Source organism: Bradyrhizobium sp. KZN70725 (genome assembly GCF_055264925.1).
In genome coordinates, this window is the sequence record NZ_JBUYWT010000001.1 from 221,101 (window position 1) to 331,052 (window position 109,952).

Genomic DNA, 109,952 nt, shown 5'->3' on the forward strand with positions numbered 1-109,952 from the left:
CAGATGCTGGCACAGGAGACCCTGCGCGAGAGCGAAGAGCGCTTCCGCCTGATCGCCGACAGCGCGCCGGTGCCGATCTGGGTGACCAAGCTCGACCGCACCCGCTCCTTTGCCAACCAGGCCTATCTCGACTTCCTTGGACTGCCGTTCGAGGAAGCGATCGTGTTCGACTGGCGCAAGGCGCTGCATCCGGATGACCTGCCGCAAATCCTGCAGGAGCAGATCACCGGCGAGCTCTCGCTGAAGCCATTCGTGCTCGAGGCCCGCTATCGGAACGCCGCAGGCGATTGGCGCTGGCTGCGCTCGGAATCGCAGCCGCGCTGGGACCCGAACGGCAAGCACATCGGCTTCATCGGCGTCGCCCACGACATCACGGCGGCCAAGGAAGCCGAGATCGAGCTGCGCAAGCTCAACGAGTCGCTTGAGCGGCGCATCCTGGAGCGCACCGCGCAGCTCGAATCCCGTGAAGCGCAGACGCGCGCGATCCTGGAAACCAGCCATCAATACCAGATGCTGCTCAACCGCGATGGCGGCTTGCTCTACACCAACCAGACGGCGCTGGCCGGCATTTGTACCGATGCCGCCGACGTCGTCGGCAAGCCGTTCTGGGACACGCCGTGGTTCGCCGCGACCGAGGGCATGCCGCGCGTGATCCAGAATGCCTTCGCGACCGTGATGCGCGGCGAGGAAGTCAAGATCGAGATGCAGCTGCGCCTGCCGATCGGCGAGCGCTATTTCGATTTCGCGATGCGGCCGCTGCAGGACCAGCACGGCACCATCGTCGGCGCCGTTCCGGAGGCCGTCGATATCACCGAACGGCGCCGCGGCGAGGAAGCCCTGCGGCAATCGCAGAAGATGGAAGCCGTCGGCCAACTCACCGGCGGCGTCGCGCACGATTTCAACAACCTGCTCACCATCATCCGCTCCGCGACCGACTTCCTGCGCCGCCGCGATCTGCCGGATGACCGGCGCCGCCGCTATATCGATGCGATCTCCGAGACCGTGGAGCGGGCCTCCAAGCTCACCGCCCAGCTATTGGCATTTGCGCGCAGGCAACCGCTCAATCCGGAAGTGTTCAATGTCGGCACGCAGGTCGACAGCGTGACGCAGCTGATCCGCCCGCTGGTCGGCGCGCGGATCCACATCGAGGTCAGGATCGAGGATCCCGACTGCTTTGCGATCGCCGACATCGGCCAGTTCGAGACCGCGCTACTCAATCTCGCGGTCAACGCCCGCGATGCCATGAGCGGCGAAGGCCAGCTGACGATCGGCGTCCGGAAGGTCAAGAATATCCCTGCCCTGCGCGCCCAGGCCTCGCGCAGCGGCGATTTCGTCACGGTCTCGATCCAGGACACCGGCACCGGCATCTCGCCGGAAAACCTCGACGCGATCTTCGAGCCGTTCTTCACGACCAAGGAGGTCGGCAAGGGAACGGGTCTCGGATTGAGCCAGGCCTTCGGCTTCGTCAAGCAATCCGATGGAGACATCGAGGTCACCTCTACGCCCGGGCACGGTGCGACCTTCACCATCTATCTGCCGCACGCGATGCGCCCGGCGGACGCCAAGGTCGCCGCCAGCGCGGGCACCGAGCAGGCTTCGATCGGCCGCGGCTATCGCGTCCTCGTGGTGGAGGACAACGACGATGTCGGCCAGTTCTCCACCGAGCTGCTCGAGGATCTCGGCTATTCGGTCAAGCGCGCGGCCAATGCCAATGCCGCGCTCTCGATCCTCTCGGAGAACGAGTTCGCCGCCGACTTGGTGTTCTCCGACGTGATCATGCCGGGCATGAACGGCGTCGAGCTCGCCGGAATCATCCGCGATCGCTTTCCTGGACTGCCGGTGGTGCTGACCAGCGGCTACAGCAACGTGCTCGCCGAGAACGCGCACAGCGGCTTCGAGCTGATCCAGAAACCCTATTCGGTCGAGGCGCTGTCACGGACGCTCCGCAAGGCGATCGCCGAACAGCGGGCGACTGCTCCCAGGCCCTGATCCTGCCGCCGGCCGCGCTCTACTGGATCACGACATGCGCGACGCCGAGCTGAAGGATGCCGAGCGCGCGGGCCGCCGTGGTCGACACATCGATGATCCGTCCACGAACGAACGGGCCCCGGTCGTTGACGCGGCACCGGATCGATTTTCCCAGATACGAGACGGTGATCATGCTGCCGAATGGCCGCTTGCGATGCGCGCAGGTCATCTCGCCACTCCTGCCGATGCCACGATAATAGGACGCAAGGCCACTCTCTGCGTTTGCCATGCACGAGGCAAATAGCAGCATGGCCGCGGACGTTGCTGCGGTTTTCATTGATCGCCTGCCGGTCGAGCCCCGCAAGGGAACGCGGTTCCACGGGTTCGGTTCCGCGCCTCGGCGTAGGCAGGTCGATTTTTAGGAACTTTTCGGAGGAAAGCGTCAGGCGGTCGCGGCTGGATCGATCAGGGCAATGCCGAGCTCGGGCCGCTTCCGCCGGCGAAGCCTGGCAGGGGCTTCGGTGACCACAACCTCCAGTGTCGGCCGAACGATGCCGGCAAGCAGATGGCCGCCACGCGTCGATCCATCCGACAGTCCGAGCACGATGTGAATATGCAGGCTGGCCTTGCCGTCGTCGCCGGTCGCGATATCGCCGATCGCGCACAGCACCTCGCATTGCTCGTTGATCTCGATCTTCCGATAGCTCTTGGATGCGAAATCGAACCAGCCGACGGTTGCCCGCTCGAACGCGCCGATCGCGGTGAGCGATGCCGCCGTCACCTTCGCATCATTGGCGAACTTCGTCAGCGCGCCGAACGCTTCCTCGCCGCTATCGAGCACGACGACGTGAACCTGCGCGCTGGGCGCATCGGACACGAGCTTGCTTTTCATGGACCGCCTCGCCTCTCAAGAGCTTCCACTTTCAATCGGAGACGGCGACGATTGTTCCTGAGGGACCGGATCGGCAGGCGCTCAGGCGGCGACGCAATCGGCCGCGAGCAACGTCCGCAGGTCCCGCGCAGGAACCGGCCTGCTGAACAGGTAGCCCTGCATCTGCGTGCAGCCGAGCATCTGCACGGTGTCGCGCTGCTGATCGGTCTCGACGCCCTCGGCGGTGGTGATCATGTTGCGGTCGGCTGCGATCGAGACCACGGCGCGGATGATCGAGGCCGAGCCGCTGTTGCGGGTCACTTCCTTGACGAAGCTGCGGTCGATCTTGATCTTGTCGAACGGGAAGCGTTGCAGATATTGCAGCGACGAGTATCCGGTGCCGAAATCGTCGAGCGCGATGTGGACACCGAGCGCGCGGAGCTGGCCGAGCGTGACCAGCGCCGCATCGTCGTCGGCGATCAGCACCGCCTCGGTGATCTCGAGCTCGAGCCGGCGCGGGTCGAGCCCGCTGTCGGCAAGCGCATTCGCAACCTTCAGCGCCAGCGTCTCCGACTTGAACTGGATCGGCGAGACGTTGACCGCGACGCGCACATGCGCCGGCCAGGCTGCCGCCTCGGTGCAGGCGGTGCGCAGCACCCACTGCCCGATCTCCTCGATCAGCGCGGTCTCTTCGGCAACCGGTATGAACTCCGCCGGCGAGATCATGCCGCGCACGGGATGCCGCCAGCGCAGCAACGCCTCGCAGCCGGTCACCTCGTCGCTGCGCAGGTCGACCAGCGGCTGGTAGTGCAGCTCGAAGCCGCCCTCGGCCAGCGCGATACGCAAATCGGCCTCCAGCGCGCGGCGCAGATTGGCCTGCGCCTCCATCGCCGGATCGAAGAAGCGATGGGTCCTGCGGCCCGCCGCCTTGGCGGCGTACATCGCAAGGTCGGCACATTTGAGCAGGCGGAACAGATCGGAGCCGTGGCGCGGGGCGATCGCAATGCCGATGCTGGCGTCGCTCGACAAATGGTGGCCGAGGCAGTCGAACGGCGTGCGCAGCGACTGATAGATGCGTGCGACCAGGTCGCCGACGTCGTCGTCCGAGGTGATGTCGTGCTGGACGATCGCGAACTCGTCGCCGCCGAGCCGCGCGATGAAGTCGTTCGACCCGACCGACTGGCGCAACTTCTCGGCGACGCGCCGCAGAAACTCATCGCCGATCAGATGGCCTAGCGTGTCGTTGATCCGCTTGAACTCGTCGATATCGATGTAATGGATGGCGAACTCGCGCGTAGCGGCCTCGAGCAGCAGCCCCTCCGCGTGGCGCTGGAACAGCGTCCGGTTCGGCAGATTGGTCAGCGCGTCGTAATGCGCGAGATACTCGATCCGCGCTTGCGCACGCCGCCCATCGGTGACGTCTTCGAGCGTGGTGGCCCAGCCGCCGTCGGGCGCACGCTTGTAGATCAGGCGGATGCTACGACCGTCCGGCGTCATGATCACGGAGTCCCGAACCTCATCGCCCCTCGGGTTGGTGAAGCGGGCGCAGTACTCGTCGACGTCGCCGACAAACGAGCCGATCGCCTGGCGATGCAGGATCAGGTCGCGCAGATGGCAGCCCGGCCTCGCGACATCAGGCGAGAGGCCGAACATGTCGATATATTGCTGGTTGCAGATCACCAGCCGCGCCGAGGCGTCGAACAGCAGCAGCCCCTGCGTCATGGTGTTGATGGCGGTGTCGAGGTGCTGGCTCTTCTCGGACAGCCTGCGGCTTGCCGCATCGTGCTGCCGCTGCAGCTGGCGGACGATCAGGAAGACCGCGAAGCTGATGATCAGTACCGCCAACACGGCTGCGCAAAATTGCAGTTTGGTCTGAGTGCGCCAGTTCTCCAGCGCGCTCGATGTTTTCGTGGTAGCGAGGATCAGGATTGGAAAATGCGACAGCGATCTGACCGCACCGACGTTCTCCTCGCCTGAAGCGCCAACGAACCGTCCCGAGGTGTTGCCGCCAAAGCTGATGACCTTCTGAAACACCGGCAGATTGATGATGTTGCGACCGATCACGCCGGCATCCTGCGGATAGCGTGCGATGATGGTGCCGTCGCGGTGGATCATCGAAATCACGGTGTCGCCGCTCAGCGCCAGCGAGGCGACGAAATCCTCGAAATGGCTTGGCTCGACGCCGCGGCTCGCGAAGCCGATGATCTCGCCGTTGCGCCCGGTGATCTTGCGCGCAAAGATCGTGGTCCAGTTGCCGGTCACCTTGCTCATTGCGGGCTCGACGATGACAGGAGACGTTGGCCGTCCCGAAGTGAACTCCTGGAAATAGCGCCGGTCCGCAACGCTGATGTCGGGCACCGGCCACATCTCGGATGAGTTGATCAGCCATCCCTTGGCGTTGAACAGATTGAGCCCGCCGACATGCGGCAGCGCCGCCAGCCGCGTGCGCAGCATCTCGTGCGCGCTCAGGAGTGACATGTTCTTTTCGAACTGATCGGCGGTCTCGACCTGTTCGGCCCGCAGGTAATTCACGATGTCGTCGTGGACATGCTGGAGATCTGTAAGCTGCTGGTCGAAATGTCGCGACAGCAGCAGCGCGGTGTTGTTGAGCTCGCGCTCGGACATCTCCAGCGCGCGCTCGCGAAACTGCAGCGCGAGATAGCCGGTGCCAAGCGTGATGGCGAGCACCAGCAGCGCGGCGCTCAAGACGAGCCACTGGATCGCGCCCATCCTGCTGGCGCGCAACACACCCTTGATCGACAGCCGCCGGTATTCCGGCACGCTGCTCGTTGAGACAACCGACATTTTCCTGCCCCTGTGGATGCCCTTGTACGGGAACACAACCCAAGGGGTGGTTAGGAAAATCAGTTATCGGACGGTTAAGGCCAACGTGGACTCGCGCAGAGCCGGCCACTCGGCCGCTCCATACTCACGAGCTGCCGCAAGCCGAAGCCTCGGGCGGCGCGGCCTTGGGCTGTGGGGCGCAACACGCGCTCTGTTTGTCTTCCTGCTTCTCGTGCGCGACACGCGCGGTCCGCTCGCCGGTGCCGTCGCCATAGACGATGCTCTCACCGGTCGTGTGGAACGTCTCCCAGGCGATCCCCGCGGGATCGTCGATCCACGACTTCTCGGACTTGGCATAGCAGCACACCGTTTGGCCCTGCTCGATGACCTCGCCGCCGGCCTTGCGCAGCCGTCCGTACACCTCGCCGAGCTCTTCAGCGCTCTCGACCTGAATGCCGAGATGGTCGAGGCCCGGTTCGCGGCGTCGGCTCGAGATCGCGAAGTTGACGCGGGGATCGTCGAGCATCCATTTGGCATAGTCTGATTTCACGACCGTCGGCTCGGCCCCGAACAGCGCCGAGTAGAAGCCGACCGATTGCGGGATGTCCTTGACGGCGACGTGAACATGCATGCGCTTCATGGTGCAGTCCCTTTAGGTTAGGGCGGCGACGCTGGATGGATATTCCATCCCAAGCATGATCAGATATCAACAGCGTTACAACAGGAGTTCTGCTGCGGAATGGATGCGCTGACGCTGTTCGGATTATTCGCCGTGACCATGATGCTCGTCTGCTATGCGGCCGAAGATCGCAGCCCCTGGTTCATCCTGGCCTTCGCTGTCTCCTGCGCGCTCGGCTCGGCCTACGGTTTCCTGCAGGGCGCCTGGCCGTTCGGCCTCGTCGAAGCGATCTGGGCGGTCGTCGCGGCGCGCCGATGGCTGCTGCGCCGAACCGCAGACCGCGCGTAACGTTATAGTATCCGCGGCCAATCTGTCGCGGACCGGAACTTGAATGCGCGCGGGCACGGCGCTAAGTAGGCCCCATGGACGCTTCGCGCACCATGATTCAGTCTTCTCCTCACGCAACGGGATCGCGCCGCTGGCGCAGCCTGCTTGCGGGACTGATTTCGCTTGCGCTGGTGCTGTCGTTCTTCCACGGCTGGACCTCCGACGGCGATGCCGACGCGGCTCCCGGCTTCTCGATCGCGCAGTCGATCAACGACGCCGGCGGCAAGGCTCCGGCGCATCCCGCCTCGCCTCACAGCGACCATTGCCTGACGCACGTCGCCTCCGTGGCTCCGCAGGAGGCCGCGTTCCCGATCGCCTATGCGCCGCACAGCTACGGCGACACCAACATCGGGCTGCCGGCCTTGGCCGATCGCCGCTCGCCCTTCAAGCCACCCCGCGCCTGATCCGGTCGACGTGACCGGCCGTGCGCTGCTGCCATTCGGCAGCGCGCACCCTTCCGCACAGATCGATGTCGCGACAGCGCAGGGCCATCGGCCTGCGCTGCGGAGAGGCGCATATGAAACGGGTTGTTCTATTTTTCGCCGGCGTGGCCGCCGGCATTGCACTGGTCGTTGTGGCGGCCGGATGGATCGGCTGGCCGGTCAGGTTCCCGGCCGCGACGCAGGAGACTGCGACGACAGACGCAAAGACCGAGGCCCGGCACGAGGCCCCCGGGCATATCGAGCTGAGCGAAGACCAGGTTCGCGAAGCCGGCATCACGTTCGCGCAAGCCAGCGGCGGCATGCTGAAGCGGCATTTCCTCGCGCCGGGATCGCTGATCCCCGACGCGGATCATATCGGCCGGGTCTCGGTGCGCGTGCTTGCGACGGTCACAGAACTGCGCAAGCGTCTCGGCGACGTCGTCGAGAAGGGCGAGATCGTCGCCGCGATCGAAAGCCGCGAGGTGGCCGACGCCAAGAGCGAATACCTCGCCGCACGGCTCACCAACGATTTGCAGCAGACCCTCTACGCGCGGCAGAAGACGCTGGTCGAGACCCGCATCGTGTCGGAAAACGAGTTCCTGCGCACGCGACTGACCGCGAACGATGCCCAGATCAAGCTCGACGGCGCCCGGCAGAAGCTGTTCGCGCTTGGTCTCTCGGAGGCCGAGATCGCCGACCTGCCGAACCAGCCGCCGGAGAGCCTGCGGACGCAATTCTTGCGCGCGCCGATCAGCGGCCGCGTATCCGAGCGGCGTGTCGACCTCGGCGGATTGATCGGGCGCGAGGGCCAGGAGAGCGAGCTCTATGTCATCGTCAATCTCGACGACATCTGGGTCGACCTCGCGGTCTCCCCCGAAGACATCGGCGCGGTCCGCGAAGGTGTTTCAGTGAAAATCCGCGCTATCGGCACCGAGGATGAAGCCAATGCCGGTGTGATCTTCGTCAGCCCCCTGCTCGACCGCGAGACCCGCAACGCGCGCGTGATCGCGACCATGCCCAACAAGGACCACCGCTGGAAGCCGGGCACCTTTGTCACCGCCGAGGTCCCGCTGTCAGGCGCGCCGTCGACCGTGATCGTCTCGAAGAAGGCGCTTCAAACCATCAAGGGAACGCCGACCGTGTTCGTGCGCGATGCCGACGGCTTCGAGGCGAGATCGGTGCGGACCGGCCGCGAGGACGACGACGATATCGAGATCGTTGCCGGCCTCACAGCCGGCGAGACCGTCGCGGTGCAGAACACCTTCACGCTGAAGGCGGAGTTCGAGAAGGACGAGGCGGAGCACGACCATGATTGAGCGCATCATTGGTCTTGCGATCCGGCGGCGCTGGGTGGTCGTCACATTGACGGCGATCCTGATGGTCCTCGGCGGCCTTGCATTGACGAAGCTGCCGATCGACGCGGTGCCCGACATCACCAACAAGCAGGTCCAGATCAACACCGTGGCCCCGGCGCTGTCTCCGGCCGAAATCGAGAAGCAGATCACCTTCCCGATCGAGACGGCCCTGGCCGGCGCGCCGGGGCTCGAGAGCACGCGCTCGCTCTCCCGCAATGGCTTCTCCCAGATCACGGCGGTGTTCAGCGAGGCCACCGACATCTATTTCGCCCGCCAGCAGGTCGGCGAGCGCCTGACCGAAGTCCGCGCGCGGCTGCCGCAAGGCATCGAGCCGCGGATCGGCCCGACCTCGACCGGCCTTGGCGAAATCTACATGTGGACCGTCCATTACTCCGGCCAGAAGGTGCAGACCGACGGCGCGCCGGGCCTGCAAAGCGACGGCCGCTTCCTGACGGCGGACGGCCAGATGCTGCAAAGCGAGGTCGAGAAGGACGCCTATCTGCGTACCGTGCAGGACTGGATCATCAAGCCGCAGATCAAGATGGTGCCTGGTGTCGCCGGCGTCGATACGATCGGCGGATACCTCAAGCAGTATCAGGTCCATCCCGATGCGGCGAAGCTGATTGCGCTCGGTCTCACCTTCGCCGACGTTGCCAAGGCGATCGAGACCAACAATGTCAGCCGCGGTGCGCGCTATATCGAGCGCAACGGCGAAGGCTTCGTCGTGCGCTCCGGCGGCCGGCTCGAGAACATCGACGAGCTCGGCGCCGTCGTCGTCACCACCCGCGGCGGCGTCCCGGTTCGGATCCGCGACCTCGCCACGCTTTCGATCGGCGGTGAGACGCGCACCGGCAGCGCCAGCGAGAACGGCCGCGAAGTCGTGGTCGGCACCGCGCTGATGCTGATCGGCGCCAACAGCCGCACCGTGTCGGCCGCGGTCGACGCCAAACTGCGGACAATCATGCCATCCCTGCCGGCCGGCATCGAGGTCAAGACGGTGCTGGATCGGACCCAGCTGGTTGATGCAACGATCGGCACGGTGGCGCGCAACCTCAGCGAAGGCGCATTGCTCGTGATCGCCGTGCTGTTCGTGCTGCTCGGCAATTTCCGCGCGGCATTGATCACGGCGCTGGTGATCCCGGTCGCGATGCTGATGACCGCCATCGGCATGTGGCAAGGCCGGATCAGCGCCAATCTGATGAGCCTTGGCGCGCTGGATTTCGGCCTGATCGTCGACGGCGCCGTGATCATCACCGAAAACAGCCTGCGTCACCTCGCCGAGAAGCAGCATGCGCTCGGCCGCGTGCTGACGCGCGATGAACGGCTGGCGACGGTGCGGGCCTCCGCTGTGGAAATGGTGCAGCCGAGCCTCTACGGCCAGGCCATCATCCTCCTGGTCTATGTGCCGCTGCTGACCTTCACCGGCGTCGAAGGCAAGATGTTCGAGCCGATGGCGCTGACCGTGATCCTTGCGCTTGCGGCCGCCTTCGTGCTGTCGCTGACGCTGGTTCCGGCGCTGATCGCGATCGGCATCACCGGCCGCGTGCAGGAGCAGGAAAACCGGCTCGTTGCCGCCCTGAAGCGCTGCTACAGCCCGCTGCTCCGGCGCGCGGTTGCAACGCCTATCCCGGTCATCGCGGTGGCGGTCGTGCTGTTCGCAACCGCCCTGTTCGGGTTCTTCCGCCTCGGCCAGGAGTTCATCCCCTCGCTCGACGAGAAGAACATCGCCATGCACGCGCTCAGGATTCCGAGCACGGCGCTGTCACAGTCGCAGGCGATGCAGCTGTCGGTCGAGAAGGCCGTCAGCCGCTTTCCGCAGGTGTCGTTCGTCTTCTCCAAGACCGGCACCGCGGAGGTGGCGAGCGATCCGATGCCGCCGAACGCGTCCGACACCTTCATCATCCTGAAACCGCGCGAGCAGTGGCCGGACCCATCGCTGACCAAGGAACAACTGATCGAGGACATCTCGAAGGCGGTCGGCCGGCTGCCCGGCAACGTCTATGAGTTCACCCAGCCGATCCAGATGCGCTTCAACGAACTGCTCGCCGGCGTTCGCGGCGACATCGCGGTCAAGGTGTTCGGTGACGAGTTCGGGCCGATGCAGAAAGCCGCCAACCAGATCGCCTCGGCGCTACGCAGCGTGCGCGGCGCGACCGACGTCAAGGTCGAACAGGCCGGCGGCCTGCCCGTGCTCGAGATCAAGGTCGACAAGGCGGCGATCGCCCGGCGCGGCCTCAGCGTCTCGGCCGTGCAGGACGTGATCGGTGCCGCGGTCGGCGGTCAGGATGCCGGTGTTGTGTACGAAGGCGATCGCAGCTTCGACATCGTGGTGCGATTGCCGGAGAGCGTGCGCTCCGATCTCGAGGCGCTGAGCAATTTGCCGGTCGCATTGCCGAAGGCAACGCCGAGCTCGCCGGTGCAGAGCCTGCCGCTCAACCGCGTCGCCCAGTTCTCCTTCACCGAGGGGCCGAACCAGATCAGCCGCGAGAACGGCAAGCGCCGCATCGTGGTGACAGCCAATGTTCGCGGCCGCGATCTCGGCTCGGTGGTCGAGGAAGCCCAGGCAAGAGTCACGCAATCGGTGCAGCTGCCGCCGGGCTATTGGATGACCTGGGGCGGCCAATCCGAGAACCTCGCCGCGGCGCGCCAGCGCCTGGCCGTCGTGGTGCCGGCGTGTTTTGCGATGATCTTCCTGTTGCTGCTGGCGGCGATGGGCTCGGCCCGCGATGCCCTGCTGGTGTTCAGCGCGGTGCCGCTGGCGCTCACCGGCGGCATCGCCGCACTTTGGCTGCGCGGCATGCCGTTCTCGATCTCAGCGGCGGTCGGCTTCATCGCGCTGTCGGGCGTTGCGGTGCTGAACGGGCTCGTGATGCTGAGCTTCATCCGGCAGTTGCGCGAGCGCGGCGTGCCGATGCGGGAAGCCATCGAGCAAGGCGCCCTCACCCGCTTCCGCCCCGTGGTGATGACCGCCTTGGTGGCCTCGCTCGGCTTCGTGCCGATGGCGTTCGCCACCGGCACCGGCGCCGAGGTGCAGAAGCCGCTCGCCACCGTCGTGATCGGCGGCCTGATCAGCGCGACCCTGCTGACGCTCGCCGTGCTGCCGGCGCTCTATGCCCGGTACGGGCATGCCGGCAGCGCTGCGCGCAATGAGAGAACCGCGATTCAGCCTGCGGAATGACGGTGTGTTGACCGGCGTCCTGCGGGAAAAATCCGGCCGTTACAGCGCCGAGCAAGCGCTGTAACATTTCTGTCATATGGCAAAACTAAACGAAGGCTGCGGCGGGCTGCCGCGGGGCTTCATCAGGGGGAACAGCAATATGCGTCGTGCCATTACCTTACTGTCCGCGAGCATGATCGCGCTTTCGGCGGGCGCCGCCTCGGCGCAGAACGCCAAGCCCCGCAACCTCATCCTGTTCGTCCCGGACGGCCTGCGTGGCGGCATCGTGACGCCGCAGACGGCGCCTGCGATGGCGGAAATCCGCGACAAGGGCGTCAACTTCAAGAATTCGCACTCGCTGTTCCCGACCTTCACGATGGCGAACAGCTCGGCGCTGTCGACCGGCCATTATCTCGGCGACACCGGCACCTTCTCCAACACGATCTATACCGGCTACACCTCGGCGCCGGCGGGCGACACCGTGGTCCCCTTCATCGAGAACGACGCGGTGCTCGCCGATGTCGACGATCACTTCAACGGCGACTACCTCAACGAGGAGACGCTGCTAAAGATGGCCCGCGGCCAGGGTTTCAGCACCGCCGCCATCGGCAAGGTCGGCCCGACCCTGCTGTTCGACCACACCGATCGCGGCAAGAACACGATCGTGGTCGACGATTCCACCGGCGGCAAGACCGGCGTGCCGCTCTCCGACGAGATGAAGGACGCGCTGACCAAGGCCGGTCTTCCGCTCGCCACCCCGAGCCGCGGCGACAACGCCAAGGCGGGCGATGCCAAGACGCCCGGCACCACGGTCGCCAACGTGGCGCAGCAGGCCTACATGGCCGACGTCGCGACCAAGGTGGTGCTGCCGATGTTCAAGGCGCGCAACAAGCCGTTCGTGCTGGTGTTCTGGTCGCGCGATCCGGACGGCAGCCAGCACAACACCGGCGACAGCCTCAACACCATCACCCCCGGCATCAACGGCCCGACCTCGATGGCGGGCATCAAGAACGCCGACAACAACCTCGCGCAGCTGCGCAAGGCGCTCGACGAGCTCGGCCTTTCCGCCGACACCAACATCATGATCTCCTCCGACCACGGGTTCTCGACGATCTCGAAGGAGAGCAAGACCAGCCCCTCGGCCAAGATCGCCTACAGCGACACGCCGAAGGATTTCCTGCCGATGGGCTTTGTGGCGATCGACCTCGCCAGGGCGCTGGACCTGCCGCTGTTCGACCCCAACGACAAGAACGCCAAGGTCGCCGACAACGCACACCCGAAGGCCGGCAACGGCGTGCTCGGCCAGGATCCGGCCAAGCCCGATGCCGTGATCGCCACCAATGGCGGCTCGGACCTGATCTATCTGCCGAACCGCGACAAGAAGCTCGCCGACCGCGTCATCAAGGCGCTGCTCGAGCAGGACTATGTCAGCGGCCTGTTTGTCGACGACAAGCTCGGCACCTTCCCCGGCACGCTGCCGATGTCGAACCTCAATCTGAAGGGCAAGGCGGTGACACCGAACCCGTCGATCGTGGTCAATTTCCGCTCCTGGTCGAGCGGTTGCGAGATCCCGACCAACTGCTCGGTGCAGGTCGCCGACACCGTGCTGCGCCAGGGCCAGGGCATGCATGGAAGCTTCAGCCGCGGCGACACCTTCAACTTCACTGCGGCGATCGGCCCCGACTTCAAGGCGGGCTATGTCGATCCGCTACCGGTCAGCAACGCCGATGTCGGCATGACCGCCGCCCAGCTGCTCGGCCTGCGCGCGCCGAACAATGGCGGGCTGATCGGCCGAGTGATGTCGGAGGCGCTGCCGAACGGCATCGTGCCGAAGATGGTCGAGGGCACCATCATGTCGAAGAAGCCGTCGGCCAACGGCCTGCGCACCGTGTTGAAATTCCAGCGAGTGCTCTCGACCCGCTATTTCGACGTCGCCGGGTTTCCGGGGCGGACGCTCGGACTCGAGGAAACCGGCGGCAAACAGAAAACGGCGGGGAAGTAATCCCCGCCGTTTTCGTCGAATTCCAGTTACGCGGGATGATGGCTTACATCATCCCGATGTCGAACACGTTGGGGAGCTGCGCCGCGAGCGGCAGCGCGGTCGCGCCGACCAGCGTCGCTACCATCGCCGCCAGCGCGCGGCCGGTGCGGCGCTGACCGCGCATCTGGCCCGCGATCCACTCCAGGACCTTGGTGTCCATCTTGGCGCCCTGCCTCGGCGCCCAGCGATCGATCTCGGTGTCGGGCGACAGCGCCACCGTGCGCGGCGGCACCGGCAGGCCGGACTCGGAGGCGGCATGGTGGGCGATCGCCTTGGCGAGCAGATCGTCGAACCGGCCGCCATCGCTGCGCTCGGCGGCGGCCTCGTTGATCGCGAACAGCGCCTCGATCTCGGCCCGGCTGATCGGCTGATGCTCGACCGCGGCCGCCGTCAGGATGCGCGCGCACCAGGCAGCGTCATCGGCATCGAGAGACCGGGAGAAATGGATGCGGCCCTTGGTGGTCGGGCCTTCGCCGGTGATCACGCCGTCGCGCACAATGGTGAGCGCATGGGCGGCAGTCTTGCGGCAGGACGGATGCAACGCACCGCTGAGAGGCTCAGCGGTCTTGGTACTTGGGGTAGACATTGTGGGAGCTTTCAATTCCTATCTCAGGCCAGCTTTTCCATGCGGGCGTAAACGAGTGGTTAATGATTCGGAACTTGCGTTCCGAGATTTTTAGATGGTTGCTATTTGGTCGCTTTAAACGTCGTCACGGTTCAGTCCTATAGCAGCCAGGGCCGGCGTGATGACTGCGATAAGCGGCATTATCTGGGCATTTCCAAGCCTTTGTGCCGCAGCTGATGTTTCGCCGCAGGGATCCGGATCAAAACAAGTTGCTTGGAATTCCGTCCTCAAGGAGAAATGTTTCACCTTTTTTCAGAACCCGTTCACTTAAGCCTTATCCCGTCCTATACTGGAACAGACAGCCTCAAATACAAATTCAATCGCAACTTCAAAGAGATGAGGTAAAATCATGGCACTTCAGATTGGCGCCGTCGCCCCCGACTTCGAAGCCGAGACGACCGAAGGAAAGATCAAGTTCCATGACTGGATCGGCAACAGCTGGGCGCTTTTGTTCTCCCATCCCAAGGACTTCACCCCGGTCTGCACCACCGAGCTCGGTGCGCTCGCCCGCCTGAAGCCTGAGTTCGACAAGCGCGGCGTCAAGCTGATGGGCTTGTCGGTCGACCCGGTGGACCGCCACGCCAAATGGTCCGACGACATCAAGGAAACCCAGGGCGCGGCGCCGAACTATCCGATGATCGGCGACACCGATTTCAACGTGTCAAAGCTCTACGACATGCTGCCGGCCTCGACCTCGGGCGATCCCCTCACCCGCACCGCCGCCGACAACCAGACCGTCCGCAACGTGTTCGTGATCGGACCGGACAAGAAGATCAAGCTGGTGATGGTCTATCCGATGACCACCGGCCGGAATTTCCAGGAGATCCTGCGCTCGATCGACTCGCTGCAGATGACCGCCAAGCACCGCGTCGCCACCCCTGCCGACTGGAAGCAGGGCGAGGACGTGATCATCGCGGGCTCGGTCAGCGACGACGAAGCCAAGACGATCTACCCGCAGGGCTGGAAGGCGCCGAAGCCTTACATCCGCATCGTGCCGCAGCCGAAGTAGCGGCAGGCTCACTGCGTCCGGGTGACCCGCGCACAGACGATCATCGTCTGGTTTCGTGACGATCTGCGGCTGTCGGATCACCCGGCGTTGCATGAGGCGGCGGCAAGCGGCGCGCCGGTCGTCGGCCTCTATGTGCGCGACGAAGAGAGCCGTGCATTGATGCCGCCGGCCTTACGTCGGCTCGGGGGTGCGACGCGCTGGTGGCTGGCGCAGTCGTTGCGCGCACTTGGCAAGAGCCTCACCATGGCAGGCGGATCGCTGGTGCTGCGCACCGGACCGGCCGCGTCGGTGATCGCCACGTTGGCGCGCGAAATCGGCGCACGCGCCGTATTCTGGAACGACATCGCGCAGGCTCCGCATCAGGCCGTTGCCAGAGAAGTCGAAGCCGCGCTCGCAAGTGACAGCATCGACTCGCAAATTTTCCGCGGCGATCTGCTCGTCGAACCGAAGGCGCTCCGCAACAAGGACAACCGGGCCTTGCGCGTGTTCACGCCGTTCTGGCGGCGCGTCCAAGGCCTCGGCGATCCGCCAAGGCCATTGCCGGCGCCGAAGAGACTCACATCCATCGGCGGCATCGCGAGCGACGCCCTCGATGACTGGGGTCTCGAACCGACACGGCCGGATTGGGCCGGCGGCCTGCGCGAGACCTGGACACCGGGTGAAGCCGCGGCGCAGGCGCGGCTGAAGCGATTCCTCGATGAGGGGATCAGCGGTTACACCGACGACCGCGATCGGCCCGACCGCGACGGCACCTCGCACCTGTCGCCGCATCTGCGCTTCGGCGAGATCAGCCCGCGGCAGGTCTTTCACGCGGCCCGCTTCGCCGCCGCGGAAGACTCGCGCCTTGCCGGCGACATCGACAAGTTCCTTAGCGAGCTCGGCTGGCGCGAATTCTGCCGCCATCTGCTGTTCGACGTCCCCGATATGGCGGATCGGAACTTGCAGGAGCTGTTCGATGCCTTTCGGTGGAGGCGCAACGCTCTCGCCCTGGAGGCGTGGCAACGCGGACTCACCGGCTATCCGATCGTCGATGCCGGCATGCGCGAGCTCTGGCACAGCGGCGTGATGCACAACCGGGTGCGAATGGTGGCGGCCTCGTTCCTGGTCAAGCACCTCTTGATCGACTGGCGCACAGGCGAACAATGGTTCTGGGATACGCTGGTCGATGCAGATGCCGGCTCCAATCCCGCCAACTGGCAATGGGTCGCGGGCTGCGGCGCTGACGCCGCGCCCTATTTCCGCGTCTTCAATCCGGTCCTGCAGGGCGAGAAATTCGATCCCGACGGCGGCTATGTCAGGCGCTGGGTGCCGGAGCTCGCGCAGCTCTCCAACGAGCTGATCCATCAGCCCTGGACAGCGACACCGATCGAGCTGGCGAGCGCCGGCATCGAACTCGGCAAGACGTACCCGCCGCCGATCGTTGATCACAAGCAGGGGCGCGAACGCGCGCTTGCAGCTTACGCGAAGATCCGTCGCAAAGACTAAGCGCGGCGATTGACCAGCAGCACCGCCGCGGCGCAGGCGGCCATGCCGGCAATGGCGACATGATCCAGCCGCTCGTCGAACAGGACGTAGGCCATCAGCGCGGTCACCGCCGGCACCAGATAGAACAGGCTCGCGACCGAGGTCGCGGCATGGTGACGGATCAGCCAGTACAACAGCCCGATCGAACCGATCGACAGCGCGAACACGAGCCAGGCCAGCGCCAGCACGAACTCGCCGGTCCAATGCACCACATTGGTCTCGAACACGAAGGCGCCGATACCGAAGAAGATCGTCACCGCTATGTACTGCACCAGATTGCCGGCGCGCCAGTCGATCCGGTTGCAATAGCGCCGTTGATAGAGCGTGCCCAAGGTGATGCTGATCAGCGAGACGCCGGAGGCGAGCCAGCCCCACCCCGCCTCGCTCGTCATCGGCCGGTTGTGCAGGATCAAGACGACGCCGGCGAGGCCGAGCACCAGTCCGCCCCATTGCAGCGGCGTGACGCGCTCGCCCAGCCAGCGGTTGGCAATGGTCGAGGTCAGGATCGGCTGCAGGCCCGGGATGAAGGCCGAGAGCCCCGCCGGAACCGAATGCGCGATCGCAATCGCGGTGCCGCCGAGATAGAAGCCGTGCACCAGGATGCCGGCGACCGCGCTGTGGAAAATACCAGTCCGGTCCGGCCAGTTCGGCCGCGCGATCGCGGCGATGACCGCCATCACCACCACCACGAACGCCATCCGGATCGCCAGATAGGTCAGCGGCTCCGCATTGTTGATGACGTATTTGGTGCCGATGAATCCGGTGCTCCACAGCACGACAAAGATCGCCGGCGCCAGACGAGCGGCAGTTTCCTCGAAGCTCTTGTTCATTGCAGACCGTCATTGCCTGAAGATGAAGCAACCAGCAATCGCGAATTTTGTGGGGTGCCGCGCCTGTTTCCGCAAGCACACTTTCTTCCCGGCGCAAGCAGGCACGACAGTGGGGATGAGTCGCAATTCAAGATGACCAACACGCGGTGTCATCACCCGCGCATGACGCCGGAAAGAAGGAGAATGAGAGCTCACGGCTCTTTCCTGGCGTCGTCCCTGCGAAAGCAGGGACCCATACTCCGCGGCGGTTGTTGTGAACGGGACTCGTCGTATCAGCATCGCGCAACAATCAGCATTTGTGGTTATGGGTCCCTGCTCCCGTGCGCAATTGCGCACTAGGCAGGGACGACACTGGCTGTGTTGCGCGGTCAGTGGTTTGACAGGTTTTCACTGAGTTGCCCGTCGGGTCGACTTGCCGCGGTGACAGAGGCTCGCGAGCTCGCGGACCTCGCCAGTCCTCTCACGCGAAGCGCCGGCCGCACGCGCTGCCAATCACGACGATTTGTCCTCAGGGATGCCATGCGCGTTTATCGGATGCGACACGTCGCCCTCACCGATACGCTTCGGCAGAATCTCGCAGCCGTCGGTCGCGGCACGTTCCGGATTGCACTGGAATATACCGTCGCCGAATACCGGCGGCCAAAAACACTGCACAAGAAGAGCCGGCCACGAGCCGGACAAGAAGAAAAACAATGGATCAAGTGGCGTTGGTCGTCGTTCGGGCGGTCGAGAGCGGCGCGACGACGACGAAAGATATTATCGGTGTGACCAGATTGTCGCGTCTCAAGGTCGAGCGTGCACTGAGCACGCTGGAGAAGCAGAAGCTGCTCCTCCGCGAACGGCAGGGCTCGTGGGCCCTCGGCTTTCCCGTGGCTCCGACGGTCAGAAAATGTGGATCATGCACCCTCTGCTGCAAGGTGCTTGAGGTGACCGATCTCAGCAAGCCGGTGAATACGGTCTGCAGCCACATCCTGGCGGGTGGCGGATGCGAGATCTACCACGAGCGTCCCCGGCAGTGCCGCTCATTCAGCTGTGCCTGGCTGCAAGGCCACCTCGATGATGATTGGTTTCCCGAGACCACGGGCATGGTGCCGCATTTCGGGCTCGACGCGCTGAATGTGCAGGTCGACCTCGATGATCCCGACCGCTGGCGCGAGGAACCCTATTTCAGCAAGCTGTGCGAACTTTCGTTGAAGGGCCTCAGGGTAAGTGAAGGGCGGCCGTATGCCACCCTCGTCATCGTCGGTCAGGACCGCTACCTGCTGCTCGGGCGGACCATCGTGCCCGATCCAACGCTGTTCGGCACCGCCTTCGTGCCGATTACGCTCGACACCTTCCGCTACTGGAAGGCAACATCGCTTGAGCATCTGCAGCGGTTGAACGATCGGGTCATGGAGATCCAGCGCATCCAGCAGGAGTTCGGCCATTGCGCCATCCCTGACGACGACGATCCCTCCCCGCCTTACCGGCCGGCTCTTCTCCAACGGTCGAAGGAACTGGGCGTGATACGCACGACGTGACGACAGCCGGACACAGCGCAGGTCAGTTCGTCATCTCAGGTGATACTTCCTGCCGTTGGTATTCGGGTCGGTGTTGTCGCTTGTCGAGAACATCAAGGCCGGGCCAAAGTAATTCCAGGTGTCCCGGTAAAATGCGAAGCGGCCGGCACCCTTGTCGATGATCTCTTGCTGGGCGGTGTTCGCGGGGCCGAGCAGCCGGTCGTCTTCGTACAATCGGGCAGTCTCGAGCGTGCCGTCCACGTATTTGACGGGGATGAGATACGCATATCCCTTGTAAACACGGAAGGCGCCACGCAGCAGGTTCCTGTCGATCGGACTCGGAGGAACCAGAAAAAGGAATGCGCTCGACGCCAAGGCAAAGAGCGTCGATCCGATCACGATGCGCGTGCTGGCAGATGTCCTCAACGATACTTTTCCCTTGGCTCTTGCTTGCGAAGCTTCCCGCCTTCTGTAGCGCGCGCCTGCGGCGCAGACAACCGACCGCCCGCCGCCGCGCCTTGTGGCGAGTGGGATCTGGCTCGCGATATTTCCGCATCGAACGACAATCAGATTGTCGCCGCACGGCCGGCTGATCGGCCCAGGACTGCCATCAACACCGTCGCGACGACGCAGCATGCGAGCGCAACCTCCCAGCTTCCGGTCGCATCATGGGCAAGTCCGGCGAGCGGCGGGCCCGCGGCGGCGAGCGAATAGCCCAGGCACTGCGCCATGCCCGACAGCGCTGCCGCCTGATGGCTGTGCGAGGTACGCAAGCTGACGAATGTCAAGCCGAGGATGAAGGCTGCACCCGCCCCGAAGCCGAACAGCGCGACCCACAGCATTGCGAGCGACGGACACTGCCACAATCCCAGCAGCGAGAGGCAGGTCGCAAGCGACACGGCGATCGCAATCCCGCGCTGGTCCTTCATGCGCCGGACCATCGGCCCGAGGATCAGGCCGGGAAGCGCGGTCGCCAATTGCAGCACACCGTGCAGCGTACCCGCCGTCGCCGCCGCGTAACCTGCCTGCACGAGGATGGCGGGCAGCCATCCGACGATGATGTAGAACACCAAAGAGGTCGGGCCGAGGAAGCCGGTCACCTGCCAGGCGAGCAGCGAGTGCCAGATGCGCCCGCGATGCGGCGGCGAGGCCGGCTCGACCGTCGGGGCCGCGTGCGTGCCCAGCTGGGGTGCCCAGGCTATCAGCGCCACCAACGGAAAGATCAGCGTGCTCGCAAGCGAGAGATGCCAGTTCGATCCCGGCAATTGCGCGAGCGGGATGGCCACGACAGATGCGAGCGCCTGGGCCAATGCGGACGTGATCGCGTAAGCGCCGGTCAGGCTGGCGATGCGAGTCGGAAAGTCCCGCTTGAGCAGGCTCGGCAGCAGCACATTTCCAACGGCGATTCCGGCACCAATGGTGGCGGTGCCCGCGAACAGCGCCCAGACCGGACCGGACGAGCGCAGCGCGATCCCGGCCGCGATGACAAGCAGCGCACCGAACAGCGACCGCTCGATGCCCCATTCGCGCCCGAGCACAGCTGCAACCGGTGAGATCGCGGCGAACGCCAGCAAGGGCAGCGTCGTCAGGATTCCGGCCTCGCCGCGCTGATCCCGATGGTCTCACCGATCATGCCGAGCATCGGCGCGACGCCGGTAATGGGCGCGCGGAGCGTGGAGGCGATCAGCAGGATCCCCATCAACAACAGCCCCTGCCCGCCCAGCGTGCGCATCGGCGCTATCATCGTCATCGCATGCTCCTGCCCATCTGCGCCAAGCTATCGACTTGGCTGTCGGAAGAATTTACATATCTATTCTATCGATCGCTAAATTCGGTCACTCGACGGGTTTCCAGCTCCGTTATGGGCTTTCAACTTCGCTATCCCTGGCCGGACCTTGATCCGGATGACGTCGCGGCAACGGCCATCGCCGTGCGCCTCGACGTCACCGAAAACAAGGTCGAGGCAGCCGAGCATGCACACCGGAAGGGACAGCTCGTCTTCGCACTCGGCGGCGGCGTGATGTGCCGCGTTCCGAACGGGTTGTGGATGGTGCCGCCGCATTGCGGCGTCTGGCTTCCCGGCGGCACGCGCCACACCAATATCGCAACCGCCAATGCACGAATCTTCTTCGTCTTCATCGAGCCCGGTGCGGCCGACCTGCCCGACCGCTGCTGCACATTGTCGATCTCACCCTTGCTGCGAGAGCTGATCATCGCGCTTTCCGACCGTATGCAGCAGGACCACGGCACTGAAACCCTCGTTGCGCAATTGCTGCTGAGCGAATTGCCGCGCATGCCGCTGCAGCAGCTGCATCTGCCGATCTCGCCCGAGCCACGCTTGCGACGGATCGCGGCAGCGCTCGCCGACGATCCGGCCGATCGCCGCACGATCGCTGAATGGGCCGAACGCGTGGCGCTGAGCGAGACCAGTCTCGCGCGTCTCATCCTGAGGGAAACCGGCCTGACATTCGGACGCTGGCGTCAGCAACTGCATTTGATCGTCGCGTTGCGCGAACTCTCCGCCGGCGCGAGCGTTCAGCAGGTCTCGTCCGAGCTCGGTTATGAATCCGTCACAGCCTTCATCACCATGTTCAAGAAGGCGCTCGGCAAGCCACCGGCGAAATATCTCAGCGATATCATGCAAGGGAGCGGCTCGGCGTTCGCGGCTGGCGGGCGAATTTAGGAACACCGGTCGGCAACGGACGTTTTCGACATATCGGGCGAACGACAAGCGAGCCGCCTACGCCAAGCCAATGCAGCGAGGATGCCAGATGCCCTACGCGCTGTTCGATCGCGACAGACAGATCGACAAGGCTTTTCCGACGGAGAAGCAAGCGTGGGAACATGCACTGATCTGCGGACTGATCTTCGACGTTCCGGTGGCGGATGAAGCGCCGGGCCAGGTGCTGCCGGCCGGCTATCACATGAAGCGAATTCCCGGCGACAGCGAAGTGTTCGAACCGGCGCCCGAATGGAAGTTACCGAACGAAATTTCGTGATCGGCCCGCGGCAGGGTTGCCGGTTGCGATCGTGACGTTGCGCGATAAGTAACGCCGAACCAACCAACAATTCAGGATGAGCGCATGGCCGAAACCGGCAAGATTTTTCACGTTCGCTGCGTCGACAACACGTTGCAGCGGGAGACGCTCTCGCTCGGACGCGTCTACGAGGTGACAAAGGATATCGAACGTGACGGCTATTACGAGCTCAGCGGATTGGGCCGCTTCAGCCGGTCCAGATTCGAGGTCGTCGAGCCGAACGACGACACGGCCGAAGTCCGGCGGACGTCTCGATCAAAATAGACAGGAGAGCGCGATGCCCAGAGGCGACAAGTCGAGCTATACCGACAAGCAGAAACGGCAGGCCGAGCACATCGAGGAAGGCTACGAGACGCGTGGCGTTCCGGATCGCGAAGCCGAGCGGCGCGCATGGGCGACCGTCAACAAGGAGACCCACGGCGGCAAGAAGAGCGGCTCCGGCCGCGGCACGCGCGAGGATCATTCCCCGTCGCGCAAGGGCGGCAAGCTCGGCGGCAAGGCGGCCGCGAGCCGCCCCGCGGCGGAGCGGTCGCGCTCGGCGAAAAAGGCGGCACGTACCCGCAAGCGCCGGGCCGCCTGACCGGCCGCGGGCGCCCCCACAGACAGCAAGACAATACCGCACGCCCGAGCATGATCCGGGAAAGTGCGCAGCGATTTTTCGAAAAAATCATGCTCAAACAACGAGCTAGAACGCGATGACGACGGCACCCGATCTCATCGCACGTTAGGCGGCGGGCTCGCAAATGCGTGATCGGGTGCCACCACCGGTTGCCTTCATTTCGGCACCTATCGGGAACAGGCTGTCGGCCCAGGAAGCAAAAGCGAAGCGCAAAAGCGAAGCAAAGGCGGCCACCGCAGGGGGTGCCTGCAATTGACGTATCGGTCCCATAGCAGCTGGCAGGACGTGGATTTGCGCAATCTCGTCCGGGTCATATCGGCCTGCACCCTCGGGCTGTGGGCATTTGCGGCCGGCCTCCTGATCGGGACCTTCCTGCTTTGATGGATCAGCGCGGCACGCGCCGCCTTCCTACCCGCCGCTCAAGTGATGCGCGGCGACGAACAGGACGAGCGCACTAAGCACCAATGCCGATGTAGCGCCGGCAACGCTACGCGCGAGTTCAGCCTTCGAAAGATTGGATCTGGTTGCCATTGCGGCCTCCCGTTCGCGCGAGCTGAGCCACAGCCGCTCCGGCGGTCAGGCTCGCTCATGGAGACATTCGCATCACCAGGATGAACGCATCCTGAGCAAAACGAACCGCCGGTGCCTCTGTTCCAAAATCTGACCCAGGGGATCGCTTTCGGAACCCGGGCGTTGACCGCATGCGGCAAGCCGGCCGAGCCGCGCCGGAATTGGAAATCGGAGATGCCATGGTGATCCGCTGGGGGACACCCTCGGCTGGATCATCATCGCTGTCATCTTCAGCCTTGCCTCGCGCGGCAGCCTCGACATCCTCTCGGTCGCGCAGGCGCAGTTCTCCACCCTCGCCTTCCTCGCGGTCAGCTTCACGATCGGCCGGCGGGTGGTGTTCCGGCTGATCCGCTGGGCCAACGACAATCTGGTCTCTTCGGCGGCGGTGATCACCGCGATCCTGCTGTTGATGAGCGGGATAGCGATGATCACGCATCTGATCGGCGTGCACACCGTGCTCGGCGCCTTCATCGCCGGCGTGCTGGTCGGGGAATCCCCGATCCTGACCCGGCAGACCGACGAGCGGCTGCGCGGGCTGATCTCGAGCCTGTTCTTGCCGGTATTCTTCGGGCTTGCCGGCCTCAGCGCCGACCTCACGGTGCTGAAGGATCCGTCGGTGCTGGGGCTGACCGCGGCGCTGGTGCTGATTGCGAGCATCGGCAAGTTCGGCGGCGCCTTTGTCGGCGGTGCGCTCGGCGGGCTGACCCGGCAGGAGTCCTTGCGCTGGCGAGCGGCATGAATGCGCGCGGCTCGACCGAGGTGATCATCGCCACCATCGGCCTGTCGATGGGGGTGCTGAGCCAGACCATGTTCTCGATGATCGTGACCATGGCGATCCTGACCACGTGGCGATGCCGCCGATGCTGCGCGGCGCGCTGGCGCGGCTGCCGCTCGGCCGGGACGAGAAGGAGCGGCTGGAGCGCGAGGAATATGAGCAGCGCGGCTTCGTCGAATGCGCGGAAGATCCTGGTGCCGGTCTCGGGCAGCAACGTCTCGCGGCGCGGCGCCGAGGTCGCGATCGCGCTGGCGCGCCTTTCGAGCGAGCCGCTGCAGGTGGTCTACGTCTCGACCACACGCGACAAGGGCGCCCGCCGCACCAGCCCCAGCATGTCGCTGGCGCATGAGGAAGCCATCCTGAAGGACATCGCGGCGACCGCGGCGCGCTACGACATCAACGTAACGACGCGGCTACGTGCCAACACCGCACCTGAGGTCGCGATCCTGCAGGAAATCGCGTCAAGCCGGGCCGACCTCGTCGTGATCGGCGTCGACCGCATCCAGGGCGACAGCCTGAATTTCGGCAGCATCGCAGCGGCCGTGCTCGGCAAGTCGAAGGCGTCCGTGCTGCTGGTGTCGGATGGCGACGTCAGGCCCAAGACCTGAAACCCGAAGACTTGAAGCCCGAAGACCTAGAACAAGGACCTGAGGAAGGAGGTTCGAAGCGCGAGCGCGTCCGCGCCTACCACTCTTCCGGACAGGGATCGACGATCTTCCAGAGATCGATCCCGTTCTTGATCTTCTTCATCTCGGTGGTGAGCCCGCCATTGCGGCGGATCCAGTCCTTCACCGTATCGGGGTAGTAGGACATCAGGTCGGAGGTGCCCTCGAGGCTGGTGACCTTGATGCCGAAGGTGAAGGCCTTGTCGTAATAGGCCTGGTGGAAGCCGATGCTGGCCCGCGGCGTAACGCAGATCTTGTTCAGCGGCACGATGCCGAACACCAGCGTGCAGGCCGAGTTGCAGATGCCGTCGATCACGACGCGCTCGCGGCGCTCGCGGATCTGCTTGTACTTAGCCTTGTACTCCTCGACATAGCCGCCATGGTCGCGCGTGATGTGCAGCACCGCCCGCGCGGGCGTCGCGGCCAGAACCGAGAGCAGCAAGGCGACAAGGGGCGTGATGCGCATGGATCGTTCGAAACCGCGGGAAAGGCCGGGCCCGGGGGGACCTGACCGCAAGACTCTGGCCGGACTGTGTTGGCAATCCGTTAAGCATCCGCAAAAAGGCAAAATTTGGCGCGCTGTGGCTGATTTCCCGCAGCTTTTGGCCCCGCTTCCGGGTTAAATGGACCCCGGGGCGGCCCACAATGCCGATTCCCGTAAATGACCGGAGGCCGCCCATGACCAAGACCAAGCTTTTCGCCGCCCTCGCTCTGGCCGTGATGGCCCTGACCCCGGCGGCTGCGGCCGACCTCACGGCCCATCCGCGCCACCACCGGCATCACCACCACGCCCATTGGGGCCTGCCCTACCACATCAGCTATCTGCACAATTACGGCCCCGGCCCGACTGCCGGCAGCTTCGCCTATTACGACGGCTCCCCGCGCAACAAGTGCTACCAGAGCGCGGCCGCCTATATCGGCCAGGACCACCGCCGGCATCCCTGCTTCTGACGGCTATAAGGGAGACGGCGGGACGTGCCGGCACCGCTGGGTGCCGCGCTCCGTGCCTGCCTGCTGGCCCTCCCCGCCCAAGTCTGATAATCGACCCGCTACGCGCTCGTAGCTCAGCTGGATAGAGCATCGGATTTCGATTCCGAGGGTCGGGAGTTCGAATCTCTCCGAGCGCGCCAGCGATTTTACCGATAGATCAATAATTTAAGCCGCGCTCATTTCGTTCTGAGTGAGCGTTTTCGCGTTGCGTCTCTTCTGAAGCGATGCTGCAAGATGAGAACGACCCCGACGCCGCGCGCCGAGGCCGCCCCTGTGGCTCCCAGCCGGGTTGGGGGTATGAGAGCCGGGAGCCGGAAGACACTACTTCCAAAACCACCGCTCGTTCCTGCCGCCAATAGCACGAATAGGGATTACCTCCCGGCCAGGCTCGCCGAAAAACGATATCAGAATTGGAGTGATGGTATCGGCCGCCCTGCCGACGAGAGGGGACGGTTAGCAAATCGGCAACTAGATCGGCGCAGGCTTCTCAGAGGGACGGGACCGTTGGGGACGCAGCACGGTCACGTTTCGGAGGAGCTGACGTGTAGGCCCTGGCGTCGGCTCCTCTCTTAGAAGCTTGTGTGAGTTCGGCAACAGCCGTCTCTCCGCGGATCTGCTAAGGAAATGACACTGGGAATTTCAGGGCCCTAGCGCTGGGAATGACAGGGCGCCGCCGGGACAAACCATTTCGGGCCCGGCGGCGTAGCTTTTAGGTCGGCGTCACAGTATCGATGCCGAGCGATCCGAGCACCGCGCGAGCTCGATCCGGCAGCCGATTGTTGCAGCGATCCTGCCACGAAACCATTTTCATCAGCGGACGAAACCGGGCGGAAACATTTGACCGGTACCACTTCTCCCAATTAATAATGGGGAAGTGTCATGATGGAAGCGACCATTGTCGCGCTGCTGCTCCTCAGCGCCGCTGTGTTTTTTGCGCACGCCTACGACGCCCTGCATACGCATTGACGGGATCGGCATCGCTTAAGTCTGCGTATCGTCCACCAGGGTCTGTGGGCTTGCGCGAGCCATTGACCGCGCCCTAATCCCGCCCGCCCTTCTCTCCGAACCACCGCCGGCACGCCCGGCTGAAGCTCGTCGCGTCGGTATAGCCGAGCGCGGCCGCCATTTGGTCGCGCGATTGGGTGCCTGCCGCGAGCATGATCCTCGCGCGCTCGCGTAGCACGCCGTCGAGCAGCGGGCGGAAGGCGCAGCCGGTCTCGGCGAGCCGCCGCACCAGCGTTCGCCGCGAAGTGCCGACGAGGCGCGCGGCCTCCTCCTCACCGAGGCGCTGCGGCAGGCGCGCCGCGATCAGGCGCTCGACGATCCCCGCCAGCGCCGCGGTGTCGGGCTGCGGATTTTCGATCGCCTCGAGCGCTTCAATGGCCTTGGCGTGCAATTGCGGATCGGCAAACGGCGACGGCCGTGCGCCGAGCGCTTTCGGCACCTCGAAGATGAAGGCGGCGGCGTTGAACTTCACCGCGCAGGAATAATGCTCGAGCAGCCGCTCCGCGCCCGCAGGCGGCGACCAGGGAAATTGCAGTGTCGCCTCACCGATCGCATCCTCGAGCAGCTGCACGTACACGGCGTGCACGTTGAGGCTGACCGCCAGCGCCACGGCGTGCCACAGCGCTTCGTCCATCGCGACGGCGGGAGAGATTTCGATCTGGATCGCGCGCGCTGTCTTGCGCAGCCGGTTGCGGACGAAGGGCGCGCGGGTCGACCCGAAGCGCGCGCCGGTCGCCAACGCATCCGCGATGGTCGGCGCCGTCCTGGTCGCGACATCGAGCGCGCCTTGCAGCGATGTCGACCACACCGCCGCGGCCGACAACGGCCACAGCTCGCCATGCCGGCGGGTGATGTTGGCCGCCAGCACCACCAGCGAGGATACCGGCATGTGAGCGCCGGGCTGGTCGAGCGCCTCGAGCCGAATTCCGGTGCCCTTCAGCAGCTCGTCGCGATCGCCTCGCGTCTGGCCAAATGCCCGCACCAGGGCCCGCGCATAGACCGCGGAGACCGGCGTGCGAAGGGCATCGGATTCCGATCCGTGCATGGCGTCGGCGACCTCCCCCTCGCGAACGTCCGGCCGAACAAGCTTGGCGCAAAATGCCACAAAATTGGCCTGTTGTGAACTGGCGGCGCAGGCCCGCCTGGCGGCATGCTTGGCCCAACAATGGCGAACGCCGCCTCGCAAGAGATGCTGGAGGGAATGCGATGATCTTCACGGGCACCAATGCTGCTGGCGAAACGATCACCTACCGGGACGGCAAACGCTATCTCTGGATGCTCTCGTTCATTCCGCCGCTGATCCCGCTGTTGTCCTACTGGCTGTTCCTGCGGACACACAATCCGCTGGTGACGCTGATCCCCTTCGTCTTCATCTTCATCCTGATCCCGTTGCTCGACGTCGTGTTCGGCGAAGACACCCACAATCCGCCGGCGGAAGTGGTCGCCGCGATGGAGGCCGATCCCTATTACCTGCGGCTCGCGCGCATCACCGTGGTATTTCCCTGGATCAACTACGTCGCGCTGATCGCCTTCTTCGGCACCCAGGATCTGCCGTGGTGGTCCTATGTCGCCTTGCTGCTCGGCGTCGGCACCATCAATGGCGGCGCGCTCCTGATCGGGCACGAGCTCGGCCACAAGCCGGACAGGCTCAACATCCTGTTCGGCATGCTCGCCAACTGCGCGGTGGGCTACGCGCATTTCCGCGTCGAGCACAATCGCGGCCATCACACCTGGGTCGCAACCCCCGAGGACCCCGCCAGCGCGCGCTTCGGTGAATCGATCTATGCGTTCGCGACGCGCGAGTTGCCGGGTGCATTCAAGCGTGGCTGGCGCAACGAGGCCGAACGGCTGACCCGGCGCGGCGAGCCGGTCTGGTCGGTCAACAACGAGATCCTGCAAGGCTTTGCGCTGACGCTCGTCGTCGCCGCCGTGCTGATTGCGCTGTTCGGCTGGAAGGTCGCGCCGTTCATCGTCGCGCACCATTTCCTCGGCTGGTACGCGCTGACCCAGGCCAACTATGTCGAGCATTACGGGCTGCTGCGCGAGAAGCTGCCGAACGGCCGCTACCAGGCGGTCGAGCCGCGCCACTCATGGAATACCAACCACATCGTCTCGAACCTGATGACGTTCCACCTGCAACGTCACTCCGACCACCACGCCAACCCGATGCGCCCCTACCAGTCGCTGCGCGATTTCGACGACATCCCGCGGCTACCGAACGGCTACACCGGCATGTTCGGGCTGGCGGCAATCCCGCCGCTCTGGTTCCGCGTGATGGACCCGAAGACCCTGGCCTGGGCCGGCGGCGACAAGAGCAAGCTGAACCTCCGCGATCGGCCCGCGAGCTCGTGATCGCGGCGATTGCCCGGCTCCCGGTCCTACATCTGGGCCGAGCGCCGCTTCATGGCACCGATGCCGAGGAATGAGCCATTGATCGACAGATACTGGCTGGTGAATTCGAACGTATCGAAGCTCGGCGCCTCGAACTGCTTCAGCGCCTTCCAGAGCAGCGTGGTATCCGGACAGGCTTGGGAATGGATGTCATGATGCACGATGATGCGGGCGTGGGAACGCACCAGCAGATGATCCTGTAGCGCACCGCGCAGGCTGTGATCGCCGTCGATAAAGACGAAGTCCGGCTTCAGCCGGTCGACATGCGCACCGACCAGCGGCGAGGTCGAAAAATCCTGGATGTAGATCGGCTCGATAGCGGCCTGCTGCTGCAGCAGATCGAAATAGGTCGAGATAAAGGGCGTCGGCGCGATCGGATCGAGTGCAATCACGGTCTTGAGGTCGGCGCCGCTGTTCCTGAGCCACTCCGTAACCAGGACGAACATGCCGCCCCAGCGGCAGCCGATTTCCATGTACGAGGAAACGCCGGACGAATTGCGCGCAAGCCAGGCGAGGTATGGCGCAAGCTGGTTCGGGTATTGCCAAAGGTGGAGGCCCTTGCCGAAGTTCGGCGCCAGCTCCGGCGGCTGCTCATGAAGCAGTTCGTCATTGAGCCCCAGCGCCGGGATGAATTCGCGTTCGAGGAAGTCCACGTCTGTACGCTGAGCCGGATTCAACCCGGCGATCGCATTGATCGCGTCACCGACGGTGACAGCGAGATCGGCGAAACGCTGGTATCGGTCGGCTTGATATCGGTCGGCTTGGGCTAGCTGGGCGTTGAGCATCGGCGCAATCAGCGGTGGGCTGACGAGGACACAAAGAGGCCGCAGGTCGTCGCGCCCCCGATGATTGAACGGATGGGACGTCCGTCTCGGGCGCGAAATCTTGCATTCGGTCGCGAATGGTCCGCCTTCCCCACCGCATGCGTAAGCCGCTTCGGCATGGCGCGCCCGGCGTGCAGCCGGCATTCTCTTCACCCGCTCGGAATCTTCCGCCGCACCGCCTCCACGCCGGCATCGGTCACGTTGTATCTGCGCCCCATCTCCGGGACGATCCAGCCCTTCTCGATCATTCCGGCAATGGTGCTCGGGCCGACGCCCGCGGGAAACGGACGGCGGTTGCGGATCGCGTCGATCGCGACCCGCTCGAGATGGGTGGCGACATGCGAGGGGCGCGCGCGAAACGCCTTTGCCATGATCAGGACCGACAGGACCTCGGCGCGCCTGCGCACGGCCGAAGCGCTGCGGGTCAGTTCGTTACTGATCTCGAGAGCGTTCTTGCCGGCCCTGGCGAGTTCTCTGAGCTTCTCGTCCTCGTCAGGGCTCCAGCGCCGCACGATCCCCATCTGCCCCTCACCGCCTGGATACCCATCTCAAACCGATGCATACGCAGGCGGCGCTGATTTGCCATGTGACTTTCGGCACCTCTTGATGCGACGTCGGGGCTGTCGCCATCAGGACGGCCGATCGCGGTGTCGCACGATGCAGCACAAAGAGCATGATCCGATTGAATCGGATCATGCTCTCAATCCCCTTGCTTGATGGCGTTTTGGTTGCGCGAACCGGTATTCACTTCGCGCTGGAACGCTTCAGTGCTTGCTGGGTTCAAGCGCGATGAGCACGCCGGTCGGTTCGGGCTCGTGCGGCCGAAGCGAGGTCAGCTCCGGATCGCTCCACTCGGCGAGACTGACGACTTCGCCGGTCTGCCCCGGCATGTCGGAGGTCTGGGCCGGTTCAAGCACCTTGAGCCCGCTGGTGTCGACGAAGAATGTGTGCTCACCGAACACGCTGTTCAGTTGCGCCACGGCCGGGTGATCGTCCGGAAGCACCTGGGCATTCAGTTGCGTCATGGTCTGCTTGACTTGCGTGGAATTGAGTTTCATCCGCTGCTCCTTCTCGTTGGTTCCGGCCGCGATGGTTTCCTTGACAAGTTTCCTTGGCTGGTTCCTCCCCGCCCGCACCCCACATCGGGGGCTTCAAGGTCTCGAACCAATCAGGCAACGAAACGTTCCGCACGCGCGACGCATTGACCGCCTGCGCAGCGGTTCCCCGCGCATCAGATGTGAAGTGCGACCCTGAAGTCACGCCCATCGCTACGAGACGGGAGGCTTCTTCCTTGCGAGTCCTTCCAGATGCACGCGGTGTGCGGCGGATTTGCGCGCGCGCTCCCTGGTGCGGCAGGCCCGGCAGCGCACCGCCGCGGTAAATACATCGCCCTTGGCGGTCTCGTACCACCATTTCTGCTGCAACGGCGTCCAGACCTCGGCAACGCCGCAGTCCTTGCAGATGAAGGGCTCCGGTCGATAGGTTCCGCGCGGCACGAAATCGGGAGTCGAATAGCTGTTCGATGGCGCGAGCCGCGTCGTATCCACGGCAACCTCGTCGCGCGCCAGCGCAATCTTGTAGTCGCGAAGCCGTTGCCGTTCAGCGGCGCGTCGGGTCTGCAATGCGGAGCCATTCCTCGGCCTTGCGCCGCCTGGCTTCGATCTCTCCGTTCGTCTGCTTGCTGCGTTTCACGGCGGCACATCCGTCTGGGTCGAATGCGTTCGGCGCATCGACGAAGCAAATACCGGGCAGCACGACCTCGTCGATGATGACGTCATTGATGCGCTGCCGTTCTGCCGCCGGCTTGTCATAATTGCCGCAACATTGCGCGACGACAAGGTCGCGTGTGGGGAACACGTAGAGGCGCTGACGGCCGTCCGAGGCGGATGACTTCGGGATGTCCCTCAGGCCGCGCCTATGCCGGCCCCTGCTCCGCCGGCCGCATGCGGATCAGCGCGTCGAGCACGAGGACAAGAACCGGGCGCTGCTCGTCGTTGACCAGCTCCGTCTTGAAGATCACGACAGCGTCGCGCCGCTCCGGCCTGATGGTGATCTTCTGGATCTGGGATTGGCCGGTGAGCGTGGCGCCGGGCCGAACCGGGCTCGGCAGGCGGATCTCGAAGCTCCGCCCGACGACCCCCGCCACCTTGGTCCAGATCGCCTCCACGACGAGCCGCTGATAGATCGCAATGGTGTTGAAACCGCTTGCGATCAGTCCGCCGAACGGGCCTGCCGCAGCCGCGACGGGATCGGCGTGGATTGGCACCGGATCATATTTGCCGGCGAACTCCAGGATCTCGGCCTCGCCGATCGTGTAGCTGCCAAGCTTGAACGTCTGGCCCTCGGTGAGATCTTCCGCATACAGCATCGCGCGCCTCCATCTGTCGCGCGACGATAGACGAATGGTGCGGGCTTTCCATTACCCCGGACGTCATGAACTTCGCGCGCGATACGCGAGCGACACCCGCCGCTCGCATATCGGCACGGGCATCCCGCGCTATTGCAGCCGGGCCGCCCTCGCCTTTGCGGCCTTCAGCGTGTTCTCCATCAGGCAGGCGATCGTCATCGGGCCGACGCCGCGCGGCACCGGCGTGATCGCGCCGGCGACCTGCACCGCCTCGTCGAACGAGACGTCGCCGCACACCGCATAGCCGCCGTCCGGCCTCTCGACGCGCGTGGTGCCGACGTCGATGACGATGGCCTGGGGCTTGATCCAGTCGCCGCGCACGAGGCCGGCCTTGCCCACCGCACTCACCAGGATGTCGGCCTCGCGGCAGATCCTGCTGATGCCGCGGGTGTGGATATGGGTCTGCGTCACGGTCGCGTGCTCCTGCAGCAGCAACGCGGCCATCGGCTTGCCGACGATGTTGGAGCTGCCGATCACCACGGCATGGGCGCCGGTGAGGTCTGATCGGACCGACTTGATCAGCCGGAGACAGCCGAGCGGCGTGCACGGCACCAGCGCGTCATCGCCGTGAAACAGCCGGCCGGCGTTCAGGGCGTGCAGGCCGTCGACATCCTTGGCGGGATCGACCGCCGCCATCACGCGCAAGGCGTCGATATGCGCCGGCAACGGCAGCTGCACCAGGATGCCGTCGATATCGTCGCGCGCATTGAGCGCCTCTACTCCGGCAAGCAGATCGGACTCGCTGGCATCATCCGGCAGGCGTGCGACCTCGCCGCGCAGGCCGAGCCGCTCGGCCATCCTGACCTTGCTCTGCACATAGATCTGGCTCGCCGGGTCGCAGCCGACCAGCACGACCGCAAGCCCCGGCGCGCGGGGCAGCCGGTCGAGTTCGCCAGCAATCTTGTCGATGACAATTTGGGCATGTGCATGCCCATCGAGAATGTTCGCCGTCATGGCACCTCCGTTTCGAAGCGGTGCCCAGGCGCGCGGCGTTCAGTCTCTGCGCTCCCCGATGGTCAGATGGCGTGGTCATAGCCGCCCCGCCGGGCAAAGGCAATTCACGCTCTCCCGCGGGTCGAACGGCGACGAATTGCCCTCACTTTTGCCGGTGGATCGGTGCCGGGCGGGTCACCTCTGGGGGTAGGATTCGGGCAAGACTTGCGTTAAGTCTCGGCGCTTGCCGGGCTTTTCCGATCCCCGGCGCCATCCTTCCGGTCATCACGCCATTTCGGACATTTTCGACATGAGACATATCATCCTCGCGCTGGCGCTCTTCTGCCCGGCTGCCGCGCTTGCCCAAGGCACCACGCCGGCCCCCGCCGACGCAGACAAGCCGGCGGCGGCGACCTCGCAGCCGATGGTCGGCGACAAGCCGCTGGTCCAGGTCGGCAAGAAGTCGGCCGCCAAGAAGGGCGAGAAGCCTGCCGCGCCCGGCAAGCCTCAATCGGTCGCTCAGAAGCTTCAGGCCTGTCAGGACATCGACGACGCCACCAAGGAGCGGCTGATCTGCTACGACGAGATTTTCAAGCCGCAGCCGAAGCCGAAGGCTGCCCCGGCCAAGGGCGTCAACGATTGCCGCTTCGTGAAGGAAGAGGACGAGCGGCTGACCTGCTACAACGGCTTCGCGGACAAGATTCCGCGCCTGCCGCGCTAAAGGTAGCGAGCGCCGCTCGGACGCCGTCCCGGATCAGGCCACCCGCCTGATCGCGGACATGAAAAGCCGCCGCAAGTGTTTGCGGCGGCGGATTGATTGCCGGCTGCGGCAGCCCTTTCTTACCAGGTGCCGAAGCCGCCGAAGAAGCCCATGCGCTGCTGCTGCGCGACGCGGTAGGGCTGATACATGCCGGGCTGTGCCAGCCGCATCGGCTGCTGGGGATGGGCATGGTAGCGCGCGACCTTGCGCTTCTTCGGCGCCTGAGGCTGGGCCTGCGCCGATTGTTCAGCCGATTTTGCCTCAGCCGCGACCTTCTGCGCATCAGCCTTCTCCGGCGGAATGAACTGGGCGAACGTATTGCGGACGCGGGCTTGCGCCGACGCATCGCCCGTAGCCGACGGGATAGCCGCGGCGACCGCGTTGACCTGCGCCGGAACAATGGTCGGCAAATTGGTGTCGTACACCACCCGCTCGGGCAATTTCTGGGTCGACTTGATGCGCACCATGGTCTTGTCGACGCCCGGCGACGACAGTCCCTGGTTCTGGCCGGCGACCACGGCCTCCTGCGGCACGATGGCATTGACGACGAAGAGCAGCGCGAGCAGCACTCCACCAACGAACAGGAAATAACGCGCCACAGGCATTTTGGTAGCTCCCCCCGCGCAGCAGGGCGCGGTTCATCTCGGCGCGACGACATCAGTCATCGCGCGGGCGATTTCATCGTCTGCGCATGATCACCCGGACGCTGTCCGCGCTCCCGGGTCGTTCGCTAACGGCTGGTTTATTAGTTAGTTCCTGTCCGGCCGTTACGGTTCACCCGACAAGTCAATTCGCGGTCACTTTTTCGAGATGCCGGGAATTAGAGGCGGCTCGCCGTCACGACCGAACATTTCGCCTTGTTTGCGTTCACGTTGACGAACCCGACCAACATTTGCGAGTAAGTCTTGCGGCTCTTCATGGCGATGGTGTCGGAGATCAGCCGCTTGCGCTCGGTCAGCGGCCGACCGTCCCGGCGGATGAAGGCGCAGGCGATCTCGATATCCTTGACGGCGAAATCATTGGCATTGCGGAGCGTCAGGGTGACCAGCGCCTTCGAACCTAGCCCGCCGCGCCGCCACGATTGCGAGGCGATCCGCAGCTTATCCAGCGGCGACCTTTCAGCGCCGGGCCCGGACGGCTTGGCCTCCTCTGCCCCCTGTGGAGCGATGGCCACACCGACGGTGGTCGGCTCGTCCGCCGGTGCGGCAAGCGCATCCCTCGCGGTCTGATTTGTGATTTGGGCTGGTTGCTCGCCGGTCGGGGCATTCTGCGCGGTACGGATCATGGACGACACCGGCCAGACGTCCTGGTCCCCGGCGTCGCTCGGCTCGGGGAGCATGAACCATGCGGCGATCCCGGCAAGCGCAATCAGCGGCAGCAGCAGGCTGGCGTAGAAGCCCCCTTCACCGAGACGTCCGGCGGCCAACCTCCGAAACGACGCCAAGCCGATCCGCATCGTCGTGCCCTCACCCTGGCAGCCTGATCGGGCCGCCCCCACACAGAGAGGAAGCCGCACCGCGCGGCTTCCGGGACGGCCGCAGGTCGAGCGGCCACGCAAAAACAATCGCTGACGGCCGCAATGGTTTCATTCCAGGACGACAATCTTGGGCAGGCATAACGAGGGATGGTATCCCAGCGAACAGCTCGCTAGATTTGCGCCGCCCGAGAGCGAGTGCCGCGCACCGAACAGCGGCACGACAACAACAAGGAGATCGCAATGCCTGTCGTCACCTGGGACCACGTCCACCTGCGCAGTCCCGATCCCGAGGCCACCGCGACCTGGCTGCGCGACATTCTCGGCGGCGAGATCATCCGCGGCCCCGGCCGCATCGACGTCCAGCTCGGCGGCGCCAAGGTGTTCATTGCGGAGGTGACCCAGGGCGACGGCGTCAACGCCGCGCCGGTGACGCCCTATCAGGGGCTCGATCATTTCGGGCTCACGGTGAAGGACATCGACGCGGTCGCGGCCGAGATCAAGGCCAAGGGCGTCGAATTCACCAAGGAGCCGACCACGATCCGTCCCGGCGTGCGGATCTGCTTCATCCGTGGCCCGCAGGGCATCTCGATCGAACTGCTCGAGCGCGACCAGAAATACGTCTGAGCTACGCGTGCGGCGCTAAGTCATGCTGCCGGGCATGAAGCAGCGGATCGTCACGCCCATGTAGCTCGGAATCGGCCAGACCATGGCGCGACCGACCCGGTTGGGCTCGGTGACCACGGCCTCGTCGGGGACATCGATCCACGCCCCGTCGAGGCGCACACGATAGTGCCCGTCCTTGGATTCCCAGTCGACATCGCTGACCGCTGTGCCGTCGGCATCCGAACAGCACGGCCCTTTGCCGCTGCGCAGGCCGTCGAACCATTCCTTCAGCGGCGAATTGGCGTAGCGGCCGTCGGGATCGCGCGCCTGCGCGATTCGCACGGCCGCAACCAACACCAGCGTTATCAGCACGAGGGATGCGATCACGTGGCCCGCATAACGGGCCGAAGTTCCATTGAGCCTGCGAGGGCGTGCCCAATGGCCGCCGGATTCAATCCAGTCAGACATGTGTTTGCTCCAGCACTCACCGGCCAGTGCAACCAGAGCTATGCATTTCGCGGGCCACTTTGATTCGCGCGTACGGTCCGCTGTCATTGCGCCGTCACACTGCCTGGCAGGAACCGAGGGTCACCCGAACGCGGGACACCCGGGAATCAACCTGCCGCATTGCACGAGGTTGCTCGCTTTGGCATAAAAAACCAACTGGCTTGCCATGGGCGCGGCGGCCAGCAATCGGGACGTCATGAAGAACGGACTTTACTCAATTCACGTCACCCTGCTGGACGGTCGCGTCGGCAAGGGCAGCGGCGTCATTCTCTTCCGCGATGGCCAGATACTGGGCGGCGACGCCTATCTTTACTACACCGGCAGCTACACGGTGAAGGGCAATGCCTTCAAGGGCGAAATCCTTGTGCAACGCCACACGACGCCGCGCGACACCGACAACCCGCTGTTCGGCGGGCCCGCGCCCGTCGGCATCGGCGTCTCCGGCACCTTCACCGACACCCGCGGCACCATGAGCGGGACCGCGCTGGTCGGCAAGGCGAGCCTGATCTTCGGCGCCACGCTGCACAAGCTCGCGGATATCAATTAGCGGTTTGAAACCATTAGACCCGTCATCCCCGCGCAAAGGCTTCGCCTTTGTCGCTGGAGGCGCGAGCACAGCGAGCCTCGAAGGATCGACGGCCACGAGCCGGGCCGTGCATCCTTCGAGACGCGGCTTCGCCGCTCCTCAGGATGACGGATCGAGAGCAAACGCGTGGTTGGCCACTACGCTTCGCGCTATTCCGCGGCCTGCTCCAGCGGCGCGACGCGCGGGAGGATCATCTGGATGCGTGTGCCGTTGCCCGGTGCGGAATCCAGCGAGAGCCGGCCGCCGAGCCGCGTGGTGACGATGCTGTAGACGATGTGCAGGCCGAGCCCGGTGCCGCCCTGATCGCGCCGCGTCGTGAAGAACGGATCGAAGGCACGGCGGCGCACGTCGAGGCTCATGCCGCAGCCATTGTCGGCGAAGATCACCTCGACATTGTCGCCGCCGGCGGCATGGACCTGGATCTCGACCTCGCCGGCCTTGCCGTCCGGGAACGCATGCGCGACCGCGTTGAGAAACAGATTGGTCAGCACCTGGCCATACGGTCCCGGATAGGAATTCATGATCAGGTTCGGCTCGCAATCGACATTGAGCGTCAGATTGTGCTTGCGCAGGCCGGGCCTCAGACTCATCACCACCTGCTCGGTGAGATCGCCGAGGTCGAAGGTGCGCTGGTCCGAATAGTTGCGGTCGGCGGCGACCTGCTTGAACGACTGGATCAGCTCCGCGGCGCGGTTGAGATTGGCGACGAGTTGCGAGGAGGCATCGCGCGCCGTGTTCAGGAAATCGTTGAGGCTGGAGCGGCGCAGGTCGCCGCGCTCGACCTGGGTGGCGAAATTCGCGGTCTTGCGCTCCAGCGCGGACGCCACCGTCAGGCTGATGCCGACGGGATTGTTGACCTCATGGGCGACGCCGGCCACCAGGCGGCCGAGCGCGGCGAGCTTTTCGGCCTCGATCAGCGAATTCTGGGTTTCCCGCAGATTGCGCAACGCGGCCTCCGCGGAATCCCTCGCCTTGCGCATCTCCTGCTCGGAGCGCTTGCGCTCGCCGATGTCGAGCGCGACCGTGACGATGTTCTCGATCTCGCCTTGCGCGTCGAGGATCGGCAGCTTGTTGACCAGCCATTGCCGCATGTTGCCGGCGACGTCCTTGTACTCCTCTTCATAGAAGCCGAGCTCGCGGCGCGCCGACAGAACGCGCTTGTCGTTCTCATCGGTCTTCGCCGCGCCATAGCGCGACATCAGCTCGCCGGTGGTCTGGCCGATCGCGTCCTGCGGCTCGATGCCGAAGATTCCCGCCATGTAGCGGTTCATCAGCACGTAGCGCAGGTCGCGGTCCTTGACGTTGATGACGGCGGGCACGGTATCGATGACCATCTGCAACAGCCGACGGCCTTCGGCGATCGCGTCTTCGGCGCGCTTCTGGTCGGTGATGTCGCGCACCGTGCCCTCGTAGCGGATCACTTCGCCCTCGTCGTTGCGGACGACGGTCGCCGAATCGGACAGCCACAGCACGGTGCCGTCGCTCGCGCGCACCTGGTACTCGTAGTCGCGCACCGTGCCGTCGCGCTGCATTAGCTGCTGGTACTGCTCGCGCGCCGCCGGATCCACGTAGACGGTGGTGGCGATGTCGTCGATGCCCTTGATCAGGTCCTGCGGCGCGGCATAGCCCATCATCCGCGCCAGCGCCGGATTGGCGTTGAGCAGCGCGCCGCCCGGCGTCGTGACGTAGATGCCCTCGACCGACGCCTCGAACAGCTTGTGGTAGCTCTCCTCGGCGAGCCGCTGCTCGGCGAGCGCGCGCAGCGCCGCCTCGCGCGCGCTGTCGGCGTCGACCAGGGTCTGGCGGAACACTTCGGCGGCGCGTGCGATGTCGCCGATCTCGTTGTCGAGGTCGGCGCCGGGAATGAACGCGCTCTTCTCGCCGCCGGCGACCTTGCGGATCGAGCCCGCGATCCTGGCGAGCGGGCGGACGGTGCGGCGAACCACCAACACCGACGCGAACAGGCCGATCAGCACACCCGCCGTGCCGAGCACGATGCTCTGCCATTTTGCTTCGGCCAGCGTCCGGGCAAAATCGCGCGACAGCACGTGGCCGCGGCGAGAGCTGAGCTCGCGGAGCAGCTCGGTGACCTTCTGGATCAACCGGCCTTCGGCGCCGAGCACCTCCTTGTCGATGTCGGCGATCTGGCCCTCGCGCACCGAGACCGCGATGATCGCCTCGGCATAATTATCGACGGCGCCGCGCAGCGCGGGATCGGAGATGGTCATCGCCCGCATGCTCTGCGCGGCCTGCTCGGCAGCGGACGTGTTGTGCGCCAGCAATGCGGTGGCAATCCGGCCCTGGGATTGCGACAGCGCATTGGCCAGCGCCGCATCGTTGCTCGCGGCGACCGCCTTGTCGAAGGCGTCGCGCAGCGGCGGCAGCCCGGCGACCAGCTCGGCGCGGCGGCTGAGTAGCGCCGAGATGCGCTCGATGCCGTTGCGATAGGTCGCCAGCCGTTGGGTGACGCCGTCGATCATGTCCTGCTGCTCGGGCGCCAGCTTGATGCGGGTCTTTTTCAGGATCTCGCTCAGCGACTGGGCCGCCTCCGCGACCTGGACCGACTGGCTGCCCGGCTCGGTGACGAAATCGCGCGCCGCGAGCCGCAGCTCGTTCATGCGGCGGTCGATATCCTCGGCGATGTCGCCGACACTCTGCAGCCGCTGCAGCTCGGCGAAGGTGGTATCGATGTGGCGGATCGCGATCACGCTGGCGGTGGATGTGATGATGATCACAGCCAGGACCAGCAGGAAGCTGCCGAACGTGAGCTGGCCAATGGAGAGGGAGAACGCACGCGGCGCTTGCGAATTCGGCGGCAATTCAGCGGTCATGTCATCAAGGCCGGGGTCCAATGCGCCCTAATATACGGGAAATTACGGGCTTTGGGGAAACATGCTGCACGGCCCAACCCGCGGGCGGTGTGACCGGCGTCACCCCGGGCGGGTGCCGGTGGCCGATTCCGGCACAGGGCGGCGGGGCTCAGTCCGGCGGGATGCCGGCCTCCTTGACCACCCTGGCCCAGAGCGCAACGTCCGCCTTGATGATATCGGCGAACTGCCTCAGCGGCGCGCTACGGGCGTCGCAACCGGCGACATCCAGCTTCTTGCGCACCTCGGTGGAAGCCAGCGCGGTTTCGAGCGCGGCGCTGATGCGTTCGACCACCGGCTGCGGCGTGCCGGCCGGCACCACGAAGCCGAACCACGGCGTCACCTGCGCCTCGGCAAAGCCCTGCTCGGCCATGGTCGGCACGTCGGGGAAATACTTCGAGCGGCCGTCGCTGATCGCCCCGATGATCCGGATGCTGCCGGACTGCACCTGGGCCAGCGCCTGGTTGGCCGACAGGAAGCTCGAGGTGATCAGGCCGCTCGCGATATCGGGCACCATCTGCGGATAGCCGCGATAGCCGATCGCGGTGACGTCGATGCCGGCGAGCCGCTTGAACAGCTCGAAGCCGAGATGGCCGGTCGAGCCCTTGCCGGGATGGCTGTAGTTCAGCGTCCCCGGCTTGGCCTTGGCCAGCGCGACATAGTCGGCGACGGTCTTCACCGGCAGCGAGGTCGGCACGATGAAGAAGTTCGGGGCGAGACAGATCTGCCCGACCGGCACGAAATCCTTCACGGGATCCCAGCGCAGCTGCGTGTTCAGCGCCGGGCTTGCGGTAAAGAAGGTCGTCACCAACAGCCATGTGTAACCGTCGGGAGCGGCGCGGGCGACCTCCTCGGCCGCGATCGAGCCATTGGCGCCGGATTTAGCCTCGACGACGATCGTCCCCTTCCATTGCTCCTGCATGTCCTGCGCCATGATGCGCGCGAACACGTCGGCGACGCTGCCCGGCGCGTAGGGAATGACGATGCGGATCGGCCGGCTCGGGAAGTCCTGTGCGCGCACCGTGCCGGCCATCGCCAGCAACGCCATGCATGCACCGGCAATGAGGCTGACCCGCCGCAACATCGTCCGTTTCCCGCCCTGTGGTCTCGTTGCGGGCAGCATGCAGGGATTGCCTGACGTCAGCAAGGCGCCGGTTTCAGCGGGCGAAACTTCAGGCTGTAGCGATCTTACGCGCAGGAATCGTCATCGCGGCGATGACGTCAGGCTGTGGCGATCCTTCGTGCAGGAATCGTCATCGCGGCGACGCCGATCACAACGCAGGCGAGGCCGATCCACGCCGTCGGGCTCAGCCGTTCGCCCAGCACCGTGACGCTGAGCGCCACCCCGATCGGCACCCGCAAGTAAGCTTGCGCGGTGGTGCCGACCGAGCCGAGGGTCTGGATCAGGCGGAAGTAGATCACGAACGCGATCGCGGTCGAGAACACGGCAAGCGCCAGCAATGCGGTGAGCGATGTCGTCGACGGCGAAAGCGTCCAGGGCCGCTCGACGACAAGGCTGAGCGGAACGAGGATCGCGGCGCCCGCGAGCAGCGAACCCGCCGCCGGCGCCATCGGATCGAGCTCCTTGAAGCCGCGGCTGAAGATCGCGGCACAGGCGTAGCAGATGGTGGCGGCGACGATCGCGACCTCGGCCACGATCCCCTGCCCGAGATCGCGGAACGCATCGACGCCGACGATCAGGCAGATGCCGGCCATGCCTGATATCACCCCGAATAGCTTGCGCGGGCTCGCCCCCTCATGGCGGGTGATCGCGGCGGTGAACAGGAAGGTGAAGATCGGCGAGGCCGAATTGAGGATGGTGGCGAGCCCGGCATCGACGAAGCGCTCGCCCCAGGCGATCAGCGTCCACGGGATCACGCTGTTGAGGCAGGCCTGAAAGATGAAGCGGCGCCAGGTCGCGCGATCGGCCGGCATCGATACGCCGCGCATCCGCATGATGACGAGCAGCAGCAGCCCCGCGATCGTGGTGCGCGCCGCGATCAGCGTGATCGGCGGGATGGTCGCGACACCAAGCTTGATGAAGGTATAGGAGCCGCCCCACAGGGTGGCGAGCGCGAGCAGCAAGGCGAGCTCGAAGGCCATGCTCGGCTGTCGTGGGGCGGTGGTCATTGGCGGGATTCCGTCTCGATGGTTGAGACGGAAGCTACATCGCTGCGAGGTGATGATATTTCGATATAAGCCGAAATGTGGAGAAGCGACTCTCCTTCCCCGTCGTCCCGGCGAAGGCCGGGACCCATTACCACAGGGTTGTGTTGTTGGAAAAAGCTGCAGCCTCGGCGTCGCGCAGCAATGCAGTTCGGTGGTTATGGGTCCCGGCCTCCGCCGGGACGACATAGCGCTGCCTGTGAGTCACGCACTCGACGTCTCTCAGGACGACGGACCTACCCCAGCGCCCCGACGTCGAACACCTCGCCATCGTAGCCCGCTTCCTTGGGGATGCGGAGCTGGCGGCCGGTGGCGGTCTTGGTCATCACGGGCATTACGGCGACAATCGACTTGCCCTTGCTGTCGGCGAGCGCGGCGCCGACGTTCGGCTGCTTGCCGAGCCTGATCAAATTGCGCGTGGTCGGGAACGGCAGCTTGAAGCGGCCGGTCTCGCCGCCCTCCAGCGCCTCGCGCGTCGACACCCAGATCGAGTCGGTCGATTCCTTGCCGTCATGGGCGCCGAGCTGCTCGGGCGGCGCGGCGGCCAGGAAGAACCAGGTGTCGAAGCGCTTCGGCATGCCCTCCGGCGTGATCCAGTGCGCATACGGCACGAGTGCATCGAGCGCGAGCACCATGCCGTTGTCGGTCAGCACCTTGAGGAAGCTGATCTTGCCTTCGTTCAGCGCCGTGCGATGCGCGGTCGCGATCTCGTTCGCGCGCTTCGCATCGACCAGGTCTTTCGAGCCTACCGGCCGCGCCAGCAGGATGCCGCTCTCCTCGAAGGTCTCGCGGATCGCCGCGATGCGGAAGCCGAGCGCGTCGCCGTCGAGCCCTTCGCCGCCGGAATAGAGCGCGGGATCGGCGGCGATCTCCTTGTCGTTCTTGTCGACGCTGCCGCCCGGAAACACCAGCGCACCCGAGTTGAACTCGATCTGGTGATGGCGGACCATCATGAAGACTTCGATTTCGCCCGATGAGCTGCCGTCACGCAGCAGCAGCACGGTCGACGCAAGGCGCGGGGCAACGATCTCGGTCATGATTAGCCTGCTGCACTGGATTGCGGTTGCAGATTGGCGCGACGGTCGACGCGCGCCACACGGGACAAGAGATAGTCGACCTCCGCCCTTGCCTGCGGCGTGATGACGGCTCCGGGCTTGCGCTGGGCGCTGGAGGAGATGATGCCGCGCTTCTGCAGCACGTATTTGCGCACGGTGAGACCGACGCCGGGCTGCTGCTCGTAGCGGATCAGCGGCAGATGCGCGTCGAACAGATCATGCGCGGCATCACGCTTGCCGGCCTTGGACAGGTTGACTACATCGATCAGCAGCTCGGGGAAGGCATAGCCGGTCATTGCACCATCGGCGCCGCGCTCCATCTCGAAATCGAGGAAAAGGCCGCCATTGCCGACCAGGATCGACAGCGGCCGCAGCGAGCCGTCCTTCTGGAAGTTGCGCAAGGTCGAAATCTTCTCCAGGCCCGGCCAGTCCTCGTGCTTGAGCATCACGCAGGACGGCGAATCCATCACGATCTTGCGGATCACGGCCGGCGTGAACACGACGGTCAGCGTCAGCGGATAGTCCTGCAGCACCCAGGGAATATCGTCGCCGATCGCTTCCTGCGCCTGCTTGAAATAGCCGATGATCTGGTCGTCGGTACGCAGATGCGGCGGCGGCGCGATCATGACGCCGGCGGCGCCCGCATCCATCGACTTCTTCGCCAGCGAGCGCATCGTGGCAAAGCCCGGCGCCGAGACACCGACGATGACCTGGAGCTTCTTGGCGCGCTTGACGAAGCGCAGCGCGACCTGCTCGGCCTCCGCGGCGTCGAGCTTCGGCGCCTCGCCCAGGATGCCGAGCACGGTGACGCCGTCGCAGCCGACCTCGGTGTAGAAATCGGTCAGCCGGTCGATCGATGCCTCGTCGATGCGGCCGTCGTCGTGGAACGGGGTCGGCGCGATCGCAAAGGTTCCTGCGGCCTGGGCGGTGAGTTTGGTCATGGGTGCCTCGTTTGTTTCGCCCTCTATACAGCGTCATTTCCCGATGCGCCATTGCGCATCGGGAAGCCGTCCCGCGGTCGCGGGTGCCAATCCTTACTTGAACCGCCGCGCCGACTTCTTGATCTCCTCCTCGGAGAAGAAGATCTCCTTGGCGTGGGTGACGATGTCCTCCGCCTTCCATCCCGTGAACGGCGGCGTCCAGCCCTCCATTTCCATCATCCGCATCTCGCGGACGCCGCGCGGGCCGGAGACGCCAAGCACCTTGCCCGTCTGGTCGCCGGACAGGTCGCTGACCATATAGAGCACGGCCGGCGCGATGCCGTCCGGGCCGAGCGCCGCACCCGGGTTCTCTTTGTAACGCGGCAGGTCCGCGGTCATGCGGGTCAGCGCGCCCGGCGCCAGGGTCCAGATCCGGATGTTGTACTTGCGGCCCTCAATCGCCAGCACGTTGGACAGGCCCCAGATGCCGCCCTTGGCGGCGCCGTAGTTGGTCTGGCCGAAATTGCCGATCAGGCCCGAGGTCGAGGACGTGTTGACGATGACGCCGCCGCCATTGTCACGCATCCATTTGAACACCGGCTGGGTGCAGCAGAAGGTGCCCTTCAGATGCACCTTCATCACCTTGTCCCAGTTCGCTTCCTTGGCCTTGTGGAAGGTCTCGTCGAGCAAGATGCCGGCATTGTTGACCAGGATGTCGGCGCGGCCGAAATGCTTGATGGCGTCGTCGAACACCGACTGGCCGCCGGCCAAGGTCGAGATGTCGGCACCGTTGGCGACGGCGCGGCCGCCCTCGGCCTTGATCGCGTCGACCACCTTGTCGACCATCGACTTGTCGGAGCCCGAGCCGTCGCGCGGGCCGCCGAGATCGTTGACCACCACGGCCGCGCCCTCGCGCGCAAACAGCTTCGCATAGGCTTCACCAAGCCCGCCGCCGGCGCCCGTGATCAGCGCCACCTTGCCGTCGAGTAATCCCATGGTTGTTTTCTCCGTTTTGTTCTTGATTGCCGTCATTCCGGGGTGCGCGCAGCGCGAACCCGGAATCTCGAGATTCCCCGGTGCGCAATTGCGCACCTGCGGTCTGGTCCTTCGGACCATCCCGGAATGACGGAAAGCTACGCCAGCACCGTCTTGCCGCTCTTGATCACGGTGACGCCGCGCGACTTCACCTTGGCCTCGAACGACACCACATTGCCGTCCTTCCACAGCTCCATGGTCACGGTCTCACCGGGGAACACCGGCGAGGAGAACCGCGCCACGTGCTGCTTGAAGGCGGACGGATCGTAGTCGGCATAGGTCTGCAGCACGCCGCGGCAGGTGATGCCGTAGGTGCACATGCCGTGCAGGATCGGCCGCGGGAAGCCGGCCTTCCTGGCGAACTCCGGATCGGAATGCAGCGGGTTGCGGTCACCGCACAACCGATAGACCAGCGCCTGGTCCGGCCGCGTCGTGATGTCGACGACCTTGTCCGGCGCGCGCTCCGGCACCTTGTGCGGCTCGGGCTGGCCGTCGGACGGGCCGCCGAAGCCGCCATCGCCGCGGGCGAAGCGCGAGGCGACCAGCGTGGCGAGCTTGTCGCCCTTCTCGTCCTTCAGCACGGTCTGGTGGCGGATCACCGCGCCCTTGTCTTTGCCCTTGTCGAACACGTCGAGCACGGTCGAGTCGGCCGTGATGTGCGCGGCGGTCGCGAACGGCTTGTGGAAGGTGATGTCGCGCTCGCCGTCGACCACCATGACGCGGTTAAGATTCATCTCGCCGGGACCGGCGCCCCAGGCCGCGACCGAGGCAAACGTCGGCACCACCTTGAGCGGGCGCGGCGTCAGCACGCCCTCATTGACGAAAGCGAGCTCGTTCTCGTCCATCGGATCGGCACCCAGGCCGATGCCATAGGCATAGAGCATCACGTCGCGGTCGGCGTAGCTGTATTTCTGGCCGAGATTCTTCAGGGCCATCAGCTGTTCGTACACGATCGGCATTGTTGTTTTCTCCCCGAATGTATTCTTAACGGCACGGTGCCCATTACTGCGCCCTCTCCCCTTGTGGGAGAGGGCAGCACCGGCAGTCGTCTCAAACTCGTTTCGGTGAGGGGTTCGCGCCACAGAGAGATTCTCTACGCGGAGAGAGACCCCTCACCCGCCTTCGCTTTCAGCGAAGGCACCCTCTCCCACAAGGGGAGAGGGTAAAATCAGGCCGGCGTGAAGAACGGCAGCGGGGCGCCGTCGGTCGGCTTCCACACCACCTTCACCTTCTGGCCGATCTTCACCTGCTCCAGATCGCAATCGACGATGTTGGTCTGCAGCGACGGACCTTCCTTCAGCGTCACATAGGCGATCGCATAGGGACCGGTCGGCGACTTCCGCATCAGGCTGTAGGTGTAGACCGTGGCCTCGCCGCTCGACTCTTCCCACACCGTCTTGTCCGAGAAGCAGAACGGGCAGATCGCGCGCGGGAAGTAGTGCGCTTCGCCGCAGGTGTTACAGCGCTTGATCATGAACTTGCCCGCCTTCGCCGCCTCCCAGAACGGCGCGGTCTCCGGGTTGGTCACCGGGGCATTGTACTTCTTCGCTTCAGACATCACGCACGCTCCAGAATGCAGGTTGAGGCGGCGTGGCGAACGCCGAGCAGACCGCCGGTGCCGTGGGCGATCGCGAGGTCGCAGTTCTTCACCTGCACCTTCGGATGCGCCTCGCCGCGCAACTGGCGCACAGCCTCGAGGATTTTCGTCATACCGCCGCGATTGACGGGATGGTTACTGCACAGACCGCCGCCGTCGGTGTTGAACGGCAGCTTGCCGACGCCCGAGATCAGATTGCCGTCGGCGACGAACTTGCCGCCCTCGCCCTTCTTGCAGAAGCCGAGGTCCTCGAGCTGCATCAGCACCGTGATGGTGAAGCTGTCATAGATCGAGGCGTATTTGATGTCCTTCGGCGTCACGCCCGCTTCCTCGAAGGCACGCGGACCGGACCACACGCCGGCGGAGTAGGTCAGATCGAGATCCTTGCCGCCGCGCGGGCCCTTCATCGCCTCGCCATGGCCGATCAGGCGCACCAGCGGCTTCTTCAGGCTCTTGGCGATCTCGGGCGTCGTGACGATCATCGCGCCGCCGCCGTCGGTGACGACGCAGCAATCCATCCGATGCAGCGGATCGGAGATCATCGGCGAGTTCAGCACGTCCTCGACGGTGACGACCTCTTTCAGCATCGCATGCGGATTGTATTGCGCATGATGCGAGGCCGCGACCTTGATCCAGGCGAGCTGCTCGGAGGTGGTGCCGTAGTCGTGCATATGACGCATGGCACACATGCCATAGGCATTGTGCGTGGTAGCCCCGTAGGCGGATTCGAAATCGGCCTCGGCGCCCGAGGCGCGCGGCGGCATCGGGCCGGTGCGCGGTTTGCCCGCCAGCGTGACCAGCCCGACCGAGCATTTGCCCGCGGCGATCGCCTCGGCGGCGTGGCCGAGATGGATCAGATAGGAACAGCCACCGGTCTCGGTGGAGTCGACATGACGCAGCTTCTTGGTGTTGAGGCCGAGATAATCGACCATCGGCCACAGCCCGCCCGGCGCGTCGCCGGCGCAGAAATAGCCGTCGATGTCGTCCTTCGTGAGCCCGGCGTCCTCGATCGCGCCCTTGGCGACCTCGGCGTGCAGCTGTGCTGTTGATTTATCGGGTGCGTGCCGGGTGGGATGTTCGTAGATCCCGGCAATGTAGGCCTTGCCCTTGATGGTCAAATCGCTCTCCGCTGGCGTTTCTTCGCTCGAGCGTTTTTCTGAACCGACGACGCGACCTTGGCAAGCGCGGAAATATTCCGTCAGGCGAGACTGTGCGTAGGCACGGTACGCGCTGCCAAAACACCAGGTGTCGTCCCGGCGAAAGCCGGGACCCATAACCACAGGATTGTGTGGTGAGAGTGAGCCGTGGCCCCAGCGTCGCGCTACGACAAAGTGCGGTGGTTATGGGTCCCGGCTTTCGCCGGGACGACACCGCGTGTGTGGCTACACTACTCCGCCGCCATCTGCCGCGGCGCGGACGGCGGGTTGGCGAGGTCGGCGGCGAGTTGCGCGTAGCGAACCTTCGCCTCCTTGATCGCCTTGTCCTTCACCGGACCGTAGCCGCGGATGCGATCGGGCAGCGCCAGCAATTCGACCGCGATGTCGTGATTGAGCGGCGACAGCAGGCCGAGCACGGTCGCGACATCCTTCTCGTAGCCCGCGATCAGATCGCGCTCCAGCTTGCGGTCGGCGTTGTAGCCGAAGATGTCGAGCGGCGTGCCGCGCAGAAAGCGGAATCTCGCCAGCACCCTGAAGGCCGACATCATCCACGAACCGAAGGCGCGCTTTTTCGGCCGGCCCTGCGCGTCGAGCCCGCCGCCGAGGATCGGCGGCGCCAGATTGAAGTTGAACTTGAACTCGCCCTCAAACTGATCGCGCAGCTGCTTCTCGAAACGGCCGTCGGTGAACAGCCGCGCCACCTCATACTCGTCCTTGTAGGCGAGCAGCTTTGCGTAGTTGATCGCGACCGCGCGCGGCAGCGCCTCGCCATAGCCGCCCTTGGTGGCGGCGTCGCGCACCTGGTCGACCAGCTTGCGATAGCGCTTTGCCAGACGTGCATTCTGGTAGTCGGTCAGGAACGCCATGCGATGGGTGATGATCTCGTCCAGCGACATCGCATCCAGCGATTTCGGTGGCGCGATTTCGTCGTCGCCCTTCATCATGCCGCTCAGCCGTGCCGGATCGGCGGCGGCCAGGCGCCCGAGCTGGAACGCCTGGGTGTTCATCTTGATCGAGACGCCGTTGACTTCGATCGCCTGCAGAATCGCCTCCGCCGACAGCGGCAGCAACCCGCGCTGATAGGCAAAGCCCATCATCATGATGTTGGTGGCGATGGAGTCACCGAGCAGCGCTTCGGCCGGCTTGGTGAAGTCGAAGAACGCGGAGTCCTTGCGCAGCTCGGTCTCCAGCACGCTGTTGACCTTGCGGCTCTGGAAGTTGAAGTCGCGGTTCAGGATAAAGTCCGCGGTCGGGATCACGTGGCTGTTGATGATGCCGACGGTGCGGCTCGCATCGCACAGCGTGATGGTGTCCTTCGACGCCGCCACGACCTCGTCGGCCGCAAGCACCAGATCGGCCGTTCCGGTCACGATGCGCGAACAGGTCACGTCGGCGGTGTGCTCGGAGAGCCGGACGTGGCTCAGCACCGCGCCGCCCTTCTGCGCGAGACCCGACATGTCGAGGATCATCGAGGCCTTGCCCTCGATATGGGCGGCCATGCCGAGCAGCGCGCCGATCGTCAGCACGCCGGTGCCGCCGACGCCGCCGACCGCGATGTTGTAGGGCCGGTCGAGCGCGGGCTTGGAGGCCGGCTCCGGCAGATTATCGATGCTGCCGAGCTCGGGCGGCGCGCGCCGCCTGAGCTTGCCGCCGTCGACCGTGACGAAGGACGGGCAAAAGCCCTTCACGCAGGAATAATCCTTGTTGCAGGTCGACTGGTTGATGGTGCGCTTGCGCCCGAGCTCCGTCTCCAGCGGCTCGACCGAGATGCAGTTCGACTGCACCGAGCAGTCGCCGCAGCCTTCGCAGACCGCGGGATTGATCAGCACGCGGCGCTGCGGATCCTCCATCAGGCCGCGCTTGCGGCGACGACGTTTTTCGGCGGCGCAGGTCTGCACGAACACGATCGCCGACGTGCCCTTGGTGTCGCGGCACATCTTCTGGACGTTCTCGAGCTCGTCGCGGTGATACAGCTTGACGCCGGGCGCGATCGTATCGGCCGGATAGGCGTCCGGATTCTCCGAGACCAGATAGATCTCGCGGATGCCTTCGGCATGGAGCTGGAAGGTGATCTGCTGCGGCGAGAGATCGCCGTCGTGGCGCTGGCCGCCGGTCATGGCGACCGCGTCGTTGTAGAGGATCTTGTAGGTGATGTTGGCCTTGGAAGCGATCGACTGGCGGATTGCGAGAATGCCGGAGTGGAAATAGGTGCCGTCGCCGAGATTGGCGAAGACGTGGTTCTCGTTGGTGAACGGCGCGATGCCGACCCACGGCACGCCCTCGCCACCCATATGGGTGAAGGTTTCGGTCGAGCGGTTCATCCAGAGCGCCATGAAGTGGCAGCCGATGCCGGCCAGCGCGCGGCTGCCTTCCGGCACCTTGGTCGAGGTGTTGTGCGGGCAGCCCGAGCAGAAATACGGCGTGCGGCTGACAGGCGCGGTTGCCTGCATCTGCGTCGACTGACGGCCGTTGAACCAGTCGGCCTTGGCGCGCAGCATCTCGGCGATTTCAGGATTGAGATTAAGTCGAAGCAGCCGTTCGGTGAGCGAGCTCGCAAGCGAGGCCACGCTGAGCTCGGCGGCGAAGGTCAGGAAGCGCTTGTCGTGATCGTCCATCTTGCCGACGATGCGCGGACGCACGTCGTCGCGCCAGTTGAACAGCTCCTGCTTGACCTGGTTCTCGACGATCTCGCGGCGCTCCTCGACAATGAAGATCTCCTCGAGGCCGACGGCGAAGTTGCGCACGCCTTCCGGCTCCAGCGGCCAGGGCATGCCGATCTTGTAGAGGCGGATGCCGATCTTGGCGGCGATCTCGGGCGTGATGCCGAGCTCGCGCAACGCCTGGCGGATGTCCTCGTAGCTCTTGCCCGAGGCCATGATGCCGTAGCGCGCGTTCGGCGAATCCATCGTGATGCGGTTGACCTTGTTGGCGCGGGCGAAGGCGATCGCGGCAAAGCCCTTGTAGTCCTGCAACCGGCGGTCCTGCTCGAAGCGGTCGTCGGGCCAGCGGATGTTGAGGCCGCCCGGCGGCAATTCGAAATCGGTCGGGATCACGAACGGCGTCATCTCGTCGGTGAGGTCGATCTCGGCGGTCGTCTCGACCGTCTCGGTGATCACCTTCATGCCGACCCAGCAGCCAGAGTAGCGCGACATCGCGATACCCAGGAGGCCCATCTCGATCATTTCGTGGATGCTGGAGGGGTAGAGGTAGGGCATCAGCGCGGAGATGAAGGCGTGGTCGGACTGATGCGGGACGGTGGAGGATTTCGCGCCATGGTCGTCGCCGGCAAGGCAGAGTACGCCGCCATGCTTGGCGGAGCCGGCCGCATTGCCGTGGCGGAACACGTCGCCGCAGCGGTCGACGCCGGGGCCCTTGCCGTACCAGATGCCGACCGCGCCATCATATTTGGCGCCCGGCGACAGGGCGAGCTGCTGCGAGCCCCAGATCGCGGTGGCCGCGAGGTCCTCGTTCACGCCGGGCTGGAATTTAATGTTGTACTGCTCGAGATGCTTGCGGGCGGCGAACAGCTGCTGGTCGTAGCCGCCGAGGGGGGAACCGCGATAGCCGGAGATGAAGCCTGCCGTGTTGAGGCCCACGGCGCGGTCGCGCCTGATCTGCGCCATCGGCAGGCGGACCAGCGCCTGGATGCCGGTCATGAAAACGTGGCCGGTGTCCTGGGTGTATTTCTGGTCGAGGCTGATAGGCCCTTGGTTGATTCCCATTTAGCCCTCTTTTCGCTGGTCGCGACGACTGCTTTTAGCTAGTCATCCGAGCTTGTTAGAACCAGTCTATGTCGGATTTTCCGGCCCGCGCAGCACAATTCTGGGCGACCAGGCCCGTCGCTCAAAAATCGCAATTTCGTGCCGGGAATATTGCAGGGCCGTTTCGGTTTCTGTCGCAGGACAGGCCCGTGGCGAAATGGCGTGACGCGTCTTGTGGACCGGAAGGTGATCGGATGCGGCGACGATTTCGAACGACGGGTGCGATTCTGGTTGCAGCGCTGTTGTGCGGCGCGCTCGCGACCCGCGAATGTGCCGCCGCGCCGACCGACGACGTCATCGCCCGCGGCAAGGCGCTCACGATCGCCGGCGACTGCGCCAGCTGCCACACGGCCGATCCGGCAAAGCCTTTTGCCGGGGGGAAGCGGATCGACACGCCGTTCGGTGCGGTGTTCTCGCCGAACCTCACCCCCGACCGCGATACCGGCATCGGCGGCTGGAGCGACGACGATTTCCTGCGCGCGCTGCGGAGGGGCGTCGCGCCGAGCGGCGCGCATTATTATCCCGCCTTCCCCTACCCGTACTTCACGAAGCTGATCCGCGGCGACATCCTGGCGATCCGTGCCTATCTCGCGACGCTGGCGCCGGTCAACGACAAGGCGCCACCGCCGGAGCTGCGCTGGCCGTTGAACTACCGCGTGCTGATGCGGGCCTGGAACGCGCTGTTCTTCACGCCGGGCATCATCCAGCCGGACCAGGGCAAGGGTACGGAATGGAATCGCGGACGCTATCTCGTCGAGGCCCTCGCCCATTGCGGCGCCTGCCACACGCCCAAGAACGCCTTCGGCGCCGACAGGCGTGACCAGGCGCTCAGTGGCAGCACGGTGCAAGGCATGTTCGCGCCAAGGCTCGATGGCGCCGCGCGCAGCGGGCTGAAATCATGGAGCGTCGCTGACATCGCCGAATATCTGCAGAGCGGCCGCAACGTGCACAGCCATGCCGGCCCCCTGATGTCCGAGGTGGTGCTCAATTCGACCTCGAAGATGCGCGACGCCGACGTGCGCGCCATTGCGGTCTATCTGAAGGGCCTGCCCGCCGGCGCGCCGGAGCCGGAGGTCACCCCGCCCTCGCCGGCGCAGATGAGCAATGGCGAACGCATCTACCGCGGGGCCTGCATCGCCTGCCATGAGCTCGACGGCTCCGGCGCGCCGCGGATCTATCCGCCGCTGCCCGGCAACGCCAATCTGCAATCGGCCAATCCAGCAAGCACGCTGCGCATCATCCTCGACGGCGCACAGACCGTGACCACGCTGCGCGCCCCGAACGGCGGCTCGATGCCGGCCTATCCCAAGCTCACCGACCAGGAGGTCGCGGACGTTGCGACCTACATCCGCAATGCCTGGGGCAACGCGGCGCCGGCCGTCACCGCGGACGAGGTCGCCAAGGCGCGGACGGCGAAATAGCCGTTCAGCGCTCCTCGTCGCTGAACACGAATTTCGGCATCTCCCATCGGTAGCGGATCGCAAGCATGCGGAACGTCAGCCCGAGTGCGAAGGTCAGCGCGGTCCAGAGCTGGGTGTTCACCTGCAGCCCGGAGCCGGTCACATAGAACAGTCCCGTCACCACGGAGACGCTGGCGTAGAGCTCGCTGCGAAACAACAACGGCACCTCGTTGCAGAGGATGTCGCGCAGCACGCCGCCGGCGCAGCCGGTGATCATGCCGGCGACGATCACGATCGGCAGCGGGACGTCGACTTGTGAGGCCACGTCGCAACCGGCCATGGTGAACACCACAAGTCCGATCGCATCGAGCACCAGGAATGCGAGGTTGAGCCGGTGCACGAGCCGCGCCAGGAGGATGGTGGCGAAGGCGCCCGCCGCCGCGACCGCAAGGTAGATCGGGTGCGCGACCCAGAGCAGCGGATAATGTCCGAGCAGAACGTCGCGGATGGTGCCGCCGCCGAGCGCGGTGATCGCGCCGAGCATGCAGACGCCGGCCCAATCCATGCTGCGCCTGCCTGCCGCCAGCGCCGCCGTCATCGACTGCGCCGCAACCGCAATGAACGAGAGCAAGTGCAGCACCGAATCGGTGGGCGGCATGGTCCACATTGAAAAGGCCTCATGAAACAGGTTGGAACCCGAGGAATCGGCGGTTCCTGCATGAACAGGTTGCAACATTGGCGCGGAACATCCTCGCGCGCCAGCCATTGTCCTCTGCGTTTAGCTTTCAGGTGCTAACGGAGGAACTTTGCAATGGCCCATCAACCTGACGATCCGTATCGCGCCAACCTGACCGAGGACGAAATGCGCCGTCAGGCGCGCTTCAACAGCCTGGACAACGAGCTGCAGCCGGACCCGGAACTCCAGGAGGGACCGGCCAGCACCACCAAGATCGCGATGTTCGCCGTCGCGGTGGCCGTGGTGCTCGGTGCGTTGTTCTACGGCTTGAACAATACCTCGGTGCATGAGGCGGGTACCACGCCGTCAGCGCAGACCGCGCAGCAGCAGCCGGCCAATCCGGCCGCGCCGCCTCCGGGCATGCGCGACGTGACGCCGAAGCCGAACAGCCAGCCCGGCACGACCACGGGCGCGGCACCTGCGCAGCCGGCCTCTCCATCGGCCAACAAGCCGACTGGACAGGAAATCGACCGCTCGGCGGCGCCGGCCGACTCGACCGGCGACAAGAACAAGTAATCCGCTCGCTATCGTGAGCGATGAAGCAGCGGGCCCCGGCGGCCCGCTGCTTTTTTGCGTGTGAGTCTACTTGAACATCTTGTTGAGCTCGCCGCCGGGATAGCCGTTGGCGAATTCCGTGAAGGTGCCCTTCTCGGCCATCTCCTTGGCCGCCTTCATCACGCCGGTCCAGGCCATCCGCGCAAGCGCTCCGCCGACGCTGATCCGGCGCACGCCGAGATCGGCGACCGATTGCAGCGTCAGCTCCGACGCGCCGCCGATCAACAGATTGACCGGCTTTGGCGCCACCGCCTTCACAACCGCGGAAATCTCCTCCTTGGTCGCGATGCCCGGCGAATAAAGGACGTCCGCTCCTGCTTCCGAATAGGCCTGCAGCCGTTCGATCACCAGATTGAGGTCCTTCTTGCCCCACAGGAATGCCTCACAGCGGCCGGTGAGCAACACACCGCTGTTGTCGGCATCGATGGCCTTGCGCGCCGCCTTGATGCGCTCCACCGCAAGCTTGTGCTCGAACAGCGGCTTGGCGGCGTCTCCGGTGGAATCCTCAATGGAAAGCCCGGCGACGCCGGTCTTGACGCCGCGCGCGACATTGGCGGCGACCTTGTCGGGCTCGACCGCGAAGCCGCCCTCGAAATCCGCATTGACGGGAATATCGACCGCCGCGCACAGTGCGGTCAGGTGGTCGCAGACGTCATCGACGGTGACGCGGTTGTCGGCCTTGGCGATGGTCCATGCAAAGCCCGCGCTGGTCGACGCCAGCGCCTTGAAGCCGAGATGCTGCAAGGCGCGGGCGCTGCCGACATCGAACGGATTCGGAATGATGAAGCACCCGCTCTCATGCAGCTTCCTGAAGGCGGCGCGTTTGTCAGCAGTTGGCAGTGGCATTGGTCGCTCCCTGGAGTCATTGGCCGCGCACAGATAGGCACCCACGCATCCGCCCGCTAGTGCGGCTCATGCGCCGCGCGGCTGTCCTTCGGCGCCTGATCGCGTTCGTTCAGGCCGTAATCACGGATCACGCTTGCCACCCGCAGCCGGTAGTTCTCGAAGATCCGCGCGCGGCCCTTGGCCTGGGTACGGCGATGTTCGATCGTGTTGCGCCAGGCTTCCACCGCAGCCTCGTCGCGAAAGAATGACAGCGACACGAACTTGCCCTTCTCGGTGATGCTCTCGAACCGCTCGACCGAGATGAAGCCGTCGATCTCCTGCAGGATCGGCTTCAGCTCGGCGGCGAGGTCGAAATAGAGATCCCGTTGCTCAGGCTTGGGCCAGACTTCGAAGATCACTGCGATCATGGGCGCCTCCCGCACATTGCTGTTGTGGCCCTACTATACCTCGACCTTGCGGAGAAATGTCCGTTCCTCGGCGAGGATGAAGCGGTTTTCTTCCGCGAAGTTGAAGTTCGCCACTCCCTCCTTGTCCTGGCGCAGCCGCGCGCGATAGGCCTCATAGGCGGCAAGGCTGTCGGACGAGATCAGCGCAAAGGCGATGTTGTTGGTTCCCTCATGCGGCATCCAGTAGCCGATGAGGTCGCCGCCGCAGCGCGGGATGATCGAGAGCCAGTTCCGCGAATACTCCTCGAACATCGCGCGCTTGAACGGATCGAGCTGGTAGCGGATGAAGACGGTGACGGTCATTGATGGCCTCCAGTCATGTTTCCGTTATTGCGAGCGTCAGCGAAGCAATCCTCGCAATGACGGCCCGTTGAACAATAGCGGCTTGTCCGACCTCGATGCTTCGGCTATCATCGAACTATGAAAGCAGGACCCGACATCTCCCGGATCGCCGCTCTGGTCGGCGATCCCGCGCGCTGCAACATGCTGACCGCGCTGATGACCGGCCGGGCGCTGACCGCGAGTGAGCTGGCGCAGGAGGCCGGCATCACGCCGCAGACGGCGAGCTCGCATCTCTCCAAGCTCGAGGCCGGCGGGCTGATCGAGCCCGAGAAGCAGGGCCGCCACCGCTACTACCGCCTCTCCGACCCCGACGTCGCCGACGTGCTGGAAGGCCTGCAGGGCATTGCCGCCCGCGCCGGCCATATGCGGGTGCGCACCGGGCCAAAGGATCCGGCGCTGCGCCGCGCCCGCATCTGCTACGACCATCTCGCCGGCGATCTCGGCGTTCAGATGCTCGACAGCATGAAGCGGCAGAAGCTGGTCCGCCAGAGCAAGCAGGCGATCGAGCTCACCGGCGAAGGCAAGCGCTTCATGGCCGAGGAGCTGCAGATCGACGCCGATGCGCTGACGCATCCGCGCCGGCCGGTGTGCAAGGCCTGCCTCGACTGGAGCGAGCGGCGGCATCATCTCGCCGGCACGCTGGGCGCTGCCATGATGGACCGCTTCACAGAACTGAAATGGGCCGCGCGCGACGCTGCACCGGGCAGCCGCGTGGTCAATTTTTCGCGCAACGGCGAGAAGCGATTTGCCGCGCTGTTCGGCCCAGACCAGTAGCGGTGCGCCTTCGGGCAAGCGTCGATGAACCGCCGGTCTCGTTTGCCTCGCCTTCCGATGTATTCTCGTACGCTCGCCAACAGCGCGCGGCTGCCCGGCGTCCGCGAAATATTTCGAAGTGATGCTGAGCCGGCTTGCGGCGTGCTGACGCAGCTGTGAGCTGCAACATTCATGTCGCATTCAGGCCGCAACATTATGGTCGGCGACATCGGGCACGCCTTCTGCAATGATCCGGCCGGGCGAATCGGTAGACGAAAGCTTGTTGCGGTGCCGCAGCGCGGCCCAAAATAAAAAAGGAGAAGACATGAAGTATCTTTTTGCTGCAGCAGTTCTGCTGACGACCGCATTCGCCGGCATCAGCGCCGCTGATGCGGCCGGTGGCTGCGGCCCCGGCTGGCACCGTGGCCCCTATGGCGGCTGCGTCAGGAATCGCGGCGTCGTCGTCGCGCCGGGCGCCGTTGTCGTGCGCCCGCCGGTCGTGGTCGAGCGCCCCGTCGTGGTGGCGCCGCGTGTCCGCGCCTGCCCGTACGGCTTCGTCTGGCGCTACGGCCGTTGCCGCCCGATCTGATCGCGGCAGATTCCGAACTAACAAAACCCCGCCTGGCGCGGGGTTTTTCTTTTCGTCATGGAGTCGATATCACCAGCGGCGCCAGTGATGACGGCGCCAATGGTGGCGACGCCAGCCCCAATGCCTGCGGTGCCAGTGCCGGTGACGCCAACCCCAATGGCGATAATGCCAGCGTACTTGCTCGGGCTTCATGCGGCCGACCTCCTCGGCCGTTGTGACGGCGGGATGCGCTTCGCCAGCCGCTGGTGCGCGTGCATCCTGGTTGAGGGGAAGCGGCGCGAGCGGCGCCGCCTGCGCCGTCGCTGCGAAGGTGACGGCTCCGGCGGCGACACCGAAGGCCATCTTCAGAAAATCCCGACGTTCCATGAGCGTTTCCCTTTGTTGCTGAGTTGGACCAACTGCAGCAGTAAGTTTTTGCCTCGCGAGCTGAACGCTCGCTGAACCGCGCGTTCACGTTTCATGGAACTCGAGCGTTGTCGACGTCGTGACGTCACGCAACCATCATGCCGCCGTCGCCTCCTCCGCCAGCACCAGGAGATCGCGCGTGCGTGTCACCTCCGGCCAGTCACGGTTGAAGTCGGCGACCAACCGCTTCATGTGATCGCTGCTCACCGCGCGCTCGAGCGCCTTCTCGTCGGCGAACTGATAAGTCGCCTGGTGCAGCGAGGGATCGCTCAGGCTCCAGCATCGCCAGGCGCGCTCGGCGCCGAACGATTTCATCGCGTCCGGCAGATGCTCGCGCGAATACCAGGCGTCGAAGGCGGCACGCCGGGCGATGTCCGTGACGGTGGCGCGGACGACGAAATAGGCTGCGGGCATTGGTTTTCCTCCATGGTTTCATTTCGCACAGGCGGCCGGCATATGCTCCGTGATATGTCGGCCTGCTGACAATGCCTGATCAGGGGGATCACCCATGCTTGCCCGTCACCGCACCGCCCTGCTCTCGTTCCTGCTCGCCCTCGGCGCCGCGCTGCCCGTCGCCGCCGGGGAGATCGCGCTGCCGCGCGAGGCGCAGCTCGGGCCGCGCCCGTTCTATCTGGTCGACAAGATGAAGGACGGGCCCCTGAAGCAGCAGCTCAGCCAATGCACCGGGCCGTTCCACAAGACCGATTTTTCGATTGGCCATCGCGGCGCCGCGCTGCAATTTCCCGAGCATAGCCGCGAATCCTATCTCGCCGCCGCACGGATGGGCGCCGGCGTGATCGAATGCGACGTCACCTTCACCAGGGACCGCCAGCTGGTGTGCCGGCACTCGCAATGCGACCTGCACACCACGACCAACATCCTGACGGTGCCGGATCTCGCTTCAAAATGCACGCAACCCTTCAGCCCGGCCGATCCCGCCGCCGGCAGGAAGGCCTCGGCGAAGTGCTGCACCAGCGACATCACGCTCGCCGAATTCAAGCGGCTCACCGCGAAAATGGACGGCTTCAATCCGGATGCGAGGACGCCCGAGGAGTACCAGAACGGCACGCCGCGCTGGCGCACCGACCTCTACGCCAATTCCGGCACGCTGATGAGCCATGACGAGAGCATCGCCTTGATCAAAAGTCTCGGCGCAAAATTCACGCCCGAGCTGAAGGCGCCGGAGGTGGCGATGCCGTTCGACGGCGACTACACCCAGGAGACATATGCGACCCAGATGCTCGCCGCCTACAAGGCCGCCGGCATTCCGCCGAGCGACGTGTTCCCACAGAGCTTCAGCCTTAAGGACATCCTCTATTGGGTGAAGACCGAACCCGACTTTGCCAGCCAGGCGCTCTATCTCGAGGACCGCTACGAGAAAGCGGGCCTCGATCCGAACCGGCCGGAGACCTGGAAGCCGTCGATGCAGGAATTGAAGGCCTCCGGCGTCGCGATCCTGGGACCGCCGATCTTCGCGATGCTGGCGCTGAACGACAAGGGCGAGATCGTCCCGTCGGCTTACGCCAGGGCAGCGAAGGCCGCCGGCCTCGATCTGATCGGCTGGTCGCTGGAGCGCGACGGGCCGCTCAACCGAGGCGGTGCGTTCTACCACAAGTCGGTGAAGGCGGCGATCGACCGCGACGGCGACACGTTGACCGTGCTCGACGTGCTGGCAAGACAGGTCGGCGTCCGCGCGATGTTTTCCGACTGGCCGGCGACGACCACATTCTATGCGAACTGCATGGGGATGAAGTGAGATCTTGCGGGGCAGGTTACAGCCGCGCCTGCCCCGCCCTACGCACCGTGCGCGCCCGCCATGACCATTCCGGCCGTTCCGCGCGCGGCAGAACGGGACTAGCATCATCGCCTTCCCGCCCGACGGGACAACACCACAGGAAGGCCGCCATGAAGCCAGGACAACCGGTCAAGGACGCCAGCCATCTCTACGAAGTCGAGCGCCGCGCCCAGCACGCCGCCCGCCCCGGCTTCCGCATCATGGAGCTGCAGCTCTCGCCGACCCAGAAGGTGCCGTGGCACACCCACAGCAACATCTCCGACATCTTCTATGTGCTGGAGGGCCAGATGCGGCTGTTCCTGCAGGAGCCCAAGGAGGAAGTGAACCTGAAGGTCGGCGAAGTCTACGCCGTCCGCCCGACCCGCCCTCACCTCGTCACCAACGCCGGCACGACGTCGCTGACGTTCCTGATCCTGCAAGGCGTCGGCGAATACGACTACGTACCGCTGGCGTCGAAGTAACTCCCTCCGCTGTCGTCCCGGCGAAAGCCGGGACCCATTACCACCGCATTTCGGTGATGAACGGGATCGCCCCAGCGTCGCGCAACAATTGAGACTTGGGATAATGAGTCCTGGCTTTCGTCAGGACGACACTGAGTTTGCGGCGCCGCTTTGCGCGCCCGCCGCGCCTCACATCAGTTTCAGCGGCGCGTCGTGAACCAGGCGCAGGTCGATATTGCCGATCAAACGCGCGCGGCGCGCCTCGGCGGTGCTGATCGCAGCCTCGGTCTGCCGCAGTGTGCTGACATTCGAGCCGAGCGACACGATACCACCGAGCACCAGTGCGATCGATCCGAGTGCCGCGGTCTGACCGGCGCCCAACAGCTCGAGCAGCGCGACGGCCAGCAACGCGAACCCGCCTGCGATCGCGACCTTCGAGCCGAGAATGATCCGCCGGGAGCGCTCGGCGCTCTCGGCAAGCTCCTCGATCTGCGCCTCGATCTCGGAGATCTCGTCGGTCGGCTCGTCTTCGGTCATCGGGTTCGGACCTGTAGGGCGGGTCAGGCGGAAGCCGTAACCCGCCGTGTTCATTTTCGCAAGAAATCGCTACGCTTCAGGCGCGCGCTAGCTCTTGGTCATCCGATTCGGACTCAAATCAAATGTTAGCCTGTTCAACGCTCGACGACGGATGGGTCGCTGCGGCTCCCGCCGAGGTCGGCTTCGATGCCGAAAGCCTCTCCAGACTCGACGCGTTTCTCAAACAATGGCCCAAGCGCAACGTTCACGCCGTTGTCATCGTACGGCGCGGCAAGCTTGTGTTCGAGCGCTATTTCGCCGGCCGGGAGCGGCGGTGGATGGAGTGGTCGGCACCGGTTCAATTTTCGCCGGAAACGAAGCACGACATCCGCTCCATCTCGAAGAGCGAAACCTCACTTCTGATCGGCTTGGCCATCGGCAAGGGACAATTTCCGCCGCTCGATTCCGCTGTTATCGACTATTTCCCCGAATATGCCGATCTTCGTACGACGAGGAACGCTCGCATCACGTTCCGGCACCTGCTCACCATGTCGCACGGTCTACGGTGGGATGAAGCGCGCGGCTGGAACAGTCAGGCGAACAACGAACGGCATCTGCTCGAAGCGAAAGATCCCTACCGCTATGTTCTGCAACAGCGGATGGCGCTCCCGCCCGGCGTATCGTTCAACTATAGCGGCGGCGCCACCAGCCTCCTGGCTGCGGCCCTTGCCAAGAGCGTCGGCCAACGGATCGATGCTTTTGCCAGAGACAAGCTGTTCGAACCGCTCGGCATCACTGATGTCGAGTGGCTCAGCTTTACCGGCAGTGCCGAACTCGCGGCCTTTGCCGGATTGCGGCTACGGCCGCGCGACGTCGCCAAGCTTGGCGAACTCGTCGCGAATGATGGACGCTGGAACGGCAGACAGGTCCTGCCCGCCGCGTGGATCGCCGAGTCGACCAAGCCGCGGGTTAACGCCGGAGGGCACGTGGTCGTCTACTATGGTTATCACTGGTGGCTTGGCCGTTCCTTGCTGAACGGTCACGACCTGATCTGGATCGCCGCGTACGGCAGCGGTGGCCAACGCCTTTTCATCGTGCCCGGGCTCGATCTGGTGGTCGTCGTGAACGCCTTCGACCACGATGCCATCTCAAACGCCATCCTCAACCAGTTTCTCCTGCCTGCCGTGACGGACTGTCCGCCCCTTTCAGCGTAAAGGGTTGGAATGGGGCTGAGCTCAGCTCTCTGTTCGCAGGGCCGGTTACGCGACCGGGTCCGCGCGCGTAGCGCAGTGAGCGAAGGTGGAAGCCGCAACCCGCCACGGATCGTACGCCCCTGGAACCTCGAGATTCCGGGTTCGCGCTCACGCGCGCCCCGGAATGACGACAACAAGAGCAACAAAGGGAGACGCGCATGCGAAGGTCGTGGGTTACGCTTGCGCTAACCCACCCTACGCTCTCCTCACAACGGCAGATTGTCGTGCTTCTTCGCGGGGATCTCCACCTTCTTGTCCTTCAGCATCGCCAGCGCCCGCGCGATGCGGCGGCGGGTCGAATGCGGCATGATGACGTCGTCGATGTAGCCGCGTTCGGCGGCGATGAAGGGCGACAGGAAGCGGTCCTCGTACTCCTTGGTGCGGGCGGCGATCTTGTCGGGGTCGCCGATGTCAGAGCGGAAGATGATCTCGACCGCGCCCTTGGCACCCATCACAGCGATCTGGGCGGTCGGCCAGGCGTAGTTCATGTCGGCGCCGATTTCCTTCGACGCCATGACGTCGAAGGCGCCGCCATAGGCCTTGCGGGTGATGATGGTGACGAGCGGCACCGTGCACTGCGAATAGGCGAACAGCAGCTTTGCGCCGTGCTTGATCAGGCCGCCATATTCCTGCGCGGTGCCCGGCAGGAAGCCCGGCACGTCGACGAAGGTGACGATCGGGATGTTGAAAGCATCGCAGAACCGAACGAAGCGCGCAGCCTTGCGTGAGGCGTCGCTGTCAAGCACGCCCGCCAGCACCATCGGCTGGTTGGCGACGAAGCCGACGGTGCGGCCGGCGATGCGGCCGAAGCCGGTGACGATGTTTTTCGCAAAGGTCTCCGAGATCTCGAAGAAGTCACCCTCGTCGACGACCTTCAGGATCAATTCCTTCATGTCGTAGGGCTTGTTCGGATTGTCGGGGATCAGCGTGTCGAGCGACATGTCGACCCGCCCGATATCGTCGAAGCTCGGCCATTCCGGCACGCCGTCGCTGTTGTTCGAGGGCAGGAAGTCGATCAGGCGGCGCATCTGCAGCAGCGCGTCGACGTCGTTCTCGAACGCGCCGTCGGCGATCGAGGAGCGCGTGGCATGCACCGAGGCGCCGCCGAGTTCCTCGGCGGTCACCACCTCGTTGGTGACGGTCTTCACCACGTCGGGGCCGGTGACGAACATGTAGCTGGTGTTCTTCACCATGAAGATGAAGTCGGTCATCGCGGGCGAATAGACGTCGCCGCCGGCGCAGGGGCCCATGATGACGGAGATCTGCGGGATCACGCCCGAGGCCTGCACGTTGCGGCGGAACACGTAGGAATAGCCCGCCAGCGCCGCGACGCCCTCCTGGATACGCGCGCCGCCGGCGTCATAGAGACCGATGATCGGCGCCCTCGCCTTCATCGCCATGTCCTGCAGTTTCGTGATTTTCAGCGCGTGGGTTTCGGAAAGCGAGCCGCCGAACACCGTAAAATCCTTGGCAAAGACGAACGTCTTGCGGCCGTTGACCGTGCCCCAACCGGTGACGACACCGTCGCCGGGGATCCTGGTCTTCTCCATGCCGAATTCGATCGAGCGGTGCTCGACGAACATGTCGAATTCCTCGAACGAGCCCTTGTCCAGCAGGAGCTCGATCCGCTCGCGGGCGGTCAGCTTGCCGCGGGCGTGCTGCGCCTCGATGCGCTTTTCGCCGCCGCCCAGCTTGGCGCCGGCGCGCCGCTCTTCGAGGGTATCGAGGATATCTTTCATTTGTTTCCGCCCGTGTTAGCTACAGTCCGCGTCCCGGCGCGAGCCGAGGTCCGCTTCGTTCGGAAATGGCTTAGCACGGCCATTTCGGAACCGGAAAGGCGGTTGTGGACGGGTTCGGGCGCAAAAACGGTAGGATTTTCCGATATCTGGGGAGATGGCGATGACCGACACGAGCACGGCCACGGTCGAGACCGGCGCACCGACCGGCGGGGTGCGCACCCTGCTCCGGCTGGAGGGCCTCGTGCTGTTCCTCGGCATGACCGTGCTCTATGCCCAATGGGAGGGCTCGTGGCTGGTCTATGTCCTGCTGTTCCTGGTGCCGGATTTGAGTTTCGCGGCCTATCTCGCCGGCCCGCGGGTCGGCGCCATCGTCTACAACGCCGCCCACAGCTATCTGGCGCCGGTCGCGCTGATGACGCTGGGCTTTGCCGCCGCGGCGCCGCTGGTGCTATCGATCGCGATGATCTGGCTCGCCCATATCGGGATCGACCGCGCGCTCGGCTACGGGCTGAAATATTCCAAGGGCTTTGGCTTCACCCATCTCGGGCGGATCGGGAAAGCGCAGGAGCCCGCCTAGCGCCCGCTTCCTGACGTCACGCACGGCCGGTCAAATTGACAGCGTGCGCGTCGATTGCTGCGTCTCGAAGGATGCAGGCCCGCCTGTGGCCTCATGGTTCGAGACGCGCGTTCCGCGCTCCTCACCGTGAGGAGAGACAGACGTCAAGCAAAGCGGCGCGCGAACACCACACAGACGACGACGAGCATGGTCGCCACGATCATCGACCACGGCACCTGCTCGTGCAGCAACAGGCCGGCCAGCGCGAGGCCGAAGAACGGTTGCAGCAGCTGCAATTGGCCGACGCTGGCGATGCCGCCGATCGCAAGGCCGCGATACCAGAACACGAAACCGACCAGCATGCTGAAGATCGAGACATAAGCGAGCCCGAGCCAGGCCGGCGCGCCGATGCCCTGCCAGCTCGGCGGCAGCGTCATGATCGTCATCACGAGCACCACGGGCACTGAGAGCACCAGCGCCCAGGAGATCACCTGCCAGCCGCCGAGCCGCCGCGACAGCGCCGCGCCCTCGGCATAGCCGAGGCCGCAGACGATGATGGCGGCGACCATCAGGAGGTCGCCGGTCAGCGACGCCGATCCGTCGCTCGACAAGGCGAACGCGCCGACCGTCGCGCTGCCGATGCAGGAGAACAGCCAGAACAGCGGCTGCGGCCGCTCGCCGCCGCGCAGCACGCCGAACACGGCGGTCGACAGCGGCAGCAGCCCGATGAACACGATCGAATGCGCCGAGGTGATGTGCTGGAGCGCGAGCGCGGTGAGCAGCGGAAAGCCGATCACGACGCCGAGTGCGACGATGGTCAGCGACACCAGATCCTTGCGCTGCGGCCAGGGCTGCCGCAGCGCCGCAAGCAGCGCGGCGCCGAGCAGCGCCGCGATCGCCGCCCGCGCCGAAGTCAAGAACAGCGGCGAGAACTCTGCCACGGCCACGCGGGTCGCCGGCAGCGAGCCGCTGAAGATAATCACGCCGAGCAGGCCGCTGCCCCAGCCGTCGATCGAAGCCTTGTCCATCGTACTTTGCTTCCCAAAACGTAACTGCGCCCCCTCGCCCCGCTCTTGCGGGGCCGAGACGAGCGAAGCTCGCTCTTAGAGGGTTGGGGTGAGGGGCCGCCCCGCATACTCGGTAACGGCCGAACCCGTGGAGACTCCCCCTCACCCGGAACGCATCTGGCGATGCGTTCCGACCTCTCCCCGCAGGCGGGGCGAGGTGAAGCCGAGTCCGACCTCGCACCGACCATAGCCGGCGGAGGCTCGCCAAGGCAGCTACAGATCAGTACAATATCGCAAAACTGTATGGGCAAAGGTAGGCATACACTTGCAACAGCAATCCGATGCGCCAAAGGCGACGCGGACCACCGACGTGATGAACGCGATCCGCGCCAAGGTGGCGAGCCGCGCGCTGGTCGCCGACGACCGCCTGCCCTCGATCCGCGGCCTGGCCGCGACCATGGGCGTCTCGCCCTCCACCGTCGTCGAAGCCTATGACCGGCTGGTGGCCGAGGGCCTGATCCGCGCCCGGCCCGGCTCCGGCTTCTATGTCTCGTCCACGGCCCTGCCGCCGCTCGCGCTCGCCAAGGACCAGCCGCAACGCGACCGCGCAGTCGATCCGTTCTGGGTGTCGCGGCAATCGCTTGATGCCGAGACCGGCGCGCTCAAACCCGGCTGCGGCTGGCTGCCCGCCGAGTGGATGCCGACCGAGGCGCTGCGGCGCGCGCTGCGCGGCCTCGCGCGGGCCGACGACGCCGTGCTCTCCGACTATGGCGCGACACGCGGCTCGCTCACGCTGCGTCGGATCCTGATGGCGCGGTTTGCCGACGAGGGCCTCGAGGTGCCACCCGAGCAGCTCTTGCTGACCGCGTCCGGCACGCAGGCGATCGACCTCGTCTGCCGCTTCCTGCTGCGGCCGGGCGACACTGTGCTGGTCGACGATCCCTGCTATTTCAATTTCCGGGCGCTGCTGCGCGCGCATCAGGTTCGCATCGTCAGCGTGCCCTACACGGCATCGGGCCCCGATGTCGCAAGCTTCGAGGCGACACTGGCCGCCGAGCGGCCGCGGCTCTATGTCACCAACTCGGCGCTGCATAATCCGACCGGTGCGACGCTGTCGCCGCAGACCGCGCACCGCGTGCTGAATGCCGCCACCGCCCATGATCTCACCATCGTCGAGGACGACATCTTTGCGGACTTCGAGCCGGAGCCTTCGGCGCGGCTCGCCGCGCTCGATGGCCTGAGCCGCGTGATCCGGATCGGCAGCTTCTCCAAGACGCTGTCGGCATCGGTGCGCTGCGGCTTCATCGCCGCGCGGGCGGACTGGATCGAGGATCTCGTCGATCTCCAGGTCGCGACCGGTTTCGGCGGCCCGAGCGCGGTCGCCACCGAGATCATCGCCGGCGTGCTGTCGAGCGGTTTCTATCGCAAGCATGTTGAGGAGCTGCGCCGGCGCCTTGCCCGCGCCCGCCGCGACGTCGGCGACAAACTGCAGCGCATCGGCGTCACACCCTGGCTGATGCCGCGCGGCGGCTTCTATCTGTGGTGCCATCTGCCCGACGGGTGCGACTCCGCCGACGTGGCGCGGCTGGCGCTAACGGACAATGTCGTGCTGGCGCCCGGCAACGTGTTCAGCGCCTCGCAGACGGCCGCCGCCTTCATGCGCTTCAACGTCGCGCAATGCCGCGACCCGAAGCTGATGCCGACCTTGCAGCGAGCGATCGGGCGCCAATAGCGACGGCGCCCTACTCCCTCTCCCGTTCTTACGGGGAGAGGGTTGGGGTGAGGGGCTGCTTCCTCTTGCACGGTGATAGCTGTGCCTGAGGAGAGTCCCCTCACCCGGAACGCATCTGCGATGCGTTCCGACCTCTCCCCGCACGCGGGGCGAGGTGAACGGAGTCCGCGCCGCCCCTACTTCTCACCAACCTTGAACGGCTCCTCCTTGCCAGGCGGCACGGTCTCCTCCGCCATCGCCAGGATCATCGCCACCATCACGTAATTGCCGGCGACCGCGGTGAGGTCGACGATCTGCTGATCGTTGAAAATCTTCTTGGCCCGCGCATAGGTCTCGTCGGAGACCTTCTTGGTCGTGGTCAGCTCGGTGACGAAGTCGTACACGACCGCCTCGTCGTCGGCCATCTTCGACGGCCGGTTGCCGGCCTTGAGCTCCGCGATGACGTCGGGTGGCAGGCCGGCCTTGGCGGCGAGCGGCGCGTGCGCGAACCACTCGACCTGCGAGCGCCACTGCCGGCCGATGATCAGGATCGCGAACTCGTTCAGCCGTGTCGGCACCGAGGTCTGCCAGCGCAGATAATAGAACAGATCGTAGAGCCGCTGGCCGAGCACCGGGCTCCGGATCATCGGATTGTAGGGACCGCCGATGCCGACGCTCGACACCTTCATGATCTGCTCGCCGAGCGGTTTTTGCAGGTCGCTGAGCTGCTCCATCGTGAGCTGCGGGAAGCGCGGCTCCTTGCTGGTGGCCGGCACCGAGAACACCGTCGCCGCGAGCCAGCCGCCGGCCGCGGCCAGCGTGAGCGACGAGAGCCAGACTGTTGCTGAATGCATGATTCCTCCGCTTGATTTTATCGGAGGATGCTAGTCGAGCTACGTAGCGCCAGCCAGCGATGAACACGCAGATCAGGTCATCACAGCGCGACGATATCGGTGAGGCATTGCTGCGTGACGCTCATCCGCGCATCGGTCTGCGCCTGCGTCTTGCAGTCCATGTTCATCGCGAACACCGTGATGTCGGTGCCCTTCTCGGCCCAGCCGACCAGCCAGCCGAGCGAGCCGTGCTCCTTGTCGGTGAGGCCGGTCTTGGCGCGAATGACGGCGTCGCCGACTTTCGTCACCGGGAGAATGTCGCACACCAGCTGCTGGCTGCGCTTGTCGACCGGCAGCACGCCGCGGCGCAGCCGGTCGAGGAAATCGATCTGCTGCACCGGATCGATCCGCAAATTGCCGGTCACCCAGAACTGGTCGATGCCGCCGCCGATGTCGCGGTTGCCGTAGTCGATGATCTCGAGATATTTCTTCATCCGCTCCTCGCCGATGCGGCGGGCGATCTCCTGGAACACCGGAAAGGCCGACACCGCGAGCGCGGAGCGCAGCGTGTGATCCTTGTTCCAGGCCTCGATGCTGCGGGTTGTGCCGTCCCACTTGAAGACGTCCTTGTCGGGGTCCTGCACCACCCCCGTCTCGAGCGCGATCAGCGCGTTCGGGATCTTGAAGGTCGAGGCCGGCAGCCTGCCCTCGCCCGAGCGGACCTTGTCGCTGGCGATGATCAGATAGTCCTCGACCTTGTAGCCGACGAAGGTGCCCTCGGTGCCGAGCTCGAAGAACCGCTTTTGCAGCTCCTCGCGAAACTCGCTGCGCTGGTAGGACACGTTGGCGAAGCTGCGCGATGGCAGGATCGTAGCGGCAGCAAGCAGACCGAGCGCATGGCGGCGATGGATCACGACAAGTCCTGGGCAGGTTCGCATTGACGACGATGGTGGATGCCATCGTGGTGAAAGGATGGCAAGAAGACTCACTTGTCTGTCGCGTTTTCTTCACGCGAACCGGTGCCCGCTTCGCTCGAAAACGCGCCCGCTAGCGCGCCCGGCCCGACATCCGCAGCACGAACACCAGCACCTCGGCGACGGCCTTGTAGAGCTCGGCCGGAATCTCGTCGCCGAGCTCGACATTGGAGAGCGCGCCGGCCAACACCTCGTTCTCCTCGATCGGGATGTCGTTGGCCTTGGCGACCTCGATGATCTTGGCGCCGATTGCGCCCTTGCCTTTTGCCACCACGCGCGGCGCACCGGCGTGGTCGTAATGCAGCGCGACCGCGAGCTGGTTGTTGGCCTCGCTCATGATGCGCGGTCCAGGAAATGGCCGGCGCGGGCGGGTGCGGGTTGCGGCGGGCTGCCGTCGCGGATCTCGATGTCGCCGGGCGTGAGCTCGGCCCTGGTCAGCGCCCGGCTCAGCTCGGAAGCGCCGGCGCGCAGTTGCGCGGCGGTCGAGGGACGCTCGGCCCACATCCGCACCGAGGTGCGCTCGCCGTTCAGCGACACCAGCGCGTGCACCGGGCCGGCCGGCTCGACATCGAGCGTGAAGCGCGCGCGCCACACCCGCTTGGCGGCTTCGACCTCATTACCGCCGCCGTCGCGGGAAATCTCGAACTGCGCCATCGCCGTGCCCTGCGGGGTCAGGAACGGGATCTCGAAATTCCAGCGCGGCAGCATGGCGTCGAGCTGCGGCCGCGTAGCGTCGCCGCGGTCTGGCAGCGAGGCGACCTGCAGCAGCGTCTGCCGCGCCAGCGCGGCGTCGGTGTTTTCCAGCAGGCGATGCGCGGCGGTCGCGAGTGGCGCGTTTGGGGCGATCGACGGCTCGGCGACGGCCTGCGCCGACGGCAGCGCACCGTGAAACGGCGGTGGCGGTGTGTTGCCGCGTACCGGCACCTCGCCCGGCAGCATCTCCCTCGGCGCGGCGCCTTGCCGTGCGGGGTTGCCGAGTTCGTGCAGCGCTTGCTGAATGAGATTGAGCGCGCCGCCGGAGGACGGGCCGGCATCGAGCGCATCCGCGAGTGCTCCTGCGAGCCCTGCGGTGCCGCGGCTGACATCCTCGGCGACCGGCAGGCGGGCCTGCGGCAGCAGGATCTCCTGAACGTCGAGGTCTGGCGTGCCGGATGGCATGAGGCTCGGCGCCGTCGCGGCGCTGGCCTGCGCCGGTTGCTGGAGCGGTGTGGCGGACGCGGGCCTGCCGGCATCAGCGGTACCAAGCGAGGTCAGCGCCTGGCGCAGCACGATCAGCGCGGCCTTTAGATCGGGCGCGCTGCCGCTCGCGGGCGCAATGCCCGCCGCCACCGTCGCCTCGAACAGCAGGCCGGATTTCTGCAAGCCGGTCTTGACCGCATCGCCGCTCAAATTCTCGTCGAGACCGGTCTGCTGCGCCAGCACCTGCGCGATCGCGGCCTGCAGCTTCGGCGGCAGATTGGCCGAGGCGACCGCGGCGAGATTGGCGAACAGCGGCGCCTGGCTTCCCTGCACCGCCGCCGCGGTCTGCGCCGTCGCGGTGATGGTGACGCGCTCCAGCGGCGTCAATACAGCCTTCGGTGCCGTGGCGACCGGCTGGGCGGCATCGGTGGCGTTGGCCGCTGCCGGCGACAGCCGTACGGCATCGCCGGTGTCCGGCCCCGGCCCGACCAGCTGCAGGCGGATGCCGCCATTGGTCTGCGACACTGCGAGCTGCAGGTTCTGGCCCTGCTGCAGCGGCACCTCGGTCTGGACGTCGATCGACAGGCTCGCGATCGCGATCCGCACCAGATCGGCGGACAGCACTTTCAGCACCTGCGCATTGACGACGCTGCCGGCCTCAAGCGTGAGGTCCGGCGCAACGCCGTCCGCCTCCGTCGAGGCGAGCACCGGCAGCACGGGATTGATGGCGAGTGCCATGTCGGAGGTCTCGGCCCTGCGCGAGGAACGTGCCGCAGGCTAGCCCGGCGCCGTAAACCCCTCGTTAACCGGCGGCCGGCTTGAGCTCCCTGAGCACGCCGGCGGCGGCCTTGAAATCGAGCTGGCGGGCGGCGCGGCGGACGGCGACCTCCTCGTCGACGCCCCATTTCTCGATGTTCCAGTCCTCGTCGACATGGGCGGCGGCCCAGACCTGGTCCTCGTCGCGGACGCCATGGGCGAGCGCCAGCGCCAGCAGCGCCGAGCCGGTCAGCGTCGTCACCACATGGAGCGCCGCGACCGACCATGGGTCGGTCGGGAACGCCGCCCGCGCCGCCTTGATCGCAGGCTCGGGCTGGCCGACATGCATCACCCCCTCGGCCATCACGAAATGGGCGCCGAGCGCGTCGGCGGCCCAGAACAGGATCGGATCCCAGTGCTGGGCCTCGCGCGCCACCAGCGTCTCTGGATGGCCGGCCCGGTAGAACAAGAGGTCGCTGCCGAGGAACTTGGCCGCATCGTCGGCGACCTCGTCGATGCGATCGATCACCCCCTCGATCACGCTGTTGGCAAGCCGCGTCAGCGGCATGGTCATGGGATCGATGGTCTCGCGCTGCGCATTCCATTCCGCCGCCACCGTGTCCGCAATGGCCCGCGTCGGCACCGCGATCGGCTTGCCGGACGGCGTGCGGATCGGCTTGCCGTCGAGCGTGATCGAAAATCCGCCATCGGCCTCGGCGACGCCGGCGCTGGTGTAGAACCGCTTGCGCTGGGGCGTGCGGATGTGGCGCCGCACCGCCTCCTGCGGATCGAACGGAGATTGTTCTGGGACATCGTCGAAAAGTTCGCGCATCGCGCCGGGTAGCTTTCGTTCATAGGGATTTCCCTGCAAGATATGTCAGGGGCAACGGCAAATAAAGCTGATGGGACGCGGCAAATTCCTTGCGGGTTTTTCGCTGGTTGCGGTGGTTTTCGCCTCCGCCACAGCCTGTGCCGGGTTCCGTTCGCCGGAATCCCTGATCCGCAATGTCTACGCCCATTATGGGCGAGGCAGCGCCGAATATTCCAACGGCCTGCCGCGCGACGAGGAAACGGCTCGCCGATTCTTCGATCCCACCCTGCGCGGTGCCTGGACCGCGCTGCACGATGCGCCCTACGATTTTCTGGTGCAGAGCCCGACCTGGCGGCTCGGCCCGATCTCGATCGCAATCCCGCGCCGGCAGTTCGACAAGGCCGACGTGACGGTGACATTCGACAATGAAGGCCGCGCCGTCACGCTCAACTTCATCGTCGTCAATGGTCCCGACGGCTGGGTGATTTCGGATGTCGAGAGCCCGCACGATTCCTTGCGGACGTTTCTGACGCAGTTTCGGCGGTAGTAGCTGCCCTTGCCCTTCCGGCGATCGCTGCTCCACCGGCCACGTCGGCAGCCATATCGGCTACAAGCCGATGCTTTGACGCTGCCGCTTGGCCCGCCTTGTGACTATGTCCGCCTACCTGTTCCGGTCACCACCAAGAAGATTCTTGTAGACCTTCCCATCTTTCATGATGACCAGGAAATTCTTCGCCGGATCCTCTATCAGCTTGATGTTGTCGATTGGATTGCCATCGACCAGCAGAAGGTCGGCCAACGCGCCTTCCTCCACCACGCCCAGCATGCCTGGATATGGATTTCGAAGCCCGGACAGACTGAGCAATTCGGCATTCGTCGATGTCGCCATGATGAGCGCTTCAGCCGGCGTGTACCATCGCGTGAGGGTCGTCAGCATGGCGCCTTGCCGGTCAGCGAGCGCTTTCGAGAACAACACGTCGGTACCGAATGCCGTCTTCAACTTGTACTTCTTCGCAAAGCCGTAGACCCTGTCGGTGCCGGCAACGACCTGCCGCATCTTGTCCTGCTCCGCAGGTCCAAGGGCGCTGGCTCCCGACATATCGAGGAAGGGCTGGGTGCTCAGCCAAATTCCCTTCTCGGCCATCAGGCGGGCCGACGCGTCGTCCATCAAATGACCATGCTCGATACACTTGACCCCCGCTGCGATCGATCGCTGGATCGCGACCGGCGTGTAGGCGTGTACGACGGCATAAGTACCCCAGTTCTCCGCAGCCTCGACCGCGGCGCGCAACTCCGGTTCAGTGAACGTGGACACATCGAGCGGGCTGAACGGCGACGCCACCCCACCGCCCGCCGTGAGCTTGACCTGCGTAGCCCCTTGCATGAGTTGCTCGCGCGCGCGCACGCGAACTTCATCCGGGCTGTCCGCGACCATGGCGCCGCCTATCCTCTCCATGCGGCTGAGCATGCCGCCGATTGTTCTGGGCAGATCGGACAGCGGCCGGAAGTCGCCATGGCCGCCGGTGATGGTGATCATGGCACCGGATGGGTAGATGCGGGGACCGGCGACGAGACCTTCGTCGATCGCGCGCTTGAGGGAAAAGGCCGGCCCGCCCATGTCGCGAATGGTGGTGAAGCCGCGCATGAGGGTGGCCGTTGCCTCGGCGGCCGCAAGAAGATTGATGTAACCGATGTCGCTGGCCATCACGGCCGCCGGCGTCGGGCGTACCAGCAGTGCATGCCAGTGCGCGTCGATCAGCCCGGGCATCAGCACCCGTCCGTCGCCGGCAATCACCTGAGCGTCGGCCGCGATCGGCCCAGTCGAAATTTTCTCGATCTTGTTGTTCCGGATCAGCACATTGGACGGCCCGGACAGCGCGCCATTCCTGCCATCGAAAATTCGCACGTTCTGAAACAGCACGTCGCCATTCTGCTGAGCTTGCGCGGGCAGCAAGGCGACGAGGCTCATCACGATCGACGCAACCAGCGCCGAAACTCTCACGCCCTTCCTCAAACCTGACATGTCCACTCTCCGCCGATGGCGCATCGCGCGAGACCGTCATTGATGTCGCGAGGAGCCGATTTGATTTCAGACGATTAATGAGAGTTCTGCTGCTCCCTAGAGGATCGACGGCCTATTGAGCCGCTCTGGCGGCAGGCTGTAAAGCGTAAGTCAGCCATCCGATGCCATGAGACAGCAGATCGATCCCCAGCAGCAGCCCGAGCACCCACAGCCCGGTCGCCGGAAATCCCGTCAGAATGATGAGGCCGGCCAGAACGCCAAACAGCCCGGATGCCAGCATGATCCAGCCGGACTGCTGCCAATGGCCGATGCCGACCAGCATGCGCACAATCCCTGAGACCAAAAGCATGAGACCGAGGGCATAGGTCAGGAGCAGCGCGCTCGCCACCGGTTGGCTGAGCAGAACGATTCCGCAGGCAAGGTAGAGCACCCCCAGCAGAAGCTGCCACACGAATCCACCCCAGCCCTTGGTCCAGAAGGCGTGCAGGATTTCGAACCCGCCGGCAACAATGGCCGTCCAGCCGATAAAGATGGCGCTGATCACGGTGAAAAGCACGACATCTCCCAGCACCAGAAGGCCCGCGGCGATCATGACGAGGCCCAGCAGAACGCAGACCCATAAAGGCGGGCCAGGCAGGCCGCGGAGCATCGTGGGACTGTTCTCATAGGTAGCCATGTCGTCCTCCTTGATCCCTGGCAGCCATGGCACGGTCGCGCATTCCAGGCCGCGCAACCGCGCCACTCGCGCCGCCGGAGCTTGTGCCTGCCCTCACCAGCGCCATCCACAGCGGCGGCGACCTCTGTGCCACCAACAGGTCCAGCGGCGGCGGCGCGGTGGCGGAGGACGCGGGCGCGGTGGTGGCCGGGCGACGACCATATGAAGCGGCCGCTCCGGATCATCCGTCTTCGCGACGAGGGCATCTTCGGGGGCGACTGGCAGCGCCTTGGCCGCCTGCATCAGCAAGCCGGTTCCGAGACCAGCGACTGCGACGCCGCCAAGCATTCTCCGGAGCACGATGCGACGGTCGAGTTCATCCATATCTGGCACCTGGTTATTGCAGAGACCTTCTTGCCCCGCGGCGCCCGACGTCCGATCAGGCCGATCGCTCGCCCTCGCCGGTCGCTCCGTCGTCCGGTATTTCGCCTGGCCGATAATTCGGCAGCCGTCCCGCGGGAATGACCGTAAGCAGTGCGAGGCCGGCCATGATCAGCAACCCGATCTTCAAAGCGCGCAGGCGCGCTTCGGTGTTGACCCGGACGGCTTCCTCGACCTGCTGTGGCGTACCGCTCGTGCCTTCGAGTACGCTGCGCAGCCGATCATTGCTGACGAAAGTGATGTTGCCGAGATCAACCTGGCTCTGAAGCTCCTTGGTCAGCACCGGACTGGCCGCGATCCTGCCGAGCGCGATCGTGCTCAAAAGACCGACCAGAAGAGCTCCGGCCACCGCGGTGCCAACGGCAGCCGCCAGATTCTGCGTGGTTCCGCGCAAAGACCCGACATCCCCCGCCAACGCCTTGGGCGAAGCAGTGACCAGAACGTTGAACAGCAGTGTCACCAGCGAGCCCTGGCCGATACCGAACAGCACGAGGCCAAGGAGAACGGGAATCTCGCTCCAGTCGTTGCGCACGACGAACGCGAGCCACAGCAACGCAACGGTGCAGAGCCCAAAGCCGAAGCGTCCGATCTGGCGGGGCGTCAGCTTGTCGTAGAGATTGACGATCAGCATCGCCGAGAGAAAGACGGTCAGATTGAACGGCATCATCGCGATCGCCGTCGCGATTGGCGAACGTCCCTGCACGATCTGGATGTAGAGCGGCACCGTGAAGTTCAGCGCGGCCTCGAGCGCCACGACCGCGAACAGCGCGTAGACCGCACACCTCTCCTCCGGCGAATCGATCACCTCCAACGCCAGCAAAGGCGTCCTCCCCGCGGCCTGCTGGCGATGCGTCCACATCAGGAATGCCTGCCCGAGCACTATGCCAAGCACGATCAGGACCGGTGCCGGCGAGACGCCCAGCAAGTCGAATGGCGCGTTAGGGGTCGCCAGGATCACGCCCCAACTGTTCAGATTATTGAAGCCGAAGCTGATGAAGATGATCGCGCTCGCGGCAAGAGCGACCCCGATCATGTCGATCTGGACATCCGGGCGACCGTGGTCCGGCCGCAGGCGGAAACTCAGAGCGAAAGCGATCGCCGAGGCAACGATGAGAATTCCAAACGCGGGGCGCCAGCCGATATAGGTGCCGAGCAACCCGCCGACGACAAATGCCAGCACGCCGGCGGCAGCCCGCGCCGAGCCCAACGCGCCAAGGGCCGTCGCCTGCTGGCGTCCGGCATAATTCTCGGCAATCAGCGCGACGAGCGAGGGCACGATCACCGCGCCCGCAGCGCCGCAAAGCGCCTGAGCGGAAATCATGACGGAGGCCGTAGGGCTGAACGTCATCGCAATCTGCGCTATCAGGAAAAGCACGACGGCACCGCGAAATACCTGCACCGCCCCGAACCTTTGGGCGAGCTTGGCGCCAAGCATCACGAACCCGGCGACAAGCATCGAGTACGCCACGATTCCAGTCGCGACCGTGGTCGGCGGCACGCCGAAGCTGGCCACCATTCCCCCCATCGCAACCGGCAACGACGCGACGTTGAACGACATGATCATCTGGCCGAACGCAATCGCGACCATGGGCACCCATGATGCGCGCTCTTCCTGATGAATGTCGCCGATCGAGATTGCTTGCGTTGCCATCGCGTCCTCCAACCTGCCCGACGTTGCGATCGATCGGGCCACGGCTCGACCGATCTTCAGTGCCTCTTGTTCACTCGTCCGGTTGGGACACGAACAGATCCATGCCCAGTCTTTGCGACAGGAACTTCGCGGCGAGCTGCCCTCGCACGCTGTTGCCGGCCGCATCCAGTGGCGGCCCGAAAGTGCCGAAACCACCCTTTCCTGGAGACACCGCGACGATGCCTCCACCAATGCCGCTTTTGCCGGGCAGACCGATGTCGTACAGCCAGTCGCCCGACGTCTCGTACAGTCCAGCAGTGACCATGACCGCCAACGCATAGTGGCACACGGCCGCATCGACCACCCGCTGCCGGGTCACGGGGTTCACCCCGCCGTCGGCCAGCGTCGCACCCATCACGGCGAGATCCCTGGCGCTCACATTCAGCGAACACTGCCGGGTGTAGAGATCGGTCGCCTGCCTGGCGTCGCAATAGATCCGGTCGTAGCTCTCCAGCAACCGCGCGATGCTTCGATTGCGAAAATTGGTCTTGGATGCCGATGCGTAGACTTCCTCGTTGAGCGAAAGCTTGCGGCCCGCGAAGCGCGAGAGACCGTCATGGATGAACCGCCATTGCTCGTCAGCGCTCGAGCCCGGCACAAGGCTTGTGGTCGCGATCGCGCCTGCGTTCACCATGGGGTTGGTGCGCCCGGCTCCATGCTCGATCGCCGCCAGTGAATTGAACGGCAGCCCGGTCGCGTTCGCGCCCAGTTTTGCACGAGCCTCTTCAGGGCCGATGGCCTCGCACACCAATGCGAATACGAATGGCTTCGATACACTCATGATCGAGAATTCGTATTCGGTATCGCCCGCGCCGTAGACACGTCCGCTGGTGCCGGCCACGCAGACGCCGAACAGTTCACTCCGCACCCTGGCCAGGGCCGGATAAACCTGCGAATTGGTCCCTTCGCTGTTCGACTTGAAGCGCTGATGCGCTTGAGACACGAGCTCCTGCACCATCTCGGGTTCGGGCAAGTGCCCGGTCGAGATGTAGGGCCGCTCCGCTTGTTCCGCGATCGAAGGCGGCCGCATTGGCTGTCCTTCCGGATTTCGACCTTATTGCTTCAGGTCTTCTAGTCGGCAACCAGAAGTAGGCGCCCAAAAAACCACGGAGTCAACGATCCACTCCCACAGCCTTTGCAATGCTTGCGTTGGTCCAGAACACTTTACGACAAATGCGCTGAACGCATTGCGTATCGCGGAATCGCAGCGCCGTTGCGCGATGCACATTCGATATAGTCATGCGACGTTTCGGCGCGGCTAGGTAAGCAAGATTGTCCAATCGCCCGCGGCGCAATTGAATCAAAAGAGAAGTCATCATGGCAGCAACGAGCGATTTCCATCATTGGCACGCGAGAGTACGATCATCGTGTGCGGATGTGAGCCCGCCGCTTGTCCAAGCAACACCGGCCCGCGGCGACGGTGGAATGACCGCATCACTTACAGAGTGAGGTTGATCATGGTGGCGCGCGCAAGCGACGGACAGCTTCTGTTGGTAAAGAAGCTTGGTGGGCTTATTGCTATCGTTGTAGGCTGCTTGCTGACAGCAGTCGGTGTGACATTCGAATCGACAAGCACAACTGTCGTCGGTGTCTTGCTTCTCGTGCTCGGGGCGGCCCTGCTCACGCTCAAGATCATGAGACGAAATCAAAGCGGTCCGTTTGGATAGCCAGACAGATTCGCACGGTCGACAGCCTTGAACCGGATCGCCGCGGCTCCGCCGGCCGATGCCGCTTGCCTGTTCGTACTCGCGCCGGCGCGACGACAATTCCTTCCATGCGTCAGCAAGGCTTGTCTAGCAGACCACGCCCTGCCCTAATCCCGGTGGTTGGCGCAGGATCGCGAATAGGCGGCACGCTCGGCCTGGTTCAGGCCGGCGGCGGCGGCCTCGTCGAGGCACCGGCTGACGCGGTCGCCGAACGAGCTGCGCGGCCGCGAACGCAGGCTCGGCTGCGTCGGCGCGTCCATCCTGGGGATCGCCGGCACCTCGATCCGCGGCGGCGGTGGGGGTTGAGGGACCGGCGGATCCCACGTCGAGCGGCCGGGCGCAAGGATTTGCGCGCTTGCCGCGCCCATGGCCCAGAGCAGAACGCCGGCAACAATCAGGGATCGCTTCATAGCCTATATGTCGTGACGCGGCAGCAACGGTTCAAGTGAACGCACCATGCGTCAACGCCCCCCGAGATGCGAGTTCCCCGCCCTCGTCACGGTTTCTGGTAGATCACGTGACCGGCACGGATCGTGCTGCTCACTTTCGCAAGATTGCCGACGTCACCGAGCGGATCGCCGTCGAGCACCACGAGATCGGCGTCGAAGCCCTGCTCGACCCGTCCCTTCTTCGCGGCCTTGAAGAACCGCGCCGGATTGGTCGTCAGCGAGGCCAGCACCTGCCGCTCCGACAACACGCAGTGCATCAGCTGAAATTCCTGCGTGGTGTCGTACACCGTGGTGAAACCGACATCGGTGCCGAACAGCACCGTGCCGCCATTCTCCGAAAACTGCTTGAGCTGGTTGACGGTCGAGGCCACCAGACGGTTGGTGACGTTCGGATCGAGCACCACGGTGGTGAACAGCGACAGTGTGGGAACGAGCGCAGTCCCCTGTGCCTTGAACCGCGCCAGCTGATCCGCGGTGTAGCTGGGTTCGCCGGGCGTGGTGTGCGCGAGCACGTCGACGCCGGACTCGATCACCGTTTCGACGCCGACCTTGTCCTGCGGATGTGCGAACACCGGCCTGCCCTGCGCATGCGCGACGTCGACAGCCGCCTTGGCGATTGCAGGGTCCATGTTGACGACGGGCTTGTCCCCCATGAAGGCGCCGGTGAACAGCTTGATGCCGTCCTCACCCATGGCGAGCCAGTCGCGCGCCCATTTCGTGGCCTCCTCCGGCGTTGCGACCTCAGGAAGCTGCACTTCGCGAGGGATGTAGACGGGGTGCCCACCCTTCGGGAAGATATTGCCGGCGAGCAGGATGTTGGGGCCGGCGACTTCGCCCGCGGCGATGCGCTTGCACAGCGGCAAGGTGTCGCTCGGATCGGAGCCGAGATCCCATACCGTCGTGAAACCCCAGCGCGTCAGCATCTCCTGCATGTGCTGCGTCAGCGCTGCGGCCGGCGCTGCGCCAGCGTTGCGCCAGACTTTTTGCGTGAAATGGACATGGCTGTTCCAGAAGCCGGCGACGATGGTCTTGCCGCTGCAATCGATCACGCGGGCATCCGGCGGCGCCTGGATGTCGCCGGACTTGCCGACCGCGCTGATGAGGCCGTCGGTCATCACGATCACCGCATCCGGCAGCGCTTGCGCATCGGCCGATGCGTAGAGCGTGCCGCCGCGGAGCACGATGGTCTCGGCCTGTGCCGTCACCGCGGCGACAGCTGAGCTGATCAGGAAAAGCATGACCCGCAGCCAGGTGCCGATCATGGAGAGTCTCCGTTGCAGGCCGGCAAAGGCCGGCGCGCGAGGATAGCCGCAAAGCGCGGAGCCGTTTGATCGTTGTTGCTGTCCGCGCCGGATATCGGCGCCCGACCGTCACTCCTCGGGCGCGTTCTCGATCGGGTCGAAGCGGTCGGCCTCGAGCCCGAGCAGATTCCAGGATTGCAGCATGTGCGGCGGCAGCGGCGCGGTGGCATCGATCACGCCGCCCCTCGGGTGCGGAATCACGATGCGGCGGGCGAGTAGATGCAGCCGGTTCTGCAGGCCGCCGGGCAGCTGCCAGTTCTCCTTGTTGAAATATTTGGGATCACCGACGATCGCGTGATCGATATGCGCCATGTGGGCGCGCAATTGATGGGTGCGGCCGGTCACCGGCTTGAGCGAGACCCAGGCGAGCTTGGTCGCCGAGGTCTCGACCACGGCATAATAGGTCACGGCGTGGCTCGCGCCCTCGTCACCATGCTCCGCGATCCGCATGATGCTGTCCTCCTCGCTCTCCTCCTTGGCGAGATAGGTCGAGATGCGGCCCTGCTTCGGCTTCGGCACGCCGGCGACCAACGCCCAGTAGATCTTGCGCGCGGAGCGATGGCGGAATGCGCCGGTGAGGTGCGTGGCAGCGAAACGCGTCTTGGCGACCAGAAGGCAGCCGGAGGTCTCCCGGTCGAGCCGATGCACCAGCCGCGGCTTCTGCCCCTTGGCGTCGCGCATCACCTCGAGCATCTGGTCGACATGGCGCGTCATGCCGGAGCCGCCCTGCACGGCGAGACCGGCCGGCTTGTTCAGCACCAGCACGTCGTCGTCCTCGTACAGCGTCATGTCCTTCAGCGCCTGCAGCGTCTTCGCCTCGGCCTCGGAGAGCGTGCCTGATGTCTTCGGCGTGTCGAGCCGCAGCGGCGGGATGCGCACGCTCTGGCCCTCCTCCAGCCGGTCCTTGGAATCGGCGCGCTTGCCGTTGACCCTGAGTTCGCCCTTCCGGACGATGCGCTGGATGTGGGAGAACGACAGGCCGGGAAAGCGTGCCTCGAGGAAACGGTCGACGCGCATGCCGTTCTCGTCGGCGGTGACGACGACGGTCTGCACCTTGGTCGGCAGCGGCTGCTCGGCCGCGGGCTTCGTAGCGGCGGGCTCAGCCCGCTCCTGCCGGTCGCGACGCGACTCGGCAAAGCGCGGCGGCTTTGCGGACGCCCGGTGCGCGAACGGACGCTCTCCAGACTTGCGCTCACCGAACTTGCGATCGTCCGGCTTGCGGGTGCGCTCCGCCGATCCGCTCTTCCCACGATCCTTACCACGATCCTTGCCGCGATCGCCGGCGCGGTCCCGGTCGCGGCCCTTGTCGCGCCCTTTGGCGCGGTCGCCCGGCGATGTAGTTCTCTTGATGCGGCGGCTCATGGTGATTTTTCGGCTCCAGACCTGCATTGTGCCTAGCGCAAATGCCGCGAATCGTCACGGCGAAATCGGTGTGAATCCGGTGCAACATCGGCCATGTTCGGCCGCATACGACAATCGACGGGGGCCCTGGAATGAGACTGGCGATATCGGCTTTGGCGGCGGCCCTGATGCTCACGGACCCTGCGCTCGCCCAGCAAAGTCCGATGCCCGAAGCCGCGATGCCGGAAGATCTGGCCTGGAAGCTCCTGGAACTCGGCCGCGTCATCGACCCGCCCAAGACCGCTGCACTCTACGCGCCGCTGCAACAGAAGGAGCCCTATCAGGGCGTCAAGGTCGAGCGCGACCTCAAATACGGCCCCGCCGACCGACATCTGCTCGACGTGTTCACGCCGGAGACGGCGGCGCCCGCACGACCCGTGCTGATCTACATCCATGGCGGGGGCTTCGTCGCGGGCAACAAGCGCGCGCCCGGCAGCCCGTTCTACGACAACATCATGCTGTGGGCGGTCAAGAACGGCTTCGTCGGCGTCAATGCCACCTATCGCCTCGCGCCGGCCTTTCCGTGGCCGGCAGGCCCGGAGGACATGGGTGCGATCGTGCAGTGGGTTGCGGAAAACATCGCCTCCCGCGGCGGCGAGCCGAGGCGCATCTTCCTGATGGGCCAATCGGCCGGCGCGATCCATGTCGCGAGCTATGTCTCCCATGGCGAATTCCACAAGGTGAAGGGCGGCGGACTTGCCGGCGCGATCATGGTGTCGGGCATCTATGATCTGACCGCCTCGCCGGCCGGCGACGCCGAGCTCGCCTATTACGGCTCCGACCCCTCGCGCTATGCCGAACGCTCCTCGCTGCAAGGGCTGGTCGCGAGCCCGATCCCGTTCCTGATCACCGCGGCCGAGCTCGATCCGCCGCGCTTCGTCGAGCAGTTCGAGCTCATGAAGCAGGCCAGTTGCAAGCGGCCGAGCGGCTGCGCCCGCAGCTTCATGCTGCCGCAGCACAGCCACATGTCGGAGGTCTATGCGATCAACACGCCGGACACGCGGCTGACGGACGAGATTTTGGAGTTCGTGAAGAGCGTCAAGTGACGCGCGAGCGCAATATGAGGTTATGGGCCGTCGCAGCGGGCGCTGGCAAAATATCGAAAACAACCCCATGCAAAGGAGCCGGCGGCGATCGGCGTGGCACCAAGCAACTTGACACGTCGGGCAAATCAGGAATATATTTCTAATATTCCGAAGTTACGCAAGCGTTCCCTGCCCGCGCCGCAGGTGGGAACGTGCGCTATTCGCGACCACGGCCCAATCTCGTCTTGCCCTAGCTCCCGCCCCGGTCCTTGCGCAGCCGCTGCCAGTAATCCAGCCGCTTGCGGATCTCGCGTTCGAAGCCGCGGTCGGGCGGATCGTAGAAGGTCTGGCGGCCCAGCGCTTCCGGGAAATAGTCCTGGCCGGAGAATGCGTCCGGCATGTCGTGATCATATTGATAGCCGGAGCCGTAGCCCTCCGACTTCATCAGCTTGGTCGGCGAATTCAAAATGTGCTTCGGCGGTAGCAGCGAGCCGCCCTGCTTTGCGGTCTGCATCGCAGCACCAAACGCGGTGTAGACCGCGTTCGATTTCGGCGCGGTGGCGAGATAGACCACGGCCTGCGCGATCGCGAGCTCACCCTCCGGCGAGCCGAGGAAATCGTAAGCATCCTTGGCGGCGTTGCACACCGCCAGCGCCTGCGGATCGGCAAGGCCGATATCTTCGACCGCCATGCGCACCACGCGCCGCGCCAGGAACAGCGGATCCTCGCCGGCATCGAACATGCGCGCGAGATAATACAGCGCCGCATCCGGATCGGAGCCGCGCACTGACTTGTGCAGCGCCGAGATCAGATTGTAATGGCCGTCGGCCGATTTGTCGTAGATCGGCGCCCGGCGTTGCAGGATGGCCTGCAACTGCTCGGCGTTGAACACCTCGCCCTTGCGGGCGGCGCGCCAGACCTCTTCGGCCAATGTCAGCGAGGCGCGGCCATCGCCATCGGCCATCCGCACCAGCACGGCGCGGGCTTCGGCATCGAGCGGCAGCGGCTTGCCCTCGATCTTCTCGGCATTGGCGAACAGTTTCTCGATCGCCGCCGTATCGAGCGAGTGAAACACCAGCACGCGGGCGCGCGACAGAAGCGCCGCGTTGAGCTCGAAGGACGGGTTCTCCGTGGTGGCGCCGACCAGCACCACCGTGCCGTCCTCCATCACGGGCAGGAAGGAATCCTGCTGCGCGCGGTTGAAGCGATGCACCTCGTCGACGAACAGGAGCGTGCCCTTGCCGGTCTCGCGGCGGGCACGCGCGGCATCGAACGCCTTCTTGAGATCGGCGACGCCGGAGAACACCGCGGAGATCTGCTCGAAATGCAGCTCGGTGGCGTCGGCCAGAAGCCGCGCCACCGTGGTCTTGCCGGTGCCGGGCGGTCCCCAGAACACCAGCGAGCCCAGCGTGCGCGTCTCCAGCATCCGCGTCAGCGCGCCGTCAGGGCCGAGGATGTGATCCTGGCCGACGACATCGGCCAGCGTGCGCGGACGCAGCCGGTCCGGCAGCGGGTGCGGCGCGTCCTGCTCCATCCCCGCCGCAGCAAAGAGGTTGCCGGCCTCTCGCGGTTGCTTGGGGCTCATCCGCCGAGCGTCACGTTGATCTGCTGGCCGCCGCGCACCAGCGTGATGCGCCAGACCCGCGTCCCCGTCTTCGATGCCTTCTCGAGGTCGCTGGTCCGCACGATCTTCTCGTTGTTGACCGCGAGGATGATGTCGCCCTTCTGGAAGCCGACATTGGCCGCGGTGCCGTCACCGGCGAGATCAGTCACCACCACGCCCTCGGCACCGGCGTCGAGATGTAGTTCGTCGGCCAGCGCCGGCGAGATGTTGGCGACCCTCGCGCCCTGGAACGGCGAGCGCGCGGTCAGCACGATCTCGTCGCGGTTGGTGTCGGGCGCGGTCTCCAGCGGTATGGTGAGCTTCACCGGCTTGCCGGCGCGCTGCACCTCGATCTCCGCGTTGCCGCCGAGCGGACGGGTCGCGAAGCGGTAGTCGAACGCGTTGGGATCGTCGATCGGCGTGCCGTCGATCCCGACGATCAGGTCGGAGAGCTTCAGTCCGGCCTTCGCCGCCGGGCTGTTCGGCGCGACGTTGGCGACCAGCGCGCCAGACGGCAGCTTCAGCCCGAGCGTCTCGGCAATCTCCGGCGTCACCGCCTGCAGCCGCGCGCCGAGCCATGGCCGCTTCACATTCTTGCCGCCGCTCTTGGCGGAGGCCACCACGACGCGCACCATGTTGGCGGGGATCGCAAAGCCGATGCCCTGCGAGCCGCCGGAGCGCGAGAAGATCGCAGTGTTGATGCCGGCGAGCCGGCCGGTCATGTCGACCAGCGCGCCGCCGGAATTGCCGGGATTGATCGCGGCGTCGGTCTGAATGAAGAATTGATAATCCGTGATCCCGACTTGAGTGCGCGCCAGGGCCGAGATGATGCCGTGCGTCACGGTCTGGCCGACGCCGAACGGATTGCCGATCGCGAGCACGACGTCACCGACCTGCAGCTGGTCGGAATTGGCGAAGTCGAGGGTCGCGAACTTCTCCTTGTTGGTGTCCTTCAGGCGCAGCACCGCGAGGTCGGTACGGCTGTCCTTCAGCACGATCTCGGCCTCGTATTCGCGCTTGTCGGCGAGCGAGACCTTCACCTGATCGGCGCCCTCGATCACGTGATTGTTTGTGACTACGAGGCCGGAGCCATCGACCATCACGCCGGAGCCGAGCGAGCGCTGCATCTGCTCGGGCTGCTGTCCCGGCACGCCGAAGAACCGGCGAAAAATCGGGTCATCCAGAAATGGATTGCGGTTCTGCACGGTCTTGGCGGCGTAGACATTGACCACCGCCGGCTGCACCCGCTGCACGATCGGCGCATAGGACAATTGCAGCTCGGCCTGCGAGGACGGCACGCGGCGGTCCTGGGCCGCGGCTGCGGAAAGATTCCCCATGAAGGCCAACGTGCACAGAGCGGATACGGCAGCAAAGCGGACAGGTCGGAGCATTCTCACCTCTCGTGGAAACGCCGGAATATAGGCGTGTTTGCCGGGCAATTGAAGGGCGCCCGGCCGGATAACTGGCCCCCCCGCCGTACCGGTGCACAACCCGCAGCGGCCGCGTTGAAGCGCGCCGCCAAGCTTCTATGATGGCTGTCATCTCGCTGCGCCGCTCCGCTTGTTGCCTGCGGACCACAAGCGGAACTGCGATGCCCGGAAGCACTGTCGTGCGTCAGTCACGATACGCTCCTAGGACCGTTCAGTGAGTGAGTGGGGAATTCAAACACAACGGGGGTGCACAATGGGTGCAACAAAAGTCAGTGCAATCGCCATAGGCCTGGCAGGGGCGCTTGCCGCCTCGCCGGCCTATTCGCAATCGGCCGGAGGCGGCAGCGATGCGGAGATCGCGCTGCTGAAGCAGCAGCTGAAGATGCTCGAGCAGAAGCTCGACAAACTGCAGAAGCAGACCAACGCCAATACCGCAAGCGCAGCCAGCGCAAACGCCAATGCGAAGGCGGCGGATGCCAAGGCCGCGCGGGTGGCGACCGCCAACGCCGCGATCCCGGTGAAGGGCCCGGTCGCGCCGTCCGGCGTCGTGGTGACGATGCCGAACAACCGGCCGACGATCTGCACCGCGGACGAACAGAACTGCGTTGCGATCACGAGCCGCGTGCACTGGGATGTCGGCGGCTACGACTATCGCCCGAACACCGCAGGCACCTCACCGCAGAAGCTCGACAGCGGCGAGAACGTCCGCCGCGCGCGCATCGGCATCGTCGGCAAGTTCTTCGGTGACTGGAATTACTCGCTGATCTACGATTTCGGCGGCTCGTCCGACGGCTTCGGCGGCGCGGCGCCGGGATCGCTGCCCGGCGGCGGCACCTCGGGCATCGAGAACGCGTATCTGAGCTACACCGGCTTCAAGCCGTTCGGCGGCAAGATGGCGATCGAAGGCGGCATCATGGACGTGCCGTGGACACTCGACGAAGCGACCAGCTCCAACGACATCCTGTTCATGGAGCGCGCCTCGGTCGGCATCATCGCACAGAACATCGCCGCCGGTGACTTCCGTTCGGCCGCCGGCACCCGCTGGTGGAACGACCAGTTCTGGATCGGCGGCTATGTCACCGGACCGACGTCGGGCGCCATCCACTCCGCGTCCTCCGCCTCGCCGGCCGGCACGTCCGAGCAGTATGGCGGGGTCATCCGCGTCGCCGGCAATCCGATCAGCGGCAAGAATTATTCGGTGCACATTGGCGCCGATGCGGAATGGCTGGTGCAGCCGCCGCGCAACCAGCTCACGCAGGCGCAGACGCTCACGCTCAGCGACCGGCCCGAGCTGCGCATCGATCCGACCACGCTGATCTCGACCGGTGCGATCGCCAATGTCTCCGGCGCGCAGGTCTACGGCGTCGAGGCGGCGGCGACCTATGGCCCGTTCATCGCGCAGGGCGAATATTACTGGTTCAATGTCGACCGCTCCGCGAACACCGGACTGCCGCCGTTCGGCGCGCCGAGCCTGAAGTTCGACGGCGGTTACGCGCAGGTCGGCTATGTGCTGACCGGCGAGAACCACGCCTACAACCCGGCGACGGCCTCCTATAGCGGGATCAAGCCGCATGATCCGTTCTCGCTCGCGGGCGGCGGCTGGGGCGCCTGGGAAATCGCCGGCCGCGTCAGCACGATGGACCTCAACGATCAGATCGCGCAGGCGGTCGGCATCGCGGGTGGACGGCAGACCGTCTACACCGCCGCGCTGAACTGGTACGTCAACAACAACGTCCGCTTCATGCTGAACTATCTGCACGGCGATATCGCCAAGCAGGCCTCGGCGACCTCGGCTGCGGACGTCGGTTCGAAGTTCGACGCGGTCGCGCTGCGCACGCAGGTTGCGTTCTGATCTGATCGGAGCTGAGACCAACTCATAGACGGCCGGGGCATCGCTCCGGCCGTTTTCATCGAGCGTTTGGTTCACGCGTTTCTAGCTGAATGAGATCGGTCGAATATTGACCAGGACGGCGCCGCGCTCCCTCTCCCCGTTCTTACGGGGAGAGGGTTGGGGTGAGGGGCCCTCTCCGCGTATTCGGCAGCAGCTGCGCTTGCTGAGGCTCCCCCTCACCCGGAACGCATCTGACGATGCGTCATAGCCGAAGCACCGCTTAGGCGTTCTTGAGAACGGCCGCCGTAGGCGGCCTATGCCTCTCCCCGCACGCAGGGCGAGGTGAAGCGGAGCGCGTCGCGCGAACATGCTTTCAGGCCGCGCGCTTCGACTTCTTCACAATGACCTCCGGCGCCGGCGCGCAGGACAGCCGCTCCTGATGGCCCTCGCCCCAGGCTTTCAGAATATCGATCACCGGGCGCAGGCTCTCGCCGAGTTCGGAAAGCGTGTACTCGACCCGTGGCGGCACCTCGGCATAGACCTTGCGGATCACGAGGCCGTCGTCCTCGAGCGCGCGCAGCTGCTTGGTCAGCATGCGCTGGGTGATGCCGGGCATCCGCCGCCGCAACTCGCCGAAGCGCTGGGTGCCGGCCTGCAAATGATACAGGATCACGCCCTTCCATTTGCCATCGATCAGGTCGAGCGCCGCCTCGACCGCGCAGCCCGGCCGGCGCGCGAAATTCTTCCGTTTCATGCAGTATTTTTCCAATAGTATACAAACAGGGACTAGTTCCCTGTTTTTACAGTACTTGCCAAATGGACGCCAGCGCGACAGTTAATCGGCAGGCAATCGCCCACCACGGAGACCAGGCATGAAGGCCGTCGGATACCAAAAATCGCTGCCGATCGAGGCGGCGGATTCGCTCGTCGATTTCGAGATCGCCAAGCCTGAGCCGAAGGGGCGCGACATCCGCGTCGCGGTGAAGGCCATCTCGGCCAATCCGGTCGACTACAAGGTGCGCAAGCGCGCGGCGCCGACCGACGGCGGATACAAGATCCTCGGCTTCGACGCGGCCGGCGTGGTCGACGCGGTCGGGCCCGACGTCTCGCTCTTCAAGCCCGGCGACGAGGTGTTTTACGCGGGCTCGATCCTGCGCCAGGGCACCAATTCGGAATTTCATCTGGTCGATGAACGCATCGTCGGCAACAAGCCGGCGTCGCTGTCATTCGCGCAGGCCGCCGCCCTGCCCCTGACCTCGATCACCGCGTGGGAGCTGCTGTTCGACCGGCTCGGCGCGGTGCCGGGCAAGAGCCTCGATCCGCGCACGCTTCTGATCACCGGCGGCGCCGGCGGTGTCGGCTCGATCCTGATCCAGCTTGCGCGCCGCCTCACCGGACTGACCGTGGTTGCGACAGCAACGCGGCCGGAGTCGCAAAAGTGGTGCCGCGATCTCGGCGCCCATGCGGTGATCGACCACTCGCAGCCGATGAAGGAGCAGATCGAGAGCTTGAGGCTGCCGCCGGTCGGCCTCGTCGCCAGCCTCACCTTCACCGACCAGCACTACAAGTCGATCGCCGACTTCATCGCGCCGCAGGGCAAGTTCGGCCTGATCGACGATCCGCCGGAATTCAACGTCGCCGCGGCAAGGCGGTCTCGGTGCACTGGGAATCGATGTTCACGCGCTCCTCGTTCCAGACACCCGACATGATCGCGCAGCATCATCTGCTCAACGATGTCGCCGACCTGATCGACAAGGGCGTGCTGCGCACCACGCTCGACCAGACCTTCGGTACCATCAACGCCGCCAACCTCAAGCGCGCCCACGCTCTGCTGGAAAGCGGCAAGTCACGCGGCAAGATCGTGCTTGAGGGCTGGTAAGGCTCCTCACGTCCGCTTCCTCATGCCCGGGCAACATCCCGGGCATGATATCCCCACAGGCCGGCGGGTGGCTTTTGCCAAAGCCGCCGGCGCCTGTATGATTTGCGCAACGATCACCCCGTCCTCAATCCAACTGCGCAAGACGCGGCCGGAGCGGTGGTGACGCCCACGGGGATGGGAGGAAACCGATGAATTTGCTCACGGCCGATCCGTCGCGGATCGATCCGGAGTGGATGACGCGGGCGCTGCGCGAAGCCGGTGTGATCGACGAGGTCAGGGTCGTCGACCTCGCCTGCAAGCCGGTCGGCAATGGCCTCGTCGGCGACAGCTATCGATTTCGACTGACCTATGACGGTGACGAGCCGAACGCTCCCGTGAGCGTCGTCGGCAAATTCCCTGCCGCAGATCCCGACAGCCGCCGCTCCGGTTCTGCGCACACGCTTTACGTCCGCGAGGTCGCGTTCTATCGCGAGCTGGCCGCCACCGTCGCCATTCACACCCCCCGGCCGATTCTTGCCGAAATCGATCCGGCGACCGACGACTTCACCCTGATCCTGGAGGACCTCGCGCCCGCACGTCCGGGCGATCAGCTCGCCGGATGCTCGATCGCCGACAGCCGGATCGCCATGACCGAGGCCGCGGCGTTGCATGCGCCGCGATGGAATGACCCGAGCCTCGATGCGGTGCAATGCTTCGTGATGGCCGCAAGCCGGCGCAGAGACCTTCGCGCGGCGCTGCCCGGCATCATCGGTCACTACAAGGAGCGATATCGCGGCGTGATCGAGCCGGAATTCCTTGATCTGATCGACCGGCTTCCGGACGCGCTATTGCGCTACCAGTCCGATCGATCGGCGCCGCGAACGCTCCAGCATGCGGATTTCCGGCTCGACAACATGCTGTTCGACGTCCGCGGCAATACCCATCCGATGGCGACGCTGGACTGGCAGACGCTGACAGTGGGCCCAGGAATCGTCGACGTCGCCTATTTCCTCTCGGCCGGCATCGACCCGATCGAACGGCGTCTTCATGAGGCCGACCTGGTTCGGTTCTATCATTCGGAACTGATCCGGCGCGGCGTGCGGGACTATGAGTGGGATCGTTGCTGGCGGGATTATCGGCGCTACACGCTGCACGGCATCATGATGGGCGTCGTCTCCGCGCTCAGCGTCCAGCGCTCCGAGCGAGGCGACGCGCTGTTCCTGAAAATGACCCGCGGCGCCTGCGCGCAAGCCCTGGACCACGACAGTTTTTCATACTGGCAGGACTGACGCGCTATCGAGCGAAGTGGATACAACGCGTCAGGACATCGAAAGGGATCGGCGTGCTCAACAAACTGGACGATTTCCCCATCCACCAGACGCCGGAGCCGATCGCGGTTCCCTCGACCAGCGACCGCAATGTCTATGACCGGACCTGGTTCAACGGCTACACCGCCGACGGCGCGTATTATTTCGGGATCGGCATTGCGATCTACCCGCACCGCAAGATCCTCGATTGCGCCTTCAGCGTCGTGGAACGCGGCGGACGGCAGCACTGCTTCTACGGTTCGCGGCGCGCCCCGATCGAGCGCACCGAGATGCAGGTCGGTCCGTTCAGGCTCGAAGTGCTCGAGCCGATGCTGCGGACCCGGGTCGTGCTCGACGACAATGCGACGGGCCTCGCCTGCGACCTGACCTTCTCCGCGCGCACCGCCGCGATCCAGGAAGCGCGCCAGACGCTTTGGTCGGGCGGCCGCCGCGCGATGGATTCGACCCGGTTCGACCAGTTCGGCCGCTGGAGCGGTGTCATCAGCCACCCCGACGGCGGGATCAAGGTCGACGATCGCACCTGCTACGGCACCAAGGATCGCTCCTGGGGCGTGCGCAATGTCGGCGAACGCGACGTCGGAGGCGCGCCGATGCCGCCGCCGAGCGTGTTCTTCCTCTGGGCGCCGCTGGTCTGGGACGACCACATCTCGCACACGATCTTCTTCGACGGGACGCAGGGCGAGGCGCTGGTCCGCGAGGGCATCACCGCGCCGCTCTACCGATGCGAGGCCGAGATTCCCGGCGTGGTCGACGGCCTCGACCGCCGCATGGCGACCGCGCGGCATCGCGTCAAATACGTGCCGCACACCCGGCTCGCGCAGTCGGCTGAAATCGACCTCGTCGATATCGACGGCCACACCACGACCATCGCGCTCGACCCGATCCTCAAATTCCAGATGAAGGGGCTCGGCTACGGCCATCCGCAGTGGGGCCAGGGCATGTGGAAGGGCGAGCTCGAGATCGGCGCCGAGTCGTTCGATCCATCGACGCTCGACCCGCTGGCCCGCGAGAATGTGCACGTCCAGCAGGTGGTCCGCGCCTGCCAGGGCGGCCAGACCGGAATTGGCGTGCTGGAGCAGATTTGCTTCGGTCCCTACCGTCCCGCAGGCTTCAGCGAGTTCCTCGACGGCGCGAAGGGATAGCTAGAGCGTTTTCGAGCGAAGTGGATACCGGTTCGCGTGAAGAAAACGCGCCAAAACAAGAATCTAGAGCCCCGTTCCGATTCCATCGGAACGGGAAAAGCTCTAGATCGCCGGCACGCCCTCGACGAACAGCAGGCGTCGGTCCAGCGCGGTTGCGCGAAGCTTCAACGCTTCGGCATATTCCGGTGACGCATACCATTCGCGCAGGCGCGCCATGGTCGGAAATTCGATGATGACGATCGCGTTCGGTGGTGGACCGCCCTCCACCACCTCGACCGTGCCGCCGCGCACGACGTAGCGCCCGCCAAATTGTGCGATGGTGTTCGCCGCCTGCGTCCGATAGGCCTCGAACGCCGCGGCGTCGCGCATCTCGACCTCGGAGATCACATAGGCCGGCATGCGGCCTCATGCGATGGTGTTGACGATGCCGCCTTCGGCGCGCAGCGCGGCGCCGTTGGTCGCCGATGCCTGCCTGGAGCAGACATAGACCACGAGATTGGCGATCTCCTCGGTGCTGGCAAAGCGCTGCAGCAGCGAGGTCGGCCGGTGCTGCTTGACGAAGTTGGAGGCAGCCTCCTCGACCGATTGGCCGTTCTGCTTGGCGAGATCCTTGACGAAGGTCTCGACGCCTTCGGACATGGTCGGTCCGGGCAGCACCGAGTTGACGGTCACGGCGGTGCCTTTGGTCAGCTCGGCGAGCCCGCGCGCGATCGCAAGCTGCGCGGTCTTGGTCATGCCGTAATGGATCATCTCGGTCGGAATGTTGAGGCCGGACTCCGAGGAAATGAAGACGATGCGACCCCAGTTGCGCTTCAGCATGCCCTGCATGTAGCCGCGCGACAGCCGCACGCCCGACATCACGTTGACCTCGTAGAAGCGGCTCCAGTCCTCGTCGGGAATGTCGAAGAACGGCTTCGGCTCGAAGATGCCGGCATTGTTGACGAGGATGTCGACGTCCGGCAGCGCCGCGAGCAGCGCCTTGCAACCGGCAGCGCTCGATACGTCGGCGGCAATGCCGCGGAGCTTCGCGCCGGGTACCGCCTTCGTGATCGCGGCAATCGCGGCATCGACCTTGGCCTGACCGCGGCCGTTGACGACGACCTCGGCGCCGGTCTCGGCCAGCCCCCTTGCGATGGCATTGCCAATGCCCGCGGTCGAGCCGGTCACCAGCGCAGTCTTTCCGGAAAGGTCGATTTTCATCTGTCATCTCCATTGATGTCGATGGACATATCGGGCGCGGCATGCAGCGCCGCAATTGCATCTCACCGATGCGTGAGGAAGACAGTACACAAGACGACGTCGTCCTGGCGCAAGCCAGGACCCATTACCACCAGCCCGCGTTATTGCGCGACGGCGCGACCTCCAGCCGTCGCGACAACGTCCGCTTGCGATTGTGGGTGCTGGCTTTCGCCAGGACGACGTCCGGGATGGAGCGACGCCGACAAATAAAAACGGCGCCCGAAGGCGCCGCTTTCAAAACCTGGCTCGAAGCGGGGCTTACGCCGCCTCGGCTTCCTTGTCCTGGGTCGGACCGGAATCCTGGCCCTTGGCGTCGACGTCGCGGTCGACGAACTCGATCACGGCCATCGCCGCGTTGTCGCCGTAGCGGAAGCCGGCCTTGATGATGCGGGTGTAGCCGCCCTGGCGGTCCTTGTAGCGGGTCGCCAGCGTGTCGAACAGCTTCTTGACCTGGTCGACGTCGCGCAGCTCCGAAATCGCCTGGCGGCGCAGGGCGAGGCCGCCCTTCTTGCCGAGGGTGACGAGCTTCTCGACGATCGGCCGCAGCTCCTTGGCCTTCGGCAGCGTGGTGACGATCTGCTCGTGCTTGATCAGCGCGGCCGCCATGTTGGCGAACATCGCACGCCGGTGCTCGGCGGTGCGGTTGAGCTTCCGATGAACCTTGCCGTGACGCATTGACTTCTTCCTTCTTCAATTCTGCCGCGGTGGTTCAGCGACAAGTTTTGCAGGTGGGCATCCTGCGTTCGCCCGGACGTCATTCCGGGCGGCTCGCAGAGCCGAACCCGGAATCTCGAGATTCCGGATCGCCGCTTCGCGACGTCCGGAATGACCAAAGCTTAGTAGTGATCCTCGAAGCGCTTGGCGAGCTCGTCGATGTTCTCCGGCGGCCAGCCCGGCACTTCCATGCCGAGGTGCAGACCCATCTGGGCCAGCACTTCCTTGATCTCGTTCAGCGACTTGCGGCCGAAGTTCGGGGTGCGGAGCATTTCCGCTTCCGACTTCTGCACGAGGTCGCCGATGTAGACGATGTTGTCGTTCTTCAGGCAGTTTGCCGAACGCACCGACAGCTCGAGCTCGTCGACCTTCTTGAGGAACGCCGGGTTGAACGCGAGATCGGGGATGATCTCCTGCGTGACTTCCTTGCGCGGCTCTTCGAAGTTGACGAACACGTTGAGCTGATCCTGCAGGATGCGCGCGGCGTAGGCCACCGCGTCCTCCGGCGTGATCGCGCCGTTGGTCTCGATCGTCATGGTCAGCTTGTCGTAGTCGAGGATCTGGCCCTCGCGGGTGTTCTCGACCTTGTAGGAGACCTTGCGGACCGGCGAGAACAGGCTGTCGACCGGGATCAGGCCGATCGGAGCATCCTCGGGACGGTTGCGCTCGGCGGCGACATAGCCCTTGCCGGTCGTGACCGTGAACTCCATGCGGATCTCGGCGCCGTCGTCCAGCGTGCAGAGCTGCAGGTCGGGGTTGAGCACCGTGACATCGCCGACGGTCTGGATGTCGCCGGCGGTGACGGCGCCCGGGCCCTGCTTCTTCACGACCATGCGCTTCGGGCCTTCGCCCTGCATCTTGATCGAGATGTCCTTGATGTTGAGGACGATGTCGGTGACGTCTTCACGGACACCGGCGATCGAGGAGAACTCGTGCAGCACGCCGTCGATATGCACCGACTGCACCGCCGCGCCCTGCAGCGAGGACAACAGGATGCGGCGCAGCGCGTTGCCGAGCGTCTGGCCGAAGCCACGCTCGAGCGGTTCGGCGACCACGGTGGCGAACCGGCTCGCGTCCGAGCCCGGCGTTACCTGCAGCTTGTTCGGTCGAATGAGTTCTTGCCAATTTTTCTGGATCGTCACTGTTTCACCCATTTGCCGGTCACAGGGCCAAATCGAATGGCCGAACCCGGCGTTGGAGATCGCGGATCAGTCCGCGCGGTCAATTCCAAAAACCATCGCAGGGCGGCCAGAGGCCGCCCGCGACTTACAGATCAAACGCGCCGACGCTTGCGCGGACGGCAGCCATTGTGCGGGATGGTGGTCACGTCTCGGATCGAGGTGACGGTGAAGCCCGCCGCCTGCAGCGCGCGGAGCGCCGACTCACGGCCCGAACCCGGGCCGGCCACTTCAACCTCCAGCGTGCGCATGCCGTGTTCCTGCGCCTTCTTGGAGACGTCTTCGGCCGCGACCTGCGCGGCATAGGGGGTCGACTTGCGCGAGCCCTTGAAGCCCATGGTGCCGGCCGACGACCAGGCAATGGTGTTGCCCTGCGCGTCGGTGATGGTGATGGTCGTGTTGTTGAACGACGAATTCACGTGCGCGATGCCGGAGGCGATGTTCTTGCGTTCGCGGCGGCGTACGCGGGTGGCTTCCTTGCCCATTTCAAACCTTTCCTGTGATCTCGACGCCGCCGTAGTGCCAGCGGCTACACCTCAAAACGCAAATGGCGAGTAGCGAATTTCCATTCGCTACTCCCCACTAGCAATTCGCAAAACTTACTTCTTCTTGCCGGCGATCGCCTTGGCCGGCCCCTTGCGCGTGCGCGCATTGGTGTGGGTGCGCTGGCCGCGCACCGGCAGACCGCGGCGATGACGCAGGCCGCGGTAGCAGCCGAGGTCCATCAGCCGCTTGATGTTGATGCCGACCTCGCGACGGAGGTCGCCCTCGACCAGGTAGTCGCGGTCGATCACTTCGCGGATCTGCAGGACTTCCTGGTCGGTCAACTGGTTGACGCGACGGTCCAGCGGGATCTTGACCTTCTCGATGATGTCGGCCGCATTCTTCTGGCCGATGCCATGGATGTACTGAAGCGCGATCAGGACGCGCTTGTTGGTAGGAATGTTGACGCCGGCAATACGGGCCACGGACTTCTCTCCTGTCGCCGATCCATCACGGATACGGGCTTCTCAAGTGCTTGCTCTCTCGGGCTTGTGTCCACAAACGCGAACACGACGCCCTCCCCTCATGTCCTTCGGGGCCCGGCATCGTCATCAAACTATCCAACTTGGATGCGGGGCTTATTAAAGGATTCATGTCGGTTTCGTCAACCGCTCCTAGCGTTTAGCTCGCTTTTTCGTGAGCTTTTTTGCCGCCTTTTTGGCGGTCTTTGCTCCCTTGCGGGCTTTCGCGGCGCGGGCGGCCTTCTTTACCGCCTTCTTCGCGGCTTTCTTCACGGTTTTCTTCACGGTTTTCTTGGCCGCTTTGGCCTTGGAGGACGCCTTGGCAGCCTTCCGGGCCAATTTGGCGGCCTTTTTGGCTGGTCTAGCTGCCATCGTGGCCGGCTTCTTGCTGGCCTTCATGGCCGCCTTGGCGGCCTTTTTAGTCGCCTTCGGGGCGTGATCTTCGTGTTCCTTCGGTTCCAGCGCGCCGAGCGCGGTCAGGATCCGGTTGATCTCGCGGGTGACGTGCTCGATGGTCATCATGCCATCGACCGTCAGAAGCTTCCGCCGCTCCGAATAATAGTGAATCAGCGGCTCCGTCAGCGAACGGTACTGCGCCAGGCGCTTGGTCAGCACTTCCGGCGTGTCGTCGAGGCGGACTTCCTCGCCGCGCGCGCGGGTTTCCTCGGCACGCTTCTCAACGCGGGCGAGCAGCGCGCTCTCGTTAACGCGGAGCTCAACCACCGCGTCGAGCTTGAGGTGCTTTTTCCGGAGCAGATCGTCGAGCGCCTCGGCCTGCGGCACAGTGCGCGGGAAGCCGTCGAGAATGAACCCCTTCTTGGCATCGGGCTCCTCGATGCGGTCGGCGATGATTCCCACCACGACCTCGTCTGGAACCAGGCCGCCATTGGCCATGATCTCCTTGGCCTGGAGGCCGACCGGCGTGCCCGCGGCGACCGCAGCGCGCAGCATCTCACCGGTCGAGAGCTGGACGATGCCGTGCTTGTGCACCAGCCGCTGCGCCTGGGTTCCCTTGCCCGAGCCCGGCGGCCCCAAAAGGATCAATCTCATATCTGTTTCGCCCCCCGGCTAGGTGGGCGACGTCCGCACACCTGTGTTTTGAGTTCGAAGCCGAGCCGCGATCAGCGGCGGCGGCCTCCCCTGAGCTTCGACTTCCTGATCAACCCCTCATACTGATGAGCGAGCAGATAGCCCTGCACCTGCGACACCGTATCCATCGTCACGCTGACGACGATCAACAGCGAGGTGCCGCCAAAGTAGAACGGGACCGATGCGTAGGAAATCAGAATTTCAGGAATCAGGCAGACGATCGCGAGATAGACCGCGCCGAGCACCGTGATGCGCGACAGCACATAGTCGATGTACTCGGCGGTGCGCTCGCCGGGCCGGATGCCCGGGATGAAGCCGCCATGCTTCTTCAGGTTGTCCGCAGTCTCGGTCGGATTGAACACAATCGCGGTGTAGAAGAACGCGAAGAACACGATCAGCGCGAGATACATGAACAGGAACAGCGGCCGGCCGTGGCTGAGCTGGGTCGTGATCCACTGGAACCATTCCGGCCCCTTGCCGGCGTTGAAGTTCGCGACCGTGGTCGGCAGCAGCAGCAGCGACGAGGCGAAGATCGGCGGAATCACGCCTGACGTGTTCAGCTTGAGCGGCAGGTGCGAGGACTGGCCCTCGAACATCTTGTTGCCGACCTGGCGCTTCGGATACTGGATCAAAAGCCGGCGCTGCGCGCGCTCCATGAACACGATGAAGGCGATCACGGCGACCGCCATCACGATGACGATCAGGATCAGGCCGGTCGACATCGCGCCCTGGCGGCCCAGTTCCAGCATGTTGGCGAGCGCCGACGGCAGCTCGGCGACGATGCCGGACAGGATGATCAGCGAGATACCGTTGCCGATGCCGCGCGAGGTGATCTGCTCGCCGAGCCACATCAGGAACATGGTGCCGCCGGTCAGCGTGATCGCGGTCGAGATCCGGAAGAACATGCCGGGGTCGCTGACGACATTACCGGCGCCTTCGAGGCCGATCGCGATGCCATAGGACTGGAACAGCGCCAGGATCACGGTCAGATAGCGGGTGTACTGGTTCAGCGTCTTGCGGCCCGCCTCGCCTTCCTTCTTGAGCGCCTCGAGCTGCGGCGACACGGTGGTCAGCAGCTGCACGATGATCGATGCCGAGATGTACGGCATGATGTTGAGCGCGAAGATCGCCATGCGGTGGATGCCGCCGCCGGCGAACATGTTGAACATGCCGAGGATGCCGCCGGACTGGCTGCGGAACACCTGCTCCCAGATGTTGGGATCGATGCCGGGCAGCGGGATGTAGGTGCCGAGCCGATAAACAAGCAGCGCACCCAGGGTGAACCAGATGCGCTTCTTCAGCTCGTCGGCTTTCGCCAGCTGTCCGAAATTGAGGTTGGCGGCAAGTTGTTCGGCTGCTGAGACCATGTTTCGGCTTTCTCCCGGAGCCCCATTCGCCGGCGCCCCCAAAGAGATCAATTCCCTGGGCGCCGGCAGACACCGGACATTATCTGGTGCTCGGCCTCGATAAGTCCATCATTCGATCCGCGGATTGCCCGCGCGTCGCGGGCAATGACGCAGATGTTACGCCGCCTCGCCTTCTTCCTTGGCGGGGGCTAGGATCTTGACCGAACCGCCGGCCTTCTCGACCGCGGCAATGGCCGACTTGGAAGCGCCGTGCACCTCGATGGTCAGCTTGGTCTTGATCTCGCCGCGGCCGAGCAGCCGCAGGCCGTCCTTGGCGCGGCGCAGCACGCCGGCCTTGACCAGCGATTCGACGTTCACCGTCGCGCTCGCATCGACCAGCTTGTTGTCGATCGCTTCCTGCAGACGGTCGAGATTGATCTCGGCGAAGTCGAGCCGGAAGATGTTGTTGAAGCCGCGCTTCGGCAGACGGCGATGCATCGGCATCTGGCCGCCTTCGAAACCCTTGATGCGGACGCCCGAACGCGCGGTCTGGCCCTTGCCGCCGCGGCCCGAGGTCTTGCCCTTGCCGGAACCGATGCCACGGCCGACACGCATGCGCTTCTTGCGCGAGCCGGCGTTGTCGGCGATATCGCTGAGCTTCATCGCCCTTCTCCTTATCTCTGCTTACTCGCCGACGACGCGGACGAGATGCTGAACCTTGCTGATCATGCCGCGAACTTCAGGGGTATCCTGCAGCTCGGCAACCCGGCCGATCTTGTTGAGCTTGAGGCCGATCAGCGTCGAACGCTGCGAGTGATGGCGGCGGATTGCGCTGCCGATCTGCTCGACCTTGATGGTCTTGCTGGCCTTGGCCATGACAGTAACTCCGAATAGCGCTTCGAGAAGCGCGCGTTGTTATTCCGCCACCACTTCGGCGTCGCCGCCGACGCGGCGCGACTGCAGGGTGGAGACCTTGATGTTGCGGCGTGCCGCCACCGAGCGCGGCGAATCCTGATGCTTCAGCGCATCGAACGTCGCGCGAACCATGTTGTAGGGATTCGACGAGCCGATCGACTTCGCCACCACGTCCTGGATGCCGAGCGTCTCGAACACAGCGCGCATCGGGCCGCCGGCGATGATGCCGGTACCGGCCGGAGCGGCACGCAGGTAGACGCGGCCGGCGCCGTGACGGCCAGCGATGTCGTGATGCAGCGTGCGGCCTTCGCGAAGCGCGACGCGCGTCAGGTTGCGCTTCGCCGATTCGGTCGCCTTGCGGATCGCTTCCGGAACTTCGCGCGCCTTGCCGTGGCCGAACCCGACCCGGCCCTTCTGGTCGCCGATCACGACCAGCGCCGCAAAGCCGAAGCGCTTGCCGCCCTTGACGACCTTCGCCACGCGATTGATGTGGACGAGCTTGTCGACGAACTCGCTGTCGCGCTCCTCGCGCTCCCTGCTCCGTTCGCGTCCGCCGCGTTCGCGTTCACCTGCCATGGTGTTTTCCAATCTCTAGGAGGCCTTGCGCCTCTTTCCTCGTCATCGTTCGTAAAGTTTAGAAGCTCAATCCGCCTTCGCGCGCCGCATCCGCGAGCGCCTTGACGCGCCCGTGATAGATGTAGGCGCCGCGATCGAACACGACTTCCTTGACACCCTTCTGCGCCGCGCGCTCGGCGAGCAGCTTGCCGACGGCCTTCGCCGCGTCGATGTCGGCGCCGGTCTTGCCGGCGTCGCGCATGGTCTTCTCCAGCGACGAGGCGGAGGCGAGCGTCTCGCCCTTCTGGTCGTCGATGACCTGGGCGTAGATGTGCTTGGACGAGCGGAACACCGACAGCCGCGGACGGCCGCCTGCCGAGCGGCGAAGCGCAAGGCGCACGCGCTGCTTGCGCCGGGCATTCGTAACCTTGAGTGACATGACCGGCTCCGTTACTTCTTCTTGCCTTCCTTGCGGAAGATGAATTCGTTGGCGTACTTCACGCCCTTGCCCTTGTAGGGCTCCGGCGGACGGTAGGCGCGGATCTCGGCGGCGACCTGGCCGACGCGCTGCGGATCGTTGCCGGTGATCGTGATCTCGGTCGGCTTCGGCACCGCGATGGTGATGCCTTCCGGGATCGCGTACACCACGTCGTGGCTGTAGCCGAGCGCGAGCTGCAGGTTCTTGCCCTGCATCGCGGCGCGGTAGCCGACGCCGGTGATCTCGAGCTTCTTCTCGAAGCCCTTGGTGACGCCCTCGACGAGGTTGGCGACCTGCGCGCGCGCGGTGCCGTACATCGCCTGCGCGCGGTTGGTCTTGACCCGCGGAGCGACCTTGACCTGACCGTTCTCGAACTTCACCTCGACGTCGTCATGCACGACGAACTGAAGCTGGCCCTTCGGCCCCTTCACCTTGACGGTCTGGCCCTCGACGGTCGCCGTCACACCCGACGGGATCGCCACCGGCCTTTTGCCGATACGTGACATCGTAAAATCCTTCCTCAGAACACCGTGAAGAGAACTTCGCCGCCCACGTTGGCGTCGCGCGCCTGGTGGTCAGCCATGATTCCCTTCGGCGTCGACAACACCGAAATGCCGAGACCGTTGTTCACGCGCGGCAGGTTCTTCACCGAGGCGTAAACGCGGCGGCCCGGCTTCGACACCCGCTCGATCTCGCGGATGACGGGCTCGCCGTCGAAATACTTCAGCTCGATCTCGAGCTCGCTGCGGCCCGAGGCATGCTCGACGCTGGCGTAGCCGCGGATGTAACCCTCGGACTTCAGCACCTCGAGCACGTTGGCGCGCATCTTCGAGCCGGGGCTCGAGACCTTGGACTTGGAGCGCATCTGCGCGTTGCGGATGCGGGTGATGAGATCGCTGATCGGATCGTGCGTAGACATTGTTCCGACCCTCCCTTACCAGCTCGACTTCACGAGGCCGGGAACCAGGCCCTTGGAGCCGAGTTCACGCAGCGCGATGCGCGAGAGCTTGTTCTTGCGATAGTTCGAGCGCGGACGCCCGGTCAGCTCGCAACGGTTGCGGATGCGCGTCGGCGACGAGTTGCGCGGCATCTCGGCGAGCTTCAGCGTCGCCGCGAAGCGCTCTTCCATCGGCTTGGTCTTGTCGGCGATGATCGCCTTCAGCTTCTCGCGGCGCGGGCCGGCGTTCTTCGCCATCCGCTTGCGCCGGTTGTTCTTCTCGACTGAACTCTTCTTTGCCATGCTTGGCTCCTGGGTATCCGCGTTTGAGTGGCTTTGGCTCAGCTACTCACTGCCGGAACGGGAAATTGAAAGCGGTCAACAAGGCACGCGCCTCGTCGTCGGTCTTGGCGGTGGTGCAGACCGTGATGTCCATGCCACGCGCTTCCGAGACCTTGTCGAAGTCGATCTCGGGGAAAATGATGTGCTCCTTGATGCCGAGCGAATAGTTGCCACGGCCGTCGAAGCTCTTCGGGTTCAGGCCGCGGAAGTCGCGGACGCGGGGCAGCGCCACGTTCACCAGGCGGTCGATGAACTCGTACATATGGGTCTTGCGCAGCGTGACCTTGCAGCCGATCGGCTGGTTCTCACGCAGCTTGAAGGTCGCGATCGCGCTCCGCGAATAGGTCACGATCGCCTTCTGGCCGGCGATCTGGGTCAGCTCGGCGGCGGCGGTCTCGGCCTTCTTGCGATCGTTGACGGAGTCGCCCACGCCCATGTTGAGCACGACCTTGTCGAGGCGCGGCACCTGCATCACGTTGGCATAACCGAACTTCTCGGTCATCATGCCGCGGATCTTCTTGTCATACTCCGCGCGCAGACGCGGCGTGTAAGCTGTATCAGCCATCGATCTCTGCTCCCGAGCTCTTGGCAACACGAACCTTCTTGCCATCGGCCTGAATCTTGAACCCGATGCGGGTCGGCTTTCCGTCCTTGCCGACATACGCAATGTTCGAAAGGTCGATCGGCATCTCCTTGGAGATGATGCCGCCTTCCTGGGTCTGGGTCTGCTTCTGGTGACGCTTCACCATGTTGATGCCGCGAACGAGAGCCTTGTTCTCGTCCGGACGCACCTCGAACACCTCGCCGGTGCGACCCTTGTCGCGGCCGGTGAGCACCATCACCTTGTCGCCCTTGCGGATCTTGGCAGCCATCACAGCACCTCCGGCGCGAGCGAAATGATCTTCATGTGGTTCTTGGCGCGCAGCTCGCGCGGCACCGGCCCGAAGATACGGGTGCCGACCGGCTCGGACTGATTGTTGATCAGCACGGCGGCGTTGCGGTCGAAGCGGATGACCGAACCGTCGGCGCGGCGGATGTCCTTGCGGACCCGGACCACGACGGCCTTCATCACGTCGCCCTTCTTCACCTTGCCACGCGGAATGGCTTCCTTGATCGACACAACGATAACGTCGCCCACGGTGGCATAGCGGCGCTTGGAACCTCCAAGAACCTTGATGCACATGACACGGCGTGCGCCTGAATTATCGGCCACGTCGAGGTTGGTCTGCATCTGAATCATTGATGCACCTCGTCCTCTTTCTGCGCTTCAGCGCGCTCAAAATTTCCCTGAATTCCCTCGGCCAGGCCGAAGTAATCAGGCCGTTTTCTTGTGTTCGCCCCGGACCACGGTCCAGCGCTTCAGCTTCGAGATCGGCTTCGATTCCTCGATCCAGACCATGTCGCCCGGCTTGAACTGGTTGTTCTCGTCGTGCGCGTGGTAGTTCTTGGAACGGCGGATCGTCTTCTTGTAGATCGGGTGGGTGAAGCGGCGATCGACGCGCACCACGATGGTCTTGGCTTGCTTGTCGCTGACGACCACGCCCTGCAGAGTACGTTTCGGCATAGCTGGCCCCTTACTTCTTCTTCGCGCGCTGCTGGGCAGCGATGGTCTTGATACGAGCGATATCGCGGCGGGCTTCCCGCATCCGCGAGGTGTTCTCCAGCTGCCCGGTGGCGCGCTGGAAACGCAGGTTGAAGCGTTCCTTCTTCAAATTCAGGATCGCGTCTTCCCGCTGGTCGTCGCTCATCGCGCGAATGTCTTCAACTTTCATCTCGGCCATGGCGATTACTCCGCAATGCGCGCAACAAAGCGCGTCTTGATCGGCAGCTTGGCGGCGGCGAGCGACAGCGCTTCCTTCGCGGTCTGCACCGGCACGCCGTCGATCTCGAACATCACGCGGCCCGGCTTGATCCGGACCACCCACAATTCCGGGGCACCCTTGCCGGAGCCCATGCGGACTTCGGCGGGCTTCTTCGACACCGGCACGTCCGGGAACACGCGGATCCAGACGCGGCCGGCGCGCTTCATGTGACGGGTCAGCGCGCGGCGGGCGGCTTCGATCTGACGGGCGGTGACGCGCTCAGGCTCCATCGCCTTCAGGCCGAACTGGCCGAACGCCAACGTCGCGCCAGAGGTCGCAACGCCGTGGATACGGCCCTTATGCGCCTTCCGGAACTTCGTTTTCTTAGGTTGCATCATGGCTTTAAGCCCTCAAATTCCTGCTTTGCCTCAAGCGGCGTCGCGGCGCGAACGCGGCGTGCTGTCGCCTTCGGCCATCTTCTTGTCCTGGGCCATCGGATCGTGCTCGAGGATCTCGCCCTTGAAGATCCAGACCTTGACGCCGCAGGTGCCGAAGGTCGTGAACGCGGTGGCAACGCCGTAGTCGACGTCGGCGCGCAGCGTGTGCAGCGGCACGCGACCTTCGCGGTACCACTCCATGCGCGCGATTTCGGCGCCGCCGAGACGGCCCGAGCAGTTGATGCGGATGCCACCGGCACCGAGGCGCATCGCCGACTGCACCGCGCGCTTCATGGCGCGGCGGAACGCGACGCGGCGCTCGAGCTGCTGGGCGATCGATTCAGCGACCAGGGTCGCGTCGAGCTCAGGCTTGCGGATTTCGACGATGTTGATCACGACGTCCGACGAGGTGATGTCGGCAACCTTCTTGCGCAGCTTGTCGATGTCGGCGCCCTTCTTGCCGATCACGACGCCCGGACGGGCCGAATGGATCGTCACGCGGCACTTCTTGTGCGGACGCTCGATCACGATGCGGGCGACGGCCGCCTGCTTGAGCTCCTTGTGCAGGATCTCGCGGATCTTGACGTCCTCGTGCAGCAGCTTGCCGTATTCCTGCTTGCCGGCGAACCAACGGGAGTCCCAGGTCCGGTTGATGCCGAGACGCAGCCCGATTGGATTGATCTTTTGACCCATCGTCTTCTCCTGCGCCCTTCTTAGGCGCTTGCCTCGGCCTCGACCTGACGAACCACGATGGTCAGGTGCGAGAACGGTTTGAACACACGGCCCGAACGGCCACGGCCGCGCGGAGCAAAACGCTTCATCACGATGCCATTGCCGACATGCGCCTCGGCGACGACCAGATCGTCAACCTCGAGGTCATGGTTGTTCTCGGCGTTCGCGATCGCCGATTCCAGGCACTTCTTGACATCGACCGCGATCCGCTTGCGCGAGAACTGCAGGTCGGCGAGCGCAGCGGACGCCTTGCGGCCGCGGATCAGCTGCGCCACCAAGTTGAGCTTCTGCGGGCTGACGCGCAGCATGCGGGCGACGGCCTTGGCCTCATTGTCCGCGAGGCTACGTTCGCGCTTTGGTTTGCTCATCGGTTAATCCTCAAGCCTTCTTGGCTTTCTTGTCGCCCGAATGGCCGTGGAAGGTCCGGGTCGGCGAGAACTCGCCGAACTTGTGACCCACCATTTCCTCGTTGATTGCCACCGGCACGTGCTTGTGGCCGTTATAGACGCCGAACGTCAGGCCGACGAACTGCGGCAGGATGGTCGAGCGGCGGCTCCAGATCTTGATGACGTCGTGACGGCCGGACGAGCGCGCGGCATCTGCCTTCTTGAGCAGAGAACCCTCGACGAACGGGCCTTTCCAGACTGAACGAACCATGTCCGGCGTTCCTTACTTCTTCCGCTTGTGGCGGCTGAGGAGAATGAATTTGTTGGTCGACTTGTTGGTGCGGGTCTTCTTGCCCTTGGTCGGCTTGCCCCACGGAGTAACCGGGTGGCGACCGCCCGAGGTACGACCTTCACCACCGCCGTGCGGGTGATCGATCGGGTTCATGACGACGCCGCGGTTGTGCGGACGCCAGCCGAGCCAGCGGGTACGACCGGCCTTGCCGATCGAGATGTTCATGTGATCGGGGTTGGAGACCGCGCCGATCGTGCCGCGGCAACGGCCGTGCACCAGACGCTGCTCGCCCGAGTTCAGGCGGACGATCACGTAGTCCTGGTCGCGGCCGACGATCTGGGCGTAGGTGCCGGCGGAGCGCGCCAGCTGACCGCCCTTGCCGATCTTCAGCTCGATGTTGTGCACGATCGTGCCGACCGGCATGTTGCCGAGCGGCATGACGTTGCCCGGCTTGACGTCGACATAGTTGCCGGCGACGACGGTGTCGCCCGCCGCCAGACGCTGCGGCGCCAGGATGTAGGCCAGCTCACCGTCCTGATACTTGATCAGCGCGATGAACGCGGTGCGGTTCGGATCATACTCGAGCCGCTCCACGACCGCCGGCATGTCCACCTTGTCGCGGCGGAAGTCGACGGTGCGGTAGGCCTTCTTGTGGCCACCGCCGCGGAAACGCACGGTGATGCGACCGGTGTTGTTGCGACCGCCGTTGCCGAGCTTGCCCTCGGTCAGGGTCTTCACCGGCTTGCCCTTGTAGAGCGCCGAACGATCGACCATGACCAGCTGGCGCTGGCCCGGCGTCGTGGGATTGTAGGTTTTCAATGCCATCGTCGTTGCGCCTTATAGTCCGGTAGTCACGTCGATGCGGTGGCCCTCTTCCAGGGTCACGATCGCGCGCTTGGTGTCCGACTGCGAGCCGAGATTGCCGCGGAACACCTTGGTCTTGCCCTTGCGAACGAGAGTGTTGACGCTCTTCACCTTGACGTCGAACAGCTTCTCGACCGCTTCCTTGATCTGCGGCTTGGTCGCCTTGCCGGCGACCTTGAACATCACCTTGTTGTGCTCGGAGGCGAGCGTCGCCTTTTCCGTCACGACGGGAGAGATGATGACGTCGTAGTGGCGCGGATCGATGTTCTTCATTTGAAGCGCGCCTCCAGCGCATCAACCGCAGCCTTGGTCAGCACCAGCTTCTGGCGGCGGAGAATGTCGTAGACGTTGATGCCCTGGATCGGCAGCACGTCGATGTTCGGAATGTTCCGGGCCGCGGTCGCGAAACCGGCGTTCAGCTCGGCGCCGTCGATGATCAGCGCGTTGGTCAGTCCGAGGCCGGAGAAGTGGCCGAGCAGCGCCTTGGTCTTGGCGGCCTCGAGCTGCGCATTGTCGATCACGATCAGCCCGCCGTCCTTGGCCTTGGCCGAGAGCGCATGCTTGAGCGCGAGCGCGCGCACCTTCTTCGGAAGGTCGGTCGCATGGGAGCGAACGACCGGACCGAACGCACGGCCACCGCCGCGGAACTGCGGCACGCGGGCCGAGCCGTGACGGGCGCCGCCGGTGCCCTTCTGCTTGTACATCTTCTTGCCGGTGCGCCAGATCTCGGCGCGGCCCTTGGCCTTGTGGGTGCCGGCCTGACGCTTGTTCAGCTGCCACTGCACGCAGCGCTGGATGATGTCGGCGCGCGGCTCGAGACCGAAGATCGCGTCCGAGAGCTCGACGGATCCGGCGTCCTTGCCTTCAAGGGTCGTGACTTTCAATTCCATCTCACACGCCCTCCTTCTCGGCCACAGCCTCGGCAGCTTCGCCACCTGCAACCTTGAACTTGCCGGGCTTCGGGGCGTCCTTCGGCAGCGGCTTCTTGACCGCGTCGCGCACCGAGATCCAGCCGCCCTTGGAGCCGGGAACGGCGCCTTCGACGAGGATCAGGCCGCGCTCGACGTCGGTCGAAACCACGCGCAGATTGAGCGTGGTGATGCGGTCGACGCCCATGTGACCGGGCATCTTCTTGTTCTTGAAGGTCTTGCCGGGGTCCTGACGGCCACCGGTCGAACCGATCGAACGGTGCGAGATCGACACACCGTGGGTGGCGCGCAGACCGCCGAAATTCCAGCGCTTCATGCCGCCGGCGAAGCCCTTACCGATCGAGGTACCGGTCACGTCGACGAACTGGCCGACCACGAAATGGTCCGCCTGGATTTCCGCGCCGACCGGGATCAGCGCGTCCTCGGACACGCGGAACTCAGCGACCTTGCGCTTCGGCTCGACCTTGGAGACCGCGAACTGGCCACGTTCGGCCTTGGGCATGTACACGGTCTTGCGGGCGCCCGAGCCGAGCTGAAGAGCGACATAGCCGTTCTTCTCGGTCGTGCGGTGGCCCAGCACCTGGCAGTTGCCCAACTTCAGCACGGTCACAGGGATATGCTCGCCGGTCTCCGTAAAGACCCGCGTCATCCCGACCTTTTGTGCGATCACTCCGGAGCGCATCGGCGTGCTTCCTGTCTTTCTGTCCGCAAGCGGCGGACGTAAAAATCCAAAACCTTAGAGCTTGATCTCGACGTCGACACCGGCGGCCAGGTCGAGCTTCATCAGCGCATCGACGGTCTGCGGGGTCGGGTCGACAATGTCGAGGAGGCGCTTGTGGGTGCGCATCTCGAATTGCTCGCGGCTCTTCTTGTCAACGTGCGGCGAACGGTTGACGGTGAACTTCTCGATGCGGGTCGGCAGCGGAATCGGTCCGCGAACCTGCGCACCGGTGCGCTTCGCCGTGTTCACGATCTCGCGGGTCGACGTATCGAGGATTCGATGGTCGAACGCCTTGAGACGGATGCGAATATTTTGGCCGTTCATTGCCGTATTCTTTCTTTAGTGAGTGGCGAGTAGCGAATAGCGAATGGAGTGACCCACTCGCTACTCGCCATTCCCTATTCGCGTAGTTACTCGATGATCGCGGCGACGACGCCGGCGCCGACGGTGCGGCCGCCTTCGCGGATCGCGAAGCGCAGCTTCTCTTCCATCGCGATCGGCACGATCAGGTGCACTTCCATCGCGATGTTGTCGCCCGGCATCACCATCTCGGTGCCTTCCGGCAGGTGCACGACACCGGTCACGTCGGTGGTGCGGAAGTAGAACTGCGGACGGTAGTTGGTGAAGAACGGGGTGTGGCGACCGCCCTCTTCCTTGGTGAGGATGTAAGCCTCAGCCTTGAACTTGGTGTGCGGCTTGACCGAACCGGGCTTGCACAGCACCTGGCCACGCTCGACTTCCTCGCGCTTGGTGCCGCGGAGCAGCGCACCGATGTTGTCGCCGGCCTGGCCCTGATCGAGCAGCTTGCGGAACATTTCGACGCCGGTGACGATGGTCTTCTGGGTGTCGCGGATACCGACGATTTCGATTTCCTCGCCGACCTTGATCACGCCGCGCTCGACACGGCCGGTGACGACGGTGCCGCGGCCCGAGATCGAGAACACGTCTTCAACCGGCATCAGGAACGGCTGGTCGATCGGACGCTCCGGCTGCGGGATGTACTCGTCGACGTTGCGCATCAGCTCGAGGATGGCGTCGTGGCCGAGCTTCTTGTCCTTGTCTTCGAGGGCGGCGAGCGCCGAGCCCTTGATGATCGGGATCTTGTCGCCCGGGAATTCGTACTTCGAGAGCAGCTCGCGGACTTCGAGCTCGACGAGCTCGAGCAGCTCCGGATCGTCGACCATGTCGCACTTGTTGAGGAACACGACGAGCGCGGGCACGCCGACCTGGCGGGCGAGCAGGATGTGCTCGCGGGTCTGCGGCATCGGGCCGTCAGCAGCCGACACGACCAGGATCGCGCCGTCCATCTGGGCGGCACCGGTGATCATGTTCTTCACGTAGTCGGCGTGGCCGGGGCAGTCGACGTGGGCGTAGTGGCGGTTGGTCGTCTCGTACTCGACGTGAGCGGTCGAGATCGTGATGCCGCGGGCCTTCTCTTCCGGCGCCTTGTCGATCTGGTCGTAGGCGGTGAACGTCGCGCCGCCGGTTTCTGCGAGCACCTTGGTGATCGCTGCGGTCAGCGAGGTCTTGCCATGGTCGACGTGACCGATGGTGCCGATGTTGCAGTGGGGCTTGTTACGTTCGAATTTAGCTTTGGCCATTTGACTCTCCGTTCAATCGTTGACTGCCATCAACGACAATCAGGCAAACTTCTTCTGGACTTCAGCCGACACGTTCGCCGGAGCTTCGGCGTAGTGATCGAACTGCATGGTGAAGGTCGCGCGACCCTGGCTCATCGAGCGCAGGTTGTTCACGTAACCGAACATGTTCATGAGCGGCACCATCGCGTTGATGACGTTGGCGTTGCCGCGCATGTCTTGGCCCTGGATCTGGCCACGCCGGGAATTCAGGTCGCCGATGACCGAACCGGTGTAGTCTTCCGGGGTCACCACCTCGACCTTCATGATCGGCTCGAGCAGAACGGACTTGCCCTTCGTCAACGCTTCGCGGAACGCAGCCCGCGATGCGATTTCGAACGCCAGTGCCGACGAGTCGACGTCGTGATACTTGCCGTCGACCAGCTGCACCTTGACGTCCACCACCGGGAAGCCGGCAACAACACCGGAGCCCATCACGCTGTTGAGGCCCTTTTCGACGCCGGGGATGTATTCCTTCGGCACCGCGCCGCCGACGATCTTCGATTCGAACTCATAGCCCTTGCCGGGCTCGTTCGGCTCGACGACGATCGACACTTCGGCGAACTGACCGGTACCGCCGGTCTGCTTCTTGTGCGTGTACTTGACTTCGGCCTTCTTGGTCACGCGCTCGCGGAACGCCACCTGCGGCGCGCCGATGTTGGCGTCGACCTTGTAGGTGCGCTTGAGAATGTCGACCTTGATGTCGAGATGCAGTTCGCCCATGCCCTTGAGAATGGTCTGGCCGGACTCCTGGTCGGTCGACACACGGAACGACGGATCTTCCGCGGCGAGCTTGGCAAGCGCCACGCCGAGCTTTTCCTGGTCGGCCTTCGACTTCGGCTCGATCGCGATCTCGATCACCGGCTCCGGGAATTCCATCTTCTCGAGGATCACCGGCTTGTCGGGATCGCACAGCGTGTCGCCGGTGCGCGCTTCCTTCAGGCCAGCCAGCGCGACGATGTCGCCGGCATAGGCTTCCTTGATGTCTTCGCGGTTGTTCGCATGCATCAGCAGCATGCGGCCGATACGCT

General features: G+C 64.9%; 119 protein-coding genes, 1 tRNA gene and 2 pseudogenes (2 of these 122 only partly in view). 35 read left to right on the forward strand and 87 right to left on the reverse strand.

From position 1 onward, the window contains the following. Positions 1–1,989, forward strand: the 3' portion of a protein-coding gene (locus tag ACZBJS_RS01145) for a PAS domain-containing hybrid sensor histidine kinase/response regulator (protein WP_463438266.1). Its footprint begins 480 nt before the window's first position; only the last 1,989 of its 2,469 coding nucleotides appear in the window; its start codon lies beyond the left edge, outside the window; its stop codon occupies positions 1,987–1,989. A 19-nt stretch (positions 1,990–2,008) separates the two neighbouring features. Here ACZBJS_RS01145 and ACZBJS_RS01150 read toward each other — a convergent pair whose 3' ends face one another. The 4 genes from ACZBJS_RS01150 to ACZBJS_RS01165 all read right to left on the reverse strand — a co-directional run bounded on the left by ACZBJS_RS01150 (position 2,009) and on the right by ACZBJS_RS01165 (position 6,263). After that, positions 2,009–2,305 (reverse strand): septal ring lytic transglycosylase RlpA family protein, encoded by a 297-nt coding sequence (locus ACZBJS_RS01150; protein ID WP_016840471.1) that lies wholly within the window; start codon positions 2,303–2,305, stop codon positions 2,009–2,011. A 105-nt stretch (positions 2,306–2,410) separates the two neighbouring features. Next, a complete protein-coding gene (locus tag ACZBJS_RS01155) occupies positions 2,411–2,860 on the reverse strand; it encodes a PPC domain-containing DNA-binding protein (protein ID WP_057017046.1) in 450 nt (149 codons plus the stop codon). A gap of 81 nt (positions 2,861–2,941) precedes the next feature. Beyond that, positions 2,942–5,644, reverse strand: a complete 2,703-nt coding sequence (locus ACZBJS_RS01160; RefSeq protein ID WP_463438267.1) for a bifunctional diguanylate cyclase/phosphodiesterase — start codon at positions 5,642–5,644, stop codon at positions 2,942–2,944. A 124-nt stretch (positions 5,645–5,768) separates the two neighbouring features. Further along, positions 5,769–6,263, reverse strand: a complete 495-nt coding sequence (locus tag ACZBJS_RS01165; RefSeq protein ID WP_057017045.1) for an ArsI/CadI family heavy metal resistance metalloenzyme — start codon at positions 6,261–6,263, stop codon at positions 5,769–5,771. Between the two features lie 99 nt (positions 6,264–6,362). Here ACZBJS_RS01165 and ACZBJS_RS01170 point away from each other — a divergent pair, with 99 nt between their 5' ends. From ACZBJS_RS01170 to ACZBJS_RS01190, 5 genes are all read left to right on the forward strand, one after another. Next, positions 6,363–6,590: a hypothetical protein gene (locus ACZBJS_RS01170; RefSeq protein WP_076831245.1), complete on the forward strand. Its 228-nt coding sequence runs from the start codon at positions 6,363–6,365 to the stop codon at positions 6,588–6,590. 92 nt (positions 6,591–6,682) lie between these two features. Beyond that, entirely contained in the window at positions 6,683–7,033 is a 351-nt protein-coding gene (locus tag ACZBJS_RS01175) for a hypothetical protein (protein WP_316399116.1), read from the forward strand. Between the two features lie 113 nt (positions 7,034–7,146). Beyond that, on the forward strand, positions 7,147–8,367 hold the full coding sequence (locus tag ACZBJS_RS01180) for an efflux RND transporter periplasmic adaptor subunit (RefSeq protein ID WP_316399117.1): 1,221 nt from the start codon (positions 7,147–7,149) through the stop codon (positions 8,365–8,367). Then, positions 8,360–11,584 carry an efflux RND transporter permease subunit gene (locus ACZBJS_RS01185; protein WP_316399118.1) on the forward strand — a complete coding sequence of 1,075 codons (3,225 nt, stop codon included), beginning with the start codon at positions 8,360–8,362 and terminating at the stop codon, positions 11,582–11,584. The genes ACZBJS_RS01180 and ACZBJS_RS01185 overlap by 8 nt, the downstream gene beginning before the upstream one ends. A 139-nt stretch (positions 11,585–11,723) precedes the next feature. Continuing rightward, complete coding sequence (locus ACZBJS_RS01190; protein WP_463438268.1) at positions 11,724–13,565, forward strand: alkaline phosphatase family protein; 1,842 nt, start codon at positions 11,724–11,726, stop codon at positions 13,563–13,565. Between the two features lie 43 nt (positions 13,566–13,608). Here ACZBJS_RS01190 and ACZBJS_RS01195 read toward each other — a convergent pair whose 3' ends face one another. Next, positions 13,609–14,190, reverse strand: a complete 582-nt coding sequence (locus ACZBJS_RS01195) for a hypothetical protein (protein ID WP_057017042.1) — start codon at positions 14,188–14,190, stop codon at positions 13,609–13,611. Between the two features lie 388 nt (positions 14,191–14,578). Here ACZBJS_RS01195 and ACZBJS_RS01200 point away from each other — a divergent pair, with 388 nt between their 5' ends. Further along, positions 14,579–15,238, forward strand: a complete 660-nt coding sequence (locus ACZBJS_RS01200; RefSeq protein WP_028337644.1) for a peroxiredoxin — start codon at positions 14,579–14,581, stop codon at positions 15,236–15,238. Positions 15,239–15,259: 21 nt separating this feature from the next. Beyond that, positions 15,260–16,723 carry a cryptochrome/photolyase family protein gene (locus ACZBJS_RS01205; protein WP_463438269.1) on the forward strand — a complete coding sequence of 488 codons (1,464 nt, stop codon included), beginning with the start codon at positions 15,260–15,262 and terminating at the stop codon, positions 16,721–16,723. Here ACZBJS_RS01205 and ACZBJS_RS01210 read toward each other — a convergent pair. Continuing rightward, positions 16,720–17,592 (reverse strand): DMT family transporter, encoded by an 873-nt coding sequence (locus ACZBJS_RS01210; protein WP_316399121.1) that lies wholly within the window; start codon positions 17,590–17,592, stop codon positions 16,720–16,722. The two genes, ACZBJS_RS01205 and ACZBJS_RS01210, sit on opposite strands and share 4 nt — an antisense overlap. Positions 17,593–18,284: 692 nt before the next feature. On the opposite strand from ACZBJS_RS01210, the gene ACZBJS_RS01215 reads away from it, so the two are divergent. Beyond that, positions 18,285–19,112, forward strand: coding sequence for a YkgJ family cysteine cluster protein (locus ACZBJS_RS01215; RefSeq protein ID WP_316396782.1), 828 nt, complete (start codon positions 18,285–18,287; stop codon positions 19,110–19,112). 30 nt (positions 19,113–19,142) lie between these two features. Here ACZBJS_RS01215 and ACZBJS_RS01220 read toward each other — a convergent pair whose 3' ends face one another. From ACZBJS_RS01220 to ACZBJS_RS01230, 3 genes are read right to left on the reverse strand one after another with little or no spacing between them, the layout of a single operon-like run. Next, a complete protein-coding gene (locus tag ACZBJS_RS01220; RefSeq protein WP_463438289.1) occupies positions 19,143–19,727 on the reverse strand; it encodes a hypothetical protein in 585 nt (194 codons plus the stop codon). Then, positions 19,658–20,665: an MFS transporter gene (locus ACZBJS_RS01225; protein ID WP_463438270.1), complete on the reverse strand. Its 1,008-nt coding sequence runs from the start codon at positions 20,663–20,665 to the stop codon at positions 19,658–19,660. The genes ACZBJS_RS01220 and ACZBJS_RS01225 overlap by 70 nt, the downstream gene beginning before the upstream one ends. Positions 20,666–20,676: 11 nt before the next feature. After that, positions 20,677–20,841 (reverse strand): hypothetical protein, encoded by a 165-nt coding sequence (locus tag ACZBJS_RS01230; RefSeq protein WP_463438271.1) that lies wholly within the window; start codon positions 20,839–20,841, stop codon positions 20,677–20,679. Positions 20,842–20,952: 111 nt separating this feature from the next. Between ACZBJS_RS01230 and ACZBJS_RS01235 the strand changes: the two genes are divergently transcribed. The 5 genes and pseudogenes from ACZBJS_RS01235 to ACZBJS_RS01255 all read left to right on the forward strand — a co-directional run. Next, on the forward strand, positions 20,953–21,774 hold the full coding sequence (locus ACZBJS_RS01235) for an AraC family transcriptional regulator (RefSeq protein WP_463438272.1): 822 nt from the start codon (positions 20,953–20,955) through the stop codon (positions 21,772–21,774). 88 nt (positions 21,775–21,862) lie between these two features. After that, a complete protein-coding gene (locus ACZBJS_RS01240; RefSeq protein WP_076831268.1) occupies positions 21,863–22,090 on the forward strand; it encodes a hypothetical protein in 228 nt (75 codons plus the stop codon). A gap of 84 nt (positions 22,091–22,174) precedes the next feature. Further along, positions 22,175–22,393 (forward strand): hypothetical protein, encoded by a 219-nt coding sequence (locus ACZBJS_RS01245; RefSeq protein ID WP_316396774.1) that lies wholly within the window; start codon positions 22,175–22,177, stop codon positions 22,391–22,393. Between the two features lie 13 nt (positions 22,394–22,406). Next, positions 22,407–22,709, forward strand: a complete 303-nt coding sequence (locus ACZBJS_RS01250; protein ID WP_050385697.1) for a hypothetical protein — start codon at positions 22,407–22,409, stop codon at positions 22,707–22,709. A 799-nt stretch (positions 22,710–23,508) separates the two neighbouring features. Continuing rightward, positions 23,509–24,701, forward strand: a pseudogene (locus ACZBJS_RS01255) (cation:proton antiporter domain-containing protein); the annotation flags it as partial. 76 nt (positions 24,702–24,777) lie between these two features. On the opposite strand, the gene ACZBJS_RS01260 reads toward ACZBJS_RS01255, so the two are convergent. Beyond that, complete coding sequence (locus tag ACZBJS_RS01260) at positions 24,778–25,224, reverse strand: hypothetical protein (protein WP_028339233.1); 447 nt, start codon at positions 25,222–25,224, stop codon at positions 24,778–24,780. A 212-nt stretch (positions 25,225–25,436) separates the two neighbouring features. Between ACZBJS_RS01260 and ACZBJS_RS01265 the strand changes: the two genes are divergently transcribed. Further along, entirely contained in the window at positions 25,437–25,709 is a 273-nt protein-coding gene (locus tag ACZBJS_RS01265; protein WP_076831273.1) for a hypothetical protein, read from the forward strand. Between the two features lie 102 nt (positions 25,710–25,811). After that, a tRNA-Arg gene (locus ACZBJS_RS01270) sits at positions 25,812–25,888 on the forward strand. A gap of 899 nt (positions 25,889–26,787) precedes the next feature. Here ACZBJS_RS01270 and ACZBJS_RS01275 read toward each other — a convergent pair. Then, on the reverse strand, positions 26,788–27,798 hold the full coding sequence (locus ACZBJS_RS01275; protein WP_463438273.1) for a helix-turn-helix domain-containing protein: 1,011 nt from the start codon (positions 27,796–27,798) through the stop codon (positions 26,788–26,790). A gap of 161 nt (positions 27,799–27,959) precedes the next feature. Between ACZBJS_RS01275 and ACZBJS_RS01280 the strand changes: the two genes are divergently transcribed. Continuing rightward, entirely contained in the window at positions 27,960–29,105 is a 1,146-nt protein-coding gene (locus tag ACZBJS_RS01280) for an alkane 1-monooxygenase (RefSeq protein ID WP_076831278.1), read from the forward strand. 26 nt (positions 29,106–29,131) lie between these two features. Here ACZBJS_RS01280 and ACZBJS_RS01285 read toward each other — a convergent pair whose 3' ends face one another. The 7 genes from ACZBJS_RS01285 to ACZBJS_RS01315 all read right to left on the reverse strand — a co-directional run bounded on the left by ACZBJS_RS01285 (position 29,132) and on the right by ACZBJS_RS01315 (position 33,329). Beyond that, entirely contained in the window at positions 29,132–29,929 is a 798-nt protein-coding gene (locus ACZBJS_RS01285; RefSeq protein ID WP_076831280.1) for a class I SAM-dependent methyltransferase, read from the reverse strand. Between the two features lie 188 nt (positions 29,930–30,117). Beyond that, positions 30,118–30,489, reverse strand: a complete 372-nt coding sequence (locus ACZBJS_RS01290; protein ID WP_016846479.1) for an SANT/Myb-like DNA-binding domain-containing protein — start codon at positions 30,487–30,489, stop codon at positions 30,118–30,120. 243 nt (positions 30,490–30,732) lie between these two features. Beyond that, entirely contained in the window at positions 30,733–31,026 is a 294-nt protein-coding gene (locus ACZBJS_RS01295; protein WP_016846480.1) for a hypothetical protein, read from the reverse strand. A 210-nt stretch (positions 31,027–31,236) separates the two neighbouring features. Continuing rightward, the gene (locus ACZBJS_RS01300) at positions 31,237–31,590 is read right to left on the reverse strand and encodes a zinc-ribbon domain containing protein (protein ID WP_463438274.1); all 354 of its coding nucleotides are present in this window, start codon (positions 31,588–31,590) and stop codon (positions 31,237–31,239) included. Beyond that, positions 31,568–31,825 (reverse strand): hypothetical protein, encoded by a 258-nt coding sequence (locus ACZBJS_RS01305; protein WP_463438275.1) that lies wholly within the window; start codon positions 31,823–31,825, stop codon positions 31,568–31,570. The genes ACZBJS_RS01300 and ACZBJS_RS01305 overlap by 23 nt, the downstream gene beginning before the upstream one ends. Positions 31,826–31,883: 58 nt before the next feature. After that, entirely contained in the window at positions 31,884–32,336 is a 453-nt protein-coding gene (locus tag ACZBJS_RS01310; protein ID WP_463438276.1) for a MaoC/PaaZ C-terminal domain-containing protein, read from the reverse strand. Positions 32,337–32,465: 129 nt separating this feature from the next. After that, on the reverse strand, positions 32,466–33,329 hold the full coding sequence (locus ACZBJS_RS01315; RefSeq protein WP_057015829.1) for a bifunctional 5,10-methylenetetrahydrofolate dehydrogenase/5,10-methenyltetrahydrofolate cyclohydrolase: 864 nt from the start codon (positions 33,327–33,329) through the stop codon (positions 32,466–32,468). A gap of 289 nt (positions 33,330–33,618) precedes the next feature. On the opposite strand from ACZBJS_RS01315, the gene ACZBJS_RS01320 reads away from it, so the two are divergent. After that, positions 33,619–34,029 (forward strand): hypothetical protein, encoded by a 411-nt coding sequence (locus ACZBJS_RS01320; RefSeq protein WP_028339251.1) that lies wholly within the window; start codon positions 33,619–33,621, stop codon positions 34,027–34,029. Between the two features lie 119 nt (positions 34,030–34,148). Here the strand turns inward: ACZBJS_RS01320 and ACZBJS_RS01325 are convergent, their stop codons facing one another. Continuing rightward, a complete protein-coding gene (locus tag ACZBJS_RS01325; RefSeq protein ID WP_456861599.1) occupies positions 34,149–34,673 on the reverse strand; it encodes a hypothetical protein in 525 nt (174 codons plus the stop codon). Between the two features lie 215 nt (positions 34,674–34,888). Next, positions 34,889–35,524 carry a hypothetical protein gene (locus ACZBJS_RS01330; protein ID WP_233475693.1) on the reverse strand — a complete coding sequence of 212 codons (636 nt, stop codon included), beginning with the start codon at positions 35,522–35,524 and terminating at the stop codon, positions 34,889–34,891. 261 nt (positions 35,525–35,785) lie between these two features. Between ACZBJS_RS01330 and ACZBJS_RS01335 the strand changes: the two genes are divergently transcribed. Continuing rightward, entirely contained in the window at positions 35,786–36,169 is a 384-nt protein-coding gene (locus tag ACZBJS_RS01335) for a VOC family protein (RefSeq protein ID WP_026192879.1), read from the forward strand. Between the two features lie 15 nt (positions 36,170–36,184). On the opposite strand, the gene ACZBJS_RS01340 is transcribed toward ACZBJS_RS01335, so the two are convergent. Continuing rightward, positions 36,185–36,616, reverse strand: a complete 432-nt coding sequence (locus ACZBJS_RS01340) for a hypothetical protein (RefSeq protein ID WP_463438277.1) — start codon at positions 36,614–36,616, stop codon at positions 36,185–36,187. 235 nt (positions 36,617–36,851) lie between these two features. Between ACZBJS_RS01340 and ACZBJS_RS01345 the strand changes: the two genes are divergently transcribed. Next, positions 36,852–37,202: a GrlR family regulatory protein gene (locus ACZBJS_RS01345; protein WP_463438278.1), complete on the forward strand. Its 351-nt coding sequence runs from the start codon at positions 36,852–36,854 to the stop codon at positions 37,200–37,202. Positions 37,203–37,390: 188 nt separating this feature from the next. Here ACZBJS_RS01345 and ACZBJS_RS01350 read toward each other — a convergent pair whose 3' ends face one another. The 10 genes from ACZBJS_RS01350 to ACZBJS_RS01395 form a co-directional block, all read right to left on the reverse strand. Continuing rightward, positions 37,391–40,072, reverse strand: coding sequence for a PAS domain S-box protein (locus ACZBJS_RS01350; protein ID WP_316396756.1), 2,682 nt, complete (start codon positions 40,070–40,072; stop codon positions 37,391–37,393). Positions 40,073–40,220: 148 nt separating this feature from the next. Then, the gene (locus ACZBJS_RS01355) at positions 40,221–41,192 is read right to left on the reverse strand and encodes a Bug family tripartite tricarboxylate transporter substrate binding protein (RefSeq protein ID WP_316396754.1); all 972 of its coding nucleotides are present in this window, start codon (positions 41,190–41,192) and stop codon (positions 40,221–40,223) included. Positions 41,193–41,329: 137 nt separating this feature from the next. After that, the gene (locus tag ACZBJS_RS01360; protein WP_463438279.1) at positions 41,330–42,238 is read right to left on the reverse strand and encodes a DMT family transporter; all 909 of its coding nucleotides are present in this window, start codon (positions 42,236–42,238) and stop codon (positions 41,330–41,332) included. Positions 42,239–42,510: 272 nt separating this feature from the next. After that, a complete protein-coding gene (locus ACZBJS_RS01365) occupies positions 42,511–43,311 on the reverse strand; it encodes an NUDIX hydrolase (protein WP_463438280.1) in 801 nt (266 codons plus the stop codon). Positions 43,312–43,313: 2 nt separating this feature from the next. Further along, on the reverse strand, positions 43,314–44,270 hold the full coding sequence (locus ACZBJS_RS01370) for a dihydrodipicolinate synthase family protein (RefSeq protein WP_141340969.1): 957 nt from the start codon (positions 44,268–44,270) through the stop codon (positions 43,314–43,316). Between the two features lie 93 nt (positions 44,271–44,363). Further along, positions 44,364–45,245, reverse strand: a complete 882-nt coding sequence (locus ACZBJS_RS01375) for an SDR family oxidoreductase (protein ID WP_463438281.1) — start codon at positions 45,243–45,245, stop codon at positions 44,364–44,366. 137 nt (positions 45,246–45,382) lie between these two features. After that, entirely contained in the window at positions 45,383–46,243 is an 861-nt protein-coding gene (locus ACZBJS_RS01380; protein ID WP_463438282.1) for a MaoC family dehydratase, read from the reverse strand. A gap of 209 nt (positions 46,244–46,452) precedes the next feature. Beyond that, positions 46,453–46,842 (reverse strand): Zn-ribbon domain-containing OB-fold protein, encoded by a 390-nt coding sequence (locus ACZBJS_RS01385; protein WP_028337616.1) that lies wholly within the window; start codon positions 46,840–46,842, stop codon positions 46,453–46,455. Then, positions 46,842–47,999 (reverse strand): thiolase domain-containing protein, encoded by a 1,158-nt coding sequence (locus ACZBJS_RS01390; protein WP_076831315.1) that lies wholly within the window; start codon positions 47,997–47,999, stop codon positions 46,842–46,844. Before ACZBJS_RS01390 ends, ACZBJS_RS01385 begins: the two co-directional genes overlap by 1 nt. 269 nt (positions 48,000–48,268) lie before the next feature. Beyond that, entirely contained in the window at positions 48,269–51,760 is a 3,492-nt protein-coding gene (locus ACZBJS_RS01395; protein WP_463438283.1) for an indolepyruvate ferredoxin oxidoreductase family protein, read from the reverse strand. A 233-nt stretch (positions 51,761–51,993) separates the two neighbouring features. Here ACZBJS_RS01395 and ACZBJS_RS01400 point away from each other — a divergent pair, with 233 nt between their 5' ends. Then, a complete protein-coding gene (locus ACZBJS_RS01400; RefSeq protein ID WP_316396740.1) occupies positions 51,994–53,220 on the forward strand; it encodes a c-type cytochrome in 1,227 nt (408 codons plus the stop codon). 4 nt (positions 53,221–53,224) lie between these two features. Here the strand turns inward: ACZBJS_RS01400 and ACZBJS_RS01405 are convergent, their stop codons facing one another. Then, positions 53,225–53,866: a trimeric intracellular cation channel family protein gene (locus tag ACZBJS_RS01405; RefSeq protein WP_076831320.1), complete on the reverse strand. Its 642-nt coding sequence runs from the start codon at positions 53,864–53,866 to the stop codon at positions 53,225–53,227. Positions 53,867–54,010: 144 nt separating this feature from the next. On the opposite strand from ACZBJS_RS01405, the gene ACZBJS_RS01410 reads away from it, so the two are divergent. After that, positions 54,011–54,451, forward strand: coding sequence for a hypothetical protein (locus ACZBJS_RS01410; RefSeq protein WP_057015965.1), 441 nt, complete (start codon positions 54,011–54,013; stop codon positions 54,449–54,451). A 66-nt stretch (positions 54,452–54,517) separates the two neighbouring features. Here the strand turns inward: ACZBJS_RS01410 and ACZBJS_RS01415 are convergent, their stop codons facing one another. The 3 genes from ACZBJS_RS01415 to ACZBJS_RS01425 are packed head-to-tail and all read right to left on the reverse strand — an operon-like array spanning position 54,518 to position 56,085. Then, on the reverse strand, positions 54,518–55,336 hold the full coding sequence (locus ACZBJS_RS01415; RefSeq protein ID WP_316396737.1) for an isocitrate lyase/PEP mutase family protein: 819 nt from the start codon (positions 55,334–55,336) through the stop codon (positions 54,518–54,520). 56 nt (positions 55,337–55,392) lie between these two features. Beyond that, on the reverse strand, positions 55,393–55,743 hold the full coding sequence (locus tag ACZBJS_RS01420) for an antibiotic biosynthesis monooxygenase family protein (RefSeq protein WP_028338223.1): 351 nt from the start codon (positions 55,741–55,743) through the stop codon (positions 55,393–55,395). 33 nt (positions 55,744–55,776) lie between these two features. Continuing rightward, on the reverse strand, positions 55,777–56,085 hold the full coding sequence (locus tag ACZBJS_RS01425; protein ID WP_316396734.1) for an NIPSNAP family protein: 309 nt from the start codon (positions 56,083–56,085) through the stop codon (positions 55,777–55,779). 117 nt (positions 56,086–56,202) lie between these two features. On the opposite strand from ACZBJS_RS01425, the gene ACZBJS_RS01430 reads away from it, so the two are divergent. Then, positions 56,203–56,898 (forward strand): ArsR/SmtB family transcription factor, encoded by a 696-nt coding sequence (locus tag ACZBJS_RS01430; protein ID WP_026192884.1) that lies wholly within the window; start codon positions 56,203–56,205, stop codon positions 56,896–56,898. 180 nt (positions 56,899–57,078) lie between these two features. Here the strand turns inward: ACZBJS_RS01430 and ACZBJS_RS01435 are convergent, their stop codons facing one another. Further along, positions 57,079–57,204: a hypothetical protein gene (locus tag ACZBJS_RS01435; protein ID WP_256520351.1), complete on the reverse strand. Its 126-nt coding sequence runs from the start codon at positions 57,202–57,204 to the stop codon at positions 57,079–57,081. On the opposite strand from ACZBJS_RS01435, the gene ACZBJS_RS01440 reads away from it, so the two are divergent. Further along, the gene (locus ACZBJS_RS01440; RefSeq protein WP_076831326.1) at positions 57,203–57,466 is read left to right on the forward strand and encodes a GCG_CRPN prefix-to-repeats domain-containing protein; all 264 of its coding nucleotides are present in this window, start codon (positions 57,203–57,205) and stop codon (positions 57,464–57,466) included. The genes ACZBJS_RS01435 and ACZBJS_RS01440 overlap by 2 nt on opposite strands. 69 nt (positions 57,467–57,535) lie before the next feature. On the opposite strand, the gene ACZBJS_RS01445 is transcribed toward ACZBJS_RS01440, so the two are convergent. Both ACZBJS_RS01445 and ACZBJS_RS01450 read right to left on the reverse strand, forming a co-directional pair. Next, a complete protein-coding gene (locus ACZBJS_RS01445; RefSeq protein ID WP_076831329.1) occupies positions 57,536–57,832 on the reverse strand; it encodes a twin-arginine translocation signal domain-containing protein in 297 nt (98 codons plus the stop codon). Positions 57,833–57,967: 135 nt separating this feature from the next. Beyond that, entirely contained in the window at positions 57,968–58,285 is a 318-nt protein-coding gene (locus ACZBJS_RS01450; protein WP_057015961.1) for a hypothetical protein, read from the reverse strand. Positions 58,286–58,379: 94 nt separating this feature from the next. Here ACZBJS_RS01450 and ACZBJS_RS01455 point away from each other — a divergent pair, with 94 nt between their 5' ends. Further along, positions 58,380–59,627 (forward strand): glycerophosphodiester phosphodiesterase family protein, encoded by a 1,248-nt coding sequence (locus tag ACZBJS_RS01455; protein ID WP_057015960.1) that lies wholly within the window; start codon positions 58,380–58,382, stop codon positions 59,625–59,627. Positions 59,628–59,776: 149 nt separating this feature from the next. Beyond that, positions 59,777–60,127 carry a cupin domain-containing protein gene (locus tag ACZBJS_RS01460; RefSeq protein ID WP_316396728.1) on the forward strand — a complete coding sequence of 117 codons (351 nt, stop codon included), beginning with the start codon at positions 59,777–59,779 and terminating at the stop codon, positions 60,125–60,127. 168 nt (positions 60,128–60,295) lie between these two features. Here ACZBJS_RS01460 and ACZBJS_RS01465 read toward each other — a convergent pair whose 3' ends face one another. Next, positions 60,296–60,643 carry a hypothetical protein gene (locus ACZBJS_RS01465; protein ID WP_076831330.1) on the reverse strand — a complete coding sequence of 116 codons (348 nt, stop codon included), beginning with the start codon at positions 60,641–60,643 and terminating at the stop codon, positions 60,296–60,298. A gap of 122 nt (positions 60,644–60,765) precedes the next feature. Here ACZBJS_RS01465 and ACZBJS_RS01470 point away from each other — a divergent pair, with 122 nt between their 5' ends. Beyond that, a complete protein-coding gene (locus ACZBJS_RS01470) occupies positions 60,766–61,836 on the forward strand; it encodes a serine hydrolase domain-containing protein (protein ID WP_316396726.1) in 1,071 nt (356 codons plus the stop codon). 245 nt (positions 61,837–62,081) lie between these two features. On the opposite strand, the gene ACZBJS_RS01475 is transcribed toward ACZBJS_RS01470, so the two are convergent. Further along, a complete protein-coding gene (locus ACZBJS_RS01475) occupies positions 62,082–63,614 on the reverse strand; it encodes an acyl-CoA carboxylase subunit beta (RefSeq protein ID WP_076831336.1) in 1,533 nt (510 codons plus the stop codon). A gap of 160 nt (positions 63,615–63,774) precedes the next feature. Here ACZBJS_RS01475 and ACZBJS_RS01480 point away from each other — a divergent pair, with 160 nt between their 5' ends. Beyond that, positions 63,775–64,191, forward strand: a complete 417-nt coding sequence (locus ACZBJS_RS01480) for a DUF4260 domain-containing protein (RefSeq protein ID WP_028335494.1) — start codon at positions 63,775–63,777, stop codon at positions 64,189–64,191. A 143-nt stretch (positions 64,192–64,334) separates the two neighbouring features. Here the strand turns inward: ACZBJS_RS01480 and ACZBJS_RS01485 are convergent, their stop codons facing one another. Beyond that, positions 64,335–65,198: a DMT family transporter gene (locus ACZBJS_RS01485; RefSeq protein WP_076831338.1), complete on the reverse strand. Its 864-nt coding sequence runs from the start codon at positions 65,196–65,198 to the stop codon at positions 64,335–64,337. A 352-nt stretch (positions 65,199–65,550) separates the two neighbouring features. Between ACZBJS_RS01485 and ACZBJS_RS01490 the strand changes: the two genes are divergently transcribed. After that, positions 65,551–66,909 carry an aminotransferase-like domain-containing protein gene (locus tag ACZBJS_RS01490; RefSeq protein WP_076831695.1) on the forward strand — a complete coding sequence of 453 codons (1,359 nt, stop codon included), beginning with the start codon at positions 65,551–65,553 and terminating at the stop codon, positions 66,907–66,909. Between the two features lie 176 nt (positions 66,910–67,085). Here ACZBJS_RS01490 and ACZBJS_RS01495 read toward each other — a convergent pair whose 3' ends face one another. The 5 genes from ACZBJS_RS01495 to ACZBJS_RS01515 all read right to left on the reverse strand — a co-directional run bounded on the left by ACZBJS_RS01495 (position 67,086) and on the right by ACZBJS_RS01515 (position 71,462). Next, positions 67,086–67,742: a carboxymuconolactone decarboxylase family protein gene (locus ACZBJS_RS01495; protein WP_028335490.1), complete on the reverse strand. Its 657-nt coding sequence runs from the start codon at positions 67,740–67,742 to the stop codon at positions 67,086–67,088. An 80-nt stretch (positions 67,743–67,822) separates the two neighbouring features. Further along, complete coding sequence (gene blaOXA / locus ACZBJS_RS01500; protein ID WP_057015501.1) at positions 67,823–68,635, reverse strand: class D beta-lactamase; 813 nt, start codon at positions 68,633–68,635, stop codon at positions 67,823–67,825. A 133-nt stretch (positions 68,636–68,768) separates the two neighbouring features. Continuing rightward, positions 68,769–69,032 (reverse strand): EscU/YscU/HrcU family type III secretion system export apparatus switch protein, encoded by a 264-nt coding sequence (locus ACZBJS_RS01505; protein WP_028335488.1) that lies wholly within the window; start codon positions 69,030–69,032, stop codon positions 68,769–68,771. Continuing rightward, the gene (gene fliK / locus ACZBJS_RS01510) at positions 69,029–70,612 is read right to left on the reverse strand and encodes a flagellar hook-length control protein FliK (RefSeq protein WP_463438284.1); all 1,584 of its coding nucleotides are present in this window, start codon (positions 70,610–70,612) and stop codon (positions 69,029–69,031) included. Before fliK ends, ACZBJS_RS01505 begins: the two co-directional genes overlap by 4 nt. 64 nt (positions 70,613–70,676) lie before the next feature. Then, a complete protein-coding gene (locus tag ACZBJS_RS01515) occupies positions 70,677–71,462 on the reverse strand; it encodes an ATP12 family chaperone protein (protein ID WP_057015499.1) in 786 nt (261 codons plus the stop codon). A gap of 70 nt (positions 71,463–71,532) precedes the next feature. On the opposite strand from ACZBJS_RS01515, the gene ACZBJS_RS01520 reads away from it, so the two are divergent. Further along, positions 71,533–71,988: a hypothetical protein gene (locus ACZBJS_RS01520; RefSeq protein ID WP_057015498.1), complete on the forward strand. Its 456-nt coding sequence runs from the start codon at positions 71,533–71,535 to the stop codon at positions 71,986–71,988. Between the two features lie 114 nt (positions 71,989–72,102). Here the strand turns inward: ACZBJS_RS01520 and ACZBJS_RS01525 are convergent, their stop codons facing one another. The 7 genes from ACZBJS_RS01525 to ACZBJS_RS01555 all read right to left on the reverse strand — a co-directional run bounded on the left by ACZBJS_RS01525 (position 72,103) and on the right by ACZBJS_RS01555 (position 81,068). Next, positions 72,103–73,410 (reverse strand): metal-dependent hydrolase family protein, encoded by a 1,308-nt coding sequence (locus ACZBJS_RS01525; RefSeq protein ID WP_316396785.1) that lies wholly within the window; start codon positions 73,408–73,410, stop codon positions 72,103–72,105. A 166-nt stretch (positions 73,411–73,576) separates the two neighbouring features. Then, the gene (locus ACZBJS_RS01530) at positions 73,577–74,140 is read right to left on the reverse strand and encodes an HdeD family acid-resistance protein (protein ID WP_076831697.1); all 564 of its coding nucleotides are present in this window, start codon (positions 74,138–74,140) and stop codon (positions 73,577–73,579) included. A 418-nt stretch (positions 74,141–74,558) separates the two neighbouring features. After that, a complete protein-coding gene (locus ACZBJS_RS01535) occupies positions 74,559–76,211 on the reverse strand; it encodes an MFS transporter (protein ID WP_194295394.1) in 1,653 nt (550 codons plus the stop codon). 70 nt (positions 76,212–76,281) lie between these two features. Continuing rightward, complete coding sequence (gene glsA, locus ACZBJS_RS01540) at positions 76,282–77,280, reverse strand: glutaminase A (protein WP_253623756.1); 999 nt, start codon at positions 77,278–77,280, stop codon at positions 76,282–76,284. A 783-nt stretch (positions 77,281–78,063) separates the two neighbouring features. Next, positions 78,064–78,366 carry a hypothetical protein gene (locus ACZBJS_RS01545; RefSeq protein ID WP_076831355.1) on the reverse strand — a complete coding sequence of 101 codons (303 nt, stop codon included), beginning with the start codon at positions 78,364–78,366 and terminating at the stop codon, positions 78,064–78,066. An 86-nt stretch (positions 78,367–78,452) separates the two neighbouring features. Beyond that, on the reverse strand, positions 78,453–79,667 hold the full coding sequence (locus ACZBJS_RS01550; RefSeq protein WP_076831358.1) for an amidohydrolase family protein: 1,215 nt from the start codon (positions 79,665–79,667) through the stop codon (positions 78,453–78,455). A gap of 108 nt (positions 79,668–79,775) precedes the next feature. Next, a complete protein-coding gene (locus ACZBJS_RS01555) occupies positions 79,776–81,068 on the reverse strand; it encodes an RluA family pseudouridine synthase (protein WP_076831710.1) in 1,293 nt (430 codons plus the stop codon). A gap of 167 nt (positions 81,069–81,235) precedes the next feature. On the opposite strand from ACZBJS_RS01555, the gene ACZBJS_RS01560 reads away from it, so the two are divergent. Beyond that, positions 81,236–82,153, forward strand: a complete 918-nt coding sequence (locus tag ACZBJS_RS01560) for an alpha/beta hydrolase (RefSeq protein WP_245311280.1) — start codon at positions 81,236–81,238, stop codon at positions 82,151–82,153. Positions 82,154–82,382: 229 nt separating this feature from the next. Here the strand turns inward: ACZBJS_RS01560 and ACZBJS_RS01565 are convergent, their stop codons facing one another. Further along, a complete protein-coding gene (locus tag ACZBJS_RS01565) occupies positions 82,383–83,717 on the reverse strand; it encodes a replication-associated recombination protein A (protein ID WP_057015492.1) in 1,335 nt (444 codons plus the stop codon). Continuing rightward, positions 83,714–85,072 (reverse strand): DegQ family serine endoprotease, encoded by a 1,359-nt coding sequence (locus tag ACZBJS_RS01570; RefSeq protein WP_092090135.1) that lies wholly within the window; start codon positions 85,070–85,072, stop codon positions 83,714–83,716. The genes ACZBJS_RS01565 and ACZBJS_RS01570 overlap by 4 nt, the downstream gene beginning before the upstream one ends. Before the next feature lie 346 nt (positions 85,073–85,418). Here ACZBJS_RS01570 and ACZBJS_RS01575 point away from each other — a divergent pair, with 346 nt between their 5' ends. Then, a complete protein-coding gene (locus ACZBJS_RS01575; RefSeq protein ID WP_057015490.1) occupies positions 85,419–87,017 on the forward strand; it encodes an OprO/OprP family phosphate-selective porin in 1,599 nt (532 codons plus the stop codon). Between the two features lie 352 nt (positions 87,018–87,369). On the opposite strand, the gene ACZBJS_RS01580 is transcribed toward ACZBJS_RS01575, so the two are convergent. Next, a complete protein-coding gene (locus tag ACZBJS_RS01580; protein ID WP_057019538.1) occupies positions 87,370–87,750 on the reverse strand; it encodes a winged helix-turn-helix transcriptional regulator in 381 nt (126 codons plus the stop codon). Between the two features lie 118 nt (positions 87,751–87,868). On the opposite strand from ACZBJS_RS01580, the pseudogene ACZBJS_RS01585 reads away from it, so the two are divergent. The 3 genes and pseudogenes from ACZBJS_RS01585 (at position 87,869) to ACZBJS_RS01595 (ending at position 91,324) form a co-directional block, all read left to right on the forward strand. Next, positions 87,869–88,875 (forward strand): annotated as a pseudogene (locus ACZBJS_RS01585) (zinc-binding alcohol dehydrogenase family protein). A gap of 188 nt (positions 88,876–89,063) precedes the next feature. Beyond that, positions 89,064–90,143, forward strand: coding sequence for a phosphotransferase (locus ACZBJS_RS01590; protein ID WP_316396710.1), 1,080 nt, complete (start codon positions 89,064–89,066; stop codon positions 90,141–90,143). Between the two features lie 53 nt (positions 90,144–90,196). Then, positions 90,197–91,324, forward strand: coding sequence for an Rv3169 family protein (locus ACZBJS_RS01595; RefSeq protein ID WP_463438285.1), 1,128 nt, complete (start codon positions 90,197–90,199; stop codon positions 91,322–91,324). Between the two features lie 102 nt (positions 91,325–91,426). On the opposite strand, the gene ACZBJS_RS01600 is transcribed toward ACZBJS_RS01595, so the two are convergent. The 31 genes from ACZBJS_RS01600 to fusA form a co-directional block, all read right to left on the reverse strand. Then, positions 91,427–91,723, reverse strand: a complete 297-nt coding sequence (locus ACZBJS_RS01600; RefSeq protein WP_316396707.1) for a DUF1330 domain-containing protein — start codon at positions 91,721–91,723, stop codon at positions 91,427–91,429. 6 nt (positions 91,724–91,729) lie between these two features. Beyond that, the gene (locus ACZBJS_RS01605; RefSeq protein ID WP_225160333.1) at positions 91,730–92,524 is read right to left on the reverse strand and encodes an SDR family NAD(P)-dependent oxidoreductase; all 795 of its coding nucleotides are present in this window, start codon (positions 92,522–92,524) and stop codon (positions 91,730–91,732) included. A gap of 297 nt (positions 92,525–92,821) precedes the next feature. Then, positions 92,822–93,238: a 50S ribosomal protein L17 gene (gene rplQ / locus ACZBJS_RS01610; protein WP_028339307.1), complete on the reverse strand. Its 417-nt coding sequence runs from the start codon at positions 93,236–93,238 to the stop codon at positions 92,822–92,824. Between the two features lie 161 nt (positions 93,239–93,399). After that, the gene (locus ACZBJS_RS01615) at positions 93,400–94,431 is read right to left on the reverse strand and encodes a DNA-directed RNA polymerase subunit alpha (protein WP_035631062.1); all 1,032 of its coding nucleotides are present in this window, start codon (positions 94,429–94,431) and stop codon (positions 93,400–93,402) included. A gap of 119 nt (positions 94,432–94,550) precedes the next feature. Next, a complete protein-coding gene (gene rpsK / locus ACZBJS_RS01620; RefSeq protein WP_006021048.1) occupies positions 94,551–94,940 on the reverse strand; it encodes a 30S ribosomal protein S11 in 390 nt (129 codons plus the stop codon). Between the two features lie 114 nt (positions 94,941–95,054). Further along, on the reverse strand, positions 95,055–95,423 hold the full coding sequence (gene rpsM / locus ACZBJS_RS01625) for a 30S ribosomal protein S13 (RefSeq protein WP_057019544.1): 369 nt from the start codon (positions 95,421–95,423) through the stop codon (positions 95,055–95,057). Between the two features lie 189 nt (positions 95,424–95,612). Next, entirely contained in the window at positions 95,613–96,509 is an 897-nt protein-coding gene (locus ACZBJS_RS01630; RefSeq protein ID WP_463438286.1) for an adenylate kinase, read from the reverse strand. Positions 96,510–96,580: 71 nt separating this feature from the next. Further along, complete coding sequence (gene secY / locus ACZBJS_RS01635; RefSeq protein ID WP_057019546.1) at positions 96,581–97,915, reverse strand: preprotein translocase subunit SecY; 1,335 nt, start codon at positions 97,913–97,915, stop codon at positions 96,581–96,583. Positions 97,916–98,071: 156 nt separating this feature from the next. Further along, positions 98,072–98,557 (reverse strand): 50S ribosomal protein L15, encoded by a 486-nt coding sequence (gene rplO / locus ACZBJS_RS01640; RefSeq protein ID WP_028339310.1) that lies wholly within the window; start codon positions 98,555–98,557, stop codon positions 98,072–98,074. A 21-nt stretch (positions 98,558–98,578) separates the two neighbouring features. After that, complete coding sequence (rpmD, locus tag ACZBJS_RS01645) at positions 98,579–98,770, reverse strand: 50S ribosomal protein L30 (protein ID WP_028335461.1); 192 nt, start codon at positions 98,768–98,770, stop codon at positions 98,579–98,581. Between the two features lie 39 nt (positions 98,771–98,809). Beyond that, positions 98,810–99,385: a 30S ribosomal protein S5 gene (rpsE, locus tag ACZBJS_RS01650; protein ID WP_016843761.1), complete on the reverse strand. Its 576-nt coding sequence runs from the start codon at positions 99,383–99,385 to the stop codon at positions 98,810–98,812. A 58-nt stretch (positions 99,386–99,443) separates the two neighbouring features. Continuing rightward, positions 99,444–99,803 (reverse strand): 50S ribosomal protein L18, encoded by a 360-nt coding sequence (rplR, locus tag ACZBJS_RS01655; protein WP_016843760.1) that lies wholly within the window; start codon positions 99,801–99,803, stop codon positions 99,444–99,446. 11 nt (positions 99,804–99,814) lie between these two features. Continuing rightward, positions 99,815–100,348 carry a 50S ribosomal protein L6 gene (gene rplF / locus ACZBJS_RS01660; RefSeq protein ID WP_024578581.1) on the reverse strand — a complete coding sequence of 178 codons (534 nt, stop codon included), beginning with the start codon at positions 100,346–100,348 and terminating at the stop codon, positions 99,815–99,817. 14 nt (positions 100,349–100,362) lie between these two features. Further along, positions 100,363–100,761 carry a 30S ribosomal protein S8 gene (gene rpsH, locus ACZBJS_RS01665; protein ID WP_018272133.1) on the reverse strand — a complete coding sequence of 133 codons (399 nt, stop codon included), beginning with the start codon at positions 100,759–100,761 and terminating at the stop codon, positions 100,363–100,365. 15 nt (positions 100,762–100,776) lie between these two features. Beyond that, entirely contained in the window at positions 100,777–101,082 is a 306-nt protein-coding gene (gene rpsN / locus ACZBJS_RS01670) for a 30S ribosomal protein S14 (protein ID WP_016843757.1), read from the reverse strand. 46 nt (positions 101,083–101,128) lie between these two features. Next, complete coding sequence (gene rplE, locus ACZBJS_RS01675; protein ID WP_316396696.1) at positions 101,129–101,686, reverse strand: 50S ribosomal protein L5; 558 nt, start codon at positions 101,684–101,686, stop codon at positions 101,129–101,131. After that, positions 101,679–101,993 carry a 50S ribosomal protein L24 gene (gene rplX, locus ACZBJS_RS01680; RefSeq protein ID WP_016843755.1) on the reverse strand — a complete coding sequence of 105 codons (315 nt, stop codon included), beginning with the start codon at positions 101,991–101,993 and terminating at the stop codon, positions 101,679–101,681. Before rplX ends, rplE begins: the two co-directional genes overlap by 8 nt. After that, the gene (rplN, locus tag ACZBJS_RS01685) at positions 101,993–102,361 is read right to left on the reverse strand and encodes a 50S ribosomal protein L14 (protein ID WP_011473865.1); all 369 of its coding nucleotides are present in this window, start codon (positions 102,359–102,361) and stop codon (positions 101,993–101,995) included. The genes rplX and rplN overlap by 1 nt, the downstream gene beginning before the upstream one ends. 75 nt (positions 102,362–102,436) lie before the next feature. Next, positions 102,437–102,685 carry a 30S ribosomal protein S17 gene (rpsQ, locus tag ACZBJS_RS01690; RefSeq protein ID WP_016843754.1) on the reverse strand — a complete coding sequence of 83 codons (249 nt, stop codon included), beginning with the start codon at positions 102,683–102,685 and terminating at the stop codon, positions 102,437–102,439. Between the two features lie 10 nt (positions 102,686–102,695). Further along, a complete protein-coding gene (gene rpmC, locus ACZBJS_RS01695; RefSeq protein WP_016843753.1) occupies positions 102,696–102,902 on the reverse strand; it encodes a 50S ribosomal protein L29 in 207 nt (68 codons plus the stop codon). Positions 102,903–102,907: 5 nt separating this feature from the next. Then, positions 102,908–103,321, reverse strand: a complete 414-nt coding sequence (rplP, locus tag ACZBJS_RS01700) for a 50S ribosomal protein L16 (RefSeq protein ID WP_016843752.1) — start codon at positions 103,319–103,321, stop codon at positions 102,908–102,910. A 30-nt stretch (positions 103,322–103,351) separates the two neighbouring features. Continuing rightward, positions 103,352–104,053 (reverse strand): 30S ribosomal protein S3, encoded by a 702-nt coding sequence (rpsC, locus tag ACZBJS_RS01705; RefSeq protein ID WP_016843751.1) that lies wholly within the window; start codon positions 104,051–104,053, stop codon positions 103,352–103,354. 20 nt (positions 104,054–104,073) lie between these two features. Continuing rightward, entirely contained in the window at positions 104,074–104,460 is a 387-nt protein-coding gene (gene rplV / locus ACZBJS_RS01710; RefSeq protein ID WP_016843750.1) for a 50S ribosomal protein L22, read from the reverse strand. A gap of 10 nt (positions 104,461–104,470) precedes the next feature. After that, the gene (rpsS, locus tag ACZBJS_RS01715) at positions 104,471–104,749 is read right to left on the reverse strand and encodes a 30S ribosomal protein S19 (protein ID WP_028335459.1); all 279 of its coding nucleotides are present in this window, start codon (positions 104,747–104,749) and stop codon (positions 104,471–104,473) included. A 12-nt stretch (positions 104,750–104,761) separates the two neighbouring features. Continuing rightward, on the reverse strand, positions 104,762–105,595 hold the full coding sequence (gene rplB, locus ACZBJS_RS01720) for a 50S ribosomal protein L2 (protein WP_021081655.1): 834 nt from the start codon (positions 105,593–105,595) through the stop codon (positions 104,762–104,764). 12 nt (positions 105,596–105,607) lie between these two features. Beyond that, complete coding sequence (locus tag ACZBJS_RS01725) at positions 105,608–105,907, reverse strand: 50S ribosomal protein L23 (RefSeq protein WP_028339313.1); 300 nt, start codon at positions 105,905–105,907, stop codon at positions 105,608–105,610. Further along, positions 105,904–106,524 carry a 50S ribosomal protein L4 gene (gene rplD, locus ACZBJS_RS01730; protein WP_016843745.1) on the reverse strand — a complete coding sequence of 207 codons (621 nt, stop codon included), beginning with the start codon at positions 106,522–106,524 and terminating at the stop codon, positions 105,904–105,906. The genes ACZBJS_RS01725 and rplD overlap by 4 nt, the downstream gene beginning before the upstream one ends. 1 nt (position 106,525) lies before the next feature. Beyond that, positions 106,526–107,245 carry a 50S ribosomal protein L3 gene (gene rplC / locus ACZBJS_RS01735; protein WP_057019547.1) on the reverse strand — a complete coding sequence of 240 codons (720 nt, stop codon included), beginning with the start codon at positions 107,243–107,245 and terminating at the stop codon, positions 106,526–106,528. Between the two features lie 54 nt (positions 107,246–107,299). After that, on the reverse strand, positions 107,300–107,608 hold the full coding sequence (rpsJ, locus tag ACZBJS_RS01740; protein WP_002712302.1) for a 30S ribosomal protein S10: 309 nt from the start codon (positions 107,606–107,608) through the stop codon (positions 107,300–107,302). An 86-nt stretch (positions 107,609–107,694) separates the two neighbouring features. Next, a complete protein-coding gene (tuf, locus tag ACZBJS_RS01745; RefSeq protein ID WP_018272140.1) occupies positions 107,695–108,885 on the reverse strand; it encodes an elongation factor Tu in 1,191 nt (396 codons plus the stop codon). 39 nt (positions 108,886–108,924) lie between these two features. Beyond that, positions 108,925–109,952, reverse strand: the 3' portion of a protein-coding gene (gene fusA, locus ACZBJS_RS01750; protein ID WP_316396685.1) for an elongation factor G. The gene runs 1,045 nt beyond the window's last position; the window shows 1,028 of its 2,073 coding nt (coding positions 1,046–2,073); the start codon falls outside the window, past its right edge; its stop codon occupies positions 108,925–108,927.

Coding starts and splice junctions, on each gene's coding strand:
- ACZBJS_RS01150 (WP_016840471.1), bottom strand. CDS start 2,305: ATGAAAACCGCAGCAACGTCCGCGGCCATGCTGCTATTTGCCTCGTGC.
- ACZBJS_RS01155 (WP_057017046.1), bottom strand. CDS start 2,860: ATGAAAAGCAAGCTCGTGTCCGATGCGCCCAGCGCGCAGGTTCACGTC.
- ACZBJS_RS01160 (WP_463438267.1), bottom strand. CDS start 5,644: ATGTCGGTTGTCTCAACGAGCAGCGTGCCGGAATACCGGCGGCTGTCG.
- ACZBJS_RS01165 (WP_057017045.1), bottom strand. CDS start 6,263: ATGAAGCGCATGCATGTTCACGTCGCCGTCAAGGACATCCCGCAATCG.
- ACZBJS_RS01170 (WP_076831245.1), top strand. CDS start 6,363: ATGGATGCGCTGACGCTGTTCGGATTATTCGCCGTGACCATGATGCTC.
- ACZBJS_RS01175 (WP_316399116.1), top strand. CDS start 6,683: ATGATTCAGTCTTCTCCTCACGCAACGGGATCGCGCCGCTGGCGCAGC.
- ACZBJS_RS01180 (WP_316399117.1), top strand. CDS start 7,147: ATGAAACGGGTTGTTCTATTTTTCGCCGGCGTGGCCGCCGGCATTGCA.
- ACZBJS_RS01185 (WP_316399118.1), top strand. CDS start 8,360: ATGATTGAGCGCATCATTGGTCTTGCGATCCGGCGGCGCTGGGTGGTC.
- ACZBJS_RS01190 (WP_463438268.1), top strand. CDS start 11,724: ATGCGTCGTGCCATTACCTTACTGTCCGCGAGCATGATCGCGCTTTCG.
- ACZBJS_RS01195 (WP_057017042.1), bottom strand. CDS start 14,190: ATGTCTACCCCAAGTACCAAGACCGCTGAGCCTCTCAGCGGTGCGTTG.
- ACZBJS_RS01200 (WP_028337644.1), top strand. CDS start 14,579: ATGGCACTTCAGATTGGCGCCGTCGCCCCCGACTTCGAAGCCGAGACG.
- ACZBJS_RS01210 (WP_316399121.1), bottom strand. CDS start 17,592: ATGAACAAGAGCTTCGAGGAAACTGCCGCTCGTCTGGCGCCGGCGATC.
- ACZBJS_RS01215 (WP_316396782.1), top strand. CDS start 18,285: ATGGATCAAGTGGCGTTGGTCGTCGTTCGGGCGGTCGAGAGCGGCGCG.
- ACZBJS_RS01220 (WP_463438289.1), bottom strand. CDS start 19,727: ATGCTGCGTCGTCGCGACGGTGTTGATGGCAGTCCTGGGCCGATCAGC.
- ACZBJS_RS01230 (WP_463438271.1), bottom strand. CDS start 20,841: ATGACGATGATAGCGCCGATGCGCACGCTGGGCGGGCAGGGGCTGTTG.
- ACZBJS_RS01235 (WP_463438272.1), top strand. CDS start 20,953: ATGGGCTTTCAACTTCGCTATCCCTGGCCGGACCTTGATCCGGATGAC.
- ACZBJS_RS01240 (WP_076831268.1), top strand. CDS start 21,863: ATGCCCTACGCGCTGTTCGATCGCGACAGACAGATCGACAAGGCTTTT.
- ACZBJS_RS01245 (WP_316396774.1), top strand. CDS start 22,175: ATGGCCGAAACCGGCAAGATTTTTCACGTTCGCTGCGTCGACAACACG.
- ACZBJS_RS01250 (WP_050385697.1), top strand. CDS start 22,407: ATGCCCAGAGGCGACAAGTCGAGCTATACCGACAAGCAGAAACGGCAG.
- ACZBJS_RS01260 (WP_028339233.1), bottom strand. CDS start 25,224: ATGCGCATCACGCCCCTTGTCGCCTTGCTGCTCTCGGTTCTGGCCGCG.
- ACZBJS_RS01265 (WP_076831273.1), top strand. CDS start 25,437: ATGACCAAGACCAAGCTTTTCGCCGCCCTCGCTCTGGCCGTGATGGCC.
- ACZBJS_RS01275 (WP_463438273.1), bottom strand. CDS start 27,798: ATGCACGGATCGGAATCCGATGCCCTTCGCACGCCGGTCTCCGCGGTC.
- ACZBJS_RS01280 (WP_076831278.1), top strand. CDS start 27,960: ATGATCTTCACGGGCACCAATGCTGCTGGCGAAACGATCACCTACCGG.
- ACZBJS_RS01285 (WP_076831280.1), bottom strand. CDS start 29,929: ATGCTCAACGCCCAGCTAGCCCAAGCCGACCGATATCAAGCCGACCGA.
- ACZBJS_RS01290 (WP_016846479.1), bottom strand. CDS start 30,489: ATGGGGATCGTGCGGCGCTGGAGCCCTGACGAGGACGAGAAGCTCAGA.
- ACZBJS_RS01295 (WP_016846480.1), bottom strand. CDS start 31,026: ATGAAACTCAATTCCACGCAAGTCAAGCAGACCATGACGCAACTGAAT.
- ACZBJS_RS01310 (WP_463438276.1), bottom strand. CDS start 32,336: ATGCTGTATGCGGAAGATCTCACCGAGGGCCAGACGTTCAAGCTTGGC.
- ACZBJS_RS01315 (WP_057015829.1), bottom strand. CDS start 33,329: ATGACGGCGAACATTCTCGATGGGCATGCACATGCCCAAATTGTCATC.
- ACZBJS_RS01320 (WP_028339251.1), top strand. CDS start 33,619: ATGAGACATATCATCCTCGCGCTGGCGCTCTTCTGCCCGGCTGCCGCG.
- ACZBJS_RS01325 (WP_456861599.1), bottom strand. CDS start 34,673: ATGCCTGTGGCGCGTTATTTCCTGTTCGTTGGTGGAGTGCTGCTCGCG.
- ACZBJS_RS01330 (WP_233475693.1), bottom strand. CDS start 35,524: ATGCGGATCGGCTTGGCGTCGTTTCGGAGGTTGGCCGCCGGACGTCTC.
- ACZBJS_RS01335 (WP_026192879.1), top strand. CDS start 35,786: ATGCCTGTCGTCACCTGGGACCACGTCCACCTGCGCAGTCCCGATCCC.
- ACZBJS_RS01340 (WP_463438277.1), bottom strand. CDS start 36,616: ATGTCTGACTGGATTGAATCCGGCGGCCATTGGGCACGCCCTCGCAGG.
- ACZBJS_RS01345 (WP_463438278.1), top strand. CDS start 36,852: ATGAAGAACGGACTTTACTCAATTCACGTCACCCTGCTGGACGGTCGC.
- ACZBJS_RS01350 (WP_316396756.1), bottom strand. CDS start 40,072: ATGACCGCTGAATTGCCGCCGAATTCGCAAGCGCCGCGTGCGTTCTCC.
- ACZBJS_RS01355 (WP_316396754.1), bottom strand. CDS start 41,192: ATGTTGCGGCGGGTCAGCCTCATTGCCGGTGCATGCATGGCGTTGCTG.
- ACZBJS_RS01360 (WP_463438279.1), bottom strand. CDS start 42,238: ATGACCACCGCCCCACGACAGCCGAGCATGGCCTTCGAGCTCGCCTTG.
- ACZBJS_RS01365 (WP_463438280.1), bottom strand. CDS start 43,311: ATGACCGAGATCGTTGCCCCGCGCCTTGCGTCGACCGTGCTGCTGCTG.
- ACZBJS_RS01370 (WP_141340969.1), bottom strand. CDS start 44,270: ATGACCAAACTCACCGCCCAGGCCGCAGGAACCTTTGCGATCGCGCCG.
- ACZBJS_RS01375 (WP_463438281.1), bottom strand. CDS start 45,245: ATGGGATTACTCGACGGCAAGGTGGCGCTGATCACGGGCGCCGGCGGC.
- ACZBJS_RS01380 (WP_463438282.1), bottom strand. CDS start 46,243: ATGCCGATCGTGTACGAACAGCTGATGGCCCTGAAGAATCTCGGCCAG.
- ACZBJS_RS01385 (WP_028337616.1), bottom strand. CDS start 46,842: ATGTCTGAAGCGAAGAAGTACAATGCCCCGGTGACCAACCCGGAGACC.
- ACZBJS_RS01395 (WP_463438283.1), bottom strand. CDS start 51,760: ATGGGAATCAACCAAGGGCCTATCAGCCTCGACCAGAAATACACCCAG.
- ACZBJS_RS01400 (WP_316396740.1), top strand. CDS start 51,994: ATGCGGCGACGATTTCGAACGACGGGTGCGATTCTGGTTGCAGCGCTG.
- ACZBJS_RS01405 (WP_076831320.1), bottom strand. CDS start 53,866: ATGTGGACCATGCCGCCCACCGATTCGGTGCTGCACTTGCTCTCGTTC.
- ACZBJS_RS01410 (WP_057015965.1), top strand. CDS start 54,011: ATGGCCCATCAACCTGACGATCCGTATCGCGCCAACCTGACCGAGGAC.
- ACZBJS_RS01415 (WP_316396737.1), bottom strand. CDS start 55,336: ATGCCACTGCCAACTGCTGACAAACGCGCCGCCTTCAGGAAGCTGCAT.
- ACZBJS_RS01420 (WP_028338223.1), bottom strand. CDS start 55,743: ATGATCGCAGTGATCTTCGAAGTCTGGCCCAAGCCTGAGCAACGGGAT.
- ACZBJS_RS01425 (WP_316396734.1), bottom strand. CDS start 56,085: ATGACCGTCACCGTCTTCATCCGCTACCAGCTCGATCCGTTCAAGCGC.
- ACZBJS_RS01430 (WP_026192884.1), top strand. CDS start 56,203: ATGAAAGCAGGACCCGACATCTCCCGGATCGCCGCTCTGGTCGGCGAT.
- ACZBJS_RS01440 (WP_076831326.1), top strand. CDS start 57,203: ATGAAGTATCTTTTTGCTGCAGCAGTTCTGCTGACGACCGCATTCGCC.
- ACZBJS_RS01435 (WP_256520351.1), bottom strand. CDS start 57,204: ATGTCTTCTCCTTTTTTATTTTGGGCCGCGCTGCGGCACCGCAACAAG.
- ACZBJS_RS01445 (WP_076831329.1), bottom strand. CDS start 57,832: ATGGAACGTCGGGATTTTCTGAAGATGGCCTTCGGTGTCGCCGCCGGA.
- ACZBJS_RS01450 (WP_057015961.1), bottom strand. CDS start 58,285: ATGCCCGCAGCCTATTTCGTCGTCCGCGCCACCGTCACGGACATCGCC.
- ACZBJS_RS01455 (WP_057015960.1), top strand. CDS start 58,380: ATGCTTGCCCGTCACCGCACCGCCCTGCTCTCGTTCCTGCTCGCCCTC.
- ACZBJS_RS01460 (WP_316396728.1), top strand. CDS start 59,777: ATGAAGCCAGGACAACCGGTCAAGGACGCCAGCCATCTCTACGAAGTC.
- ACZBJS_RS01465 (WP_076831330.1), bottom strand. CDS start 60,643: ATGACCGAAGACGAGCCGACCGACGAGATCTCCGAGATCGAGGCGCAG.
- ACZBJS_RS01470 (WP_316396726.1), top strand. CDS start 60,766: ATGTTAGCCTGTTCAACGCTCGACGACGGATGGGTCGCTGCGGCTCCC.
- ACZBJS_RS01475 (WP_076831336.1), bottom strand. CDS start 63,614: ATGAAAGATATCCTCGATACCCTCGAAGAGCGGCGCGCCGGCGCCAAG.
- ACZBJS_RS01480 (WP_028335494.1), top strand. CDS start 63,775: ATGACCGACACGAGCACGGCCACGGTCGAGACCGGCGCACCGACCGGC.
- ACZBJS_RS01485 (WP_076831338.1), bottom strand. CDS start 65,198: ATGGACAAGGCTTCGATCGACGGCTGGGGCAGCGGCCTGCTCGGCGTG.
- ACZBJS_RS01490 (WP_076831695.1), top strand. CDS start 65,551: ATGAACGCGATCCGCGCCAAGGTGGCGAGCCGCGCGCTGGTCGCCGAC.
- ACZBJS_RS01495 (WP_028335490.1), bottom strand. CDS start 67,742: ATGCATTCAGCAACAGTCTGGCTCTCGTCGCTCACGCTGGCCGCGGCC.
- ACZBJS_RS01505 (WP_028335488.1), bottom strand. CDS start 69,032: ATGAGCGAGGCCAACAACCAGCTCGCGGTCGCGCTGCATTACGACCAC.
- fliK (WP_463438284.1), bottom strand. CDS start 70,612: ATGGCACTCGCCATCAATCCCGTGCTGCCGGTGCTCGCCTCGACGGAG.
- ACZBJS_RS01515 (WP_057015499.1), bottom strand. CDS start 71,462: ATGCGCGAACTTTTCGACGATGTCCCAGAACAATCTCCGTTCGATCCG.
- ACZBJS_RS01520 (WP_057015498.1), top strand. CDS start 71,533: ATGGGACGCGGCAAATTCCTTGCGGGTTTTTCGCTGGTTGCGGTGGTT.
- ACZBJS_RS01525 (WP_316396785.1), bottom strand. CDS start 73,410: ATGAGCCTCGTCGCCTTGCTGCCCGCGCAAGCTCAGCAGAATGGCGAC.
- ACZBJS_RS01530 (WP_076831697.1), bottom strand. CDS start 74,140: ATGGCTACCTATGAGAACAGTCCCACGATGCTCCGCGGCCTGCCTGGC.
- ACZBJS_RS01535 (WP_194295394.1), bottom strand. CDS start 76,211: ATGGCAACGCAAGCAATCTCGATCGGCGACATTCATCAGGAAGAGCGC.
- glsA (WP_253623756.1), bottom strand. CDS start 77,280: ATGCGGCCGCCTTCGATCGCGGAACAAGCGGAGCGGCCCTACATCTCG.
- ACZBJS_RS01545 (WP_076831355.1), bottom strand. CDS start 78,366: ATGAAGCGATCCCTGATTGTTGCCGGCGTTCTGCTCTGGGCCATGGGC.
- ACZBJS_RS01550 (WP_076831358.1), bottom strand. CDS start 79,667: ATGATCGGCACCTGGCTGCGGGTCATGCTTTTCCTGATCAGCTCAGCT.
- ACZBJS_RS01555 (WP_076831710.1), bottom strand. CDS start 81,068: ATGAGCCGCCGCATCAAGAGAACTACATCGCCGGGCGACCGCGCCAAA.
- ACZBJS_RS01560 (WP_245311280.1), top strand. CDS start 81,236: ATGCTCACGGACCCTGCGCTCGCCCAGCAAAGTCCGATGCCCGAAGCC.
- ACZBJS_RS01565 (WP_057015492.1), bottom strand. CDS start 83,717: ATGAGCCCCAAGCAACCGCGAGAGGCCGGCAACCTCTTTGCTGCGGCG.
- ACZBJS_RS01570 (WP_092090135.1), bottom strand. CDS start 85,072: ATGGGGAATCTTTCCGCAGCCGCGGCCCAGGACCGCCGCGTGCCGTCC.
- ACZBJS_RS01575 (WP_057015490.1), top strand. CDS start 85,419: ATGGGTGCAACAAAAGTCAGTGCAATCGCCATAGGCCTGGCAGGGGCG.
- ACZBJS_RS01580 (WP_057019538.1), bottom strand. CDS start 87,750: ATGAAACGGAAGAATTTCGCGCGCCGGCCGGGCTGCGCGGTCGAGGCG.
- ACZBJS_RS01590 (WP_316396710.1), top strand. CDS start 89,064: ATGAATTTGCTCACGGCCGATCCGTCGCGGATCGATCCGGAGTGGATG.
- ACZBJS_RS01600 (WP_316396707.1), bottom strand. CDS start 91,723: ATGCCGGCCTATGTGATCTCCGAGGTCGAGATGCGCGACGCCGCGGCG.
- ACZBJS_RS01605 (WP_225160333.1), bottom strand. CDS start 92,524: ATGAAAATCGACCTTTCCGGAAAGACTGCGCTGGTGACCGGCTCGACC.
- rplQ (WP_028339307.1), bottom strand. CDS start 93,238: ATGCGTCACGGCAAGGTTCATCGGAAGCTCAACCGCACCGCCGAGCAC.
- ACZBJS_RS01615 (WP_035631062.1), bottom strand. CDS start 94,431: ATGGGTGAAACAGTGACGATCCAGAAAAATTGGCAAGAACTCATTCGA.
- rpsK (WP_006021048.1), bottom strand. CDS start 94,940: ATGGGCAAGGAAGCCACCCGCGTACGCCGCCGCGAACGCAAGAACATC.
- ACZBJS_RS01630 (WP_463438286.1), bottom strand. CDS start 96,509: ATGAGATTGATCCTTTTGGGGCCGCCGGGCTCGGGCAAGGGAACCCAG.
- secY (WP_057019546.1), bottom strand. CDS start 97,915: ATGGTCTCAGCAGCCGAACAACTTGCCGCCAACCTCAATTTCGGACAG.
- rplO (WP_028339310.1), bottom strand. CDS start 98,557: ATGAAGCTCAGCGATATCGCCGACAACGCCGGCTCGCGCAAGAAGCGC.
- rpmD (WP_028335461.1), bottom strand. CDS start 98,770: ATGGCCAAGGCCAGCAAGACCATCAAGGTCGAGCAGATCGGCAGCGCA.
- rpsE (WP_016843761.1), bottom strand. CDS start 99,385: ATGGCAGGTGAACGCGAACGCGGCGGACGCGAACGGAGCAGGGAGCGC.
- rplR (WP_016843760.1), bottom strand. CDS start 99,803: ATGTCACTCAAGGTTACGAATGCCCGGCGCAAGCAGCGCGTGCGCCTT.
- rplF (WP_024578581.1), bottom strand. CDS start 100,348: ATGTCACGTATCGGCAAAAGGCCGGTGGCGATCCCGTCGGGTGTGACG.
- rpsH (WP_018272133.1), bottom strand. CDS start 100,761: ATGTCTACGCACGATCCGATCAGCGATCTCATCACCCGCATCCGCAAC.
- rpsN (WP_016843757.1), bottom strand. CDS start 101,082: ATGGCAAAGAAGAGTTCAGTCGAGAAGAACAACCGGCGCAAGCGGATG.
- rplE (WP_316396696.1), bottom strand. CDS start 101,686: ATGGCTGATACAGCTTACACGCCGCGTCTGCGCGCGGAGTATGACAAG.
- rplX (WP_016843755.1), bottom strand. CDS start 101,993: ATGGCTGCCAAGATCCGCAAGGGCGACAAGGTGATGGTGCTCACCGGC.
- rplN (WP_011473865.1), bottom strand. CDS start 102,361: ATGATTCAGATGCAGACCAACCTCGACGTGGCCGATAATTCAGGCGCA.
- rpsQ (WP_016843754.1), bottom strand. CDS start 102,685: ATGCCGAAACGTACTCTGCAGGGCGTGGTCGTCAGCGACAAGCAAGCC.
- rpmC (WP_016843753.1), bottom strand. CDS start 102,902: ATGGCCGAGATGAAAGTTGAAGACATTCGCGCGATGAGCGACGACCAG.
- rplP (WP_016843752.1), bottom strand. CDS start 103,321: ATGATGCAACCTAAGAAAACGAAGTTCCGGAAGGCGCATAAGGGCCGT.
- rpsC (WP_016843751.1), bottom strand. CDS start 104,053: ATGGGTCAAAAGATCAATCCAATCGGGCTGCGTCTCGGCATCAACCGG.
- rplV (WP_016843750.1), bottom strand. CDS start 104,460: ATGAGCAAACCAAAGCGCGAACGTAGCCTCGCGGACAATGAGGCCAAG.
- rpsS (WP_028335459.1), bottom strand. CDS start 104,749: ATGGTTCGTTCAGTCTGGAAAGGCCCGTTCGTCGAGGGTTCTCTGCTC.
- rplB (WP_021081655.1), bottom strand. CDS start 105,595: ATGGCATTGAAAACCTACAATCCCACGACGCCGGGCCAGCGCCAGCTG.
- ACZBJS_RS01725 (WP_028339313.1), bottom strand. CDS start 105,907: ATGAAGAACATCGATCCGCGCCACTACGACGTCATCATCTCTCCCGTC.
- rplD (WP_016843745.1), bottom strand. CDS start 106,524: ATGGAATTGAAAGTCACGACCCTTGAAGGCAAGGACGCCGGATCCGTC.
- rplC (WP_057019547.1), bottom strand. CDS start 107,245: ATGCGCTCCGGAGTGATCGCACAAAAGGTCGGGATGACGCGGGTCTTT.
- rpsJ (WP_002712302.1), bottom strand. CDS start 107,608: ATGAACGGCCAAAATATTCGCATCCGTCTCAAGGCGTTCGACCATCGA.
- tuf (WP_018272140.1), bottom strand. CDS start 108,885: ATGGCCAAAGCTAAATTCGAACGTAACAAGCCCCACTGCAACATCGGC.